Source organism: Streptomyces herbicida (assembly GCF_032656585.1).
Taxonomy (GTDB): domain Bacteria; phylum Actinomycetota; class Actinomycetes; order Streptomycetales; family Streptomycetaceae; genus Streptomyces; species Streptomyces herbicida.
The window spans coordinates 56,174-169,132 of sequence record NZ_JAUYWJ010000020.1; the positions used below are offsets into that span (position 1 = coordinate 56,174).

Genomic DNA, 112,959 nt, shown 5'->3' on the forward strand with positions numbered 1-112,959 from the left:
GGGGACTGCTGGTACATCGCATCCCTCACCGCGACGGCGCAGGCGGATCCGAAGTTCATCGCCGAAGGGATCAAGCAGAACCCCAACGGCACGGTGGACGTCCGGATCTGGGACAAGGACGGCAATCAGCACTGGGTCACCGTCACCCCCGACCTCCCGATGGACCAGAACGGGAACCTGGTGTCGGCCCACGGAGCCGGGGAGACCTGGCCCGCGTACTACGAGAAGGCGTTTGCCCTGATGTACGGCGGCGACAAGGGCGGAAGCCCCGACAACCATCCGGGGGACAAGCTCTACGACCGGACCGAGTCCGGTGACTACGGTGCCATCGAGTGGGACTACACCAACATGGCCCCGCCCTATGTGACCGGCCACGACTCCAAGTCGCTCGACAACAACCTCGACGCCATCAAGAAGTCCTTCCAGTCGCATCACCCGGTGATCGTGGCGACCGACTCCGTCGACGCCAAGGACGTACCGAAGGAGTGGAAGAGCAGCTTCGTCAGCCGGCACGTCTTCTACGTCAAGGGATTCACCCCCGACGGCAAGATCATCCTCGGCAACCCCTGGGGTGGCGGCGCTCCGGACGTCGAGGCGACGCCCGAACAGTACGAGAAGTACTTCAACACCCCACAGGAACTGCAGGTGGCAGGATGAGGATCACGAAACTCGGCGGGGCTGTCTGCCTCACGCTGCTGCTGACCGCCTGCGGCACGAACAGCGGACCCGAGGCGTCGGACAGCACAGGCCCTTCGGCGTCGTCCTCGGCACCGGAGCCCGCGCCGGCCGCCGACAAGGGCCCCGAGTGCGACGGCAACAAGGACGCCAAGGGTCTGCACCTCCTGCGGGGCGGCACGACCGCGCTGCCGGGCGGCGGAAAGGTGGCCTACGCCGAGGCGGGCGCCGACGGGAAGCACCGCACCGCGGTGCTCTCCGTGGACGAGGCCAAGCAGACCGTGGCACCGGGGCGCAAGCTCACCCTGAAGGGGCACTCCTACACGGTCGCCCAGATCTGCACCTACCGCGTGGTCCTCACCACGCCGGACCACAGCGGCACGAACCAGGGGGCACACATGGCCAAGTGGCCGACGACGTCCGAGGGCCACTGGCGGCTGCGCTGGCACGTGCCCGACAACGGACCCGAACTGGGAGCCGTCGTGACCGACATCCAGGCCGGTCCGGCCCGGGCCTCGATCAGCGCGACGGATGTGCGCCGGGGGCAGCTCGCCTTCTACGACGACGTACGCATCGGCAGCACCGTCGAGATCGCAGGCAAGCTCTGGAAGGTCGAGACCATCGACACCGGCCACATGAACGTCGGCATGAGCTCGCCGGACTTCAAGGCGGGATACGTGGACCTGCGGCAGCTCGGAGACGCATAGCATTCGCCTCCCGGCGCATCCGTATCACGGCCACTTCAACAACTCGAGAGGGACCCACCGATGGAAGCGCTGGCGTCGGACGACGCCCGGGAGATAGCCGGTTACCGACTCCGTGCCCGGCTCGGCGAGGGTGGGATGGGCGTGGTGTACCTCTCGCACACGCGGGGCGGGCAGCCGGTGGCGCTGAAGGCCGTGCGACGGGAGTACGCCCAGGATCCGGAGTTCCGGAAGCGTTTCACCCAGGAAGTCGCCGCCGCCCGTCGCGTGCAGGGGCCGTACACCGCACCGGTCCTCGACAGCTTCACCGACGGTCCGGAGCCCTGGCTGGCCGTCGGTTACGTCCCGGGCCCCTCGCTCGCGTCGGCCGTTCACCAGCACGGCGTCCTGCCGGTGCGAACGGCACTGCAGCTGACGGCCGGCATCGCCGAGGCCCTCCAGACCATCCATGCGGCCGGGGTCATTCACCGGGACCTGAAACCCTCCAACGTGCTGCTGGCCTCCGACGGACCCCGTGTCATCGACTTCGGCATCGCCCGTGCCGCCGACACGACCGCGCTCACCGGCACGGACGTCCGTCTGGGCACACCCGCCTACATGGCACCCGAACAGGCCGTGGGCGGTGAGGTGACCCCGGCCCTGGACGTCTTCGCTCTCGGCCTGATCACGTACTTCGCCGCGACGGGGCGGCACCCCTTCGGGGACGGGTCCTCGCACGCTCTCCTGTACCGGATCGTCTCCGCCGAACCCGACCTCACCACCTGCCCCGAGGAACTGCGCGGCATCGTCGCCGCCTGCCTCGGCAAGGATCCGGCCGCCCGGCCGACGCCCACCGGGATCATCGAGGCGTGCCACGCCCTGGCCGGGGCCGAAGGCCTGATGCGGCACGAGGGTTGGTGGCTGCCGCAGGCCGTGGTGGAGCAGATCGCGGAGCAGGAGCGGACGATGCGCTTCTACTCCTCCGCTGCGGCCCCGGGCGGCGCGATGCCCCCGCAGGCGCCGCCGGCCCCGGTGCCCACCCGGCCGGGGCTCTCTCCCGAGACCGCCTTCGCGGCGGCCGCGCCCACGCGCCCGGCTCATGCACCGGGCGCGGTCCTCATGGCCGCTGCGCCGACCGCGCCGTCGTACCCAGCGCAGTCCACGCCCCTCGCCGAGCCCGCATCATCGGCCCCGGCTCCCCGGCGTCGTCGTACACCACTGCTCGCCGCGATCGCCGCGGGCGTTCTCGTGATCGGGGGCGGCTCCTTGGCCGCGTACCGACTGCTCGGGGATGACAACGGCACGGACACCTCGTCGGGCCCGTCCGGGGGCGCCAAGTCCGACTCCGCGGAGGGTCAGAACACGAAAGCACGTGGTGCCTCGGCCGACGCAGGGGCTTCCGCCGGTCCGGACGCTCCGAAGACCGAGGCCGGGTGGCAGATCAGCGTCCGGAACAAGAACCTGGTGCTGCGTGCCCCGAAATTCACCGCGACCGCCAAGGACGTCGGATCCGGCACCCTGTGCAGCCCGTCCGACGTCACCACGCTCGATCTCGGAGACCTCTCGGTCTCCCTCAACGACACCTACCTGCCGACCTCCGGACAGTGGCTCACGTACACGGACTGCCCCGACCCCATCAAGGGCAACGGCATCCATCTGGCCGACGAGAGCGGCACCTTCAACGTGACGACGGAACAGCGCCCCACCCCCACCCAGTGCCGGGACACCGCCCGTAAGGCCACGCTCGCCAACCCGATCCCCCTGAGCAGGATCCGCGACGACTCGGTGCTCAAGGCGGGCACCGGTCTGTGCATCGAATCCAGCGAGGGTCCCGTCATCCACCTCTGGATCACCAAGGTCGGCAAGGACCCCTCGAACGACAACCTGCGTACCTACGTGGTCACGGCCACGCAGTGGAAGCCCGAGTGATGTCCGCTCCGGGTCAGCCGACCTCGTTCTTCGCGACCGCCTGCCCGTGCACCACCACGTCCCCGCCGTAGAACATCCCGGTGAACACCGGCTGGTACGTCAACTGCACCTCGACCCGCACCTGCTGGGCGTCGGCCGCCACGCAGTGGGTCGCGGCGATGTCCGCGCCGTTCATGTCCATCTCGCGGGCGAAGGCCTTCACACGGGCGTCGCAGTCCTGGTAGTTGATCGGCGCGGGGCCGCCCTCGTTGTCGTAGAGGGCTTCCTTGTCGATGTCCTGGGCGGCGTAGCGGGCGGCCTGTTCCGCGATGTCGGCGGCGCGTTCACGCTTGGAGATGGACAGGCCGCCGTCGATCACGAAGGCGGCGAGGGAGAGGAAGACCAGGGCGAAGATGATGACCGCGCCCGCGCCGGAGCCGCGGTCGTCCAGCCGCGAGCTGCGGGCCGCCCACCATTCCCGTACGACATCGCGTCTCACGCCGACCTCCGGAACGGATCCAGCGGGGAACTGAAGCTCGCCGTCAGCCGTGTCGGGACGTCCAGGCCCAGCATGGCCAGACCCCGCACCTGGCAGCTCACCTCGACCGTGAAGATGGTGTCGGGTGCGAAGCCCTGGCTGGTCTGGACTACGGACACCGGGCCGGAGCAGACGTCCGACAGGTCCGCCTCGGCAGCCTTGCGCGCCTCCGCCATGGCCGTAGCGTGGTCCTTCTGGATCGAGCCCGCGCGGGCCGCGTCGCGGGCGGCGCCGTCCAGTGCGCCCCGGCCGTCGACCAGCTGGCCGAAGGCCACCAGGACCAGAATGAAGAGGATCATCACCGGGGCGAGGATCACCACCTCCACGGTGGACAGACCCCGATCGTCGCCCACGAGTCGTCCGCGCCAGGAGTCGAGGGACTCGGGGGACACCTAGTTCTCCTCCTTCACGAACCGCTCCACCGGCCCCGAAGACTGCGCGTGCACCGTCAGGTCCAGCCCGGGAAACACCGTCGGCACCCGCGCCGAGATCTCCACGCCCACCGTGTTCTGCTCCGGCTGGAGCATCGCCACGTCCGGGGACAGGACCAGCTGCGGACCGAGTTGGCGGATGTAGGAGTCGACCACGTCCCGCGCCTCGCCGCGCCATGCGCCCGGCTGCTCGTCGGCCATGGCCCGGGCCTTGCGGGCGCCCGCCTGGGCCGCCGCCTGGGCCACGTGGTCGGCGAAGAAGTACAGGGCGAACTGGACGGTCGCGAAGATCATGAAGAAGAGCACGGGAGTGAGCAGCACGAACTCGATCGCGGTCATGCCCGATTCACCGGAGTCGCCGCGCGCGGCTTCCGCCCGGCGGCGCGCCCATCTGCCCACGCCCACAAACAACCCCGTCATCCCCGTCGTCGTACGCCTGATCAGCAGGTCTTGTCCGCGCTGGCGCCCTTGATGCAGTCACCGACCTTGTCGGCGCCGCTCTTCAGCGCTTCGTTGATGATCGCGGCCACCACGCCCACGATCGCCACGACGACCGCGGAGATGATGACCCACTCGACCGCGGAGGCGCCGCGGTCCAGTTCGCCGGAGCGAGCCCGCTCCACGCGGGCCTGGAAGAAGGTGACGAGGAAGTCCACCGCCGGAATACCGGTGCCGAAGTTCCGTCCGTTCATGATGAGTTGTCCTCTCGAAACAGTTCGCGGTCCTGGATAGGGGATCAGGTCAGACCTGGAACACCCGCATCGCCGCCGGGAAGATCAGGAACACCAGGAAGCCTGCGCACAGCAGCAGCTGGGCCACGAGCATCGACTGCGACTTCTCGCCCGCGCTGCCCTCGATCTCGGCGAGTTCGCGGTGGCGCATGGTCTCGGCGCGGGAGGCGAGCGACTCGCGGACCTTGGCGCCGTCGTCCGCGACCAGGGCCAGCGACGCCGACAGGTCCTTCAGCTCCTCGACGCCCAGTTCCTCGCCCAGCGCGCCGAGCGCCTGCCACTGGCTGACACCGGTGATACGAGCGTCGGACAGGGCGTTGCGGATGCGCTGGTTGGCCCAGCCGTCGGAGACCTCGGCCGCGGCCATCAGGGCCTCGGGCAGGCCGCGGCCGCCCGCCAGGCTCATCGACACCAGGTCCAGGTACGCCCCGATCACGCGCCGCAGGTCGCGCCGCTTCTCGGCCGCGTCCCGCCGTACCTCCAGGTCGGGCAGGAAGAAGAACAGCGCCGCGAAGAGCAGGGCCAGCCAGACCGGGATGACCGGGCTGGAGCCGAAGCCCAGCGTCCAGACCACCGCGAACAGGAACGGGCCGAAGAACAGACCGGCGGTGGCCAGCAGCACCTTTGTCGCCAGGAACTTCTCCCAGCTGCGGTCCAGGACGGCCAGGTCCGCCCGCAGCGAGCGCTGTTCCCAGCCCTGCTGGAGGTAGAACTCCGAGACGCGGGCTCCGATTTCGGCGCGCAGCGAGCCGAGACGTCCGGTGTCCTTCGTCTGCCGGGCCGACTCGTACGCCGTTCCGCGCGCTCGCATCGCGTCGATCCGGGCGACCTGCGCGACCGCGCTGCGCTTCGTCGGCATGAAGGCACGGATGAGCCCGTAGACGCCCAGTCCGAAGACCACGCCGACCACGATCGGCATCGTCAGGTTCACCGGCGTACACCTTCCTCCGACTGGAACGGCTGGGGCTGGGGGCCCTGCCCGGCGGGCGTGCGCGGCCGGACGAACTGCACCGAGGACTCGTCCCGGATCAGGAAGCGCTCGGGCGTCTCGATCGTCGACAGCTTGCGCAGCCACCAGAAGCCGAGTGCGAACAGGGCGCAGACCAGGGCGAGTACGAGCTGGCCGACCGCGGTGCCGTACGGCGCCACGAAGTCGCGGTTGAAGACGGCGAGGCCGAGGACGAAGGCGATCGAGACGGCGACCACGATCTGCACCGAGCGGCGGGTCGATGCCCGCTGGGCCATCACGCGCTGGCGCATGTCGACTTCCTCGCGGGCCGACTTGGCCAGGGCGCCCAGGACTTGGCGCAGACCCGGGCCGCGGAGGCGGGCGTTGAGGATCAGCGCGGCCACGATGATGTCCGCGGACGCGTCGTCGATCTCGTCGGCGAGCATCTGGAGCGCGTCGGGCAGCGGGGTGCGGGCGCGCAGCTTGTCGACGAGGGCGTCGAGGTGGGGCCGGAGGACGGGGGCCGCGGCACGGGCGGAGGCCGGGATGGCCTGCTCCAGGCCGACGGCACCGGCGATCGTGTCGCGCAGCGATTCCGTCCAGGAGGCGAGGGCCTCCACGCGGCGCATGGCGGCCCGCTCCTCGGCGGCGCCGCCGAAGAGGCGGTCCCAGAAGAAGACGAGCACACCGGCCGCGATGCCGGCCACCGCCCAGCGGGTGAGCAGCAGGACGGCGAGTCCGACGATGGCGGCGAGCGAGCCGCGCCGGCCGGCGAACCGGATCAGCTCGGCGGCCCGTTCGTTGGCCTTCTGCTTCTCGTGCTCGGGTTTGGCGGGCAGTCCGCGGATCGCGATCATCAGCAGCGCGAGTCCGCCGCCGACGGCGACTCCGCTGCCGATCGAGTACAGGACCTCGGTGGAGAAGAGGCCGCCCATGGAGCCGAGCGAGCCGAGAGCCTCGTAGGTGGGCGCTGGGTACGTCATGCCGGTCACCCCCACGCCCCGTGCGGCTGGTAGCCGTAGGCCATCAGGTCCTCCAGGCAGGCTATGGGTGCATGCGGTACGACCCGTCCGTCGGGGGCCTCCGCGAACACCTCGCTGGACAGCACGCGCCCGTCGACGCCGTTGACCTCGCGGACGGAGGTCACCATGCGCTGGAGGCGGCCGCCCGTCTGGTAGTTGTTGCGCCGCTGGATGAAGACGACGAAGTTCACCGCGCCCGCGATCAGCATCTGGCTGGCCTCGATGGGCAGCCGCTCCGACGCCTGCAGCGCGTACGTGGAAATACGGTTGAAGACCTCGCTGGAGCTGTTGGCGTGGATCGTGGACAGCGAGCCGTCGTTGCCCTGCGACATCGCGTTGAGCATGGTCACGATCTCGTCGCCGAGGACCTCACCGACGATGACCCGGGAGGGGTTCATACGCAGCGAGCGGCGCACCAGCTCCGCCATCGAAATGGCTCCCTGCCCCTCGGAGTTGGGCAGCCGTTCTTCGAAGGCGACGACGTTCGGGTGCAGGTCGTGGAAGGTGTCGAGCCCGAGCTCCAGGGCGCGCTCGACGGTGATGAGGCGCTCGTGCGGCGGGATCTCGTTGGCGAGGGCGCGCAGCAGCGTCGTCTTGCCGGCGTTGGTGGCGCCCGCGATCATGATGTTCTTGCGGGCGCGGACCGCGCAGGCCATGAAGTGCGCGACCTCGGGCGTCACCGTCCCGTTGCCGACGAGGTCGGAGATGAAGACCTTGCCCATGCGCGCGCGACGGATGGACAGCGCGGGCCGCCGGGCCACGTCCATGACGGCCGAGAGCCGGGAGCCGTCGGGCAGCCGCAGGTCGAGCTGGGGGTTGGCGGAGTCGAAGGGACGCGACGAGAGTCCGGAGTAGGCGCCGAGCACCTGGATGAGCTCGATCAGCTCCTCGTCGGTCTCGGCGACGGGGTCCCCCTTCGCCTCCCGCCCGTCGGAGTACCCGACGAATACCTGGTCGCAGCCGTTGATGTCGATGTTCTCGACATCGGCGTTGTCCAGCAGGGGCTGGAGCCGGCCCACACCGAAGAGCGCCGCGTGCACGGCGGCCGCGTACTGCTCCTCGGTCTCCGCGTCGAGGGGGGTGCGGCCCGCGTTGATCTCGGTGCGGGCGTACTCCTCCAGGATCTGGGCGATGACCGCGCGGGCGTACTGCCGCTCGTCCTCGGTGGACATCGGCGAGACGCCGCCCACTTGGTCGAGGCGGCGCTGCTCGGCGATGCGGTCGCCGGCCTCCTGCCGGAACCGCTTGACCAACTGGTGGTCGACAGCGGTCATCGCCCGGCCCCCGCGTGGCCCTGATCGGTCTGCTGCGTCCGGGGCGCGTGGTTGGCCTGGTGTGCCTGGTTCGCCTGGGCGGCCGCGGCCCAGGCGGCGCCGTACTGCTGGTACAGATCCGCGGTGACCTTGCGGGCCGAGCGGATGAGCAGGGACTTGTCGAGGCGCCCGCGCTTGCGTCCGGCCAGCTGTTCGGCGCCGGCCGGGTCGTCCGCGATGGTGCCGACCACGCGGGCGCCGGTCTGGGCGTGCACCAGCATGTCGTTGACCTGGTTGACGAGCTTGCCGGAGCTGCCCGGGTCGGTGATCAGGACGACGCCGATCAGCGGGGTGGCCAGGGCGGCGGCGCCGCGCGGTCCGCCGTGCAGCTTCGTGGAGAGGGCGGCGGCCCGGTCCCGGACGCGGGCGAGCGCCTCGGGCTCCGTGCGGGAGACGAGCAGCACGAGGGCGGCGTGCGGGAACAGCTCGACGGCCGGGGTGTCCCCGCTGATCCGTCCGCAGTCGGCGATGACGTCGGCGGGCGCGTTCGGGGAGTCGGCCAGGGAGGAGAAGGCGTGGCCGAGGGTGGGCCAGAGCCCGGCGAGGCCGGTGGCCTGCTCGGCGATCCCGAGACCGACGAGGACTTCGAGTCCGCCGCTCAACGGCTGGACGTGGTCCCAGAGTTGGTCGGGCACGAGGCCGCGGCGGGCGGTCGCCGCTATGGACAGCATGCCGATGTTCGGGTTGAGCCGGCCGCCGTGCGCGGCGGCACTGCGGTAAACCAGGTCGCCGCCCGCCGGATCGGTCTCGGCGAGCAGCGAGCGACGCGGCCAGACCGCCGCCAGGGCGACGGCCGTGGTGGTGACGCCGGGGGAACCCTTGTCGGCGGCGATTGCGATGAGCGCCATGGGGTGGGAGCCGCCTTCTAGTTGCCGTTGCCGGGAACGCGCACGAGGGCGACCGCGCCGGCGGACGCGGCTCGCGCGACGGCGGCGGCCTGGGACTGGTCGACGAGCACGGTCACCGAGAGGTTGCCGGTGCTCACGGTGGCGTCGCTGTCCGCGGCGACCTTGTAGACCTTCGCACCCTCGACGAGTGCGGACCCGCCGGCGGTGGTGCCGGAGGAGCCGGAGGAACCGGTCTTGTCGGAGCCGGAGTTGCTGGTGTCCACGTTGTAGACGGACACGACATCACCGGACTTGATGTCGGCCGGGTACTGGCCCTCCTTGAGGGCGACACCCACGGCGGCCTTGCCGGCGGGCAGGCTGCTGCCCTCGGCGAACATCTGCCCCATGACGACCGTGTTGGGGTAGATCGTGGACTTGGCCTTGAGGGTCTTGAGGGTGGCCAGCTGGGACCACTTGACGTAGTTGAGGTTGTCATCGGCGGCGACCATCACGGAGGTCACGTTGTCGCCGACGGACTCACCGGCCTCGATCTGCTTCGTCACCTTGACGACCTCGATCCGGTCACCGGCACGCAGCACGAGCGTCGTGGCGCCGAGCGCACCGAGCAGGATCAGCAGCACGGCCAGCGCGGCAAGTGCCGGTTTGCGCTCGCGAGGCGGCGTGGGAAGGCGGTCACCGACCGACGGCTGAGCCGGAGCGGCGGAACGACCGGCGCCCGCCCCCGTACGCTCTTGGATCTTCACGCAACCGCTCCCCGTACACCCAAGAAAATGTCTGCCAAGTTCCCTGCAAAAGCGGACACTTCACCCCCGAATGCCCGCGCACGACGGCACGGGACACACTGGACGCACCGCCCGACCTGGCCGAATACCGATGGCCGGGGTGAGTGTCAAGCGATCGCACCGTATCAGCCGCACATAAGCCCCTCAAGGCGCGTTGAGGTTCCCGGGCCCCGGGGGTCGCACAGTTAAACACGTGCAACTACGGTAGTTCGGTTCCCGGTTGAGCGCCGGGATGAGAGCACGCTGGTCACTGTGCGCGCGCGAATGCGTTGCCCCTTCGGCATCTTGTCCGTCCCACCGCGTTCGTCACTTGGTGGCCACGATGTCTGCACGAACCACTCACGAAGCCGGGAAACCGGACGTGCCACGATCCGGAACTCCTCGACGCCACTCCCCGGCCATCCCGAATGACCATCCGCGTCCACACAGTCACGTCGGACGGCACGACCATCCAGGACCGCGGCGAGGTCCGCACCTGGACGGGCAGCCACATCGACCCCATCCCGCAGACCGCGGCGTTCCCGCCCTGCGCATGTCCTAGGTACCGGAACCCGCAGTAGCGACACAAAGGCCCCCATAGCAACACCGGGCCCTGGACGTCTGGACGTGCGTTCGGGGCTCGTCGCCCACCCGGACACGATCAGGACACAGAGCGCTCCCGCAAGGGCCGGTACGTTCCGAATTATCCATCCTCTCAGGGGAGTTCGCACTGGCGAAACCGAGAAACTCACCGATACTGTCAAGTCACTTGAATGGACATTTGTCTCACGGGGAGTTCACTGTGAAGCGCCGTACTTTGCCCGTTGCTACCGCGCTCGCCGCGACCGTAGCCCTGCTGTTGACCGCCTGCGGGAGCGGGGATGACAAAGCCGGGGACAACGACAAGATCGCCGGCGCCGACCAGGGAACGAAGACGCCGACGGCTTCGGCATCCGCTTCAGGAGCACCGGCAGAGGACAAGCCGGACGGCGTGGACGTGTCCCTGCCCAAGGACATGGACCTGACCATGGTCTTCGACTGGGACAAGCCGAAGGACAAGAACGAGGCGGCGGCGATGGAGGACGCTGCAAACTTCCTCCGCGCCATCTACCGGGGCATCGACAAGCGCACGACCAAGGACGCGGCCCTGACCGCGTACGCCACCGGTGACGGGCTCCACTACGCGCAGGTGCAGATCAACGACTGGATCAAGGGCGGCTGGACGGCGACCGGCACGGAGCGCCACTACGACGTCAGCACCCGGTCCACCACGAACGACCAGGCTGTGGAAGTGGCGTTCTGTGTGGACTCGACCAAGTTCTATGGCAAGGAGATCAAGACGGGGAAGGTCCTGAAGACCAAGCCCAGTCTCGCGGACTTCGACTACTTCAAGATCGTCATGGCCAAGCTCCCCACAGCCGATGACCTGTGGCAGGCGTCCAAGGTGTACGTCCAGACTAAGGCGGCGAAGTGCCAGTGAGCGAATCGCGACGCATACTGCTCGGCGCCGGGGCCGTGACTCTGGCCCTCAGCGTCCTCGTCCTTGCGGAACCGGCCTACGCGGCAGGGCCGACGGGCAAGGACAGGGGCGCCGACACAGAGCAGTCGGGCGGCGGGGACTCGACCGGCATCTACGCCGCTGCCAAGATCCAGTACTCCGGCGCCGTCACCAAGGACGGCAGCACCGGAAACGTGACTTCCTCCGACGTCAACTGGACGCCGCCGCCCTGCTGGTACGCCCCTTACCTCGGCGCCAAGGACTTCAAGAAGAAGATGTCCGAGCAGATCGAGAGCGCCAAGAACACGCCCGGTATGGGCGGCACCGCAGGCGCGGCGATCGGCGAGATGCAGCGCCACTACGAGGACGAGTACGGCTGGACCGACACTCCCGGCTACAAGGACTACAACGTCGAGAAGGACGGCGAGGGGATGTTCTGGGCCGCTGTCGAGAATCCCGACGAACCCGACGTACTCAAGCGAAGCTCGTGCAACGACCTCCCCTTCTGGGTCGACAACGGCGAAGCCCCACCGGCCCAGTACGAAGAGGCCGTCACTCCGGAGATCCTCGCCGCCCTCGCGTACCAGCGCATGCAACTGCCCGACACCAAGGTGACCCTCGCGCCCGAGGCCACCACCAAGGTGAACCTGCCGACATGGGCCTGGCTCGACAAGGCCGTCTTCGACGAAGTCCAGGCCACGGCGGCCATCAACGTCCCCGGCTTCAACATCCAGGCCACGACCACCGCCAAACCGGTGTCCCTCAAGCTGAAGCCGGGCACCGAGAACGCCGAGACCTACCCGGCCTCCGGCGAGTGCGCGATCAACGCCGACGGCTCCATCGGCGAGCCCTACGCCAAGGGCAAGTCCGACGAGACTCCGCCCTGCGGCCTTAAATACCTCCGCTCCTCGGGCAATGGGACCTTCAAGCTCCAGGCCACCATCACCTGGGAAATCAGCTGGACCGGCACCGGCGGCGCCGGCGGCGACCTCCCCAACGGCACCTTCGGCACCACCCAGGACATCACGGTCCAGGAAATCCAAGCCGTCAACCGCTGACAGACCGATTGGTAAGGGCATGGGAACCGACGGCGACAAGCCAAAGGTGGACAATCCGGAGCGGGAGCGGCTACAGAAACTCAAGCTGCAACTCGAGAAGGAGCAGGGTGACTTCGTGGACGCCTTCAAGAGGGCGGCCACGGACATCGGCAAAGGAGGCCGGGACTCCTCGAAATCCTGGGTCGGCAAAAACGCTGACAAATGGCACGACGATGCGGCCGGTCACCGTAAGACGCTACGTAATCGCATCACCAAGGTCCTTGAGGATATCCAGCACGAAATCGATGGCATGCCGAAGAAAGTGACACAAGAGGAAGCCAATTCGATGAACCGCAACAGACGTCTGTACTGACCGCTCCAAGAGCAGTGGATCCAACACGAGGGGAACGGGGAGGGCATGCGCCCGGACGACGGGGGAAGCAGCAAGGGAGTCTTCTCGGGGATTGACCCCGACAAGTTCAAGGGCACCATCGACTCCGTACGGCGGGACCAGGAGACGCTTCAGGACCGGGCGTCCTAATACAAGGCACAGCTCGCCTACTACGGCCTGGGTGCCCAGGAACTCTCCGATGTCCTACGCGTGGCGTCCTGGGCGCAGGACGAGTTGCCCATGCTGAAGCGCCGTTACCACCTGGCCCTGAACATGGACAACGTCCCGTACGCCGGCGCCAAAGGCATGGTCCAGATCAACGAAGCGCAGGCGAGCCGAGCCGCCAACGCCGCCGCGGCCAAGGCCGCCAAGCGTGCCACGGAGCTCGGGAAGAAGGACCCGGAGGACCTGAGCCCCGAGGAGTTCGACGAGCTGAACGAACTCTTCGCCCAGAACTACGACGAATACCCCTTCGCGGAGAAGGTGGTAGGAGCTCTCGGAGCGCGGAAGACGCTGCAACTCTGGGATGAGATGAGCAATCTCGACAGGCCTGCCGGATACGGCGAGACCTCCGACTTCGCGCGTGCCGACGACCTCGACGAGATGCAGAAGAACCTGAGTCTCACCGTGGCGGCGGCCACCAACTCCGATTCGCCGGCGATGCAGAAGTGGAAGAAGGACATGGTCGCGATCGGTGACAAACCGATCCGAGACCCGGGTCCGGCCCCGCACGGCGACTCCGGCGGCCCCGAGGGCTTCATCGTCATGAGCAACCTCATGCGGTACGGCGACTACGACGACAAGTTCCTCGTGGATTACGGAACGGCGCTCGTCAAAGAGGACAAACGGGTGCTGGAGGGCTCAGACCAGCCCTACGGTTCCGGCTGGGGCACCACGAGCACGGTCAACCACCTCGGCAACGACGAGGGCAACGACCCTCTCACCGGCTACATGAAGGCACTCGCCAACAGCCCTGACGCGGCAACCAAGTTCTTCACCGCGAAGCAGAAGGGTGACGACGGCAAGGCGGAATCCAACTTCAAGTACCTCTTCGAAGACCGCAAGTGGCCGGACGACAGCAAGTCTGGCAAGGAGAGCGTGACCGGCCTCAATTCGATGGGCCTTGCTCTGGAGGCTGCCACCACCGGCCACCGCCCGGGCGAACAGGCCACGGCCGAGGACATCAAACACTCGAAAGAACAGGCCGAGTTGTTCAGTGCCCTGGTGAAGTCGGTGTCCGAGGACCAGGACCGCCTCCTCGACCACGCGTTCCTGTCGGACAGCTTCGCTAACATCTCGGCCGAGTACATGCCGGATCTGCAACGCGCCCTGGATCCAGATGCCATGTACCGGGACAAGCTCTACCCGACTTCAGGGGCCGCAGCTCGGATTGACAGGTACGACGCCGCACGGTTCCTGCATGCAGTGGCCCGTAACAAAGAGGGGTACGACAGGCTCAACGTCTCCCAACATATTTACGCTGCCGCACTGATGGAGGCACAAAAGAAACACCCAGATTTCTATCCGCAAAACACCGACGCCACCATCGATAAAATCGCCTATGAAACCGGCCTCTTTCAGGGTGTCGTCGGTGACGGCCAGCACTTCCAGGCCGACAAGAACGACGCTGATTCGAACACACGAGACGGCGCGTGGAAGGAACACGCAAGTCTTTGGGGAGGCTCTTTGGTCGGCAGCGCCACATCTATTGCGATGGAGCCATTCACTGGCCCAGCGGGCGTCTATGCAGGCGGCTTGGCCGGTACGGCTGCGGGTGAGATATTCAACGGCATCCTCGACGGTTTCGATGGCGATGGGTCGGAAGAGAAGGCTCAAGTCTACAAGAATGTAAAGCGCCTGGATCAGATCGAACAGTCAGCCATCCTGACGACCCAAGAGTCTGTCAAGGCCGCCACCGGTGACGCGGCAGCCGCGTCCAGAGCCGGCGACCAGGCAGGAAAGGGATTCGGCGATGCCAGTGACCTGATAGAGCGCAGCAGAGCTGCTGAGTAATCCTCCAGCCAGTGCGAGAGCGATTAGGTGATCGACCTTGACGGAACCAACTAAACGCGGACTTCTACGAAACCCGTACATCTACGGCGTGGCGGCCGCCATTGCGGCCGGTGCTGTGCTGGCAGCCTATTTCCTCGGCGCTTTCGAAAAGCGCGGACACATCCAGGCCGACGATGTCTGCCTGCATGTTCCCAATCGACAGCAGGCCGCCGAGATCTTCAACTCCGTGCTGCCCGACGCTTCCGAATATCACTTCACCGAAACGTGGAGGCCTGATCGGGACTGGGAGTTCAGGAGCGTGTGCACAGTCAAAGGTGATGGCGATAAGTCCCTCTTCCTTCTGACAGCCGAGATGGGATCCGCAAGGCCCTGGCAGCAGTGGGCCGAGACAGAAATCCCGCCGAACTCCGGGGGAAAGATCACCTACTTCGACGCCGGCCTCAAGGGCGCCTCCAATACGGAGGTGGCTGCGATCTGGGTTCCCTGCTATTCCAGCGAGAAGGAGAGTAAGCAGCCCTGGAGCATGACCGTAATGGCCGATGCCCTGAAACCACTTGAGGTCTCGGACAAGGAAGCACGCCAGCAGCTCATCGACCTGGCGATGTCCTTCGCCCGCCAAGCCCACAAAGACGCGAAATGCGACCTCCCATCCCAACTGCCGGCCTGAGAACGGGGCGTCATGTGACGACGCCGTGAAAGTCAAGGAGATTCCCGGCGGCAATCGCGAGGTCCGCGCACTCTTCGCAGCGGGCGGAGACACTGCGCGAGTGTGCGCGGGATGCCCGGTCCATAGCGCGTCGGCTCGGGCCGTATCTCGAAGCGGCGAGAGGGCGAACACCCCGTTGCAACCCTGCGGCCAATCAGGTTGGAGTGCCGGCCCTCGAAGGCCGCAAGGCCGCGAGGCGACCCCCGGCTGAGCCGGATAGCCTGTGCGGGCATGTCAACGTGGCAGTGCTACGGGTCCTCAGGAAGGAACACGGTCGATGCGGGTGTCCGTCACGGTGGTCCGGCAGGGCATGGATCCACAGGACGTCATTCTTGACTTCGGTGAGGACGCGAGAGTTGCCGAGGTGGCCAAGGCGTTGGCGCCGACGGCGACTCCGGTCACCGCCGTCGCCGCCGGGTTGGCACGGGTTACGTACGACCCGCGGCTCGACGGCACGGCGGCGCAGACCACGGCCGGCCTGTGGGCCGACGGCCGACACTGCGTATCCGACGCGCGCGCGAGCGACATACTCCGTGACGGCATGCGCATATCCGTCGACGACAGCGTGGGTCCGTTCCTGCGGGCGGGCGAGCCGTCGGGGCGCTACGAACTGCGCGTCACCGGAGGGCCCGGCGCCGGCCGGGTCGCCCGGCTGGCCGCGGGTGTGACGACGATCGGCTCGGCGCAGACCAGCACCATCGCCCTCTCCGACCCTCGTCTTCCCCAAGAGGCACTGCGCGTGAGCCTCGCCGTCGACGGCCGCGTCACCCTGACTCCGGGACAAGCCGGCACGGAGGTACTCCTCGACGGCGAACCCGTCCTCGGGCAACGCGAGTGGCCGCTGGGCGCGCTGGTGCGCTGCGGCGGTTCCCTGCTGGTCCTCGACGACCCGGTCGAGCCCGACGCGCACCTGGCCCCGATGGGAGAAGGCGGGCTCGCCTACAACCGCCCGCCCCGGCTGACGTCGTTGCCGCCGCGGGCGCGGCTGGTGGTTCCGGATCAACCCCGCAAGGCGGAGCGCCACCGCTTCCAGCTGATCGCCTCCGTCACACCGCTGATCTTCGGCGTGGTCATGTACCTCATGACCAAGCAGGTGTACACACTGCTGTTCTGCCTGATGAGTCCGGTGATGATGGCGGGCGAATGGGTCAGCCAGAACCGCGACGGCAAGAAGAAGCACCGCACGTCGGTCAAGGAGTACAAGGCGCAGAAGGCCAAGTACGAGGAGGAGTTGGCGAGCCTCACCGCCGCGGACCAGCGGGCGCGGCGCAGCGCCTACCCGGACCCCGCCTCCCTCCTGCTGTTCGCGACGGGACCGCGGCGCCGCCTGTGGGAGCGCCGGCTCACCGACCCGGACGCCCTCGTCCTGCGCGTCGGCGTGGCGGACCTCCCGGCGAACATCGAACTCGTCGCCGGCCCCGGCCGGGGAACGGACGACGGGCCCCCCGCGCCACCGCTCGTCCAGGATGTGCCGGTACCGCTGCCGTTCACGGAGCTGGGCGTGGTCGGCCTGGCCGGGGCCCGGCCCCAGACCTTGGCGGGCGCCCGCTGGTTCGCCGCCCAGGCCGCCGTCCTGCACAGCCCACGCGATCTGTCCCTGGTCGTGCTCTCCTCGGCCCCGGACGCCGACGCCGCGTGGGGCTGGGTGCACTGGCTGCCGCACGCCGCACCGCAGACCGGCCAGGACTGTGTCGCCTTGGTCGGCTCGGACGCCGAGACCATCGGCAAGCGCGTCACCGAGCTGCTCAACGAGCTGAACCGGCGCAAGGAGGCCGCCTCGGCGGGCCCGTCGGGCCGGCTGCGGCCCGACCCCTACGTACTGATCGTCCTGGACGGTGCGCGGCTCCTTCGCCGCGTCCCCGGCGTCCCGCAGCTCCTCCAGGAGGGCCCGCTGCACGGGATGTTCGCGCTGTGCGTCGACGAGGACGAGCGGCTGCTGCCCGAGGAGTGCCGGGCGGCGATCTGCTGGCCGGTGGGCTCGGTGGACCATGTGGTGCTGCGCGGCGCGGGGCTGGACGCCCTGGGCGAGGTGCTGGCCGACCAGGTCCCCCACGCCTGGTGCGAGCTGCTGGCGCGGTCGCTGGCTCCGGTGCGCGACGTCAGCCGCGACGACGCGGACAGCGCGCTGCCGTCGGCGGCTCGCCTGCTGAGCCTGCTGCAGATGCCCGATCCGACGGGCACCGACATCGAGCGGATCTGGCGGTCCGGAGGTGCCACGACCCGCTTCCCGGTCGGCGTCGGCGCTGAAGGAACCTTCTTCCTCGACCTCCGGCTGGACGGACCCCACGGGCTCGTCGCCGGCACCACCGGCGCCGGCAAGTCCGAACTGCTGCAGACGCTCATCACCTCGCTGGCCGTCCACAACCGGCCCGACGCCCTGAACTTCGTCCTGATCGACTACAAGGGCGGCGCCGCCTTCCAGGACTGCTCCCGGCTGCCGCACACCGTCGGCATGGTCAGCGACCTCGACGCACACCTGACGGAGCGCGCCCTGGCCTCGCTCGCGGCCGAACTGCGGCGGCGCGAGGAGATCCTCCTGGACGCGGGCGCGAAGGACATCGAGGACTACGCCGACACCCGGCGGCTGCGGCCCGAGCTGGAGCCGATGCCCCGCCTGGTCATCATCATCGACGAGTTCGCCTCGCTGGTGGCCGAACTGCCGGACTTCGTCGCCGGTCTCGTCGACATCGCCCGCCGTGGCCGCAGCCTGGGCGTGCACCTCATCCTCGCCACCCAGCGTCCCGCGGGCGTCGTCAGCCAGGACATCCGTGCCAACACCAACCTGCGCATCGCGCTGCGGGTGACCAACCGGGACGAGTCCGCGGACGTCATCGACGCCCCGGACGCCGGGGGCATCGCGAAGTCGACGCCGGGTCGGATGTACGTACGGTCGGGCGCGAACGCGCTGATGGCCGTCCAGTCGGCCCGCATCGGTGGCCGACGCCCCGGTACGTCCTCGGCGCCGACCGTCGGTCTCCTCCCGCTGCCCTGGAGCGCCATCGGCCGCCCGCTGCCCAGGCGGGCCGACGACGGGGACGACGGCACCATGGTGACGGACCTCGCGGTGCTGGTCGACGCCATCGCCGAGGGCTCACAGCGCATGGGCTTCGGCGCGCCGCACAGCCCCTGGCTGCCCCCGCTGCCCGAACACGTCACGGTCGCCGACCTGTACCAGGAGACCCGCCCCGCACACGGCGACGTGGCCCCGGCGGTCTTCGGCGTCATCGACGTCCCGGCCCGGCAGGCGCGCTCCCCGCTCGACCTGGACCTGGTGGACGGCGAGCACCTGCTGATCATCGGCGGCCCCCGCTCCGGCCGTTCCACCGCACTGCGTACGATCGCGGCCTCCCTGGCCACGACCACGAGCCCGGCCGACGTCCATCTGTACGGCATCGACTGCGGTGCCAACGTCCTGCTCCCCCTCACCCGGCTGCCGCACTGCGGAGGCATCATCACCCGCGACGAGACCGAGCGCCTCGTCCGTCTGCTGGGCCGCCTCCAGGCCGAGGTCACCCGGCGCCAGCAGCTCCTGGCCCATATCGGCGTCTCCAGCGTGGCGGAGCAGCGGGCCTCGGCCCAGGGCGCGGACCGGCTGCCGTACATGGTTCTCCTCCTCGACGGCTGGGAGGGCTACGTCTCCACCTTCGAGGGCTACGACTACGGGAAGCTGATCGAGGCCGTCACCCGGCTGTTCCGCGAGGGCCCGGCGGTGGGTCTGCGCGTGGTGATGACCACGGACCGTACCGGCATGTCCGGCGCCATGACGACCTCCTTCGGCGAACGTCTGATCCTGCGGCTCACCGACCCGAACGACTACGGCATGGTCGGCATCAACCCGCGTTCCGTACCAAAGGACATGCCGCCCGGGCGCGCCCTGCGCCTGACCGACGACGGCGTGCAGGAGTGCCAGCTCGCCCTGCTCGCCGCCGACCCCGCGGGCAAGGCCCAGGTGGAGGCGCTGCAGGGGATCGCGACGGAGGCCGCTCGGCTCCACCCCCGCCCCCCGCGCCCGCTCCGCCCGATGCGGGTGGACGCCCTGCCCGTACGCTGCACGGTCCGCGAAGCCCTCGCCCTGAACCCCGAGTTCGCGCCCGCCTCGGACCTGTGGGCCCTCGTCGGCGTCGGCGGCGACGAACTCGGGCCGCTCGGCGCCGACCTGTCCGAGTCCGGGCCGGGCTTCGTCGTCGCGGGACCGCCGAAGTCGGGCCGGTCGAGCACCCTGATCGCGATGGCACGCTCGATGACGCGGGCCGGCCTGCCCGTGGTGCTGATCACCCCGAAGCGCTCCCCGCTGAAGGAACTGGAAGGCGAACCCGGCGTCCTCGGCGTCCTCCCCGGCGACGCCGGCCAGCAGGACCTCACCGACCTCCTGGCCCGGACGCAGGGCGGCCGGTACGCGGTCCTCGCCGACGACGCGGAACTCCTCTACGACACCCCGCTGGACTCCGCCCTGGAAGAGGTCGTCCGCAGCGGACTCGACGGCGACCACGCCGTCATCGCGGCGGGTTCGGCCGAGTCCCTCGGCTCCCAGTACCGCGGCTTCGTCGTAGAGGCCCGCCGCAACCGCCACGGCCTGCTCCTGGCGCCCACCGCGGACGCCGGGGAGCAGCTCTTCGGCGTCCGCCTGCCCCGCACGTCCTCCGCCGGCCCCGCAGGCCGGGGGGTGCTGATCCAAGGAGGCGCGGTCACGCAGGTGCAGGCCGTGATCGACGACTGAGAGCGCAGCAGGGACCGGAAGCGGCTCGGCTTGCCCGGGTGAGGGACTACTGATCGAACGGGGGCGGTGTGCATGCTGATCGCTCAGCCGTTGCCACCCAATGTGCACGTAGGACCCATCTCGACCGGGCCCGCCTGGGCCCTGCTCGGGGCCGGCGCGGTGATCGTCCTGACGGCCGGCGTGGCGGCCGCGCTGTCACGCCGGGAGCCTGATGCCAAACGCCTGACCAACTGGCTGTTCGGGCTCGGAATGATCATGTGCGTCGTGGGCGGACTCGTGCTGCTCGGCGAAGCGTTCGAGGACCAGAAGACCAGCGACGGACTGCACGCGGCCGGTCGCCGGATCATCGACGAGGCACTGGACTCGGCCCGCAGCTGCGACCCCAGCGCCCCGCAGCCGACCTTCGTCTATCCCAGCGAACCAGGGTCCGGCGGCGCGGCCACGTACGTTCCGACGCCCTGCAGCACCTCGCCGCGGGACGTCACGCCGGACACGTCGGTGACGACCTCCGACGGCGTGTACGAGGCGCAGGCGGCGGACTCCTTCGACACCAACGGGCACGTGACCGTGACCGACTCGGACAGCGGCAAGAAGGTCTGCGCCACCATCCCGGACACGGCGGCCGGCACGGGCTCGGTTACCGACGGCCCGTGCCGGGACTAGCCGACCCCTACGCTCCCCCGCCCGTCCGCTTGCGGTCCATGTCCGCCTGGTCCTTCTGGGCCTTGGTGATCAGCCGCTGCTCCTCCGGAGGGTAGGAGTCGAACAACGTGCCCAAGGCCCCCATACGGCCCTGGAAGTCGTTGCCCCACTTGTCGGCGGCGGAGCCGACCCAGGTGTCGCAGCCGATGAGGTTGTTGACGGCCTTGATGGCAGCGCGGATGTTCGAGACGGACGCCTCGATCTTGTTCATGTCCTGGCGGCAGATATAGCCGAGCTTGTCTTCGTCAGGTACGCCCATCGATGGTCCCCGTTACTTGGTGCCGATTTGGAGGAGGTAGTGCTCGTTGCCGCCGAGCAGGAGCTTGCCTTCCCCGTATGTGATGGACGAGGGCAGGCCACACGGCAGCTTCTTGGCGTCCACCGGGTGCTTCAAGTCACAGTTCGCGTCCCGATAGTTCCCGTGCGCGTCGTACGCGGCGCGTGCCACCAGGTCCGCTCGTCCGCCGTGAAGGTGGAGGACGTACGTCCCGTTGTGGTCCGCGGTGTCGACATAGATGCCGTCTGCGCCGTCAGCGGTGAGTGCGGAAACCTTCAAATCGGCAGGTCGCCCCTTCATGCCCACGACGGACCGGGGCAGTGCGACGGGAGCGGACGTTCCATCGGTGTGGATGGCCATGATGTCCGCGATGCGCGAGTACTCGGTCGAATCGGCCGGGCGGCTGACCACGTAGACGATGCCGTTGTGGTCGACGGCCGCAGTGGGGTGGGACTCCAGTCCTCGACTCTTCCGGTCGGCCGCTGGAACCTCGTACACACGAGTGAGACGACCTTTGGCCAGCGACCAGACCACATCTCCGTCGAGCACGATCAGCGATCCGTCGGGACGGACCCCGATGGGTGCGACGGCGTTGTCCCCGAACCTGAAGCCCACGGCACTGGTCGACTTCGGAACTGGCGCCGTGCTGGACCGCACCTTGCCGGGGTCGCCCGCCAGCACGCTGACCTGCTGGTCCCGGTCGTACTTCTGGATCGCGTGGTCCCTGCCGAAGATCAGGGAGCCGTCCGGCAGCGCGACCAGTCCGGAGGAGTTGTCGGTCAGGTTGGTCCGCAACGACTCCATCGTGCGGTCGCCCTTGATGCGCTGGATACCGTCGAGCAGCACATAGGCTGTGCCGTCCGAGGCAATGGTCAATCCGTCCAGATCGCCGTCGAATTGGCGGCCGGGCGGACCGGAGGGCTCATCGTGAAGCAGGACTGCCGCCTGCCCCTTGCCCGGCGCCTTCCAACCACCGTCACCGCCGTCGTCGCAAGCGGTGGCCCCGGCGAGCAGGCTGACGGCGGCAAGGAGCAGAAGGCCACGGCGGGCACGGCCGGCGTCGCGAGTCGCCGACACCGACGCCGACGCGTCGGATGCCGGCACCTGCGACACCTCGCTGTTCTTATTCGGAGCCACGCTTGAAGCCGTCCCTCATGTCGTCATCGAAGTTGTCGAGCAGCCCACCCTGCTGCTTCTTGATGTCCACCCACCACTGGTTGAAGTCGGTGCGGTCGCGGTCGTTGCGGAACGTGATGTTGCCGTCCGCCCACTCCGGGTGATCGTGCGGCGGCTGGATCTTGCCGGCGCGGACCAGGCCCTGGACGAGGGGTACGTGCATGGAGGTGGCGTCGTTGAACATGATGCTCTTGGAGCCGGCCTCGACATTGGCGGCGTTGTTCGTCGAGAACTTGCTGTCGGCGTACGGAATACCGGCCCAGATCGCCGCCTGGATCCAGTTCTGGGTGAGCTGCGTCGTCGGGTTCGGGATGGCGGCGGCACCGCTGGCGATGATGTTGAACCAGAGCAGTTCCTTGGTGTGCGCCGCATCCGTCAGGGCTGCCGCGTCCAGGTTGACCTGCTTGCCGGCGGCGGACACCTCGCCGCGCAGCTCGGCCAAGTTCTTCAGATACGTGTCGGCGTCCGCGTTGTTCAGGCCCTGCTGCGCCGTCAGGCTGATCTGAGCGTTGATCGCCTGGACCACGTTTCCGGCCTCGTCGTGGTTCTGCATGATCTCACTGAGGAAGTCCTCGGCGTGCTGACGATCCATGACGATCCGGCCGTCCTTCGCGTCAGCCGCCTGATTCGAGATGCCCGTCGAGTTCGCGAAGTCCGGTACGTAGGCCTGGAAGACCGTCGACAGTGCCTGCGTGATGCCCTTGTTGACCGGGTACTGCGACTTGTCGTAGTCGTTCTTGTTCTTTTCCTTGGCGTACTCGGCGGCACCCGCGTTGATCAGGTTGGCGGCCGCCTCCGCCGACTCCTTGGCGTGGTGCTGCCGGTCCAGGGTCGCCAAACGGATGACGGAAGCGGGGAACTTGGCGTCGTCGAAGGAGTACGGGCCGGGGGTGGCCCACTTGTCGCTGACGAGAGCGGCGGCGTGGTTCGCGCCGTCCGGCCCGGTGAGCACCAAGCGCGACGCGTCCGCGTTCTGGCTGAGGCGCTGCATGAGGGCGAGGGACGGGTCGTTGGCGTCAATGGCGGCGATCTTCGCGTCGACGCCTTTGCTGCCCTTGAGGTAGTCGACACTGAGACCGAGGGACTTGTACCAGTAGTCGTCCTTGCCCTCGACGTATCCGCCATAGCCCCCGGAGCGCAGGTCGGGTGCGACATAGTCGGGCCGCATCGGGTTCTTCTGGCGCCAGTCGAGCATCGCGCCGCCGACCGCGGACAGGACGTGGGGGTCCCACTTGTCGCCGTCCGGGCCGTACTTGAAGAGCATGCCGACGGACCACATGTCGCCGCCGTCCGGCTTCGTCAGCTTGTCGAGGTAGTTCGGCGGAAGAGTGATCTTGCCGTCCTTGGCGAGGCTGGTTGCCGCCTGCACGCCCTGGCCGAACTGCGCAACGATCCCCTCGGACTCCTTCGACAGCACCACGCCGTCATGCGTGCCGTCCTGCTCGTGCAGGACGCGTGCGGCGCGGGCGGCCTGGTCCATGCCGCCGTTCGCCATGAATGCCTGGAGGTACGACGGGTCGTCCTGGTGATCGGCCAGCGACTGGGCGACCTCCGCGATCGTCGCACGTGACGACGGATCCTTCGGATTGTCCATCGCCTGCTTGAGGTTCTGCGCCTCCTGCTGCGCCTCGTAGGTCGTGTTGATCTGCGAGACGTCCCAGGGGATGTTGATGAAGTCCTTGTGGGGGTCGTTCGGGTCGACGAACCGCTGACCGTGCAGCAGGTTCAGCGCCTCGTCGGCCCGCTTGGCCATGTCCCGGGCGTCGTCCTGAACCTGCGTCACCTGCCGTGCAAGGGCTGACTGGTTGATCGTCCCGCCCCACTCGTCGAACAACTTCCGGATGTTCGGCGCCTCACGTGCCAGCGTGTCCGCCAGGTCCTTGAGCTTGTTGGCCAGCAGACGCACCCGATGCGGGTCGACCCCCGCGAACTCAGACATGCCGTTTCTCCCCGTTCAAGACTGCCCAGTGGTTCAGCGAGGGGACTTCGTGGCACACCCACCACACGACGGGCGAGTTGAACTCCGGGACCTCAACCGCGTACAGGACCGCGCCCCTCCTCCAGGTTGGCCCTCGAAGAACCGGAACCGGCCCGGGGCGTGCCGTCCGACGGTCGGACGGCGCGCCCCGGGCCTGAGCAAGAAGCTCCGTGGAGCCTGATCGGCTCAGTGGCCGGCGGTGGCCCTGCGGATGTTGTCGTGGTGCGTCTGCGAGGCCTGGTGGGCCTCGTGCAGCAGGTCCACGATCTTCTGCAGGTGCGGCTTCATCGCCGTCCACTCGTGACGGAACTTGTCCGCCAGCGGGCCCGTCCAGTAGCCGTGACTCTCGTCAGCGGCCGAGTTCAGACCGCTGAACACCGACTCCAGGTTGATCTTCTGGCTCTTGAAGTGAGTGACCAGCTTGTTCAGCGCGTCGAGATCGGCACCACTGATTGCCATGAGACGTCGCTCCTCCCCGTACCAATAGCAAAGTTACGGACCCGTCGTCCGCGACTGGCACGCTACCTCACGCCACTCGCAGAGCATCCGTGTCCCTCATTCCTCTACAACTACACGCCACCCGCGCACCGTTGGTTCCAGTGACAACGCGACTTTGACGGGCAGTCGATTTCTGCCGTTGAAGCCGAAATCGCCAGCCATCGGGCGTTCACCGCGGCAAATCTTCGCAAAATGAGGTCAAGGGTCAAGTAAAAAAGCGGAGTTTCACGACCGGCCCACCATCCGTCCGAGGGCACCCGTCCCCGACCTCACCCCTCTCTGCTCGTGACAGCCGGCGTCGCCGCAGCCCTGGCCTGGCGGGAACGCGATGCCCAACGCCCGACCCGCCGGGGTGTTCAGGTCCGGCATGACCATGTGCATCGTGGGCAACTCGGGCTGCTTCGAGCCCGGGCCTGAGCAAGAAGCTCCGTGGAGCCTGATCGGCTCAGTGGCCGGCGGTGGCCCTGCGGATGATGTCGTGGTGCGTCTGCGAGGCCTGGTGGGCCTCGTGCAGCAGGTCCACGATCTTCTGCAGGTGCGGCTTCATCGCCGTCCACTCGTGACGGAACTTGTCCGCCAGCGGGCCCGTCCAGTAGCCGTGACTCTCGTCAGCGGCCGAGTTCAGACCGCTGAACACCGACTCCAGGTTGATCTTCTGGCTCTTGAAGTGAGTGACCAGCTTGTTCAGCGCGTCGAGATCGGCACCACTGATTGCCATGAGACGTCGCTCCTCCCCGTACCAATAGCAAAGTTACGGACCCGTCGTCCGCGAGCGGCATCGCACTCTGCGCCACTCCCAATACAGCCGTTCACTGCCGTTCCTTTACAACTGCACTCCATCTACAGCTCGTTGGGCCCCGGTAACATCAAGCTGTTTGCTGTGGTCCACGCGGCCGTGACGGAATGGTGGGGGAGAACACATGGGCGCTCCGGCAGATCAGCCGAAGGTCGACAATCCATGGCGCGCGGCCCTGGTAACGCTGAGGAACGACCTCAGGTCCGAAACCGAACGCCTCAAGGACCTGCTGGCCAAGGCCGACACCGACATGCAGGCCAAGAAGGTGTGGACCAGCGAGAAGGGCGGAGTCGCCGCGAACTTCCGGGACGACCTTCACGGGAAAAAGCAGCGGATCGGGACATTGGTGGGCAAGCTAATTCCGGCAGTTGAAGCCGAAATCGCCAAGTGCCCAGAGAAGGTCTCGCAAGCCGACGCCAAGATGCTGCGCATGGACCTGCAGGGCTACTGAGTTCACGTTCACCTCCATCGACAAGACTTCGAAAAAAGAAGCAAACGGGGAAGTAAAGAATGGGCGAGTTCTCGGCAATAGATCCGACAGCCATGCAGGGCATGATCAAGTCCTACACAACGGACAAGGACAACCTGCGCCAGAGCGCGGTGAACCTCAAGTCCCGCTTCGACCGCTTCGGCATCGATACCAGCGACCTGACACAGATCCTGGGCATCTGCACTTGGCTCGACGACCAACTGTCCACCCTCACCCGCCACCAAGCCCTCGGAGCGGCGCTGGAGCGGGAACACCCCGGACTGCAGATGGTCCAGGTGCCCGAACCGGTCGTCAGCGCCGCCCAGGCACGCAAGGACGGCAAGGAGCTGGCCGACGAGTTCTCCAGGAACACCAGCGGCGACGAGAAGGCCGGGAAGGAGTACCACGACCTCGCCCTGAAACTCGCAGCCCACAAGGACGATCCGGACTTCTGCTCGTCGTTCTACGCCAACCTGCACCCGCCTATTCAGGCGGAGACCCTCCCCAGCCTGCTTGCAAGCACAGGCAGCTCGACAGCTGGCGAGGACCTCAAGGCGTACAGTCACGCTTTGGGTGTGGCCTGCAGCTCGGACTATCCGGCTCCGGGTTTCGAGAAGATCAAGAAGATGTACCTCCAGCCGGTACCCAAGGGGGTTCCCCTGGGTTGGGATCGCGGCGCCATGTTGCGTTACGGCGACTTTCCTTCCTCGTTTCTCGCCAAGTCCATCCGAGCCAACGTCCTCGACCAGGTCGCGAAGGACAAGGATCAAGATTTTCGCGGCGGCGGCGAGAAGGCGCGCATCCTAGGACTGCCGGACGACACGGTCGCCCTCAATCTGGAGGCGCTCGGCGACAATCAGCGTGCCGTCTTCGACGCCATTGCACAGATGGGCGATGAGGAGAACCCCAACCTCCAAGAGCACCTGAAGCTGCTTCTGGAGTACAGCAAGCAGAACAGCGACGCACAGACCGCTCTGGGCCACGCCATCGACGTCGGTTCCGGGGTACACGGACATGAGGACGCGAACGGGAACTGGCATGTTGATGCGGGCAAGCACAATGCGTGGGAGAGCACATTCGCTTTCGATGCCGTACTAGCCGCAGGCCACGCCGAGACGCATGAGTTCAACGGCCTTTTCAAGAAGGATATGGGAAGACTCGCGGCGTCCTACGCGCCCGAGATGCTGATCGGCGGCCACAATGTCGATGAAAACAGTGGCGACTCCTCCTTCGGTTCACCGACCGAATATGACGACGTACTCGGCGTCGATCCAGCTTTCTATCTCAGCCCGCAAGACACATACCGGTTCATGAAGACGTTCTCCGACGATGACGGGATGACGGCCCCCTTCGACGAGGCGATGGGCAAACTCCAACACGACGTGCTCATCAGAACGGCGAAATTCGACCATGACGCGATCGCGGCCGGGAAACAGGATCCGCGTACCTACGATCTTGCGGCCAAGGCCTTCGGGAACACCCAACGTCTCGAGTATGACGCCGAGATGAAGATTCGCGGCGAAATGGACGAGTCGGAGAAGGCTTTCAAGGAGCACCTCAAGCAGGCTGCCATCCTCGGATCGGAGGTCGCAGGCGAGCCCGAGCTTCCCGCTGCCTGGACACTGGCCTGGCGTGGCGGCATGTTCGCCGTCAAGGAGTACGGCGGTGGCGCATACGTTGAATCTGGACCTGAGCGGACCGAGAAGGTCAACGAGAAGAATTTCGAAATGGTCGCTCAGGCCCGGTACACGATGGCCACGACTCTCATGGACGGTGGCTGGAAGACCACGCCCCTACCTGACGGCCTCAAGGGCGAGGACGGAAAACTCAAGTCTTTCGAAGAGCTCTCGAAGGACCATCAGCTCGAAGCCTTCAACGATTGGGCGAACGAGCAGCGGGAAGGCGACGTCTCCTTCCACACGAAGCAGGTCCTTTCAGCTGGTGAGCTGAGCAATCAGGATGCGGACGTGTACGTCAAGGAAGTGGACGGGGAGTAGAGGTCAAGCAGGTCGGGTGACCGGGCAAGTAAGTACCTGGCCACCCTATGACCTTGCTGTGCCTTATAGGCAATCCGTCGTTCCCGTCAGCACATAGTCGAGAGTTGGCGTATCGTGTGCCGTCAGCGTAACGGTGATGCGAGTGTGCGCCTTCTCATTGAACAACGCTTCGACGTACTTATCGTCGCTTTTTCGGACCTTGCCTGCCTCGGTGTCCAATTTATATCCGCGCGAACCGAGGAAGCCGCTGACGTCTCCCGCGTCCAGTATCAGAGCTTTACGCGCATTCGGCGATGCCGGGACTTTCATATGGGCGGCGTACGTCCGCTTGTGTTTACCATTTCCACATGCCCTGTCCGTTGAGCCATCATCCGTGACGGCGTACCGCCCCGGCGCCTTCAACGAGGTTTGCATGGTGTTCAGGAGCCACGTTGAATCCTTCGACATGCGTGCGCCCGCCTCCTTGCTGGTGGGCCCGCCGGATGATGAATCGCAGGCAGCAAGGGCTACCGATGCCCCAATGGCGACCAGGCCCAGAACCAATCGCCTGGACCGCCGCTCGCCCGTCAACCGCATTGATATGTCACCTCTCGCTCGGTTCACTGAGAATGCACGCCTCGCCTTCCATCCACCACAAGTTCGCCACGGCGGGGCTATTTTGATTCATTCCAAGCGCCGACCGGTAAATGGTGTCGAAAACTATCCTATTGACATCGTCGAGAGTGCCCTACGAAGCGTGGGGGCACAACCCTGTACAAGGATATGTTGGCCAGATGAGGGGCAGTTCGTGACACCGTCGCAAGGGCGAAGCGCGAACCTGTCGGACATATCCGCCATTTGAATGATCGTCAGGTTTGCCCTCCGTCATGTCCAGGGGATCCGGGCGTGTCAACCGCTGCAACTTGGCTCTTCCTTCGCAAACACGACGGGCGAGGCGCTGGCGGGGGGCGAGCACAAGCAGCCGCCACACCGTCAAACGGCTGTCAACCGCAGTCACTTGCCGCGAGCCGCCTTCGCCAGTTCCTCGTCGATCTGCTCGAACTTGTCCGCCGCGTTGGTGAGGTAGTCCCCCATGCCGTCCAGGCCGTCGAGCGTGACCTTCGTGCCGCGGACGAACTCGTCGAAGTTCTCGTCGAACGCCTTCGACGAACTCTTCGTGACGTAGCCCGACTCGACCAGGTTGGCCATGTATTTGCGCAGTCCGTCGAGCCTCTCGTGGAGCCTTTCCTTCTCCTTCACGACATGCTTGGCTGCGTCTCGCATGTCCTGGTAAGTGACGTCAAGGTCCTTCGACATGAAGCCGCTCCCTCTTCGAAACGCCACGGGGACAGCCCCTTCGTGGCCGTTTCAACGGTGTGATCGTCCGCGCTTGCGCGCCGCAGCTTACGGCCGTCGCACGCGGGTCGTTGCCGTAGCGAAACCTGGCTGACTCCGCATCGCCCCGTCAGCCGCCCGCTGGTGCGGGGGCAGCTTGCGGCGGCGGTCACCCTCGCGGGTGACGATGAGCAAGGTGACCTGGTGGACCAGGGCAGGATGGGCAATCAGCGCGAGCCACAGGGGCTGGGGGAGGACAAGCGTGCGCCTGACTCTGACCGTCGTCGACCCGTTCGGCGGGAGCTCCGCCGACGTCGTCCTCGACGCGGACCCCGAGTCCACCGTGGGCGACATCGCCCAGGAACTGGCCCGGCACGTCGGGCACAGTGGGGCGCAGGTCATCCCCATCGGGCAGCAGCACCAGGCGCCGGCGGGCAACTTGCCCCTCGTGTACGTCGACGGGTACGCCGTCGATCCCGGCGCGACGGTCGTCGGGTCGCCGTTGCGCGAAGGGGCCGTCGTCAGTCTGCAGGATCCTGCCGGGTGTCTGCCCGGCGAGCCCAGCGGCCTCGTCGAACTGCGCGTCGTCGGCGGGCCCGGAGCCGGGTTCGTACACCGGCTCGGGGTGGGCCGGCACGACATCGGCAGCGGTCCGGCGTCGTACATCCGGATCGACGACCCGGAACTCGACCCCCGCGCGCTGACGTTGTCAGTTGCAACCGAAGGCACCTGCCGGGTCTCGGTTCACCAGGACCAGGACAGTGTCACTCTCGACGGCGAGAAGATCGACGGTGACTCCTGGCCCCTCGGCGCCCAGATCGCCCTCGGCAACACCCTGCTGGAGCTGGCCCGTTACAGCCCGCCGAACGCCGCCCTCAAGTGGTCCGACGACGGGGTGGGGCTCGACTACAACCGGCCGCCCCGGCTCCGCCCACCGGACCGGCCGACCAAGTTCCGGCTGCCCGGTCCGCCCCGGGAGTACGAAGCCCGGCCGCTTCCCTGGCTGATGGCGCTCACGCCCCTCGTGGGGTCCGTGGTGTCCGTGCTCATCTTCCACCGCTGGTACTACCTGATCATGGCGGGGCTCAGCCCCGTCATGCTGTTCGCCAACTACTTCATGGACAAGAAGCACGGGCGCAAGTCCCATGCGAAGCAGGTCAAGGAGTACAAGGAACAGAAGGAGCGGATCGAGAAGGACGCTCAGGACGCCCTGACGACCGAGCGGTTGGACCGGCGGAACGCAATTCCCGATCCGGCTGCCGTGCTTTCTCACGGTACCGGGCCGCGTACTCGGCTGTGGGAGCGGCGGCGTACCGACCGCGACCATCTGGTGGTGCGGGTCGGGACCGGGCGGCTGCCCTCCGAGGTCGTGCTCGACGACCCGGAGCAGGACGACCACCGGCGCCAGGTGACCTGGAACATCGAGGACGCGCCCGTCTCCCTCTCCCTGCGTTCCCTCGGTGTCATCGGCATGGCGGGGCCCGGGGATTCCGCACGTGCACTCGGACGGTGGGCCGTCGCCCAGACCGCCGCGCTGCACAGCCCGATGGACGTCCAGGTCTATGTACTGAGCGAGAACAGCGCGCAGAGCAGCTGGGACTGGGTGCGCTGGCTGCCGCACGCCCGCCCGGCCGGCGGTCAGGACGTCAACGTCCTCATCGGCACCGACGCCGAGACCGTCGGCGCCCGCATCGGCGAGCTGACCCAGATCCTCGACGCCCGCAAGAAGGCCGCCGAGCAGAACCGCGGTCAGGGGACCGGTTTCAGCGATCCGGACATCGTCGTCGTATGGGACGGGTCGCGGCGGCTGCGTTCGCTGCCGGGTGCCGTACGACTGCTGCGCGAGGGGCCGGCCGTCGCGATGTACGCCATCTGTCTGGACGCCGAGGAGCGGTTCCTGCCGGGTGAGTGCCAGGCGTTCGTCGTCGCCGAGCCCAAGGCCCAGGAGTACGACGCCCAGAGCGACGCCGCACAGCCCGCGGCTCAGCAGCAGGTCGCCGGGGGCTTTCCGTCTTTCCAGGCCTGGCATGACGCCGGCAGTCCGGAGCCCGAACGCATCGAGCGGGCCCATGAGTTGCGGCTGCGCGTCGAGGAGTCCGGGGCGGAGCGCATCAAGGACGTGCGGCCCGACTTCGTGTCGGCCCCCTGGTGTCTGCGCCTGGCCCGGTCCCTGTCCGCTCTTCGTGACATCAGCGGGGAGACCGAGGACTCGGCACTGCCCGGCGCCAGCCGGCTGCTGGACGTGCTCCAGCTGGAGCCGCCGACGAGCGATGCGATCGTCGCGCGGTGGCGGATGGGCGGGCAGTCCACGCTCGCGGTGATCGGTGAGTCGTACGACGGTCCGTTCGGCATCGACATGCGCAAGGACGGGCCGCACGGGCTGATCGCCGGTACGACGGGTTCCGGTAAGTCGGAGCTGCTGCAGACCATCGTGGCGTCGCTGGCCGTGGCGAACACGCCGGAGAACATGACCTTTGTGCTCGTCGACTACAAGGGCGGCTCGGCGTTCAAGGACTGTGTGAAGCTGCCGCACACCGTCGGCATGGTCACCGACCTCGACGCGCACCTCGTCGAGCGCGCCCTGGAGTCGCTGGGCGCCGAGCTGAAGCGGCGCGAGCACATCCTGGCCGCCGCCGACGCCAAGGACATCGAGGACTATCAGGACCTCGTGCGCAGGGATCCCTCGCATGCGCCCGTGCCTCGACTGCTCATCGTCATCGACGAGTTCGCGTCCATGGTGCGCGACCTGCCCGACTTCGTGACGGGTCTGGTCAACATCGCCCAGCGGGGTCGTTCGCTGGGCATCCACCTGCTGCTCGCCACCCAGCGGCCCAGCGGTGTCGTCTCCCCCGAGATCCGCGCCAACACCAACCTCCGTATCGCCCTGCGCGTGACGGACGGCGGCGAGTCGACCGACGTCATCGACTCGCCCGACGCCGGGCACATCTCGAAGAACACGCCGGGCCGGGCGTATGTGCGCCTCGGTCACGCGTCCTTGGTGCCCTTCCAGTCGGGGCGGGTCGGTGGCCGCAGGCCCGGTGCCGCCGACCCCGCCGCCCTCGCCCCGTGGGTGGGCGAGCTGGCCTGGGCGGACCTGGGCCGGGCCGCGCTGGTCAAGCCGAAGGCTCAGGCGCGCGAGGACGAGGAGATCACCGACCTGAAGGTGCTCGTCGACGCCGTCCGGGACGCCAACGGAACCCTCGGCATCCCGGCCCAGCACAGCCCGTGGCTGCCCGCCCTCGCCGGGACGCTGCTGCTCGACGAGGTCGAGGTCCCGGTCGCGGCCCTCGCCCCCGGCAAGCTGCCACCCGCGCCGTACGGTGTGGAGGACCTGCCGGCCGATCAGGCGCGCCGCCCGGTCGTCGTCGACTTCTCGGCCTTCGGTCATCTGATGATCGGCGGTGCGCCGCGCAGCGGCCGCTCCCAGGTGCTGCGGACCATCGCGGGCTCCATCGCCCGCACCCACTCCTGCGCCGACGTCCACCTGTACGGCATCGACTGCGGCAACGGCGCGCTCAACGCGCTGACCCGGCTGCCGCACTGCGGCGCGGTCGTGGGCCGTAACCAGACCGAGCGGGTGATCCGCCTGGTCAACCGGCTCAAGGGCGAACTCGGGCGCCGTCAGGACCTGTTGGCGGAGAGGGGCTACGCCGACATCGGCGAGCAGCGGGCCGCGGCCCCCGAGGACGAGCGGCTGCCGCACATCGTCGTCCTCCTCGACCGCTGGGAGGGCTGGGTGCCCACCCTCGGCGAGATCGACCACGGTTCACTGACGGACGAGCTGACCACGATGATGCGGGAGGGCGCGAGCGTCGGCATCCACCTGGTGCTGACGGGTGACCGCACGCTGCTCGTCGGCCGTATCGCCACGCTCACCGGGGACAAGTACGGCCTGCGCCTCGCCGACCTCAGCGACTTCTCCACGCTCGGCATCCCGGCCCGCAAGGTGCCGGAGGAGATCCCGCCGGGCCGTGCCTTCCGCAACGAGTCCGGTACGGAGACCCAGTTCGCGCTCCTCGCCGAGGACACCACGGGTCAGGGTCAGGCCGCGGCGATCGGCGCGATCGGCGAGGCCGCCACGGCCCGGGACGCCTCGGTCCCGCGCTCGCGCCGCCCGTTCCGGGTGGACAGCCTGCCCAGCCGGATCTCCTTCGCCGACGCCTGGGAGATGCGTGACCCGGAGGCCTCCCGCTCCCGGCTGTGGGCGCTGGCCGGCATCGGCGGCGACGAGATCGTCGGCTTCGGGCCGGACCTGGCGGCGGGCGTGCCGTCGTTCGTCATCGCGGGCCCGGCGAAGTCCGGCCGCTCGACGGTTCTGATGAACTTCGCCCAGTCCTTTCTCTCGCAGGGCATACGGCTGGTCGTCGCGGCCCCGCGGCAGTCGCCGTTGCGCGGGCTCGACGGCACGGAAGGCGTACTGAAGGTCTTCACCGGCGACGACATCGACGAGGACGACTTCGAGGAGGTCATCGACTCGGCGTCCCTTGAGGAGCCGATCGCCGTCCTGGTCGACGACGGCGAGATCCTGGAGGACCTGGACGCCGAGTCCCACATGAAGCGGATCGTCTCCCGCGGCTCCGAACGCGGCCTCGCGCTCGTCATCGCCGGTGACGAGGAGGACGTCTGCAGCGGCTTCTCCGGCTGGCAGGTCGACGCCAAGAAGGCCCGCCGCGGCATCCTGCTCTCCCCGCAGGAGTCGTCGAGCGGCGACCTGATCGGCGTACGGCTGTCCCGGAGCATGGTGGGCGGCCAGGTGGTGCCGGGGAAGGGCATGCTGCACCTGGGCGACGGTGAGTTGCGGACGGTGGTGATCCCTGGGTGAGCGGAGGATCGGCGAGAGCGGGCCGGGCGAAGGCGGGTCCGGCCTCCCTCCACTACCGGCGGGCACGGGGCCGTACGACCGCCGCGCCCGCCCGCGAGCCCCGGCGGCGCCGCTTCGACCGCAACAAGGTGATTCTCAACGCGGGCGGGTGTCTCCTGGCCGTGGCGATCGTCGGCCTCGCGGCGCTGACGCGACTCTGGGGGCCCCGCATCTGGACCGGGCTCGCCCCCGCCTGGCCCGACGGCGGAGACGGATTCGCCGTCACCGCGGGAGTTGTGCTGCCGTGGACCGCGGCCGCGGCGATCCTGCCCCTGTGCCGGATCGACTGGGACCAGCCCGGCCGGCGGTGGATGGTCCGGTTCGCCCAGTCGGTGCCCGGGACGGTGTCGGCAGCCGCCGTCCTCGTGGTGCTCATGGGGGCCCACCGTTCCGAGCGCGGTCACCGCGGCCCCTCCTGCTTCCGTGCGGGCGGGCCCTGTTGGGTCCATCAGCAGTACCCGCACATCGGGCTCGTCGTCCTCGGCGCCGTCGCCGGGTCCGGCGCATTGCTGATCCTCTTGCTCTCCGTCTCCATCAGGAGCCGCAAGAAGCGTTCGCAGTCCGCTACTTGACCTTCGACATCCGCGAAACCGGGTTTCCCTCCGCCGAACTGTCCGACGTGTACTTGAGGTCGTCCCCGACCGGCGTCAACTCGACGGAGTGAGGTGCCGGGTTGCAGCCCTCGTGGTTGCCCCTGGCCCCGACGGACGTGGCGACGATCTGCGTCTTCGTCACCTTCTTCAGGGTGAGGACGTCGGTGCAGACACCGCCGAGCTGGTCGGTCTGCGTCATACGGCCCAACTCCTCCCCGATGTCCGCCCGTTGGACCGTGAGCCGGAAGGTGCCGATGGGGAGATTGCCGTCGAGGGCGGTGCCCTGGCCCTCCCAGGTGCCGAGGTAGCGGTCCGGGACGGCGCTCGGCGCGCCGGCGGCGGTGCTGGAGGCGGTGCTCGGTGCCGCGGAGTACTCGCGGCCGCTGCCGGTGCCGGAGTCTTCGTCGACGCCGAGCATAGGGCGGATCAGGAAGCCCAGCCCCACGGCGACCGCGGCCAGGGCCCCGGCTACGGCGAGCGCCACCGTGCAGCTCACCCGCCGGCCACGGCCTCCCTCGCCGGGAGTGGAGGCGGCCGCCACGGAGACGGAGACCTTGCCCGGCCGCTGTTCGGCAGGCACCGCGTCCCGCGGCTCCGGCACGACGGTCGGGGCACCCGGTACGGCGTTCCCGTCCCCGGGCGCGACGGTCGGCGGCCCCGGCGCGGCGGCCGGGGACACCGGCACCGGTATGTCCGGGGCCGGCCCGAACTCCCCCGCCGCAGCCCCTGCCGAAGGCTCCGAATCCCCGCCCACCGACGGGCTGCTGAAGCCCACCGGACCGGACGGCACCGCCTCCGCGGTCTCCAGATTGAGCAGCTGTACGGCACTCCGGCTGACCTGCTCGACCAGCGCCCCCGGCAGCCACCCGCCCGCGACGAGCCGCGCGGCCCCGTCGGGAGCGAGCCGTCGGCCGACCTCCCCTGGGGTCGGCCTCCCGCCCGGGTCCTTCGTCAGGCAGGCCTCGGCCACCTCCCGCAGCTCACCGCCGAGCGAGCCGAGTTCGGGCTCCTCGTGGACGACCTTGTAGAGCAGGGCGGCCGAGGAGTCCCCGGGGAAGGGTGACTCGCCGGTCGCCGCGTAGGCCAGGACCGCGCCGAGGGAGAAGACGTCCGCCGCGCCGGTGACGCCCTTGCCCAGGATCTGTTCGGGCGACATGTAGCCGGGCGAGCCGATCGACACGCCGGACGAGGTCAGCGACGCCGTGCCGTCCGTGGCCCGGGCGATGCCGAAGTCGATGAGCAGCGGCCCGTCCAGGGTCAGCAGGACGTTGGACGGCTTCACGTCCCGGTGCACCAGGCCCAGTTCGTGCACCGCCGCCAGTGCCTCGGCGAGGCCCGCGCCCAGCACCCGTACGGAGTGCGCGGGCAGCGGCCCGCCGTCGGACACGGCCGCCGCGAGGGACGGGCCGGCCGCGTAGGCGGTGGCGACCCAGGGCACGGCGGCCTCCGGGTCCGCGTCCAGGACCGGCGCGGTCCAGGCGCCGCCGACCCGGCGCGCGGCCTCGACCTCGCGCCGGAAGCGGGCGCGGAACTCCTCGTCGAGCGCGAAGTGCGGATGCACGATCTTCACGGCGACCGTACGGCCGCCCGTGCTCCGTCCCAGGTACACGCGCCCCATTCCGCCGGCACCGAGCCGGCCGAGGAGCCGGTAGGGTCCGACGACGGTCGGTTCGTCGGCTCCGAGCGGCTGCATGGCGTCCCCCTCCCCCTAGGTCCTGTCGTTGCACGACGGGACCTACGCCTGGCTGCCCAGCAGCGTAGTGATTAGCGCTGGAGCAGATCCACCTTCACATCCGCCGGGAAGCCCGTGGTCGGCCCCACCCGGCGGGCGAACTCCGCGACCGCCGCCAACTGCGGCTCCCCGAAGCGGAAGTCGAGGGTGGTGAAGTACTGCTCCAGGACCCGCTCGTCGAACGACTCCCAGCGGGCGGCCTGCTCGGCGACCTTGCCGACCTCTTCCAGGGAGAGGTTGCGGGAGGACAGGAACGCCTCGTGCACCTGACGGGTGATCAGCGGCTCGCGCTGCAGATAGTCCCGCCGGGCCGCCCACACCGCGAAGACGAACGGCAGGCCCGTCCACTCCTTCCACAGCGTGCCCAGGTCGTGCACGGCGAGGCCGTAGCGCGGCCCGTCGAGGAGGTTGGCCCGCAGCGCCGCGTCGCCGATGAGCACCGCCGCGTCCGCCTCCTGCATCATCAGGCTGAGGTCGGGCGGGCAGGTGTAGTAGTCGGGCTGTACGCCGTAACGCTCGGCGAGGAGCAGCTGGGCGAGGCGGACGGAGGTGCGGGAGGTGGAGCCGAGGGCGACCCGGGCGCCGTCCAGTCGCTCCAGGGGGACCTGCGAAACGATCACGCAGGACATCACCGGGCCGTCGCAGCCGACCGCGATGTCGGGGAAGGCGACCAGGTCGTCGGCGTTGCGCAGGAACTCGACCAGGGTGATCGGCCCGATGTCGAGGTCGCCCCGCACCAGCTGCTCGCTGAGCTTCTCCGGTGTGTCCTTGGTCAGCTCGAAGTCGAGGAGGGTGCCGGTTCTCGCGAGCCCCCAGTAGAGGGGCAGGCAGTTCAGGAACTGGATGTGACCGACGCGCGGCCGGGTGCGAGAATTGTCCACATCGCGAGACTAGACCCCATGGGGTACGGTGCTGTCTCCGACCCCACGGTCAACCCGGCTCACTGGATCTTCAAACATCCGGGTGACGTGATCTTGACCTCTATTGCTTTCGGCTGCCCGCATGCTAGGCTCGCCGCAAGTTGCAGTTTGGTTTCCCTTGCAGTACAGAGCCTGCGGAGCATGTGACCGCGGGCTCTCGTCGTTTTCAGACATATGCAGTTGTGCGGCGTTGTTTCACACTTGCAGGTTCTGGAGCAGGGCAAACCCTTTGTGAGCCCAAGGAGGGCTTATGGCTACCGGAACCGTTAAGTGGTTCAACGCCGAAAAGGGCTTTGGCTTCATCGCCCAGGAGGGCGGCGGCCCCGACGTCTTCGTTCACTACTCCGCGATCAACGCCACCGGCTTCCGCTCCCTTGAGGAGAACCAGCAGGTGAGCTTCGACGTGACGCAGGGCCCGAAGGGTCCGCAGGCGGAGAACGTCACCCCCGTCTGATCACTGCCTGATCGCAGAACCTGAGTGCAGTACCCAAGGAGCCCCGCGCCGCAAGGCGACGGGGCTCCTGCCTTTTCCCGTTCATTCCCGGTTCACATGTGCTGCATGATCAGTACGAACTTCGTTCCCGCCGTGAGTGCTTCGTACGCGTGCGGCACGTCTCCGCGGTACGACATGTAGTCCCCGGGCCCCAGTTCGACCGACTCCCCCCGCGGCCCGGCCTTCACCGTTCCCTCACCGACCACGATGTGCTCGGTGGTCCCGGGAATGTGCGGTTCGGAATCCCGTACTGTCCCGGGTTCGAGCCAGACGTAATAGATGTCCCTGCGCGCACCCGGCGGGCTCGCGGACAGCAGCGTGGCCAGATAGCTGGACTGCTCGGAATGCACCGTGGGTCCGGCGCCGGCCCGGATCACCTGAACGGCGGGCGCGGGCGGCTCGACGAGTGCACTGAAGGGCACCCCGAGCGCCACCGCCAGTGCCCAGATCGTCTCCATGCTCGGATTCCCGCTCGCCGCCTCCAGCTGGGACAGCGTGGACTTCGCGATCCCGGCGCGCTTGGCCAGCTCGGACAGGGACAGCCCGGTGCGGGTGCGCTCGCGCCTGAGGGACGCGGCGATCCACTCCATCGGGAGGCGGGTGGGGGGCTCGGACATGTCGTTCGCTCCATCGGTACGATCGTTCGCCTTGACGGACATGGCGCCTGTTGTTCATTGTAGAAAACATGCGTTCGCTTCTCCGAACACCCGAGTCCGGCTCACTGGTCCGCGACAGTTCACTCATCTGGCTGGCCGGCGGCATCGTCGGCGTGTCGTTCGGTGCCGTCTCCGTCGCGGGCGGGCTCCCGGTGTGGGTGCCGGTGGTGATGTCGCTGGTGGTGTACGCGGGCTCGGCCCAGTTCAGTACGGTCGGCGTGCTGCTCGCCGGGGGCGGTCCGCTGGCCGCGGCGGCCACCGGTCTGCTGCTCAACACCCGCACGGCCGCCTTCAGCCTCGCGGTCGCGGAGATCATCGGCCGGGGCCGGGCCACCCGGCTCCTCGGCGCGCACCTGGTCACCGACGAGACGGTCGCCTTCGCCCTCGCCCAGCCGGATCCGGTGCGGCGCCGCAGGGCGTTCTGGATCTCCGGGCTCGGCCTGTTCACCGCGTGGAACGCCGGGGTGCTGATCGGGGCGCTCGCCGGGAGCGCGCTGGGCGACACCGCCCGGTACGGCCTGGACGCCGCCTTCCCCGCCGTACTCGTGGCCCTGGTGCTGCCCGCCCTTCGCGCGGACGCGTCCGTACGACGCTGTGCGCTGCTCGGCGCGGCGGTGGCACTGGCGGTGACGCCCGCCGTACCGGCCGGGGTACCGGTACTGCTGGCTCTCGTCGGGCTGTTCCTGCACGGCCGCGGTGCGGGGGCCGCCGTATGAACGCGACGATGGCCGCGGTCCTGGCGCTGGCGGTGGGCACCTACGCCTTCCGGCTGGTGGGCCCGGTGCTGCACGGGCGGGTGGAGATTTCGGCGCGGGTGCAGGAGCTGGCCTCGGCGGGGGCCGTCGTCCTGCTCGTCGCGCTGCTGGCGACGGGCGCACTGACCGAGGGCGGGGGCTTCGCCGGGTGGGCGCGGCCGGCCGGCGTCCTGATGGGCGGGGTACTGGCGTGGAGGCGGGTCCCGTTCGCGGTGGTGGTGCTCGGCGCGGCAGGCACGGCGGCGCTCCTGCGGGTGGCCGGGGTGGCCTGAAGGCGACGGGCTGTCAGTGCCTTCGCTACGGTCCCCGTCCATGACCGACGCCGACTTCCTCACCGCCACCCGCACCTTCTACGACGCGATCGCCGACGACTACGCCGACCGCTTCCGGGACGACCTGGCCGCCAGGCCGCTGGATCGGGCCGTGCTCGGCGCGTACGCCGAACTGGTCGGCACCAGCGGCACGGTGGCCGATCTCGGCTGCGGTCCCGGACGGACCACCGCGCGCCTCGCCTCCCTCGGCGTGCCGGTCTTCGGACTCGACCTGTCGGAGTCGATGCTCGCGATCGCCCGCCGCGAGAACCCGGACCTGCGTTTCGTACGGGGCTCGATGCTGGACCTGGACATGCCGGACGGCAGCCTGGCGGGGGTCATGAGCTGGTACTCCTCCATCCACACCCCCGTGGACCTGCTGCCCGCCCTCTTCACCGGGTTCCACCGGGTGCTCGCCCCGGGCGGCCACCTCCTGCTCGGCTTCCAGGTCGGCGACGCGCCGCGCCGCTTCGACAGCCCCTGGGGCCACCCGGTCTCGCTGGACTTCCAGCGGCGCCGCCCGGAGCTGATGGCGCAACTGCTCGCCGGGGCCGGTTTCACGCTTCTGTCCCGCACCGTGCGCGAAGCGGACGAAGACCTCGGCGAGTCGTCCCCGCAGGCGTTCCTGATCGCCCGGAAGCCCGGCTAGGCCACGGCTGGGGGGTGTCTACAGGCGCCCGGCGATGTCCAGCGCCGCGACGTACCCGAACGTCATGGCCGGACCGATCGTCGCCCCGGCGCCCGCGTAGCTGTGCCCCATCACGGCGGAGCTGGCGTTGCCTGCGGCGTACAGCCCCGGGATCACCGAGCCGTCGGCCCGCAGCACCCGCGCCCGCGCGTCCGTCACCAGCCCGCCCTTGGTGCCGAGGTCGCCCGGCACGATCCGGAAGGCGTAGTACGGCGGCAGCCACAGGGGCGCGAGACAGGAGTTGGGGAGGACGACCGGGTCCGTGTAGTAGTGGTCGTACGCGCTGTCGCCCCGGTGGAAGTCGGTGTCCTTGCCGTTCAGCGCCTGGCAGTTGAACCGGTCGACGGTCGCCCTGAGGGCGCCGGCCGGGATCCCGATGGCCGAGGCGAGGGCGTCCCAGCTCCAGGCCTTGCGGACGGCACCCGAGCCGTACCAGTCGTCGGGGAGGACGAAGGTCGGGGCGACGTCCCGGAACAGATACCGGTTGCGGTAGTTCTGGTCGACGATCAGCCAGGCGGGGATGTCGGGGTCGGTGGGATTGCGGTCGTACATCGTGTGGACGACGTCGCTGTACGGGGCGGCCTCGTTCACGAAGCGGCGGCCCGCCGCGTTGACCATCAGGCCCCCGGGCAGGGTGCGTTCGGCCAGGCAGAAGTAGGGCTGGCCGGGGAGCGGTATGGCCGGTCCCCACCAGGCGTCGTCCATCAGACCGAGCGCGGCGCCGGCCCGCTCCCCCGCGCGGATCCCGTCCCCCGTGTTCTCCTTGGCCCCGACGGTCCACTCCGTGCCGACGGGCTGCCGCTGGTACTGCGCCCGCATGGCCGCGTTGTGCTCGAACCCGCCGGACCCGACCACGACCCCGCGCCGCGCCCGGACGAGCCCCGGGGACCCGTCCCGGGTGACGACGGCCCCCGTCACCGCCCCGCTCTCCGTGTACAGGTCGGTGAGCGGGGTGTTGAGCCAGACCGGCACCTGGGCGTCCAGCAGCCCCTTGCGCAGCCCGGCGGCGAGCGACTGCCCCATGGTGAGCGGCTTCTGCCCGAGCAGGGCCGCCTTGGTGCCGCGCGCCAGGCACTCGGTGGCGACGGCGGCCCCCTTCACGCTCACCGCGGCCAGGGCGAGCCACTTGTAGTCGGCGCTGAAGACCACCATGCCGGCGGGCACCTGCATGTACGGCGGGTTGAGACGGGCGAGTTCGGCGCCCAGGAGGTTCCCGTCGAGCTGGTCGGGCTCGATGGAGCGTCCGCCCGCAAGGCCGCCCGGCAGCTCGGGGTAGTAGTCGCTGTAGCCCTCCATCCACCGGAACCGCAGCGGGCTGTTGGCCATGACGAACGAGATCATGGCGGGCCCGTGGGCGAGAAACGCCTGCTGCCGCGAGGCGGGCACGTCCGAGCCCACCACGGCGGCGAGATAGGCGGCGGCCTTGGCCGGGGTGTCCGGCACACCGGCCGCCAGGAGGACGGCGTTGTTGGGAATCCAGATCCCGGCGCCGGAGCGGGCGGCGGACCCCCCGAAGGTGGCCGCCTTCTCCACGACGACACAGCTCAGCCCCTGCTTCGCGGCGGCGAGCGCGGCGGTCATCCCGGCCGCGCCGGCTCCGATGACGACGACGTCGTACGTGCCCAGGAGGGGTAAGTCGGCCGCACTGGCTCCCTGCAGGGTCCCGGTCACCGCAAGGGCCAGCCCGGCGCCCGCGGCGGTGCCGAGTACTCGTCTCCGGGTGGGTGAGCCGGTGCGTGTGGCGGCCATGGCAGGTCCCTCCGAAGCGGGTTTGGGGGACCGGAATGTCGCGCGAGGGTCTTGTGAAGTCAAGAGCTGGGGGGTGTCGTTTGGATCAGGCTGGCTGTGAGAAGCGGTGCCTTGTAGCCAAGTCGAGCGGGCTCATGGGGGTCCCCCCTGCTTGAAGAGCTCGGGGAGTGCGTGCCACACCCCGCGACGCGGGCATGATCCAAACGACACCCCCTAGGCGTCGGCCAGCACCTCGAGACAGTCCTGCCGGGCCGGCTCGCTCAGCAGGTCGCGCCAGCGGGTGAAGAGGGCGAGCAGATCGAGGCCGTACTTCTCGCGGAAGGCGGGGTCACGACGGGCGAGGTCGAGTTCATTGGCGGCGGTGAGCTCGGCGAAGTCCCGCAACAGGCTGGGGGCGGGGAGCAGGATGCCGTCCGTGAAGCGGTCACGGAAGGGGGAGTTGTGGTCCGTGAGGGTCGGATAGGTGGCCTTCCGGTCGCAGCTCGCGTAGAAGTACACGATCGCCTCGGCTTCGGTACCGATCACCGCCCTGAGCTCGGGGCGGCGGTCGAGCGGGAGCAGTTCGGAGGGAAAGCCGTCGGTGCCGTAGGCGGCGTGGCACAGGCCGGCGAGCCGGAGGGCGGGGCGGGCGCCCCAGACGGCCAGTCGCTCCCGTACCCGGTCGAGGTGGGCGAGGAGGGTGCCGCCCGGGTGCGCGAGGGTGTCGGCGCCCAACTGCCCGAGCAGTGCGCGTGCTTGCGCCACCGTCCGGTCGTCCATGTGCCGTGTCCCTTCGACGAGTGCGGTCGGCACCCGCTCCTCTTCCCGGGGGAGGAGCGGGTTGCCGCCTGGGCCCGGAGAAGAGCTTCGTCCTCACCCCGCATTCCAGTCAATCCTTGGGTTTTGTCACCAACTCCAAGAGTTAACTTGGATGTTGTGACCCTCGACGACCTGCGCGTGTTCGTGGCCGTGTGCCGGGCCGGAAGCCTGAGCGCGGTGGCCCGGGATCTCGGGTGTACGCAGTCGGCCGTGAGCCAGCACGTCAAACGCCTGGAGCGGGAGACCGGGGTGGCCCTGCTGGAGCGGCAGCCGCGCGGGGTCGTGCCCACGCAGGCGGGACGGATCCTCGAGGCCGCGGCCGCCGAGGGGATCTCCGGACTCGATCTCGCCGTACGTCAGCTGCGGGACCTGGTCGACGGGCACAGCGGGTATGTGCGCGTGGCGACCGGGGCGACGACCGTACGGCACTTCATGTCGGAGGCGGTGGTCACCTTCCGCCGTCGTCACCCGAAGGTGAACCTGGAGTTCCGTACGGTCAGTTCGGGGCGCGGCAGCTTCGACGCGCTGGCCGACGGCACGCTGGACCTGGCCTGGATAACGCTCGGTCCGCCGGTGCGGGGGATCGAGCAGCGGGCGGTGGTGGAACTCCCGTGGGTGCTGGCGGTGCGGGCGGACGATCCGCTGGCGGGACGCACGTCCCTGGCCGCCGGTGATCTGACGGACGTCCGTCTGATCCGGCTTCCGCCGAACTCCGCGTCCGCCGCCCATCTGGAGGCCGCGTGCGCGGAGTCGGGGGTGCGCTTCGCCTACGACACCAGCGTCGCCGACTGGGACACGGCGCTCCTGCTGGCGGAACTCGGTGTGGGACGCACGGTCGTCCCCGCCCTGCCGGGACTCGCCGTCCCCGGCGCCGGCAGGCTCCGGCTGATTCCGCTTCCCGGTCTGCGTCCGCTGCCGGTCGGCTGGGCGGTGCGCCGCTGGGACGCCCTCGGCCCGCCGGCCCGCGCGTTCGCGGACACGGTCGTCGAGAGCGCTCGCGCCCAGGCGGCGTGAGGGGTCCGGGCGATGAGCACCCCGAACCCCCGCGCCCCTCATCTCACCAGGCCACCGGCAGCTCGATGGGGAACCGCCGGATCGTCTCCGTGTCCCAGCGCACCTCCTCCGGCGCCACTGCCAGCCGCAGCCCGGGGAATCGTTCCAGCAGCCGTCCGATCGCCACCTCCAGCTCCGCCATGGCCAAGGGGACGGCGATGCACCGGTGGCCGCCCCAGCCGAAGGTCATGTGCGGGGCGTTGCGCCCGGGCAGGTCGGGGTCGATGACCTGGGGTTCCGGATAGCGCACCGGGTCCCGGTTGGCCGCCAGGTACGACACATGGACGAACTCGCCCGCCCGGATCTTCACGCCGTCCATCTCGACGTCCTCCAGCGCCACCCGGGGGATGCCGACCCCCTTGCGGAACGGGATGTACCGGAGCATCTCGTGGATCGCGTTCGTCAGGTTGTCCGGGCGCCGCCGCAGGTAGTCCGCCAGCTCGGGCCGGGTAAGCAGCAGATACGCGATGTTGCTGATCTGGCACGTCGCCGTGTCCTGCCCGCTGAGCACCAGGGTCAGGGTCATGACGGCAAGTTCCCTGTCGTTGAGCTGGTCCTCTCCCTCCCGCGCGGCGGCCATCGAGCTGATGATGTCGTTGCCGGGGGTGCGGCGGCGCTGCTCGACCATGGCGCCGAAGTAGTCGGTCAGGTCGGTCTTGACCTTGGCCGCCGCCTCCCTGTTGTCCGCACCGGTGACGAGGAGCCGGTGGACCTGCTCGCGCATCCTGGACCACTCGTCGCGGGGAATCCCGAGCAGGTGGAGGATCGTGTGCTGGGGGAACGGGTTCGACAGGTGCTGTACCAGATCCGCCGGCGGTCCCTGCTGCGTCATCTCGTCGAGCAGGGAGTCCGCGAGCAGGACGATCCGCTCCCGCATCTCGTCGACCCGCTGCTGGGTGAACGCCTGTGACGCCAGGCGCCGTACGCGGCTGCTGTGCGGCGGGTCCATGACGTTGATGGACTCGGGGGAGACGATGGGCTCCGGTGTCATCCGGGGATAGTCGTGGCCCATGATCTGCGCCCGGCTGAAGCGCTGGTCGGAACAGACCTGCTGGACCGAGCGGAAACCGGTGACCAGCCAGGCGCCGGCGTCGCCGTACGGGAGCCGGATGCGGGTCAGCGAGTCGCGTTCCATGATGGCCGCGAGCTCGGGATCGAAGTCGAGGGCCTCGCTGTAGTCGAACGGGCAGGTGATCGACTCGTCGCTCGTGCTCATCAGGCACCCGTCCCCTTCATCGGCGCGACATTGGTGGCGTCCACGACGGGGCGCAGGCGCCGCGCCAGGGTCGCGGCGTCGCCGACGGCCCAGTAGTGGACGAAGAACAGCCGGGGCTGGTCCATGAGGTTGTGGTGGTGGAGCTCGACGAGGTCGGCACCGCCGCGCCGGAGCCCGGCGAGGACGTCCTGGACCTCCTCGGCGATCACGGCGAAGTCGCCGCTGACCGCGGCCCGGCCGCGGCCGATCGGCTGGAAGTTGAACGAGGTGGTCGAGCCCAGGCCCGGGGGCAGGAGGAGGTGGCCGTCGGTGATGGGCTCCCGGCGGACGAACGTGCTCTGGTAGACGCCGCTGTCCGCGGTGCCCTTCACCCCGAGCGCGGCGTCGATGGCCGCGGTGTCCAGGTCGAAGGGTACGGCGAAGGGCGTGCCGGGGGGCACGGCGAAAGCGGCATTGGTCTTCGGGAACGGGGTGGCGGTGCGCTCCAGGGCGGCACGCAGACCGCGGGCGACGGCCGCCGGGTCGGTGCTGTGGGCGTGGAGGTGACACCACCAGACGTCGGGCCGCTGGGCCAGCAGATGCTTGTGGATCGCGGTCTGCCCGATCCCGTGCTCGTGCAGGGCGTCGCTGAACGGCTGGAGTTCGCGCTCGGTGACCACCGCGTCGCCCATCAGGAGCGAGCTGCCGTCGGCGTACCGGACGAAGGACACATGGGTGCCCAGGGCGAGCGCGGGGTCGATCATGATGCCCCGGGAGACCACGTGGAGGTCCCGGCGCAGCAGGGGCGTGTGGTACATGAACCGCTTCATGCCGCCCGGCGCGCCGAGGGCCGCGCCCACGTCCGCCCAGTCGGCGAGTTCGGTCATCACCGGCGGGACCGGGGTGTGGACCGGCTCGGCCCCCGGGCCGGCGGTCGCGGCGCGGGCGGGGGGAACCGCCCCGGACGCCACGGTCAGTACGGGCGCAAGGGCGGCGGTGGCCAGCACGCGACGCCGGGACGCTGTCGGTCTGGGGTCGGCGTGCCGCTGTCGGTCATCAGTCATCTCATATGCCTCCTGGCGCGATGGAAGCACGGGAGGACACCCGGACCCGTGATCTGCACCGGCACATGGGCCCAGGTGGGCTAAGCGGGCTGGAGCGGTCGGATGAGCCCACCGCGGCCCACCGGAGGGGCCAGGGCCTAGCCGTACAGTCCCTCGACCTGCGCCGAGAAGTCGCGCATGACCGCCTCCCGGCGCAGCTTCATCGACGGAGTCAGATGGCCCGCCTCCTGCGTGAAGTCGACCGGGAGCACCGCGAACTTTCTGATCGACTCGGGGCGGGAGACCAGCCGGTTCGCCTCGTCCACCGCCCGCTGCAGCACCGCCCTCAACTCGAGGTCGTCCACGAGGAGTTCCGGGGGGACCGGGTGCTTGCCGTTCATCTGGCGCCAGTGGGTGATGCCGTCGGGGTCGAGGGTGAAGAGGGCGGTGACGTAGGGGCGGGCGTCGCCGACGAGCATGCAATGGGAGATCAGGGGGTGGGAGCGGAGCCAGTTCTCCAGCGGGGCGGGCGCCACCGACTTGCCGCCCGCCGTGATCAGCAGCTCCTTCTTGCGGCCGGTGATGGTCAGATAGCCCTCGTCGTCCAGCTCGCCGATGTCGCCGGTCGGCAGCCAGCCGTCGCGGGTCGCGGGGACGACCCCGCCCGCCTGCGGGTCCCAGTAGCCGCGCAGCACGTGGTCGCCGGAGATGAGGATCTCGCCGTCCGCCGCGATGCGGACCCTGGTGCCGGGCAGCGGCCAGCCCACGGTTCCCAGGCGCGGCTTCAGGGGCGGGGTCACGGTCGAGGCGCCCGTCGTCTCCGTCAGCCCGTAGCCCTCGAAGATCTCGATGCCCGCGCCGGCGTAGAAGGCGGCCAGCCTGCGGCCCAGCGGGGAGCCGCCGCAGATGGCGTACTTGACCCGGCCACCCATCGCGGTGCGGATCCGGCGGTACACCAGGGGGTCGTAGAAGGAGCGGGTGGTCTTCAGGGCGCGGCTCGGGCCGTTGCCGGTACCCGTCTGCCGGGCCTCCAGCGCCTCGCCGTAGCGCTGTGCCACCGACACCGCCCGGTCGAAGGCGGACGCGCGGCCGCCCGCCTCCGCCTTGGCGCGGGCGGTGTTGAAGACCTTCTCCAGCATGTACGGGATGGTCAGCAGGCAGGTCGGCTTGAAGGCCGCGAGGTCCGGGAGCAGGTCCTCGGCCTTCAGGCTCGGGGCGTGGCCGAGCCGTACCCCGGCCCGGACGCAGGCGATGGCGACCATGCGGCCGAAGACGTGGGACATGGGCAGAAAGAGGAGGACCGACACCTCCTCGCCGGACTTCGCCTTGAAGATGGGGTAGAGGAGCTCGATCGCGTTGTCCACCTCGGCGAAGAAGTTTCCGTGCGAGAGGGCACAGCCCTTCGGTCGACCGGTGGTGCCGGAGGTGTAGATGAGGGTGGCGAGCGTGTCGGGGACCAGCATGCCCCGGCGTACGCCGACTTCGCCGTCCGGCACCGGTGCGCCGAGCTCCGCCAGGCGGTCCACATGGCCCTTGTCGATCACCCACATGTGCCGAAGGTCGGGGAGGCGTTCGAGTTCGGGTCCCATGGCGGCGGCCTGGCCCGAGGTCTCCGTGACCAGGGCCACCGCGCCCGAGTCCTGGAGGATCCAGCGGGTCTGGAAGACGGAGGAGGTGGGGTAGACGGGGACGGTGACGAGGCCGGCGGCCCATGCGGCGAAGTCGAGCAGGGTCCACTCGTACGTCGTGTTGGCCATGACGGCGATCCGGTCGCCCGGGACCAGCCCCTCCGCGATCAGGCCCTTCGCCACCGCCAGGACCTCCTGGGCGAACCGGGCCGCCGTCACGTCCTCCCATTCGCCGCTCGCCGTCCTGCGGCTGAGGACCACGGCTCCGGGCTCCGCCTGAGCGTTGTCGAACGGCAGGTCCGCGAGCGACCCGTGGGTCACCGGCGGGGCGAACGGGGGTACGGAGGCCTCGCGTACGGCTCCGTCGAGGCGGCGCGTCTCGGGCTCCACGAGGATCGGCACGCCGTCGTAGTCGGTCGCCGAGACCGTCGCGCCGGAGGATACGGGGGCGTTCGGGTACGGGGTGGACACGGGGCGGCTCCTCGGGCGTGCAGCGGCGGACTGCTGGCTGCATGTCGTACGTGCCTCGCGCACCGAGGCGTTCAGCGGCGGTCGGCTCCAAACAGGGGTTACCGCTGGTTAGGCAGGCGATCGTACGGGGCCTCTGTGGCGGGCTTGTGCGGTTTCGGGAATGGTCCGGGGACGGGGCTGTGCAATCTCGTGGATTACGTGAGGGGGGCTCAGGTTCACGGCTGGATCGCCATGACCTATGCTTACCTCCGGTAACCTTACTCCAGAGTAAGCAAATCCGACCCGGTCTTGCAGGAGTTGGAGCCAATGACCGACCGCTGTCTCAGCTTCACCGGCACCGCGCCCGGCCGCTTCCCGGCCCGCCGGCTCGGACTCCCGCAACCCGCGCGGCTCTGGCGCCGGACGGCCCAAACCCCTTCTCCGACCGGTCCGTTGCTCCAGCTCACCGCGGGCAAGTCCGACCTCGACCTCGCACCCGTCCTCGCCCGCACGGGACTCGCCCCGGGCCGCGACGACCCCGCCGCCGTCGTCCTGGACGCCACCCGGGTACGGGACCTCGACACACTCGCCGAGGTGCACTCCGTCCCCCGTCCCGTCGTCCGGTCCGTCGCCGAGAGCGGCCGCGTGCTGGTCCTCGACATCACCGCGGCCGACGCAGGCGAGCGGGTCGCGGCGGCGCTGCCCGACGGACCGGACGTGCTCGTGCACAACGCCGGCGCCACCCGGGACCGACGGCTGGTCAACATGTCGGTGCATCAGTGGAGTTCGGTCCTGGAGGCCACCGCCTCCATCGCCGGGCTCGCCGACAACGCGGGGCAGACGAACCACGGCGCGGGCAAGGCCGGGACCGCCGGGCTGGTGCGGTCCCTCGCGCCACATGCGGTGGCGGGGCACGGGGTGACCGTCAACGCGGTCGCGCCCGGCTTCATCGAGACCCGGATGACCGCCGCGATCCCGCTCCTCATCCGGGAGGCGGGGCACCGGATGAACTCCCCCGCCCAGGGCGGACGGGTCCGCGGCCAGAGCCTGCCGGGGGCCTGATGTCCGCCGCCGTCGTCCTCACCGGCTCCCCCGCCCTCGCGCCCCTGCTCGCCCGGGGCGCCCTGCGCTCGCCGTTCAAGCGGCCCCGGCCCGAGGCCGGTTTTCCGCGCACCCGGCTGGTGCTGCCCGGCGTACGCGTCGACCTGGCCCGGCTGGCCGCCTACGAGCGGGTGTGCGGCTTCGCCACCGGTGACGACTCGCTCCCGGTGACCTATCCGCACGTCCTCGGCTTTCCGCTGGCCATGCGGCTGATGAGCGGCCGGGACTTCCCGCTGCCACTGCTCGGCCTGCTCCACACGTCGATAGAGATCACCCGGCACTGCGCGCTTCCGGCCACCGGAGAGTACGAACTCTCCGTGCACGTCGACGGGTTGGTGCCGCACCGGCGCGGGACGGAGGCGATGGTCGTCACCGAGGTGCGCGGCGACGGGGAGGTCGTATGGGAGTCGCGGAGCACCTATCTCGCCCGGCACCGGACCGGTTCCGGTGCGCCCCGGCGGGCCGGCCGCGAGCGGGGACCGCTGCCCGCCCTCGCCGAGTGGCGGATCGCGCAGGACGTCGGACGGCGGTACGGGGCCGCGTCCGGGGACCGCAACCCCATCCATCTCCACCCGCTCACCGCCCGTCTCTTCGGCTTCCCCCGGGCCATCGCGCACGGCATGTGGACGGTGGCCCGCTGCCTCGCCGCGCACGGCACGCCCGGGGCGGTGCTGGTGCGGGCGGAGTTCCGCGCCCCGGTGCTGCTGCCGGGCACCGTGCGGTACGCGGCGGACGACACGGGCGGCTTCGAGCTGCGCGACGGCGACGGGCGGCACCTCCATGTGGCCGGCGAGGTGCGCCCACTAGCCGTGTGACGCGTGCAGGCGGCCGTACGGAGGGTCGCGCGGAGCGGCGCGAAGAGGCTGTACCGGGTGGGGCGTCAGCGGGTGGCGTCGGCGCTGCGGCGGTGGGGAACGGCGTGAGGGGCGCAGGGCTCATCATGCGGCTGGGCCGCGGGGCGCGACCAGCCACGACGGACCCGCACACGACCGACGGCACATCGGGCGCTTCCAGCGGAGCGCTCAGTCGGCGGTGAGGGGCGGGGACCAGGGCCGGCCCTCCATCAGGTTGCCGAGCCCCGCCCACGCGAAGTTCATGAGGGTCGCCGCGGCCTGGCGGGCCGTGACGCCGGGAGTGGCGTTGGCCCAGGCGGCGAGGGACTCGGCGGCGCCGACCAGGGCCTCGGCCAGTCCGGCCACCTCGCGCTCGGGCAGGTCGGGGGCACGGGGGTCCCTCCCTGCTCGAGCGCAGCCGAGAGCTTGGGGGAGAGCGGCGCGCGCCGCGACCACGATCAGATGGGTCACGAACGCGACGAGTTCCTCGCGCATCGCGGCGACCTCGGCGGCGAAGGGCTCGCCATGGGTGCGGGCCTGGAGGTGCAGGATCGACCAGCCGTCGGGGTGTTCGGCGGTGTGGGCGAAGAACGCCTGCAGCCCGTCCCAGAGTTGGCGGTCGGCGGTCGGTCCCGACCGGACACCGTCCCGCACCGCCTGCGTCAGCGCCTTGCCCTCACGGCGTATGCACGCCGTGAACAGGTCTTCCTTGGAATTCAGGTACAGATACACCAACGGCTTGGACACGCCCGCCAGTTCGGCGATCTCGTCCATCGACGCGGCCATGTACCCCCGCTGGCCGAAGGTCCGTACGGCGGCGTCGAGCATCTGCTGCTCCCGCACCGCCCGCGGCATCCGCTTGGTCTTCACGGCACCCATGAGAGCAAGCCTAGTTGGGGGCCGGGCCGCCGAACGCGGGCAAGGCGCTAGGAAGTCTGGCCCTGCGCCCGCGCGGTGTCGTCCGCCGCGTCCTCCTGGTTGCGGTTGGCCTCCAGGTTCGTCTTCATCCGGTCGACCTTCTGGACGATCTGGACGGACGCCCGGTCCCGCTCCCTGCGCAGGACCACCCAGCTGATCGGCGCCGAGAGCACCATGGCGAGCAGGAGGACCCACAGGAAGTTGGAGTCGCCGAAGCCGCGCGGGAAGACGCCGGAGTAGACAGCGCCCCAGACGACCACGAGGCAGCCCGCGAAAATACCGAGGCGCATCAGCGTGTAGCGGAGCATCTCAATCCACACTTCCGTTTCGAACGGTCCTTACGCCACAAACGGGCACCGTCCAGTGAAGCACGCCCGGGACCCGATCTTGCACGGGGGTCGAGCGGGCCCCTCACACCAGCGGCAGCAGCATGGTGACGTCGTCCCGGTCGTCCCCGGGGGCGACGCGGATCGCGCCCGGCACCCGGCCGACCTCCTTGTAGCCGCAGGAGCCGTAGAACCGCTCCAGACCGTGACCGCCCCGGCAGCCGAGCCGTATGGCGTCGATGCCCTCGAAGCCGCGGGCCGCGTCGGCGGCGGCCGCCAGCAGGTCCCGGCCGTACCCCTTGCCCTGGTGCCGCGGGTGGACCATCACCGTGTAGAGCCACACCCAGTGGTTCATCAACCGGTGCGTGTTGAAGGAGAAGAACACGGTCGCGGCCACCTCGCCCGCCTCGTCGTGCCCGACGAGCAGCCGGACCCGGCCCTCGGCCATCGCCGCGAGGTGCTTCACGAGCTCGGGGCGTATCTGCTCCCGGCTGACCGGCGCCACGAAGCCCACGGCTCCGCCCGCGTTGGAGACGTCGGCCCAGAGGTCGAGGACTCCGTCACGCAGGGCAGGAGTGACGGAGGGGTCCAGAGTGAACGTAAGGGGCATGCGCGCATGCTATCCATTACCCCAGGGCATGTGCGGCCACTTTCAGATCGGCCACCAGCCCCCGGAACGCCCCCTCCCGGTCCTCCGCCCGGAGCACCGCCGACGGATGCACGGTCGGCACCAGCCGCTGCGGCCGCCCGTGGATCTCCCGCTCCAGCACCGTCCCGCGCACCTCGGTGACCCGGAACGAGGAGCCGAGCAGCGCCTTGCCCGCGGTGGCGCCCAGCACCACGATCAGCTCGGGCTCGACCACGGCCAGCTCGGCGGCGAGCCAGGGTCCGCAGGCCGCCGTCTCACGCAGGGTCGGCGCCTTGTGGATACGGCGCTTGCGGGGTTCGTCCCGGGTGAACTTGAAGTGCTTGACGGCGTTGGTGACATACGCCTCACCCGGGTCGATGCCGGCCTCCGCCAGCGCCCGGTGGAGCAGCTTCCCGGCGGGCCCGACAAAGGGCCTGCCCTGCCGGTCCTCCTGGTCCCCCGGCTGCTCCCCCACGAGCATCACCCGCGCGGCCGTCGCGCCCTCGCCGAACACGGTCTGCGTGGCCTCCCGGTGCAGGGGACAGCCCCGGCAGCCGGCGGCCGCCCTGCGCAGCGCGGCGAGACCGCCCCGGGCGGGGACGAAGGGCTCTGCGGTGTAGGCGTCCTCGGGGGCCTTCGTGACGGTCATGCCGGACGGGTACCCGTCCGGCCACCGGCGTCACGTCACACGCGCATGGGCTGCGGCGACTCGCGCCGCGCCGGGTCCGGGCCGTCGTACTCGCGGATGATCTCGTAGCGGGTGTTGCGCTCGACCGGGCGGAAGCCCGCGTCCCGGATGAGGTCCAGCAGGTCCTCGCGGGTCAGCTTGTTCGGGGTGCCGTAGTTGTCGGCGTCGTGGGTGATCTTGTACTCCACCACCGAGCCGTCCATGTCGTCCGCGCCGTGCTGGAGCGCGAGCTGGGCGGTCTGCACGCCGTGCATCACCCAGAACACCTTGACGTGCTGGATGTTGTCGAAGAGGAGCCGGGAGACGGCGAAGGTCTTCAGCGCCTCCGCCCCGGTCGCCATCTGGGTCCGGGCCTGGAGCCGGTTGCGGATCTTCCCGTCCTTCATGTCCACGAAGTCGTGCTGGTAGCGCAGCGGGATGAAGACCTGGAAGCCGCCGGTCTCGTCCTGCAGCTCACGCAGCCGCAGCACGTGGTCGACGCGGTGGCGGGGCTCCTCGATGTGGCCGTACAGCATGGTGCACGGGGTCTTGAGGCCCTTTTCGTGCGCCAGGCGGTGGATCCGGGACCAGTCCTCCCAGTGGGTCCGGTGGTCCACGATGTGCTGGCGGACCTCCCAGTCGAAGATCTCCGCGCCACCGCCGGTGAGGGACTCCAGACCCGCGTCGATGAGCTCGTCGAGGATCTCGGAGGCGCTGAGCCCCGAGATGGTCTCGAAGTGGTGGATCTCCGTCGCCGTGAAGGCCTTCAGCGACACGTTCGGGAGGGCGGCCTTCAGCTCGCGCAGCGAACGCGGGTAGTAGCGCCACGGGAGGTTCGGGTGCAGGCCGTTGACGATGTGCAGCTCGGTGAGGTTCTCCGACTCCATCGTCTTGGCGAGCTTGACGGCCTCCTCGATGCGCATCGTGTACGCGTCCTTCTCGCCCGGCTTGCGCTGGAAGGAGCAGTAGGCGCAGGAGGCCGTGCACACGTTGGTCATGTTGAGGTGACGGTTGACGTTGAAGTGCACGACGTCGCCGTTCTTGCGCGTCCGCACCTCGTGCGCGAGGCCGCCCAGCCAGGCCAGGTCGTCCGACTCGTACAGCGCGATGCCGTCCTCGCGGGTCAGCCGCTCACCGGAGCGAACCTTCTCCTCCAGCTCGCGCTTGAGCCCGACGTCCATGCCAACACCTTTCTACGACAGCCCGACCAAACTTACTCCCCCGCCCTTCGGGCGGGGCGGTACCCCCATACGGCGCTGAACGCGCCTAGACCTCTTCGGGCAGATCGCCGACTCGGTTCTCCCACTTCGTGGACAACACGATGGTGGTACGGGTCCGGGAGACGCCCTTGGTCCCGCTCAGCCGCCGGATGGTCTTCTCCAGCCCGTCCACGTCCGGCGAGCGCACCTTGAGCATGAAGGAGTCGTCGCCGGCGATGAACCAGCAGTCCTCGATCTCCGGCAGGTCCTTCAGCCGGCGGGCCACGTCCTCGTGGTCGGCGGCGTCGGAGAGCGAGATGCCGATCAGGGCGGTGACGCCGAGGCCGAGGGAGGCGGCGTTCACCGTGGCGCGGTAGCCGGTGATGACGCCGGCCGCCTCCAGCCGGTTGATGCGGTCGGTGACGCTGGGACCCGACAGGCCGACGAGGCGTCCCAGCTCCGCGTAGGAAGCCCGGCCGTTCTCTCTCAGGGCCTGGATGAGCTGCCTGTCCACCGCGTCCATGCGATCGAAGCCTTCCGCTGAAGAGTTCCAGAAGTAATGAGAGTTGCTGCGAGTTGCTCGGATGGCGATCACGCCGTGCGGGTTCCGCCGCCGAGTTCGCCCTCCCAGCGGCGGTAGAGGCCGTGTGCGACGCCCGCCGCGTCGAGGACCCGTCCGGCGACGAAGTCCACCAGGTCCTGGATGTGGGTCGCTCCCGCGTAGAAGGCGGGTGAGGCGGGTACCACGGTCGCACCCGCGTCGTCCAGGGCGACCAGGTGCCGCAGGGTCTGACCGTTCAGCGGGGTCTCCCGTACGGCCACGACCAGCTTGCGGCGCTCCTTGAGGGTGACGCTCGCCGCACGCTGGAGCAGGTCCTTCGAGAGCCCGAGCGCGACGCCCGCCACACAGGCGGTGGAGGCCGGCACGATGAGCATCCCCTTCGTGGGGTACGACCCCGAGGACGGCCCGGCCGCGAGGTCGCCCGCGTTCCAGTACCGCACCCCCTCGACGTCGGCATCGAAGGTCCCGGGCTTTCCGTCCGCCCCACGGGCCAGCCATTCGCGCAGGTCGGTCTGCCAGTGGGCGTCCCGGAAGGAGATCCCCGTCTCATCGAGGAGGGTGAGCCGCGAGGCCCGGCTGACCACCAGATCGACGCTCTCACCGGCCGCGAGCAGCGCGCGCAGCACAGCAGCCGCGTACGGAGTCCCGGATGCTCCGGACACCCCCACGATCCAAGGCATGCGCTGCGTTTCTCCTGCGTTCACACCTTGAGCGTACCGGTGGAACGGAGAGTGTTCAGGACGGGTCGGCAGTCCCGGGATCCACGGGGAGGCGACTGGTGTCGACCGTCAGACGCCCGAGCTTGGTCTCCACGGCGATCTCGCCCCCGTAGGGAAGCGTGTCCCGCCCCATGTACCCGTCCGAGCCGGGGTTCCAGAGCGTGACGACTTCGATGGCCGGCTCGACGAGGTCGGGGCCCGCACGAGGTCCGCGCCCAGCTGGGGTTCGATGGTCACGTCGGCCTCCCTCTCGCCGCACTCGAGGGTAGGCCGCACCGGACTCACACGGTCAGACCCCGGACCAGGAGATCAAGAAGCGCGCACACGAACAGGGCAATGCCGATGAAGCCGTTGACGCTGAAGAACGCTCTGTTGAGGCGGGACAGGTCATGCGGGCGGACGATCGTGTGCTCGTAGACGAACGCGCCCGCGACGATCAGCAGGCCCAGCCAGAAGAACGCGCCGGCGCCGGTGAGCACCGCGTACCAGACGAACAGGGCCGTGGTGACCGTGTGGCAGGCGCGGGCGCCCCGGATCGCCGCGGGGATGCCGAAGCGGGCCGGCACCGACATGACGCCGATCTCGCGGTCGGGCTCGACGTCCTGGCAGGCGTAGATCAGGTCGAAGCCGCCGATCCAGATGCCGACGGCGAGGCCGAGGACCACCGCGTCCCAGGACCACGTGCCCGAGATGGCGAGCCAGCCGCCGACCGGGCCCATCGCCTGGGCCAGGCCCAGGATCGCCTGCGGGAAGTTCGTGAACCGCTTCCCGTACGGGTAGACCACCATCGGGATCACCGCGATGGGGGCCAGGGCCAGGCAGAGCGGGTTCAGCAGGGCCGCCGAGCCCAGGAAGATCACCAGGGCGATCAGCGCGCCCGTCCAGGCGTGCTTCACCGACATCGCGCCGGTCACCAGCTCCCGGTGGGCGGTGCGCGGGTTACGGGCGTCGATCTCGCGGTCGATGATCCGGTTGACCGCCATGGCGAACGTACGCAGGCCCACCATGCAGATCGTGACCAGCAGCAGCCGGCCCCAGTGGATGTTCTTGTCCCACTCGTACATCGCGGTCAGGGCAGCGATGTAGGCGAAGGGAAGCGCGAAGACCGAGTGCTCGATCATCACCAGGCGCAGAAACGCCTTGGTGCGTCCCGGCTGCGGGAGTGCCGCGGAGGCGCTGCTCACAGGCCGTACTCCTTCCAGCGGCGGTCCACCAGGGCCGCCGTATCCGGGTCCGACAGGACCATCTCCGGCCATCCGCCGTCCCTCGTGTAACCCTCCTCGGGCCACTTCTTCGTCGCGTCGATGCCCGCCTTGCCGCCCCAGAACTGCTGGTAGGAGGCGTGGTCGAGATGGTCGACGGGCCCCTCGACGACCGTGAGGTCACGGGCGTAGTCCGTGTTGCCGAGGGCCCGCCAGGCGACCTCGTGCAGATCGTGCACGTCGCAGTCGGCGTCCACGACGACGATCAGCTTGGTCAGGGACATCATGTGTGCCCCCCAGATCGCGTGCATCACCTTCTGGGCGTGCTTCGGGTACTTCTTGTCGATCGAGACGATCGCGCAGTTGTGGAAGCCCCCGGCCTCGGGCAGGTGGTAGTCCACGATGTCCGGGACGATGATCTTCAGCAGCGGGAGGAAGAAGCGCTCGGTCGCACGGCCCAGCGGCCCGTCCTCGGTCGGGGGCCGGCCCACGACGATCGACTGGAGCAGCGGCCGCTTCCGCATCGTCACGCAGTCGATCTTCAGCGCCGGGAAGGGTTCCTGCGGGGTGTAGAAGCCGGTGTGGTCGCCGAAGGGGCCCTCCGGGAGCATCTCGCCGGGCTCCAGCCAGCCCTCCAGGACGACCTCGGCGTTCGCCGGGACCTGGAGCGGGACCGTCTTGCAGTCGACCATCTCGATGCGCTTGCCCGCGATGAATCCGGCGAACAGGTACTCGTCGATGTCACCGGGGAGCGGGGCGGTCGAGGCGTACGTCACCGCCGGGGGGCAGCCGAAGGCGATCGCCACCGGCAGGCGCTCCCCGCGCCTGGCCGCGACCTGGTAGTGGTTGCGGCTGTCCTTGTGGATCTGCCAGTGCATGCCGATGGTCCGCCGGTCGTGGCGCTGGAGGCGGTAGAGCCCGAGGTTGCGGATCCCGCTCTCCGGGTCCTTGGTGTGCGTGAGCCCCAGATTGAAGAAGGAGCCGCCGTCCTGCGGCCAGGTGAACAGGGCGGGGAGCATGTCGAGGTCGACGTCGTCGCCCTGCAGGACGACCTCCTGCACCGGAGCGTCCTTGACCTTCTTCGGCGGCACGTGCGTCATCGCGCCGAGCTTCCCGAACGCCTCGCGCACTCCCACGAAGCCGTGCGGCAGCTCGGGCCGCAGCAGCCCGCCGATCCTGTCGCTGATCTCGCCGTACGACTTCAGGCCGAGGGACTTCAGCAGCCGCCGGTCGGTCCCGAAGACATTCATCGCGAGGGGCATGGCGGAGCCCTTCACGTTCTCGAAGAGCAGCGCCGGACCGCCGGACTTCTGCACCCGGTCGACGATCTCCCCGACCTCCAGACAAGGGTCGACCTCAACTTTGATGCGCTTGAGGTCGCCTTCGCGTTCCAGCGCCCTGAGCAGGGAACGAAGATCGTCGTAAGCCATGTGTCCCAGTATCGGCCACGGGCTAACCTGGGCCCGTCACCGGGGCCGTCTCACTCTGTCGAGGGATCTCACGCCAATGCTCAGGTATCTCCCCTTCCTGCTGGTTCTGGCGTTGTGGATCTACGCGTTCGTGGACTGCCTCAACACGCCCGAGGAGCAGGTGCGCGGGCTGCCGAAGGTGGCGTGGGTCATCGTCATCCTGCTCTTCGGCGAGGTGCTGGTCGGCCCCGTGGCCTGGCTGATCGCCGGCAAGGTGCGGACCCCGGGCCCCGAACGCTGGGTCGCCCCCGACGACAATCCCGAGTTCCTGAAGTCCCTCAGGAAGGACGAGCCCGAGGCCGAGTGATGGAACTCCGGCTGCTCGTCACCTTCGAGAAGGTCGCCACCGTCCTGAGCTTCACCCGGGCCGCGGCCGAGCTGAAGTACGCCCAGTCCAGCGTGACCGGCCAGATCCGCACCCTGGAGTCGGACCTGGGCACGGAGTTGTTCGACCGGCTCGGCAGCCGTATCCGGCTGACGGAGGCGGGCGAGCGGCTGCTGCCCTACGCCCGGCGGATGATCGAACTGGCCGAGGAGGCGCGGACGGCGGTGGCCGCCGCGGACGAACCGGCCGGGACCCTGGCGATCGGCACGATGGAGTCGCTGACCTCGTACCGTCTGCCGCCGCTGCTCGAGCTGTTCCACCACCGCTACCCCAGGGTGCGCCTCTCGCTGCGCACCACCATCGGCGACGAGACCCGGCAGGCTCTGCGGCAGGGGACGTACGACCTGGGCTTCCTGATGGAGGAGCGGACCGAGCACGCCGGGCTGGAGTGCGTGGTGCTGGCCGAGGAACCGCTGGCGCTGGTGGCCGCGCCCGGACATCCGCTGGCCGGGAAGCCGGTCGCGACGGCGGACCTGGTACGGCAGCCGCTGCTGGCGACCGAGCCCGGCTGCGCCTACCGGGACCTGTTCGAGCGGGAGCTCACCGCCCTAGCCGCGGTGGACTTCATGGAGTTCGGCACGATCGAGGCCACCAAACGCGCGGCGGCGGCCGGCCTCGGGATCTCGCTGCTGCCCGAGGTGACGGTCGCCGCCGAACTTTCGGCGGGTTCTCTCCTGCGACTGGCGTGGGAGCCGCCGTTCACGCTTCGCACGCAGCTGGCGTGGCGGGCCGGGAAGCGGCTTCCGGCGCATGCGCGGCTGTTCGTGGAGCGGGCGCGGCGGCTGGTCGCCGAGCAAGGGTGACCTTCAGGCTCGCCGTCACGATCAGCGGTACGCCCAACGCCTGGACGAGGCCGATGTGGTGGCCGTACACCGCCCAGTCCATGACCATCGCGACGGCCGGGTAGACGAAGGCGAGGACGGCGATCTTCGAGGTGGCCAGCCGGGCGTAGGCGGCGTACATCAGGACGTACATCACCCCGGTGTGGATCAGCCCGAGCCCGACCAGCCAGCCCCAGGCCCACCCGGTTCCGCTCATCGCGCCGAAGTCGGCGAAGGGGAGCAGCAGCGGGATGCCGACGAGGACCTGGACGAGGGCGACGAGGTGCGGGCGTACCCCGGTGATGCGCTTGGTGACCAGGGTGGACAGGCCGTAGAGGAGGGCGGCGAGCAGGGCCTGGCCCACGCCGACGGCATACGTTCCGCCGCCCGTGAAGTCGCCGGGCGTGACGCCCGAGACGAGGATCAGCCCCGCGAAGGCGACGGCGATCCACCCCACCGTGGCGGCCGTGAGCCGCTCACGGAACAGCAGGGCGCCCAGCAGGACCACGTAGAAGGGTTGCGTGTGGTAGACGACCGTCGCCACGGAGATGGACGTGTTCTCGTACGACTGGAAGAGCAGCACCCAGTTGAAGACGATGAACACGCCGCCCAGGGCGGCCAGTCCGAGCGTGCGCGGGGTGAAGCCGTGGCCGCGCAGCCGGCCGCGGGCGACGACGTACCCGCCGAGGGCGAGGGCGCCGAACAGGACGCGGAAGAACACGACGTCGAAGGGCGAGGCGCCCGACTCGACGACGAAGACGCCGAGGGTGCCGGAGAGCACCATCGCGGTCGTGAGCTGGGCCGTGCCCTTGTTCTCTGGGGTCATGACGTCGAAGCTACGAGCGGGCACCGGGGCCGGTCCACGCGCTCATGGGGCGTCCTGCCGATGGGCTCATCGGCGCCGCCGATGACCGCAGGTCCCGCTCAGGGCGTCGGGTCGTCGCGCAGCACCAGGTCCAGCAGCCCGCGGCTGTACGACCTCCCGCAGCTCCTCCAGGACCGGAGCGGCAACCATGGCTTCCTCCCACCCACCGGGGGCCGACTGCCGCTGCGCGCGGCGATTGATCGAGCCAGGGTACAAAGTGGCTTTCCCGGCGCTTTACCGAGGCCACCGCCGAAGGTCCCCGGGCGTTGGGCATGTTGTCCCGGTGGCGGTGCCGAAGGAGAGTTAACGCATGGATCAGCAACAGGCCCGCGCCTGGCTCGCCCCCGCCGTCGCCGAGGCCCGCGCCGGGCTCGCCGAGGGCGGCATCCCGATCGGCGCGGCCCTCTACGCCGCCGACGGCACCCTCCTCGGCCGCGGCCACAACCGCCGTGTGCAGGACGGCGACCCCTCCATGCACGCGGAGACGGCCGCCTTCCGCGCGGCGGGGCGACAGCGGTCGTACCGGGGCACCACGATCGTGACCACCCTCTCGCCCTGCTGGTACTGCAGCGGCCTGGTCCGCCAGTTCGGCATCTCGCGGGTCGTGGTCGGTGAGGCGGCCACCTTCCACGGCGGCCACGACTGGCTGGCCGAGCACGGCGTGGAGATCGTCCTCCTGGACGACCCCGAATGCACGGCACTCATGTGTGAGTTCATCGAGAACAACCCGGCTCTGTGGAACGAGGACATCGGTGAGTGAGCCCCAGCCCAGCGTCCCGACCGTCGACCTGCGCCCCTGGCTCGGTGGTGACCCCGAGGAGCGCAAGGACATCGCCCGTACCGTCGACCGGGCCCTGCAGACCGCCGGATTCCTGCTCGTCACCGGGCACGGCGTGGAGCCGGGGCTGCGCGCGGCCGTCCGGGAGTCCGCGCGCCGGTTCTTCACGCTGCCCGTCGAGGCCAAGCAGGCGTACGAGGCGAAGGTCGGCGGGCGCGGGTGGCTCGGGCCGGGCGCGGAGGCCAACGCGTACGCGGAGGGGACCGAGACCCCGCCCGACATGAAGGAGTCGCTGACCTTCGCGACGCACGAGCCGTTCGAGGATCCGGTGGTCAACGCCGAGTGGTACGCGCCCAATGTGTGGCCGAGCGAGGTTCCCGAACTCCGGCCGCTGTGCGAACGGTACCTGCGGGAGATGGCCGCGCTGGAAAAGCAGCTCCTCTCCCTGCTCGGTCACGCCCTCGGGCTCGAACCGGACTTCTTCAGCCGTCACATGGACCATCCGACGTACGGCTTCAACATCAACTGGTACCCGGGCACCGAGGTGATCGGCGAGCCGCAGCCGGGGCAGTTCCGGATCGGTCCGCACACCGACTTCGGGACGGTCACCATCCTGGACCGGCAGGCGGGCAAGGGCGGCCTCCAGGTCCACACGGACGAGGGCGGATGGCAGGACGCGCCCTTCGACCCCAGCGCCTTCACCATCAACATCGGTGACCTGATGGCCCGTTGGACCGGAGACCGGTGGCGGTCGGGACGGCACCGCGTGCTGCCGCCGCCCTCGGACGCGCCCGCCGAGGAGCTGATGTCGCTCGTGTACTTCGGCGAGTGCACCCCGGGCACGCTCGTCGAGTCCGTCCCGGCGCCGGTGGGGCGGGTGGCGTACCCGCCCGTCGACTCGCACGTCTATCTGCGCGAGAAGCTGGACTCGATCACCGTCGACTGATCGATTCCCCGTTCGGGCCGCCCCCCGTTCCGTTGAAAAGCCGGGACACGGCATGTCCCGGTCGCATCCGGTGCCATTCCCTTGCAGGGGGCCGTCCCACGCGTCCCCTTCTGCGATCGGAGACGGCCCGTGCGAATCACCGACATCCAGCGCTGCGAGGTCCGGCCGGGACGGCTCGTCGAGTGGACGCTCAGTCCGGCGACCGTCGAGGCCGCCTCGGGGCTGCCGGAGGACTCCCGGCCCCCGGCCTACATCCAGGAGTCGCACCTCAGGACGGCCAGGTGCGTGCGCGAGGAGGGGCTGTTCGTGCCGACCTGGCTCGGCACGGCCTTCGACCTCCCCGGCCCGGTCGACCTGGGCGTGCTGGAGGAGGCGCTGCTCGGCTGGACACTGCGGCACGAAACGCTGCGCAGCGGCTTCCGCTGGGCCGGTGACGAACTGCGCCGCTTCACGCTGGACGCCGGCGCGGTGTCGCTGCGCCGGGAGGTGATCGGCGACTTCACCGACGACGGGGCGCTGGCCCGGCATCTCCAGGACCGCTTCGACGTCACGGCCGACGCGCTGCGCTGGCCGAACCTCATCTACACGGCGGTCGTGCGCGACGACTGCACCAGCGTGTACCTGGCCTTCGACCACAGCAATGTCGACGCGTACTCGATCCAGGCCCTTCCCGCCGAGATCCACGAGCTGTACACGGCGGGGACCGAAGGGCGCAGCGGTGCGAAGCGGCCGCCGGCCGCCAGCTATGTGGACTTCTGCGAGCTGGAGCGGGCGGACGCCGACCGGATCGACGGCGGCCATGCGATCGTGGCCCGCTGGCGGGAGTTCATCCGGCGGTGCGACGGGACGCTGCCCCGCTTCCCCGTCGACCTCGGACTGGAGCCCGGCGGCGGGCTGCCCGCCCAGAAGATGATGTGCGAACCGCTCGTGGACGCGGCCGGGGCCGCCGCGTTCGAGTCGTACTGCCGGCCCTTCGGCGGCAGCCTGGTCGGTGTGCTCGCCGCGACGAGCCTCATCGTCCAGGAGCTCGGCGGGCAGCCGGTGTACCGCACGGTGGTGCCGTTCCACACCCGGGTGAAGTCCCGCTGGTCGGACTCCGTGGGCTGGTACGTGGGCGGCGCCCCCATCGAGGTTCCGGCCGCACCCGATCTCCCGGGTGCGCTGCGGACCGTACGTGCTCAGCTGCAGGCCGCCCGGCCCCTGGCGCGCATGCCGCTGGCCCGGGTGCTGGACCTGCTCGGCACGGACTTCCGCCCGGCCTCCCCCGACCTGTACTCGATCGTCTCCTTCGTCGACACCCGAGCGGTCACCGGGTCCGAGCGGTGGGCCGAGCTGAAGGCGTACGGGCTGATCCGGGTGTCGTACGGCGACCAGGTGTGCGCATGGGTGCAGCGGCTGCACGAGGGGCTGTGGTTCGCGAGCCGCTACCCGGACACGGACGTCGCGTACAAGAACATGCGGCTGTACGTGGAGCGACTGCGGGACCTGATCATGTCGACAGTTTCGTGACCCAACGGACACCACGCGATCTGGTACGAAGCAACTCCCCCTTTCTACACTGGTGTTGAGGGGGGATGCGGTGCACAGACGTCTGCACGGACGGGGGGCCCTGTTCGACACGGATCCGGCCGGCCTGGCTCCGCGGCTCGTGGGTCTGCGCCCCTACCAGCACCGTGCACATCCGTTCGAGCACCCGGCGGAGCCGCCCTTCGTCGTGCTCACCGGCGCGCGGGGCCTGGGCAAGAGTGCGGTGCTCGGCGAGCTGCGGGAGGCCTACCAGGGCCACACGCCGGTCGCGTTGATCGACTGTGCGGACGCGCAGTTCGCGGGACCGCCCGCGGACCGGCCCGCCGAGTCCTGGTCGCCGGTGGCGCAGGCACTGCTGATCATCGCCGAGCAGCTCGCGGAGCCGGTGACCGGAGCCGGCCGGATCACCTTTCCCCGGCTGATGTCGGGCCTGGTGGCGGTGGCGGCCGGCGGCTGGAGCGACGCCGACTCGGAGCGGATCCGGCGCGAGGTCGAGCGGATCCTGCTGCTGAACGAGAGCGGGTCGTGGATCAGCGGCTTCGCCGGGCGCTGGGCCGGGAAGGTGGCGGCCAAGGTGGTGGCCGCGGCAACCGGCAGCGGGCCGTTCCTGTCGGGGGCGATCGAGGCCACCCTGGAGTCCGTCGCGGAGGGCTTCGCGAGCCGCCGGCACCAAAAGGCGTCGGTCTGGTACCGGACGTATCCGAACGCGGGCGGGCACGCCCAGCGCGGGCTGATCCTGCTCTCCGGGCACTTCCGGGCGGGCGGTACCTCACGGGAGCACGCCGAGCGCCATCTGGTGCGGGCCCTGCTCGCCGATCTGACCGAGGCGTATGCGGGCGTGCTGCCCCGTATGCAGCGGCTCGGGCGGCCGCTCGTCCTCCTCGACAACGCGCAGGCCGCGCCCGGTCCGGGGCTCGTGGAGGCGGTGCTGCGGGACCGCTCCGAGGGGCTGACCGACCAGGTGGCCTTCATCGGGGCGCTGCGCGGCGAGGGGCGCGAGAGCTTACGCAACGCCGTACGGCATTCGCTGCCCGAGGTGGCCCGGCGCAGCGACTGGACCCCGGACGCGGCCGTGCCGTCCTCGCGGGCGCTGCTGGTGTCGCTGCCGCCGCTCACCCCCGACGACACCCTGCACATCGTGGGCGCCGTCTGCGGCGAGACACCGGTGCCACCCCAGCTCCCGCACGCCACTCACCGGTTGACCGGCGGCAACCCGCTGGGCATAGTCCTGCTCGCCGAGTCGGCCGCGCAGAACCTGCCGCAGGCGGCATCGCTCGGCGAGCTGCTCACCGCGGACGTCCGGCTGCACGAGGACCACGCCGGCTCCCCCACCTATCTCGAACTCCTCGACCGGCTGGTGCCCGCCGACCGGCTGGACGAGCTGACCGTGCTGGCCGCGGCCCACGACCACGACTCGGCCTGTGCCCTGGCCGCGGCCCTGCTCCCGGACGACTTCGGCCCGGCGGACGTACGGGCCCTGCAGACCCGGCTCGCCCAGGAGGGACTGCCGGGCGCGCCAGGCCAGTTCGTCGGCGATCCGTTCGTACGGACCCTGCTGCTGCTCCGGCTGCACCTGCGGGACACCGACCACGGGCAGTGGCGCACCGCCCACGAGACCCTGATCGCGCACTACGAGCAGGCCTCCGAGCCCGCGGACGCCTTCCGGCTGCACCATGAACTCGCCCTGGGGACCACGGAGTCGGCGGTCGCCCAGCTGCGCGACACCTTCCACACCCTTGACACCCGCACCTGGCTGCGCACGCTCCGCTTCATCGCGTCGGCGCCGTACTTCCACGCGCACGACGCCGACGGACGCGACTTCGGCGGCCGGGGCGACCGGCGGGCCGCCGTGGCGCTCGGCCGGACGGACGCCGCCCAGGAGGTGCCGGAGGGCGTGGACGCCGTACTGCACCTGCGGATACGGCGGTTGCTGCACGCGGTGTGGCAGCTGGCCGATCCGCTGGTGCTGCCCGATCCGAAGGTGTGCGACCGGCTGCGGTTCGAGCTGGAGCAGTTGTCCAATCTGCGCCCCGCGGGCAACGCGCTGCTGTGGCGGGCCTCGCGGGACTGGCCGGCGGCCGCGCTCGCCGGGCGGGCGCCGGCCGGCCCGGACGACGAGGACGACCCGGACGACCGGAGCGGGGAGGCGTGATGGCACGCAGGGGTCTGGGCACATGGTTGCGCGAGGGCGTCTGGGAGATCCCGCTCCGCCGCTATCTGGCGCTCCTGGTCACGGCATGCCTGGCGACCGGACTGGTCTTCGCCGTGCGCACCCTGACCCACGACGACCGCTCCTGCGCGCCCGGAGTGGCGCGGCCGAAGGGCAGCGACGAGTGCGTGGGCGTGGCGACGACGGCGTACGACTTCGGGCATCCCGAACTGCGGGACGCCGTGCGGGCGATCGAGCGGGAGAACGGCCGTCTGAAGCCCGGGAGTTATGTGACGGTGGCGATGATGCTGCCGTACACCGCGACCGCCGCGGCCAGCCTCAGCGACATACAGCACGAGTTGCAGGGCGCCTATCTGGCCCAGTACCGGGCGAACCACGACTCCAACGGGGAGGCGCCGGCGATCCGGCTGGTGCTCGCCAACCCGGGGGCCACCGGCGCCCATTGGCGGCAGATGGTCGACAGGCTGGTGCGGATGACGACCACCTCCGACCGGCTGCGGGCGGTCGCCGGGGTGGGGCAGAGCACCGACAACAACAAGAAGGCCGTCGGGGAGCTGACCCGGCTGGGCATTCCGGTGGTCGGCTCCTCCATCACCGCCGACGACCTGGCCAACGGCCAGGGCGGCAAGGACCCCTATCCGGGGCTGGCCCGGGTCTCGCCGACCAACACCGACGAGGCCCGTGCGCTGGCCTCCTTCGCCAAGGTCAGCGCGGGCAAGGCGCTGCTGGTGTACGACAAGCCCGGGGACCCGTACACCCGGACGCTGCAGAAGTCGTTCGCCGCGCTGATCAAGGGGTCGCCCTACGAGCCGCAGCCGTTCACGCCGCCCGCCGACCGCACCCAGGAGGGCACGACCGCCAACACCTTCCGGCAGATCACCCATCTGGTGTGCGACACGTCCAAGGAGACCGACACGATCCTGTTCGCGGGCCGGCACACCCAGCTGCGGCAGTTCATCAACGCGCTGGGCGGACGCGGCTGCCAGGAACGGAAGTTCACGGTGCTGACCGGGGACGAGGGCTCGTATCTGACCGGCGAGAAGGACCTGGACCGCGGCGCCCTGAGGCACAACCTCGCCGTCCGCTACACCGCCCTCGCCCACCCGGACGCCTGGGCGCGGGATCCCGCGAAGACGGGGGGCTCGGCGGCGGACGCACAAGTGCTCCAGCAGCAGCTGGCGAGCGGCAGGCGGGGGCCGGTCGGGCCGATCGGCTCGGTAGCCCTGGACGACGGGCAGCTGATCATCGCGTACGACGCCCTCCAGCTGGCCGTGCACGGCATCCGCGAGGCGGTCATGGACCAGCGGAAGATCCCGGCGCTCGCGGATGTGGGACTGCAGTGGCCGCAGGTCAAGGGCTCGCTGCGGGTCGACGGGGCGAGCGGCTGGATCTGCCTGGACGTGCACGGCAACCCGTACGACAAGGCCGTGCCGATCGTGGAACTCTCCCCGGAGGGCGGCTCCCGGTTCGTGCGGATCGCCTGGCCGGAGGGGAAGCCGCCGGCGAAGGAGTGTCTGCCGCCGTCCTAGACCGCAGGCTCAATAATCTCGATCAGACGTTCGAACCGGGTCCGCCAGGCCTGCTCCGACTCCCCGTTCCCCCGGAACTCGTGGGTGAAGCGCAGGGCGCTCGCCGCCTCCCCGTCCCGCTCCAGATGGAAGCGGACACGGCCGCCGCCCTCCAGCGTGTACTCGGCGACCCGGTCCACGTCCCACGCGGTGATGTGCCCGCTGCCCAGGTCACGCAGGGTGACCGCGCCGCCGAGCCGGGGTTCGAGGACATCGGCGACGGTGAGCCAGCCCGCGAGCCCCTCCGGGGTGGCGAGCGCGGGCCAGACCTTGTCCATGGGCCGAGGGAGCCGCACCAGGAAGTGGAGGATGTGCGTGTTCCCGTGGGTCTGGCTGATGCCCTGTTCGATGGAACCGCTCATGACACCAGCCTGACCCGTCACGCAGGGTTCCGCACTTACACGCCCGCGTAGGAGTGCTTGCCGCTCACGAAGATGTTGACGCCGTAGTAGTTGAACAGCCAGCAGCCGAACGCGATCATCGCGAGGTAGGCGGCCTTGCGGCCCTTCCAGCCGGCCGTGGCACGCGCGTGCAGATAGCAGGCGTAGGCGACCCAGGTGATGAAGGACCAGGTCTCCTTGGGGTCCCAGTTCCAGTAGCGGCCCCAGGCGTCGCCCGCCCAGATCGCGCCCGCGATGATCGTGAACGTCCACAGCGGGAAGACGGCCGCGTTGACGCGGTAGGCGAACTTGTCCAGCGAGGCGGAGGCGGGCAGGCGCTCCAGGACGGAGGTCGCGAAGCTGCCGGGCTTGCCGCCGTTCTCCAGCTTGTTCTCGTACGAGTCCTTGAACAGGTAGAGGATCGTCGCGACCGCACCCACGTAGAACACCGCGCCGCAGAAGATCGCGGTGGAGACGTGGATGTAGAGCCAGTACGAGTGCAGGGCCGGGACCAGCTGGTCGCTCGCCGTGTAGAGGACGGTGACCGCGAGGCCCAGGTCGAGCAGGACCGTGGTGATGAGGAACAGGCCCATCCAGCGCACGTTCTTCTTCAGGGCCAGCAGCGCGAGGTACACGCCGACGGCGACCGTGGAGAACGTGATGTTGAACTCGTACATGTTGCCCCACGGCGCCCGCTGCACGGAGGCCGCGCGGGCGACGACACCGCCGAGCTCCACCAGGAAGGCGAGCACGGTGAGGGACACGGCGATACGGCCGTAGAGGTCGCCCTGCTCGTCACCGCCGTGGGCACCGGGACCGTCCGGCACGTCCCGGGCGCCGGCCGAGGACCGGACGACGACCTTGGGCCGCTCAAGGACGGCGGTGCCTCCCGCCTTCTGCACGGTGACCGCGGGCGCGGCCGCCTTCTTCGACGCGCCGGCGGTGAGCGCGGCGGCCGTACGGGCGACCTTGCTGCGGCTGCCGAGCAGCCACTCGGCGATGGACGCGAAGAAGGCCAGGGTGTAGACGGCCATTGAGGAGTAGATCAGCGTGTTGCTGATGCTCGCCAGGTGCTCGTTGGTCGCGATGGCGAGATCGGTTGCGGCGGCGAGAGTCACTTCTCAGCCCCTTCGGCAGGTACGACTTCGGGGTCGGCGGATTCTGCAGGGTCGTCGTCGGGGTCGGGAGCCCCCGGCGCCTGGTCGTAGAGGATGCCCGCGAGGTCGCCCAGTTCCTCGGGCACCTTGGCGGACTCGCTGCGGCCGAGGCCGGCCATCTCGACGACGGTCACGCCGTCGGCGCCGCGCACCGCCCGCACCCAGACGCGGCGGCGCTGGATGAACAGGGACGCGGCCAGACCGAAGATCGCGGCGAACGCGCCGCCGAGCGCCCAGCCGCTGCCGGGCTCCTGGACGATCTCGAAGCCGGCCCACTCCTTGATGTCCTTCTCGAAGGTGATCGAGCCGGCGCCGTTCGGGAGCTGCGTGGTCTGTCCGGGCTTCAGGTTGACCCTCAGCTGCCGGCCCTTGGCGTCCTTGAAGGCCTTCATATGGGTCTTGTTGAGCTGGTACACGCTCTGCGGCAGACCCGAGTTGACGCCCAGGTCGCCGTGGTAGGGCGCCAGGTTGAGCACAGGGTTCAGCAGCGACGGGAACTGCGAGAGCACCGAGGCGCCGCCGCCGTAGGTCGGCAGGAAGAAGGCCTGGATGCCCAGCTGCTCGCCGGCGCCCTTGGCGTCCTTGTAGCCGTCCATGACCTTGACCACGCCGTTCGAGGTGACGTTGCCGTCGAGCGGGAGCAGCGGCACGGCGTCGCGGTAGACGACGTCGCCCTTGCCGTCCCGGACCGTGATGACCGGCGCGTAGCCGTGGCTGACCAGGTAGACCTTGGAGTCGCCGATCTTCAGCGGCTCGTTGACCTTGATGGTGGTCGACTTCTCCTTGCCGTACGCGCCGTCGGTGTAGGTGATCCCGGCCTGGAAGGTGCGCGGGGTGCCCCGGTTCGGGCCGGTGAGCTCGTAGGTGGCCTTGAAGTCCTTGAGATCGAAGCTGAACGGCACCAGGTCGTCAGTGGTGAAGAGGCTGCCGGACTTGAAGTCGTCGTACTGGATGATCGAGTTGGCGAAGCCGGCACCCTCGACGACCAGCTTGGTGCCGTCCGACTTGTACAGCTGGCCCGAGGCGAAGGCCACCAGCATCACGATCAGCGCGATGTGGAAGACCAGGTTGCCCAGCTCGCGCACGTAGCCCTTCTCGGCGGCGACGGCGTCACCCGCGACATGAGCCCGGAAGCGGCGCTTCTTCAGCAGGATGAGTGCGGCCTCGCGGATCTGCTCTGGGTCGGCCTCGGTGCGCCAGGTGGTGTAGGCGGGCAGCCGGGTCAGCCGCCTCGGCGCGGCCGGCGGGCGGCTGCGCAGCTGGCCCACGAACTGCCAGGTGCGGGGCACGATGCAGCCGATGAGGGAGACGAACAGCAGGATGTAGATCGCGGAGAACCACACCGAGCTGTAGACGTGGAAGAGGCCGAGTTTGTCGTAGATCGGCGCGAGTGTTGTGTGGGCCCGGCGGAAGTCGTCGACCTTGGTGGCGTCGGCTCCGGTCTGCGGGATCAGCGAGCCGGGGATCGCGCCGAGCGACAGCAGCAGGAGCAGCAACAGCGCGACCCGCATGGAGGTGAGCTGCCGCCAGAACCAGCGGGCCCAGCCGATGACGCCCAGGGAGGGCAGGTTCGGCAGTTCCTCGCTGGGAGCGGTGGACAGCTGGGAGCCTGCGGCACCCAGGTCCTGGTCCTCGGCGCCGGCCGCGGAGTTGTCCGTTGTGGTGTTGCTCATCGGTCAGATCCCCACATTGAAACCGTCGGACCAGGTCTGCATCTGGCTCACGAGACTGTCCCACGCCCCGGTCAGCAGCAGCACACCGGTGGCGACCATCATCGTGCCGCCGATGCGCATCACCCACACATAGTGGCGTTTGACCCAGCCGAAGGCGCCGAGGGCCTTGCGGAAGGCGACCGCGGTGAGGACGAAGGGCACGCCGAGACCGATGCAGTAGGCGATCATCAGCACGACGCCGCGCCCGGCACTCGACTCGTGCATGGAGAGGAAGTTCACCGACGCGAGGGTCGGGCCGATGCAGGGCGTCCAGCCGATGCCGAACAGGGCGCCGATGACGGGCGCGCTCACCAGTCCGGTCGTCGGCCGCTTGTGGAAGCGGAACTCGCGCTGGGTGAGCCAGGGCATCAGACCCATGAAGAACACACCCAGGAGGATCATGAGGACGCCGAGCGTCTTGGACAGGGTGTCCTTGTATTCCTGCAGGTTCGAGCCGAAGTAGCCGAACAGTGCCCCGCCGGAGATGAACACGGCGCTGAAGCCGAGCACGAACAGCGAGGCCCCCGCGACCATGCGCCCCCGCTTGGCCTCGGCGAGGTCCGTGCCGGCGACCCCGGTGACGTAGGAGAGGTAGCCGGGGACCAGCGGCAGGACGCACGGCGAGAAGAAGGAGACGAGGCCGCCGAGCAGGGCGACGGGCAGGGCGACCAGCAGCGCGCCGTTCTGCACGGTCTGGTTCCGGCCCACCAGCTCCTCGGCGAGCGGAAGAAGCGCACTCACGTCACTTCTCCGCGAGGACCGGCTTGAGCATCTTGAGCAGGTTCTCCTCGCTGAGCGCCTCCAGGGCCCGCGCGGCGATCTTCCCGTCCCGGTCGATGACGAGCGTGGAGGGGATCAGCTGGGGGTTGAGCGTGCCCTTCTTGAAGCGGAGCATCAGCTTGCCCGTCGGGTCGTACAGGCTGGGGTAAGTGATCCCCTGCTCCTTCTCGAAGGCGATCGCCGGGGTGGTGCTGGTGTCCCGGGTGTTGATGCCGACGAACTGGACGCCCTTGTCCTGGTAGTCCTTGGAGACCTTGGCGAAGTACTTGCCCTCGGCGCGGCACGGACCGCACCAGGAGCCCCACACATTGACGACGACGACCTTGCCCTTGTAGTCGGCGACATCGAGGGTCTTGCCGTCGATGGTCTTGCCGGACAGGTCGGGTGCCGGGGAGCGGTGGCCCTTGGCGGCCGTTTCGATGCCGTTGTTGCCCGTGACGAAGTTGGTGTTGCCGCCTCCGCCGGAGGTGCCGCCGGAGGTGCACGCGGACAGGGTCAGGGCCGCTGCGGCGGCCGTGGCGGCAAGCAGGAGGCGGCTACGGGTGGTCATGTGAAAAGTTTCGCATGCCCGTTCTGAGGATCTTGCGCACCCCCCTTGCGGGTGGAAACCCGCATTTCAGGCCGCGTTCGAGGCGGCTCCGGAGGACAGGAAGGTCTTCCAGCCGCCGGCCGGCTGCTGCCCGACCTCCAGCGTACGCAGCTTGCCGAGCACCTGCGGCCGCTGCACGTCCAGCCAGTCCACGAACTGCCGGAAGGAGACCATCCGCACATCGGCCCCCTTCTCCTTCTCGCGCGCGATGTGCTTGAACGCCTCCTCGACGGCGTCCATGTAGATGCCGCCGTTCCACTGCTCGAAGTGGTTGCCTATGAACAAGGGTGCACGGTTTGTCTTATATGCCCGCTCGAATCCGGATATGTAGGCCTGTGCCGACTGTTGCCGCCAGCCCGGGTAGTTGTGGGCGGGAGCCTTGGTCGAGTTGACCGACTGGTTGGCGAGCATGTTGTAGTCCATCGACAGGACCTCGAAGCTGCGGCCGGGGAAAGGTATCTGCTGCAACGGCAGGTCCCAGATCCCCAGCTTCTTCTGCGGCCACACCTGACGGCCGCCGGGCGAGGAGGCGTCGTAGCGCCAGCCGAGCTCCCGGGCGGTGGGCAGCAGGTTGTTCTGGCCGAGCAGGCAGGGGGTACGGCCGCCGGCCAGCTCCTTGTCGTAGTCGAACGGCAGCGACGGCAGGTCGGTCCACCCGCTGTTGGTCCGCCACTCCTTCACAAAGGCCTTGGCCTGCTGGATCTCGCTCTTCCACTGCTGTGGGGTCCAGTTGGCGACGGTGCCGCCGCCGGAGCAGAAGTGGCCGTTGAAGTGGGTGCCGATCTCATGGCCCTCGAGCCAGGCGCGGCGGATGTTGGCCAGCGTGGCCTTGACGTGGTCGTCGGTGAGGTAGCCGATGTCGGAGGCGCCGCGCGGGTTGTTCGGCGGGTTGTAGAGCCGCTTCTTCGACTCGGGCAGCAGATACAGCCCCGAGAGGAAGAAGGTCATGCTCGCGCCGTGCTCCTTGGCGAGGTCGAGGAAGCGCGGGAAGAGACCGTTGCCGACCTCGCCCGCCCCGTCCCAGGAGAAGATCACGAACTGCGGCGGCGTCTGCCCCGGCTCCAGCGGCTCGGGCTTGGCGGGCTGGTGGGGCTGCTTGCCCGTGAAGGACGTGGAGCCGTCCCCGATGGGCCGGCCGGAACGCCCGCCCCCCTTGCCCTTGCCGCCGTTGCCGCCCCCGGAACGGCCCCCGTCGGAACCTGAACCGTCTCCGTCCCCGTCTGATGCAGTGAGAGTGCCGCAGCCCGCGAGACCGGCGGCGGCCGCGGCGCCCGCGCCGAGGCCGAGTATTCCCCTCCGGGAGAAGGTGCGCATGAGAACCCCGATTCGTCACGTCCTGCTGGTGGTCACCCACTCAGAGGGCATGACGAACCGGTAGGTTCCGCCACTTGTTCTCTATTTCGCAACGAACGCGACAAAACGTTCCTAAGGGGCCCCAGGATGGGGCCCCTTGACGGAGCGTCAGGCGCCGAAGGCCTTGCTCTGCCCCTTCACCGGCTTGGCGCCGGAGAGCAGATGGGCGGGGACGAGGTCCCGCGCCGGCTCGGTGTACCCGACGGACACGATCTTGTCGCCCTGGTAGGTGAAGGTCGTCAGCGAGGCGAGCGTGCACTGCCGTCTGCGCGGGTCGTGCCACAGCCGCCGCTTCTCGACGTACGACCGCACGATCCAGATCGGCAGCTGGTGGCTGACGAGCACGGCCTCGTGCCCACGCGCCCGGTCCTTGGCCGCGTTGAGCGCGCCCATCATCCGTACGACCTGGTCGACGTACGGCTCGCCCCAGGACGGCCGGAAGGGGTTGACGAGGTGCTTCCAGTTGCCGGGCTTGCGCAGGGCACCGTCCCCGACCCCGAAGGTCTTGCCCTGGAAGACGTTGTCGGCCTCGATGAGCCGCTCGTCGGTGTCGAGGTCGAGCCCGTGCGCCTTGGCGATCGGGGTCGCGGTCTCCTGCGCCCGCTCCAGCGGGGAGGCGACGACATACGTCACGTCCCGGGGGGCGAGGTGCTCGGCGACCCGGTCGGCCATCTGCCGCCCGAGCTCGGAGAGGTGGTAGCCGGGCAGTCGCCCGTACAGCACCCCGTCCGGGTTGGCGACCTCGCCGTGCCGCATGAGGTGGACGACGGTGATGTCGTTGCTGGTGCTCACGCGGTGGCCTCCGCGGCTGCTCGGGCCGCCGCCGGGAGGGCGTCGGCGATCTTCTGGATGGCTCGCTCGTCGTGGGCCGTGGACACGAACCAGGACTCGAAGGACGACGGCGGCAGGTAGACACCGCCCGCCAGCAGCGAGTGGAAGAAGGCGGTGAAGCGGAAGGACTCCTGCGCCTTGGCATCCTCGTAGTTCCGCACGGGGCGGTTGGTGAAGAAGACGGAGAACATGTTGGAGGCGGTCTGCAGCTGGTGCGCGACGCCCTCCTTGGTGAGGGCCTCGGTGACGAGGCCCTGGATCTGCGCGGAGACGCTGTCGACCCTCTCGTACGCCGCGTCGTCCAGGAGCCGCAGCTGGGCGAGGCCCGCGGCGGTGGCGACCGGGTTCCCGGAGAGGGTGCCGGCCTGGTAGACGGGCCCGGCGGGCGCGAGGTGCGCCATGACGTCCGCACGGCCGCCGAAGGCCGCGGCCGGGAAGCCGCCGCCCATGACCTTGCCGAAGGTCATCAGGTCGGGCCTGACGCCGTCGATCCCGTACCACCCGGAACGGCTGGTGCGGAATCCGGTCATGACCTCGTCGGAGATGAAGAGTGCCCCGTTGCGCTGGCAGGCGTCCTTCAGCCCCTGGTTGAACCCGGGCCCCGGCGGCACGACACCCATGTTGCCGGGCGAGGCCTCGGTGATCACACAGGCGATCTCACCGGGGTGCCGGTGGAAGGCCTCGTGCACGGCCTCGAGGTCGTTGTACGGCAGCACGATCGTGTCCCCGGCCTGGGCACCGGTGACGCCGGGCGTGTCGGGCAGCGCGAACGTCGCGACGCCGCTCCCCGCCGCGGCGAGCAGCGAGTCGACGTGACCGTGGTAGCACCCGGCGAACTTGATCACCTTGGACCGCCGGGTGAACCCGCGGGCCAGCCGGATCGCCGACATGGTGGCCTCGGTCCCGCTGGACACGAGCCGCACCTGCTCGACGGGCTCGATCCGCGCGACGATCTCTTCGGCGAGGGCGACCTCGCCCTCACCGGGCGTACCGAAGGACGTACCGCGTGCGACGGCCTCCTGGACGGCGGCGATGACCTCGGGGTGCGCGTGCCCGAGGATCATGGGGCCCCACGAACAGACGAGGTCGACGTACTCCCGTCCGTCCGCGTCGGTCAGATACGGGCCGGCGCCGGACACCATGAACCGTGGCGTACCGCCCACGGCCCGGAAGGCGCGCACCGGGGAGTTCACGCCGCCGGGCGTGACGGCGGCCGCACGGTCGAACAGAGCCTGCGAGACAGGCGCTTCGTACGGATAGGGCATTTCGCTCATGACGTGCGACTTCTCCGACTTCTCGGACTCCGGTTGCGTAGTGACCTCATCAGGGTAGGACGCCCTCGTCACCGCTCCGACAATCACGCCGCCGATGCCGGGCCGACCCGGCGGCATCTGCGAGACTGGGAGCTGATACACACAGCTGATAGACACAGCTCATACGGCTCATGGTGTTCAGAGGCTGCGAAGATCCTGCGGACTGGTGTTTCAGCGCACGTTTCGGCGGGCGGCCGTGGGGGAGGTCACTGACACGATGATCGGGTTGCGCGGCGGGGGCCACGCGTCCTAGAAAAGCAGTCGGGTGGAGATATGCATCGCGGTGGCGGACTGGGCGAGGGGACTGATGACCTGGGTCCTCGACGTGCCCGGCGGGGAAGGCACCGACGCGAGGCGGAGGAGACCGAGGCACGTCAGTCGCACGGGGTACCGAGTGAGTCGGAGCGGGACGAGCGACGTATCGAACGTCGGATCGACCAGCTGAGAACGGGGAGCAGGAATGGTGGTCGGGTGGGGGTGACGTACAAATACTTCGGCGCGCCCGACGGCGCGACCGCGGCCCGCGTCCCGATCTCGATGCGCCCCGAGGAACTCGGCGGCGACGAGCTCGGCATGAACGGCATGTTCACCAAGATCAAGCCGGAGACGATGGCCGCGATGGTGCTGACCGGCATCGAGGGTGTGCCCCTGCACAAGGTCCCGCCCCTGGAGCTGGTCGTCCTGCACCCCGACTACGCCGTCGTGAAGCTCCCGATGACGGTGGTGGATCCGCTGCGGGGCATAGGCGAGGAAGCGGTGGGCGCGGCGGCGTTCATCTGGTCCACGGTGCCGGACCGGGGTGGACCGCGGGACGCGTTCAACGTGTACCAGCTGCTGCACGAGTGGCAGGACTTCTCGCATCGGCTGCACGAGGCCGGACATCAGCCGTATTGCCTGGTGTGGCCCTGAGCCGGCATTCCACAAGTTCCACATGTGTGCGGGCGGGGTTTTCGGACCCCGCCCTTCTGCATGCCCGCGGCGGTGGTGCGGACCGAGCCGTACCACCGCCGTCCGGCAGGGGTGCCGCTATGACGAGGTGACCGCGTCCCGGGTGCGGCCGCGGCGTTCGCGGATCAGGGCGAAGACCACCACGCCCACGGCCACCAGGGTGGACAGGACCACCTGGTCGCGGCCGCCGCCCTCGGCCGTGTCGGTGAGCATGTAGCCCAGCACGAACGTGATCAGGGCGATGGTGGCCCAGGTCAGGTAGGGGTACAGCCACATCCTGACGATCAGCTTCTCGGACGTCTCCCGCTCGATGATCTTGCGCATCCGCAGCTGGGAGAAGCAGATCACCATCCAGACGAACAGGGCGATCGCGCCGGACGAGTTGAGCAGGAACTGGAACACGGTGTCCGGCCACAGATAGTTGAAGGCGACCGCGACGAAGCCGAAGACCACCGAGGCCAGGATGGCCGCGCGCGGCACCCCGCGTCCCGTGGCCCGCCCGAAGGAGGCCGGGGCGTCGCTGCGCCGGCCGAGGGAGAAGGCCATGCGCGAGGCCGTGTAGAGGCCGGAGTTGAGGCAGGACAGGACCGAGGTCAGCACGATCGCGTTCATGATCTGGGCCGCGTGCGGGATGCCGATGGAACTCAGCGCGGCGACGTACGAGCCGTCCTTGAGGATCGCCGGGTCGTCCCAGCGCAGCAGCGAGACCACGATCAGGATCGAGCCCAGGTAGAACACCGCGATCCGCCAGATCACGCTGTTGGTGGCCTTGGTGACGGCGGCCCGCGGGTCCGCGGTCTCGCCCGCCGCCAGCGTGACGATCTCGCTGCCCATGAAGGAGAAGACCACCATCAGGACGCCGGTGAGGATGGCGCCGGGGCCGTTCGGCAGGAAGCCGCCGTGCGCGGTGAGGTTGGAGAAGCCGGATACGGGGTGGTCGGAGCCGGGCAGCAGGCCGAAGATCGCGAGGCCGCCGATCACGATGAACACGGCGATCGCGACGACCTTGATGCCGGCGAACCAGAACTCGAACTCGCCGTAGGAGCTGACCGAGGCCAGGTTGGTGGCGGTCAGGACGGTCATGACGATCAGTGCCCAGCCCCACTGCGGGACCGCCGGTATCCAGCCGGCCAGGATCTTCGCCCCGGCGGTCGCCTCGACCGCGAGCACCACGACCCAGAAGAACCAGTACAGCCAGCCGATGGTGAATCCGGCCCAGCGGCCGAGCGCACGGTCGGCGTACGCGGAGAACGAGCCGGAGGTCGGGTTGGCCGCGGCCATCTCGCCGAGCATGCGCATGACCAGGACGACGAGGACGCCGACGAGCGCGTAGGAGACGAGGATGCCGGGGCCCGCGGCGGCGATGCCGGAGCCGGAGCCGACGAACAGACCGGCGCCGATGACACCGCCGATCGCGATCATCGAGAGGTGACGGTTCTTCAGTCCGGCCTGCAGACCGGAGTCGGCCGGAGCGCTCTCGGCGGCGGTCGCCGCCGGGCCGGTGTCCGAGGGGACGGGGACGGGGGGACGTGTGGTCATCTCGACATCCATGGAGGGAGTGCGGACCAGGGCGTCTGGAAATTAGTTCAGTACGATCCAAAAGAACAAGACTTGTTTAAGTGTTCACCTTGCTCTATTTTTCGTGCAGCGCGGAGCTGCATCGTTCGCCGCCGCCACCGCGCCGTCCCCGTGTTCCGGCCCCTGGGGAGCCCCCATGCACAACAGCGCGGCATGGTCGCGACAACCCCCCGTACGGACGCCGTCGCCGCGGGCCAGGTCCCCGCTCGGCAGGCCGTTAGGGTGGCGTCGTGGTGAATGCAGCGGGCAAGTTCGGTCCCTACAGCCAGCCGGGTCCCGCACGTCCCGCGCCGGTCGCCGGGGTATGGGACACCCGCGTCCTGCCGGGCCGGGGCCCCACCGGATCGGAACTCGTCCGCTCGCGGATCGCCCTGCGGGTGCGCCTGAAGTCCGTGTCACCGGGAGACCGGCTGCCGGACGCCGGCGTCCTCGCCGAGGAGCTGGGAATCAGTGAGATCACCGTGCGCCGCGCGCTGGAGGGCATGTGCCAGGACGGCCTGCTCGACCGCCGCCGCGGCCGGGCCGGCGGGACCTTCGTCGCCGCGGACTGGGACACGGTCGTCGCCCTGATGCACGACGCCGCCGAGGCGGCCGCGCTGGACGCCTTCCATCTGCTGCTCGAGTGCGGTCTCGTGGCCCACACCGCCGGCGAGGTCCCGGACGGCCGGCTCGACGGGCTGCGGGCACTGGTCGACGAGATGAACCTGGTCGACGACCCGGCCAGGCTGCTCGAACTGGAGACCCGCTTCCACCTCGACCTCGCGGAGACGCTCGGCGGCGCCGGGATCCGTGAGTTCGCCGCCGACCTGCTCGGCCGGCAGTGCCTGCTGCGGCCCGCTCCGGCAGCCGCGGTGGTACGGGCCCGGAACCGCTGCCACGCCGACCTGCTGGACGAGCTCGCCCGCGGCGCGATGGACCCGGCGGTACGAGCGGTGAAGGCCCACCAGCACGCCGGCCCGGACTGACACCCGCTCGCGCCGCCCAGCCGTCTTCCCTCCCCTCCACGTGCCATCACCCCGAGAAGGAGCCGCCGCCATGCCCGACCCCGGAGCGGTCGGCCCGTCCCCGACGTCGGGCCGGGCCGACGGCGCGCCCCAGCGGCTGCGCGGCGGCGTGCTCGGTATGGCGGACATCGCCGCCGCCACGATGGCCAACGTCGGCCCGGCCATGAGCTTCTTCTTCGGCTTCGCCTTCCTGGCCACCACCGCCGGTGTCGCGTCCCCGCTGACCATCGCCGCCGCGGGCGTCGCCGTCGCCCTGCTGGGCAACACCCTCGCCGAGTTCTCCCGGGCGCACCCCTCGGCGGGCAGCTTCATCACCTTCGTCGGCAAGACCTTCGGGCCGGTCAGCGCGGTGACCACGGCCCTGCTGGCCGGACTCGGCTACATCATCGCGATGGGCTCCGTCATCGCGATCTCGGGCGGGTTCGTGCAGATCACCCTGCACCACTACACGGGCATAGACCTGCCGTGGATCATCTGGACGCTGCTGCTGACCGGGTTGTCAGTGGTGCTGATGCTGCGCGGGATCGTGGTCTCCACCAAATGGGCCGGCTACTTCTTCGCCGTGGAGATGCTGGTCCTGGTCGTGGTCTCGATCGCGGCCCTCGTGGAGCACCGCGGCCATCTCTCGGCCGATCCGTTCCTGCCCGACCACATCACCCACGGCCTCAAGGGGCTGGCGGCGGGCTTCCCGCTGGCGGTGTATCTCTTCATCGGCTGGGAGAACTCGGCGGCGCTGGCCGAGGAGACGGAGAACCCACGGCGCAACGTCGGCCGCGCGGTGTTCTCCTCCGTCGCGATCATGACGGTGAGCTACATCCTTTTCTCGTACGCCACGGTCACCGGCTTCGGCTACGACGTGGAGCGGCTCGGCGACTCCCCCATCCCCTTCATCGACGTCGCCCGCCACACGCTCGGCGCGCTGGCGTTCGTCGCCTATGTCGGGGGGCTGACCTCCACGCTCGGCGTGCTGATCGCGGGGATCAACTCCCAGGCGAGGCTGGTGTTCAACGCGGGACGCGAGGGGCTGCTGCCCTCCTTCTTCGGCTATGTGCATCCCACGCGCCGTACGCCGACCAACGCGATCGTCACCTTCACCGTCACCGCGCTGCTGATCATCGCGGGCTGGGGCCTGGGGCATCTGCTCGGCGGAGAGGGTCCGATGGACCCCGTGGTCTTCTTCACGGAGTCCTCCAGCCTGGGCGCCATCCTGATCCTGCTGGTCTACCTCGCCTCCAACATCGCCCTGCCGCTGTACTACCGCAGATACCGGCCACAGGAGTTCCGAGTGGTACGGCACCTGGTGCTGCCCGCGATCGGCACCCTGGCCATCCTGGTTCCGCTCTACTACCTCGCCAAGCCGGGACAGCCCGCGCCGTACAGCTGGTTCCCCTACGCGGCACTTGCCGCGCTGCTCGCCTCCGTCGGCTATGCGTCCCTCCTGGTCCGCCGCGACCCGGGCCTGGCCGAACGCGTCGGGTCGGTCGTCGCCGACGTGGAGTGAGGGCGTCGAGTGCGCACGTCGAGTGGGGACGTCGAGTGACCATGACGGAAAGGAGTCCGTGTGCTGACTGACGAGGAGGCCGCCGCCCTCGGCTCGGTCGACGAGGAGGCCATCGGCCGCACCCTGCTCGAACTGCTGGCGATCCCCAGTGTGACCGGGAGCGCCGCCGAGTCGGAGATCCAGCATCACCTCGCCGGGCGGCTGGAGCGGCTCGGGCTCGATGTGGACCTGTGGTCCATGGACCTGCCCGAGCTGCTCGCGGAGCCGGACGTCCCCGGCATGGAGGTGCCGCGCACGGAGGCCTGGGGGCTGGTGGGGCACACGGCGGGCGGGGACGACGGGCCGACGCTGGTGCTGCAGGGGCACGTGGACGTCGTACCGCCCGGAGACCTCGCCGCGTGGGAGGGCGATCCGTTCGTGCCCAGGGTGACCGGGGACGTCGTGCACGGGCGCGGGGCCTGTGACATGAAGGCCGGGCTGGTGGCGCACCTTGCCGCGCTGGCCGCCGTACGGGCGGCCGGGGTGCGGCTGCGCGGCCGGGTCGCCGTGCACTTCGTCGTCGGCGAGGAGGACGGCGGGATCGGTGCCTTCGGAACGCTGCGGCGCGGGCACCGGGGAGACGCCTGTGTCATCACGGAGCCCACCGTCGGCACGCTGATCACCGCGAACGCGGGTGCCCTCACGTTCCGCATCACCGTCCCCGGCAAGGCGGCCCACGCCGGCTCCCGGGACGCGGGCGTGAGCGCGATCGACGCCTATGTGCCGCTGCACTCGGCGCTGGCCCGGCTGGAGACCTCCCGCAACACCGACCCGGATCCGCTGATGGCCGAGTACCCGATCCCGTACGCCCTCTCGGTCGGGACAGTGCGCTCGGGCGACTGGGCGAGCAGCGTGCCCGACCTGCTGGTCGCCGAGGGCCGGCTCGGCGTGCGCCTCGATGAGGATCCGGCGCACGCCCGCGCCGAGCTGGAGCGCTGTGTGGCCGAGGCCTGCGCCGCCGACCCCTGGCTGCGGGACCGTCCGGCGACCGTGACCTGGCCGGGCGGCCGGTTCGCCAGCGGGCGGATGCCGCAGGGACATCCACTGCGGGACGTGGTGCGGGACGCCTGCACCGACGCCAACGGCTGGGCCTCCCGGCCCCGCGAGCGCGGGGCGCCGTACGGGAGCGACCTGCGGCTCTACGCCGGGGCCGGGATACCGACGCTGCAGTTCGGGCCGGGGGACGTGCGGGTGGCGCACAGCGCCGAGGAGCGGGTGTCCGTGAGCGAAGTGGTCGGTGTGGCAAGGGCGTTGGTGCTCACTGTGCTGCGGACGGTGGGGACGAGGTGACCTCCTCGCGGGGAGTCTGCTTGCGCCGGGTGAAGGACGGGAGCGCGGGCGGCGTGAGGAAGCCCTCCGCCCGCGCGCTCGCCAGACCGATGCGCGGGATGTCGCTGCTCTTGGCGAAGAGCAGATAGCGCGGCTCCCACAGCGGGCGGTACTTGGCGTTGGCGCGGTACAGGGACTCGATCTGCCACCAGCGTGAGAAGAAGGTGAGGATCGAGCGCCACAGGCGCAGGACCGGGCCGGCGCCGAGGCGGGAGCCGCGTTCGAAGACCGAGCGGAACATCGCGAAGTTCAGCGAGACCCGCTGGACGTCCAACTCCTTCGCCCGCAGCAGGAGTTCCACGACCATGTACTCCATCAGGCCGTTCTCGCCCTCGCGGTCACGGCGCATCAGGTCGAGGGAGAGGCCGTGCTCGCCCCAGGGGACGAAGCTGAGCAGGGCGCGGGGCGCGCCGTCGGCGTCCCGGCACTCCAGCATCACGCAGCGGCCGTCGGACGGGTCGCCGAGGCGGCCCAGGGCCATGGAGAAGCCGCGCTCGGTGGCACCGTCGCGCCAGTGGTCGGCGCGCTCGACGAGCAGGGCCATCTCGTCGTCGGGGATGTCCTCGTGGCGCCGGATGCGGACCGTGTAGCCGGCCCGGCGGACGCGGTTGTGCGCCTGCCGTACGACGCGCATGGCGCGCCCGTCGAGGGTGAAGTCGGCCAGATCCACGATCGCCTCGTCGCCGAGTTCCAGGGCATCCAGGCCATGGCGCGCGTAGATCGTGCCGGCCTCCTCGCTCGCGCCCATCACGGCGGGCGTCCAGGCGTGCCGGCGGGCTTCGGCGAGCCAGGCGTCGATGGCGCCGGGCCAGGCCTCCGGGTCGCCGATGGGGTCGCCGGAGGCGAGGCTCACGCCGCCGACGACGCGGTAGCCGATGGCGGCCTTGCCGGTGGGCGACCAGATGACGGCCTTGTCGCGGCGCAGCGCGAAGTAGCCGAGGGAGTCCCGGGCGCCGTGCCGGTCGAGCAGCCGGCGCAGCCGCTCCTCGTCCTCCGCGCTGAGCAGCCGGCGGCCGCGGGGTGAGCGGAAGCAGGCGTACAGGACGAGGCAGAAGGCCGCCGCGAGCAGGATGTTGATGGCGATGTCGGTCCAGCGGGGCGCGTGCACGGCATCGATGCGGTCGGCGAGCGGGCCGACGCTGATGCCCCGCAGGAAGGTGTAGACGATCTCGTCGGTGACGCTCGCGCCGGGGAGCTTGTTGGTGGCGTTCACGAGCAGCGTGCCGAGAGCGCCGGTGACGAGGATGCCGCCCGCGCCGACGGCCAGGGCCAGCTTCGGGTTGGAGGGATCGCCGACGGCGTTGAACTCCCGCCGCCCGACGATCAGCGCGGCCACGAAGAGCCCGGTGAGGCCGGCGGAGACCCAGTTGAAGACGTGCCCGCGGTACTCGGGCTGGGTGAGGGCGAGGACGTAGAGGCCGAAGAGGGGACCGGCAAGCAGCAGGTTGGACACCCAGGCGGCCCGCTTGCGGCGGCGCATCACCAGCGCGAGGAACAGCGCGAGCGCGGCCGAGACCAGGCCGGCGGTGGCCAGGTACGGGGTGAAGAACTGGCCGGCGTGGTGCGCGTGCTCCCGGTGGAGGTCGAGGAGCCTGCCGGTGTTGTGTTCGTGGACTTCCTGGCGGAACGGCAGCGACATGACGGCCACGACGTTGATCAGGGCCATCAGCCGCAGGTACCAGACCGTGGCCGTGGCGGCCCAGACCCTGAGCCGGGACGGGTCGGCGTCGGTGGCGCGCTGTCGGGAGTTGCGCTGAGCGGGGACCTGTGGGGAAATCAGGGGCGGCCGCTGTGCGGGTGCGGGCATGGTGACTGGTCACCTTGGGGACGGGGACGGGACTAGGCTGACCCTACAGCTTGTAGGGAAGTCGGGATATGGGCCTGCCGGGACTCACCCGGTTCGGTCCGACCCCCGCCGCGCCGCCGCCAGATGCCATGCCAGGTTGCCCACGGCCGCGCCGGCCGCCACGACGGCGACGATCACACCGCCCGTGGCGAGCCCGTCACTGAACAGATGCGGGCGCCGGTCCAGGCTGTGCAGTCCGAAGCCGCACAGTTCATACACCCCCGTGGCGGCGATCACAAGGCTCACGACGAGCACGGCGAGCGTGGGCGCGAGACTGACACACGCCTGCGAGAGGAACCGCCGGGGCCGTCGGGCCTGCGGTGTCTCGGTGCCCTGCATGAGTCCCCCCGGTGGACAGACGAACGGCCGTCGGCTGATGGGAACCTACAGTACGTAGGGTCGGCTTGGCCTCAGGTCGCGCGAACGCCCGGTCGGCGAGACCGGACCCGCCCAGGCCACCGCGGCGGACCTCGGCGTTCCGGTGGTCGCCCGCACGGGTGACGACACGCCCTGCGCCGAGGCGACGCCCCGCCCGCCCCGGGAACCGTCAGCCGAACCGTCCCGCCACGTAGTCCGCGGTCCGCTGGTCCACCGGCGAGCCGAACATCTGCTCGGTGTCGCCGTGCTCGACGATGCCGCCCGGGGTGCCCTGCTCGGCGAGGAAGAACGCGCACTGCTGGGAGACACGGGCGGCCTGCTGCATGTTGTGGGTGACGATCACGACGGTCACCTGGCCGGCGAGCTCGTGGATCGTCTCCTCGACCCGGCGGGTGGAGGTGGGGTCGAGCGCGGAGCAGGGCTCGTCCATCAGCAGGACCCGGGGGCGTACCGCGAGCGCGCGGGCGATGCACAGACGCTGCTGCTGGCCACCGGAGAGCGCGCCGCCCGGCTGGCGCAGCCGGTCCCGCACCTCCTTCCACAGACCCGCCCGGCTCAGCGACTCCTCGACCAGCTCGTCCTTCGTACGGCGGCCGACGCGCGTGCCCGTCAGCTTCAGGCCCGCCACCACGTTGTCGTAGATCGACATCGCCGGGAACGGGTTGGGCTTCTGGAAGACCATCCCGATCCCGCGGCGGGCGTCCGTCAGCCGGCGCTCGGGGGCGTAGATGTCCTCGCCGTCGAAGAGGACCTCGCCGCCGAAGGCCGACCCCGGGATCATCTCGTGCATCCGGTTCAGGGTGCGCAGGAACGTCGACTTGCCGCAGCCGGAGGGGCCGATCAGGGCGGTCACCTGGCCCGCGGGCATCGTCAGCGAGACCCGGCTGAGCACCTGGTGGGTGCCGAACCAAGCCGAGACGTCACGGGCCTCGAGGGTGGCGGGGTCGGCGGCCGGAGCCGCGTGGACGGGGAGTACGGCGGTGTCGGTCACGGTGTCGGTGACGGCTTCGGTCACGGTGTCGGTCACGGTCGGATACCTCGGTTCACAGCAGATTCGGCAGGAGTTCGGTGGTGCGCGTGGCGACCTGGAGGCCGAGCACCGCGACGACCGGGGCGAAGACGATCCACGTCTGGTGGCGGCCCCAGCGGTGCCAGGTCCAGACGGCGGCGACAGAGGCCAGCAGCAGCGCCTGCAGCCACATCACCAGCGGCCACGGCACGCCGGAGAGGCGGGCCAGCGGCTCCTCGGAGTCCGGCAGGGTGCCGGAGCGGATGACGGCCGCCGGGGTCTGGAAGGGCGCGGAGACCAGATCGGCGTCGACGCGCAGGACGCCGGACGGCATGAAACGGGCGCCGGTGGCGGTGATGAGCACGAGGCGGCCCTTGCCCGAGGCCAGCGCGCCGGGAGCCGGGTCACCGGCCCGCCGTACGTCGGCGACCTGGTACTTGGCCTTGCCCTGACCGGTGGTCACGGTGAAGGTGTCGCCCTCGGCCAGATCGGCGAGCCGGCCGAACGGGCCGCCGTAGGCCGCCGCGCGGCCCATCAGCACGCTGGTGCCGGCCTGTCCGGGCATCGGGGTGTCCCGGCGGTGGCCGGGGCCGTCGGTCATCACGGACGAGTCGGTGCCCTCGAGGACGACCTGGCTCAGGTCCAGTGCGGGGATCTCGATCAGCGCGACCGGGGTGCCGGGGGCCAGCAGCCTGCCCTGCTGGTCGGTCTGGGACACCGGGGCCGTGCCCAGCGCGAGCTGCTTGCGCAGGTCGTCGAAAGCGGCGTGCTGGGCGGAGTGTTCCTGGGCGCCGCTGACCAGGAGCAGCTGGGCGGTGATGCCGAGCAGCAGAGCGGCGAGGCTGAGCAGGCCGCCGCGGGCGAGATGGCGGACGGCGGTGACGCCCCGGGCGCGCATGCGCGGCACGGCCGGTGCGAGCGTGGACTGTGCGGCGACGGCCACGGCGGCCCGCCTCCTTCGCTGAAGTTCGAGGGGGCTGCCGGGGAGACAGGAGCGGTCTCCCCGGCAGCCGGGTGGGTCAGGTGGACTTGATGACGAAGTTCGCGCCGCTCTTCGAGGCCACCGTCGAGGAGCCCGCGTAGTACGCGTGCAGCGTGTGCTTGCCACGGCTCAGCTTCGGCAGGGTGATGGTCACCTTGCCGCCGCTCAGCGTGCCGGTGGCGATCACCTTGGTGCCCTCGTAGATGCGCACGGTGCCGGTCGGCGTGGTGCCGGTCGCGGTGACCTTCACGGTGACCTTGGCCCGGGCGGTGTGGCTCACCGAGGACGGCGCGGTGCTGCTGATGGACGGCGCCGCCTTGGTGATCTTCAGGGAGACCGTCGTGGAGGACGCGTTGAGCTTGGCGCTGCCGGCGTAGGAGACGGACAGCGAGTGCGTGGCGACCTTGAGGTGGTTCGACAGGCCGATGGTGACCTTGCCGGAGGCGTCCAGGGTGCCGGTGCCGAGGACGGTGGAGCCCTCCTTCACCGTGACCTTGCCCGTCGGGGCGACGGAGTGCGAGCCGGCGACGGTGACGACGACCTTGGGCGTCTTGCCGTACGCCGTGGTGGCGGCGGTCGCCGTGGTCTTGCTCGCGTACTTGACGGAGCCGGTCCAGGTGGCGGCGGCACCGGTGCCGTTGAGGTTGGCGCCGGCGACCGTGGCGGTGTAGCTGCCGTTGGCCAGACCGGTGAAGGTGTACGTGGTGGTGCCGGCCGGGAGGTCCTTGACGGCCACGACGGCGCCGTCCGAACCGGTCAGGGTGACCCGGTAGTCGGTGAGCGGCAGAGCGGTGGCGGCCGGGGCGGTCCAGGACAGCTTCAGGCTCGCGTCGCCGGGGGTGGCCTTGAGGACGGGCGCGGCCGGGATGGCGGCGTCGATGCCGGTCCCCTCCAGGCCGCCGAGCTTGGCGTGCTTGGCCACGCTGATCGAGCCGTTGTACGACTCGTTCACGAAGCCGAAGGAGGCGATGACCTTCTCGGCGTCGTCCGCGGCCAGCACGGCGGTGTGGCTGCCGCTGGTGACGAAGACGTCGTAGAGGTCCTTGTCGAAGAAGATGCTGGTCGGGTCGATCGCCCGGCTCGGGACGACGTTGTAGACGTCACGGCCGAAGGTGGCGTTGTCGTAGTAGTGGTTGACCGGGGCGAGCTTGCCGTTGACCGTGGTCACCGGGCTGGTGACACCATCCGTGTCGCCGGGCAGCTGGACCGACGCCAGGTGCCCGCCGGCCGTGACCGAGTCCTTGGTGTAGTCCGGGGCCACGCCGTTGTTCTGGGCGATCCAGCTGCCGACCGAGAACGGTACGAGCGCGCCGTCCTCGGTGAGCGCGGCGTTGCCCTGGTTCTCCTGGACGATGGGCATGTCCGCGGGGACGTCATCGGTGTTCACACCGATCGCGTTGAGGAAGAACTTGCGGGTGCCGGAGTCCTTCTGCGGGATCCTCGGGTGCACGGCGTGGCCGTTCACCTCGGTGAGGTGGCCGAGGTAGATGTCGCGCAGCTGGGCCACGGTCAGGTTGTCGATGCCCGCGCCGCGCACCGCGATGCCGACGGCGTCCCGCGCCATCGGGATGTAGGTGAGCGTGGTGCCGGAGGCGGACGGGCCACCGGAGGAGCGGGCGAAGTCGACCTGGCCGTTGATGGCGGCACCGTTGGAGTCCGGGAACTTGACGCCGGTCAGCGACGCGCTCAGGGCGATACGGCCCTTGCCGGAGCCGTTCGGGCGCAGGAAGGACGAGCCGCCGGAGCGGGTGGTGATGGTGGAGGTGGTGGAGCCGGTGCCGGGCTCGATCGCGTCGTACGAGGCGAGGCCCGCGCCGCTCGTGGACTTCACGGCGGTGGCGGAGTAGCTGGTGCCGTTGACGGTGTCGCCCGCGAGGGCGTTCAGCACGTCCTGGGTGGTGTCCGAGCCCACGCCGACCAGCTGGCGGAAGGTGCCCGCCGGGGTCGGGTCGGCGGACGCGGGGGTGGCGAGAGCCAGGCCGCCGGCCACCACGGCAGCGGCGACGAGCGCCGCCGAAGAGCGCAGGTTGCGCATCGAAGTTCTCCTGACGAGAGCTTGGAGGAGAGAGGGAACTGCAGGGATCTGGCAGGGTGGTACGGGCCGTCCGCCCCGACTGCCTTTCGGGGCGGGCGGCCGTCTTCAGGGGCGCCTCGGTGGGCGCCCCGGTCTCAGGGCAGCCGCTTGCGCAGCCACTCGGGGAGGGTGAGCTCCGGCAGCACGGTCACCGTCCGCCCGCCGGGCAGCGGCACCCGCAGGGGGAGCCGCAGCCTGCTGCCGCCCGCGAAGGGCGCGCCCACACCGGCGACGGCGCCGAGCGCGGCCCCCACCGGGACGGCGTACCGCAGCGGGTTGGCCGGGTCGGCCGGGGTGTTGCCTGCGGCTGTGGTCTGCACGGCCTTTCCGCCGTCGAACGAGGCCTGGGCGCTGGGCTTGGCACTTCCGCCGCCCGCTCCCGTGCCGTCGCCGCCCGGCGCTCCGGCGCCGCCCGAGGTGCTGCCCCCGTCGGTGCCGGTGCCGCCGGTCCCGCCCGAGCCGGTGTCGCCACCGGTGGTGCCGCCGTTGCCGTCGCCGCCGGAGGTCGGTCCGGTGTAGTGCAGCAGCGCGTCGGCGGCGTGCACCGCCTGCTTGCGCAGGCCCGCGGAGAGCGGGGCGTAACCGGCCGGCAGGCGGCCCGGGCCGGAACCGCTGACCTGCCCGGCGCCGGCCGCGTACTTCAGCAGCGCCGCGTAGTCCTTACGGGCGTCCGCCTTCAGCGCACCGGGACGGACGGCCGCGTACACCAGGTGGGCCAGCGGGTAGGCGCCCTTCGCCTTGTCGCCTCCCGGGGGGATCTCGGCGAGGTCCTTGCCGGAGGCGCCCTTGGCGGCCGTGCTCAGCGACTCGGTGGTGGGGGCGACGTAGCGGCCGGCGTTGTTGCGCAGGCTCGCGCTCTGCAGGCCGTAGCGTGCGGCCGAGGCCGCGTCGGTCACGGTGATGACGAAGCGGGAGCCGACCATCTGCGGGCCCGAGCCCTTGTAGGCGGGCGGGCTGGCCAGCTGGTCCCAGGTCGACTTCCACAGGGTGTCGGCACGGCGGGTGTGCAGGGCCCCGGTGTGCATGTCCTCGACGTACGGGTGGAAGTCGGTCATGCACTGCGGCTTGTCCTTGGGCGCGCCGGAGCTGGGCGTGACCGTGCACCAGGGGTCGTTCTTCGGGTACTCGTCCGCGTGCGCCGGGTCGAAGGCAAGGCCGGCGGGGTTCAGGTCCGCGTTGGTGCTGTAGTACGGGTTGACCCGCATGCCCCAGTCGTCGGAGACCCCGGCGAGGAACCGCCGCGCGTCCTTGTCGGTGAGGATCCACTGCCACAGCGCGCGGGCGCTGTCGCTGTGGCCGAGGGTGGTCATCAGGTCGGTGTCGGTGTTGGGCGTCTCGGCGACCGAGAGATCCGCGAACTCCGGGTTGAGGGAGATGAATTCGGGGTCGCTCGCCAGGCCGGCCGGGTTGTTCTTCACCCACTCGTAGCCCTTGGCCGCCTTGCCGCTGAGCACAGCGCCCCACAGGGAGCTGCGGTACGACTCGGTGAGCAGCTTGGCGACCAGGCGCGCGTTCAGTTTCAGCGACTCGACCTTGGTGCCGGCGAGCCGCTCGATGTTCGCCGGGGCCCCGGCCCTGGGTCTGCGTTCGATGTTGAAGCCGATGACGGTGCCGCTGAGCGCCACGGGTGCGTACGTGGTCGTCCCGGACGGTGCGCTGCTGCCGTAGTCGGCGCCCAGGGCGCGGGTGGTGAAGCCCAGGCCCAGGGAACCGTCGTTGCTCAGCCGGTTGCGGGTGTCGGGCTCGCCCATCTCCGTGTAGCCGTAGACCTTGCCGGTCGGGCACAGGGCCGCCTGCCAACTGGTCATGGCGTCGGCGGCCAGCTCGCTGCCGGTGGTCGGGCGCTCGTGCGCGCCGAGGGCGCAGTTGGAGCCGACCGAGTTGAAGCGCAGCGGGATCGCGATGCGGTTCTGCCAGTTGGTGGAGGACACCGGGGAGCCCGCGTTGACCTGGCTGTGGTCCTGGTAGGGCTTGCCGTCCAGGTCGAGGTGGCCCTGCGGGACGATCACCAGCCAGCAGGAGCGCGGCTTGGTGGCGCCGTTCTCGTTGACCGGCGCGCCGCAGCCCAGGTGCGGGGCCTCGTTCGCGGTCTGCACCTCGAAGAACTCCTGGCCGGTGCCGTCGGCGCCGGTGCGGGCGAAGTCGACCTCGTTGGTGGTGTTGCGGTTGAAGAGGGCGTTGTTCTGGGTGCCGGTGGTGATCGTCGTGCCGTCGACCGCCTTGAAGGGCACCTCGCCGGGGGCGTTCGGGTTGGCCGCCCCGTAGCGGTTGTCCTGGCCGTAGTTGGTCGGGTCGGCGCTGTAGAAGATCTGGCGCGTGTCGTCCAGCCCGGTGCCGGGCCAGTTGCCCCGGTCGGTGGTCGGGGAGGCGCCGAACTGGCACTGGGTGCGCGGCGGGCCGGGGTTGGCCGGGACGGTGCCGTCGTCGTCGCCCCAGCACTGCATGATCTGTACGAAGTCCGTGTTGAACTGGCTGCCCGCGAAGGTGGTCGGGGTGCCGCCCTTCCAGGAGATGGTGATCGCCTGGCTGGTGAGGTGGCTGGTCTGGTCGACCGTGAACCTCATGTCCTTGAACTCGCCGCGCCCGGAGACGGTGACGGCGGAGCCGGTGGCGGGGGCGGCCGTGGCGGTCGGGGCCGCCTGGGCGACGGCGAGACCGGCGAGGGCGCCGACGGTGGCCCCGGCAAGGAGACGCACCAGGGCGTTGCGGACGCGGCTCATCGTGAACTCTCCTCCCCCGCATGGCCGTTGTCGCGCGTGGCGGCCACGAGCCGCGACACGAGCGAGGGCAGCAGGAGCAGTCCGAGGACCAGGAAGGCGGCCAGCAGCATCAGCGTCTGGGTGCTGGTCCAGCCGTGCTCCGCGGCCACGGCGACCGGCTGGGCGAGGGCGACCGTGCCGTCGGCGGCCGTACCGCTGCCGCCGGAGCCACCCGAGCCGCCGCCCGGGGCGATGGTCTGCCCGGTGTCCGGATCGACGGACGGCTGGCCACTGCCGCCGGTGCCGCCACCCGCCGCACCGCTGCCGCCGGAGCCGCCACCGGCCGCGGAGCCGCCGCCCGTCGAACCGCCGGCGGAGCCGCCCGAGCCACCGGACCCGTTGTTGCCCTTGGCGCCGCCGCTGCCCGTGGTGCAGGGCGGAGCGCCCTTCTTGTCACAGGCGGCCGGGTAGGGCGCGGTGTCGGCGAGCTTGTTGTGCCCGTCGGACGAGAACGTCGGGTTGTTGCAGCCCTTGATGTTGATGTTCTGCGTCTGCACGCCCGGGATCCGGCGGATCTGGTCGAAGCCGGCCCGCACCAGGTTGATCGGCAGCGGCGAGTACCCGAGCTGGGGCGCCTGCTGCTGGCCCTGGCACATGAAGTAGTAGGAGAACGCGCCGAGCGTCTTGCCCTTGGCCTTGGTGAAGGTGCCCTGCACCTTCAGCGGCAGGATCATGTACGAGTAGCTGGACAGCGGGTAGTTGCGCCTGTCGCTGTCGTTGTAGACGCCCTGCAGCTGCTGCGTGAGGTAGTCCGGCGAGCTCTTGTTGGTGTTGATCTTCGCCTTGAGCAGCGAGACCGCGACGTTCTGCGGGGTCGGCTCGGTGTAGTAGCCGGCGTGGTTGAGGACCTTGGCGACCGGGTAGTGCGCGTTGAGCGCGTACGAGTAGTTGACGTAGCCGATCGCGCCCTCGCCGTAGTTCTGGGCGACGTAGCCCGCCACTCCGAGGTCGCCGGACTGGGCGATCATGCCGGAGACGGTCGGGTAGTACGAGGTCTGCCCGCAGGCGCCGGAGCGTCCGACGCGGCGGCAGTAGTCCTGCCACAGCGCCTTGTGCTGGTTGGCCATCCACATCGTGAACTGGGCGGTGGAGCCGGAGCCGTCGGAGCGGACGACGGGCACGATGGTGCGGTGCGGGAGCAGGAGCCCGGGGTTGTCGGCCTTGATGACCGGGTCGTCCCAGGTCTTGATGACACCGGTGAAGATCTTGGTGACCACGTCACCCGACAGACGGAGGTTGGTGACCCGCTTGCCGTTGACCGTCAGGTGGTACATGAAGACGGTGCCGCCGGCCACGATCGGCATGTAGGCGTACGAGCCCGGGCTCGGCCGTTCCGCCGCGGACCCGTCGGTCGGGTGGGTCTGGAACGGGATGTCCGACACCGCGAAGTCGACCGTCCCGCTGAGGAACTGCCGGCGTCCGTCGGAGGATCCCGCACCGGCGTACGAGATCCGCATGCCGTACTGGTTCACGGCCCGGCGCCACTCGTCGACGGCGTTCTCGGCCCAGGTGGAGCCGGCACCGGCGATGGGCGTGTAGCTGTCGGCGGCGGCGGGCGCGGCCATGGGGCCCGCCAGCAGCCCGCAGAGCACGCCGAGCGTCGCGCCCAGGGTCCCCAGCGCGCGCAGGCGCCGGAGACGGTTGGTGAGGTGACTGAGCATCAGACGTTGTCTCCGGGGGTCTTGCCCGGGGTGTCTCCGGGGGCGGGGTCGGGGGCGGGTACGGGTGCGTCTGCGGTCGCGGACTTGGTGAGGAGCGTGGTGGCCCCGGGGGTCTGCCCGGGTGCGCCCTCGGACTCGGGTCGCGGCGCGTCCTCTGGTTCGGGGCCGGTGGTGACGTCGGTCTCGGTCAGCAGCACGGTCCCGGAGTCGGCGGCGGCCGCGGTTCCCGGTTCGGCCGGTGCGGTGCCGTCGAACAGGGACAGTGCCGGCGCGTGGAGTTCCGCGAAGCGAGCGACGTCGTGGCGGGAAGCGCGGGCTGCCCGGCGGACCTGGCGCTTGCTCTGGTGACCGGGGCCACGGCCGCCGATGACGCGGGCGATGGTGAAGAGCACCAGCACCAGGGCCATCAGCACCGCCGCCGCGCCGAAGCCGCGCGCGATCATCGTCGGCTCGGGCGACTTGACGAAGTTGAAGACGGCGAGCGGCAGCGAGATCATCGGCCCGCTCGTCGGGTCGACGTTGCGCGCCGCCGTGAAGCCCGCGGTCAGCAGCACGGGCGAGGTCTCACCGATACCGCGCGCGGTGCCGAGGATGACGGCGGTGGCGAGTCCGGAGCGCGCGGTCGGCAGCACGACGTGCCACACGGTCCGCCAGCGCGGCGCGCCGAGCGCCTCCGCGGCCTCCGTCAGCGTACCCGGCACCAGGCGCAGCACCACGTCCGAGGCCCGGATCACGATCGGCAGCATCATCACGCTGATCGCGAAGCCCGCTGCGAGCCCCGACTTCTCCATGCCCAGGCTCAGGATCCAGACGGCGTACACCATCAGACCGGCCACGATCGACGGCAGCGCGGTCATCGCCTCGACGATGGTCCGTACGAACCGCGAGAAGCGGCCGGGGATCTGGTTGAGGTAGACCGCGCAGGCCACTCCCAACGGCACCGTGATCAGCAGCGCGATGGTGATCATGATCAGGCTGCCGAGCATCGCGTGGACGATACCGCCGTTGGTGAGCGGGTCGAGCGGGCCCGCGGCCTGCATGTCCTGGGTGAAGAAGTTGCCGTGCGGCAGCGCCTCCCGCCCGCGCCAGGCGGTGAAGCCGACGACGAGGGCGAGCGCGGAGAACAGCAGCGAGGCCGCCGACCACAGCACGACGGTCATCAACCGGTCCAGGACCGCCTGCCCGCTCTCCTCCAGGCCGGTCAGCACCGCGTAGATGATGAGGAAGGCGAGGTACGCGGTGACGGTGAAGCCCAACGCACCGGAGAACGGCGCGAGTTCGCCGAACAGCAGGACGGCCACGCACAGCCCCGAGGCCGCGGCCCCGAACAGGGACAGCACACCGGAGCGGGTGAGCCCGCCGATACGGCGCGGCACGTCGGGGAGTTGCTCGACGGGTGCGGGTGCGGGTGCCGTGTCCGTCACGGCCGGCGCCGGAGCGAGCGCGGTCTCTTCTACGACGGTCATCTCATGCCTCGCTCTGCGCGCCGGACCGGGAGCGGGCCACGATGGAGGATGCGGTGAAGTTGACCGCCAGGGTGAGCAGGAACAGCGCCAGGCCCGCCGCCATCAGCGCCGACATTCCGAAGGTCGAGGCATCGCCGTAGTGCAGGGCGATGAGGGACGAGACGGAGTTCGAACCCGTCTGCAGGATGTGCGGCTGGATGGTGAAGACCGGCGAGATGATGAGGTACACGGCGATGGTCTCGCCGAGCGCCCGTCCGAGCCCCAGCATCGTGCCGCCGATGATGCCACCCTTGCCGTAGGGCAGGACGACCGCACGGATCATGCCCCAGCGGGTGGCGCCGAGCGCGTACGCGCCTTCCCGCTCACCGGCCGGAGCCTGCGCGAACACCTCGCGCATCACCGAGCACTGGATCGGCGCGACCATCAGCGCGACGACGATGCCGGCGATGAACGTGGACGCCGTGTAGACGCTGTCGGAGGCCAGCGGCTCGCCCGGCTGGGTGCCGTCCACCGTCAGGAACGGGATCCACCCGAACCAGTCGGACAACCAGCGCGACAGCCCGATCGCGTGCTGCTGCAGGAAGAACAGCCCCCACAGCCCGTACACGACCGACGGCACGGCGGCCATCAGGTCCACCATCGTGACGAGGGTGTAGCGCAGCCTGCGGGGCGCCACTTCCGTGATGAACAGCGCGGTGCCCACGGCCAGCGGCACGGAGATCGTCACCGCGACGGCGGCGATCAGCAGGGTGCCGGTGAGCACGGCCGCGATACCGAAGTTGTGGACGTCCGGCTGCCACTCGGCGGTCGTCAGGAACGCCCAGATGCCCCTGGTGCGCAGCGCCTGACCAGCCCTCAGGAGCAGGAACAGCCCGACGGCGGCCATGATCCCGAGGACGACGACACCGGCGGCCGTCAGCTGGGACCGGAAGATCCGGTCACTCAACCCTCGGGCCGCGTACGGCCGTCTGGGCACGGGTCTCGCGGGCTCCGGCCCGCCGAAGCCCTCTTGCGCGGACACCACGTGGGTCCCCCCAATACGGAAACGACTCTCCCCGCACGGCCCCGATCGGTCGCCGCGCGTGGAGAGTCAATGGCCGGATTCTTTCGCTCCGACGCGTCGAACATGACCGAAGGGTGAACGGTCCATGCCATTTCAGTGGGAGAGATGTGCGCTGCTGTGCCAGGCCGTCGCGGCTGGGGCTGCGATGACGTCCCTCGGGCCCCTCAGGCCCCGCCGCCCCGCGTACCGCCGCCCGCGATCCCGCCGCCGACGGTGAACCCGATGACCGATCCGCCCCCCTCGCGCCGGAAGGCGAAGGGTGCGCCGCCGTGGGCCATGGCCACCTCACGGACGATGGACAGGCCGAGGCCGGAGCCGGGCAGGGAACGGGCGTCGGCCGCGCGGTAGAAGCGGTCGAAGATGCGCATCAGGTCGCCGTCGGCGATCCCGGGCCCCCGGTCGAGGACCTCGACGCGGACCGGGCCGATGGGGGTCCCCCCTGTTCGAGCGGAGCCGAGAACTTGGGGGAGGGCGGGCCCGTTGATGTTGACCTCGATGGGAGCCTCGCCGCCGCGGTCGAACTTCGCGGCGTTCTCCACGAGGTTGGACATCGCGCGCTGGAGCATGCCGGGCCGGCCGTCGGTGGTCGTGTCGCCGCTCGCCCGCAGGACCATCTCCCGCCCGGTACGGCGCCTGGCGAGCCCCACGACGTCCTCGGCGATGTCGGCGAGATCCACCCGCTGCGGCGGCTCGCTGTCGGACTGCCCGGCGGCGAGATCCACGAGCTCGTTGACCAGGTCGGTCAGCTCGCGCGCCTCCTGGGTGAGGTCGGCGACGAGCTCGTCCCGGGTCGAGGGCGGAAGCTCGTCGATCCTCCGCAGCAGCGAGATGTTCGTGCGCAACGACGTCAGCGGGGTGCGCAGCTCGTGCCCCGCGTCCTGCACCAGCCGGCGCTGGTCCTCCTCCGACTGGGCCAGACGCCCCAGCATGCGGTCGAAGGCGCGGCCGAGGCGCCCCACCTCGTCGAGGCCCGCTACGGGCACCTCGATGCCCAGCCGACGGGTGCGCGCGACGTCCTCGGCGGCCGAGGTGAGGACGACCAGGCGCCGGGTGATACGGCGGGCCAGCCACCAACCGAAGAGGCCCGCGGCGACCACGACGGCGGCCATGAGCGCCAGCGTCCGCTGCTGCAGCGCCCGCAGCAGGTCCTCGGTGTCGCTGAACTCCTGCGCGACCTGCACCGCGCCCCGCCCGTCACCGAGCGCCACGGTGGCGATGCGGAAGAGGTCCTCGCCGACCCGGACGTCCTTGTACTGGACCGTCCTGCCGGCCTCGCTGGCGGTGGCCGCGGCCCGGTCGCGGGCGGTGACGGGGAGCACGGGACTTCCGTGGTCGACGATCTGCCCCTTCGCCCCGAGCACCTGCACATCGGTACGGGCGGGCCGCACCAGATCGTGCCCCGGCCGCGAGGAGCTGAAGTCCTCCGGCACCATCTCGTGCTGCCGCACCTCGTCCTGCACGTCCTGCACGACCTGGGTGAACACCGACTGCTGGTCCACCCGCACCAGCCGCGCGGCGGCGCCGTAGGACAGGATGCCCACGAGGATGGTGACGGCCGCGGTGACGGCCGCGAAGGACACGGCGAAGGTGGTGCGCAGCGACACGAGCTTGGGCCGGCGCCGGGCCAGCAGCCGCCTGAGGCGGCCCACTCAGTCCTCCCGGAGCACGTAACCCACGCCCCTCACGGTGTGGATCAGCTGCGGCGCGCCCGGCTCGTCCAGCTTGCGGCGGAGGTAGCCGACGTAGACGGCCAGATTCTTGGAGCCGGGTCCGAAGTCGTAGCCCCAGATCCGGTCGTAGATGGTGGAGTGGTCGAGGACGATCCCCGAGTTGCGGACCAGCAGTTCCAGCAGCTCGAACTCGGTACGGGTGAGCTCCAGCTCGCGCTGGCCGCGCCAGGCCCGGCGGGCCTGGAGGTCCATGCGCAGCCCGGCGGCCTCGATCTGCCGGTCGGAGATCTGCGGCTCCCTGGCCAGATCGCTGCCGCCGCCGTGGCCGTTGCCGCTGACCGCGTTCGCCGGGCTGGTGCGGCGCAGCAGGGCGCGGAGCCGGGCGAAGACCTCCTCGACGTCGAACGGCTTGACGACATAGTCGTCGGCCCCGGCGTCGAGGCCCGCGATGCGGTCGGCGGTCTCCACCAGCGCCGTGAGCATCAGGATCGGCGTGCGGTCGCCCTCGGCCCGCAGCACGCGGCACACCTGCAGCCCGTCGATGCCCGGCATCATCACATCGAGCACGAGCACGTCCGGCGGGGTGCGGTGGGCCTGCGCCAGTGCCTCCACGCCGTCGGCGACCGCCGTCACCTGGTAGCCCTCCAGGGTCAGGGCACGCTCCAGGGCATGACGGATGGCACGATCGTCTTCGGCGAGCAGCACAGTCTGGGGCACGGACCCAGTCTGCCAAGGCCGGTGGCGGTTCGGCTGGGACCGGTGGGCCTACGATCACCCTTTTTACCTGGCTCTCACCGTCACAGACGCAACCAGGAGCGGCCCCCTACCGTCCTCTCACCGTAGGCCCATCAGCCGGCGAGCCTCGCCAGCTGATCCTCGAAGGGCACCACGTTCATGGCGCCCCCGGCCTCCGGCCTGGCCGCCGACAGCCCGGTCATCAGCGCCGCCAGCTCCTGCGCCGCCCGCTCGATCCGCTCCTGCAGCCCTTGCGCGCCCCAGTCCTCCGAGGCGGCGTACACCCCGGTCGGGACGACCACGGCCCGCAGGTGGGCGAACAGCGGGCGCAGGGCGTGCTCCAGCACCAGGGAGTGGCGGGCGGTGCCGCCGGTGGCGGCGATCAGCATCGGCTTGCCCGCGAGCGCGTCCTTGTCCAGCACGTCGAAGAACGACTTGAACAGCCCGCTGTACGACGCCGAGAACACCGGCGTGACGACGATCAGTCCGTCCGCCTCCGTGACGGTGTCCAGGGCGGCGGACAGACCGCGGCCCGGGAAGCCGTTGGTGAAGTTGTGCGCGATCTCCACGGCGAGCTCGCGCAGCTCGACCACCTGGATCTCCACCGGGGCCTGCCGGTCGACTGCGGCGGCCAGCCGGTCGGCGAGCAGCCGGGTGGAGGACGGGACGCTCAGTCCCGCCGAGACGACGACGAGCTTCATGCGACGGTCACCTCGTTCTTCTTGGCCTCGAGGAGGGAAGCGTGGGTGGGCGCCTCCGGCACGTCCGCGGGACGGCCCTTGGCGAACTCCTGCCGGAGCACCGGCACGACCTCCTCGCCCAGCAGGTCGAGCTGCTCGAGGACGGTCTTCAGCGGCAGCCCCGCGTGGTCCATCAGGAACAGCTGGCGCTGGTAGTCACCGGCGTACTCGCGGAAGCCCAGCGTCTTCTCGATCACCTGCTGCGGCGAGCCGACGGTCAGCGGGGTCTGGTCCGTGAAGTCCTCCAGGGAGGGCCCGTGGCCGTAGACCGGCGCGTTGTCGAAGTACGGCCGGAACTCGCGCACCGCGTCCTGCGAGTTCTTCCGCATGAACACCTGGCCTCCGAGCCCGACGATCGCCTGCTCGGGCGTGCCGTGCCCGTAGTGCGCGAACCGCTTCCGGTAGAACTCGACCATCCGCTTGGTGTGGTCGGCGGGCCAGAAGATGTTGTTGTGGAAGAAGCCGTCGCCGTAGTAGGCGGCCTGCTCGGCGATCTCCGGGGAGCGGATGGAGCCGTGCCAGACGAACGGCGGCACGTCGTCCATCGGCCGCGGGGTGGAGGTGAAGCCCTGCAGCGGTGTGCGGAACTTGCCCTCCCAGTCGACGACGTCCTCGCGCCACAGCCGGCGCAGCAGGGCGTAGTTCTCGATGGCGAGGTTGATGCCCTCGCGGATGTCCTGGCCGAACCACGGGTACACCGGCCCGGTGTTGCCGCGGCCCATCATCAGGTCGACCCGCCCGTCCGCCAGGTGCTGGAGCATCGCGTAGTCCTCCGCGATCTTCACCGGGTCGTTGGTGGTGATCAGGGTGGTGGACGTGGAGAGGATCAGCTTCTCCGTCTTCGCGGCTATGTGGCCGAGCATCGTGGTCGGCGACGACGGCACGAACGGCGGGTTGTGGTGCTCGCCGGTCGCGAAGACGTCCAGGCCGACCTCCTCGGCCTTCAGCGCGATGGCGACCATGGCCTTGATGCGCTCGCGCTCGGTCGGCGTGCGGCCCGTGGTGGGGTCCGGGGTGACGTCGCCGACGCTGAAGATCCCGAACTGCATGGTCGCTCATCCTCCAAGTTGTTGACGGTTCAACTATACCCCTCCAACCGTCACCCCCTCCCGCGTATTCCGCCCCCTGTCGGTGCCCCGTCCTACGATCGCGACATGGCCGCCCCACGCCGTGACACCCGAGGCATCGTCGACGCCGCGGAGCTCTTCGCGCGCGTGGACTTCCGCCGCCGTGAGCCCGCGCAGCCGCTCCGTCCCTACCTGGAGCACTACTGGCTGATCGACTGGGAGCTGACCCAGCCGTACGCCTCCCATGTGGTCCCGCACCCGTCCGTGAACATCGTCTTCCAGCGGTTCGAGGGGCAGGAGCCCTTCGCCGAGGTCGCCGGGATCGGGCTCGGGCTGTTCACGCAGAAGCTGGAGGGGAAGGGCCGGGTCTGCGGGATCCAGTTCCGGCCGGGCGGATACCGCCCCTTCTCCCCCGACCGGCCGGTCTCGGAGTGGACGGGCAAGCGGATCCGCCTCGCCGGCACCGACCCGGCACCCGTCCTCACCCCGGACGACGAGGACGCCCGCGTCGCCGCCCTCGACACATACCTGCTCTCCCTCGGCCCCCGCCCCGACCCCCAGGCCGACCTGGCCATGACCCTGGTCGACCGCATCCGCACCGACCGCACGATCCGCCGCGTCACGGACTTCGCCCGGTCCGAGGGCATGTCCGTGCGCCTCCTGCAGCGCCTCTTCGCCGCATACGTCGGCGTGGGCCCGAAGTGGGTCATCCTCCGCTACCGCATCCACGAGGCCCTGGAACACGCCGAGACCGACCGAGCGGTGGACTGGGCCGCCCTGGCCGCCGACCTCGGCTACGCGGACCAGGCACACCTCGTGCGCGACTTCACGGCGACGGTGGGAGTGCCGCCCACCGCGTACGCCACTAATCCAGCGGCTTCTCGAAGTGGAACGCCGTGATCGCCATCCGCTCGCGCAGATAGAAGCGGTGCGCATCGGTGCGGTGCGTGCCCGAGTCCAGGCGCAGCTCGCGGCAGCCGAGCGCCCGGGCGCGCTCCTCCAAGTGGGCGAGGAGGGCGTGGCCCACACCGCCGGAGCGGGCCGAGGACGCGGTCACGAGGTCGTCGACGTACAGCTGGCGCAGCGAGCCGGTGTTGACGACCGTCCGCCACCCGGCGACGCCCACACACCCCTCGTCGCTGTAGACGGCGGTGAAGCGCAGGCCCTGCGCATACCCCTCGGCGTACACCTCCGCGAAGAGCTCCTCGGTCAGATGCGGGCGCAGTTCGCGCAGGACGGGCAGCAGCTCGGCGGTGAGCCGGGGATCGCCGGGCTCCACGTCAACGATCTTCATGACCCGCACCATAGACAGATCCGCGCCCTGATCGACAGGCGCCCGCTAGGGAACGAGCACCAGCCGCCCCCGAACGCCGCCCTCCGCAAGCCGGGCGTGGGCCTTGGCCGCCTCCTCCAGGGCGTAGGCTCCGGCCACCCGCAGGGTGAGTACACCCTCGTCCACCAGGCGGGCCAGCTCGGCCAGGTGGGTGCCGTTCGGGCTCACCTCCACCGCCGTGGTCCGCACCCCGCGCACGGAAGCGGGCTGGGCCCCCGGGATGACGCCCACGAAGACGCCCCCGTCCCGGACCCACTCCAGCGCCCGCTCGCCGAGGAGCGCCGCGTCCAGTACGGCGTCGACGCTGCCGGGTGCCACCTCGCCGGAGCTGAAGCGGTCCGCGCCCAGGGACCGTACGAGCTCCTCGTCGGCCTCGCGGGCGACCGCGGTCACCGAGATCCCGCGGTGCGCGGCGAGCTGGACCGCGAACCCGCCGACCGCGCCCGCCGCGCCCGTCACCAGCAGTGACTGCCCGGGCTCCAGCTCCAGCAGGTCCAGGGCCTGCGCGGCGGTCAGCGCGTTCAGCGGAAGGGTAGCCGCGTGCACGGCGTCCACTGTCGCCGGCGCCTTGGCCACCGCGTCCGTGTCCACGACGACGTACTCGGCATGTGTTCCCAGCGGCTTCACCATGCCGTAGTCCAGCGCCACCACCTCGTCGCCCACAGCCCAGGCTCCCCCAAGCTCTCGGCTCCGCTCGAGCAGGGAGGTACCCCCAGCCACCCCCACCGCATCCACCGTCCCGGCGACGTCCCAGCCGAGCCCGATCCGCTTGCCCGCCCCGCCGAAGGCACCGGCCCGGACCCCCGCGTCCACCGGATTCAGCGCCGCGGCCGCGACCTTGATCCGCACCTGCCGCGCCCCCGGCTCAGGCATCTCGCTGTCCACGACCTCCACGGCCTCGGGCCCGCCGAACGTCGTCACCACAGCAGCACGCATGACTCACAACTCCCCTTGTCGGGCTGGTCGCTTCGGCATCTCCTCAGCTGCGAACAACCCTAGGAAGAGCTACTATCCATCGGTAAGTAGTTACCTCGGAGTGCGTAGGTCCCCCGGAGGTGAGCCATGGCGACCATGACCGCGGCGCAGCGGCGCGAGCAGGCGCGCATCGAGTACGACGCGTTCATCCGCAGCTGCCCCACCAACCAGCTCCTCGGCCGTATCAGCGACAAGTGGGTCGGGCTCGTCGTCGCCGCCCTGTCCACGGGCCCCATGCGCTACAGCGACCTCGGCCGCAAGATCGCGGGCGTGAGCCCCAAGATGCTGACCCAGACCCTGCGCACCCTGGAACGCGACGGCCTCCTCACCCGCACGGTCACCCCGTCCGTCCCGGTCCGCGTCGACTACGAGCTCACCGCGCTGGGCAGCAGCCTCGCCTGCCTGCTGACGGCCGTGAAGGACTGGGCGGAGAACCACTTCGACGAGGTGCGCGAGGCACGCGACCAGTACGACGCCGAGAACCAGGACGCAGACGTACAGGGCAGGGCCTGACCCCGCCAGGCCAGCACCTGACCTAGCCCCGCGCCTCCCGCAGCCGGGCGATCTGCTCGGTGCTGAACTCCACGGTCCGCCGCATGTGCCGCACGATCACGCCCAGTTCGGCGTCGTCCAGATCCGAGAAGAGCGCGGACCAGTCACCGCCCAGCCGCTCCCACATCTGCCCGAACTCGGCGATCTTCTCCGGCACGGTCGCCACCAGCACCCGCCGCCGGTCGGCCGCGTCCCGCTCCCGGACCACGTACCCGGCCTTCTCCAGCCGGTCCACCAGCCGGGTCGCCGACCCGGTCGTCAGCCCCGTCAGCTCCGCGACCCGGCCCGTCGTCACCGGCCCCCGCTCCAGCGTCAGCAGGTTCAGGCACTGCAGGTCGGTGGGGTGCAGCCCGATGCTGTCGGCGACGGCCTGGTTGAACAGGGCGTACGACGCCATATAGCGGCGGGAGACAGTGGACAGCTCGTCCAGCAGCCGCGACCGCGCGGTACCGGTCCCGTTCGCGCTCCCGGACATGCCCTGCTCCCTTTCGTCTGCGCCGTGCAGAGATCGTACGACGCACCGGCCCCGCCCCCGGCCCAAACCTACGGCCCCGGTCAGAAGGAGTACGCGTCCCCGGTGTTGAGCACCAGCACCCGCGCCCGGTCATTGCCCCGGTTGCGGTCCACCGTGCCACCGCTCCACTCCGTCTCGACCTCCAGCGTCGCCTCCGGCGGGCCGTCCCTCAGCACCACGCCGACGTCGGTCGCCTGGCCCAGCCCGTCCGCGGGCAGCGCACCCGTCCCGCACACCAGCACCCGCTCCCCCGTACGGACGCACCCGGCCGGCAGCCGCTGCCCGTCCGCGAGCGGCACCGACCAGGTCAGCCGCACGCTGGAGTCCGGCACGGCGGACGGCCCATGATTGGCCGGGGTGAGCCGGATGTACATCCGCTCCCCGGTCATCACCGCCGAACCGTGATACGACAGGTCGGCCTCCGGCGCACCGGTCGCCAGGGCGGGCCCGGCGACCGCGACCGCGACCGCGAGCACGACCGGCACCGCACTGAACGCAGCAAACATCCTCGTCCTCACCATGTAGGGATGTATCCCACGCGACGCCGTGCGCAGGCGCCGTCCATCAGGTGACACGGGCATGCGAAGCTGCCCGCATGCTCATCCTCCGCTCGGCGGCCCTCTTCGTCGTCGCCGCGATCTTCGAGATCGGCGGCGCCTGGCTGATCTGGCAGGGCGTCCGCGAGCACCGCGGCTCGCTGTGGGTGGCCGGCGGGGTCCTCGCCCTCGGGGCCTACGGCTTCGTCGCCACCTTCCAGCCGGACGCTCACTTCGGCCGCATCCTCGCCGCGTACGGCGGGATCTTCGTCGCCGGTTCGATCCTGTGGGGCGTGATCGCCGACGGCTACCGCCCCGACCGCTGGGACATCGCCGGGGCACTGATCTGCCTCGCCGGGATGGCCGTGATCATGTGGGCGCCGAGGAGCGGAAGCTGACCGCCTACCCTGGTCGGAACGAACGTACGCCCGTCCGAGGACCTTCAGGAGCAGCCCATGGCCCCCGCAGCACCGTCCGCCGCCTCCCGCATCGCCGTCGTCACCGGTGCGAGCAGCGGCATCGGCGCCGCCACCGCCCGGGGGCTCGCACAGGCCGGCTACCGGGTCGTCCTCACCGCCCGCCGCAAGGACCGCATCGAGGCGCTGGCGGAGGAGATCAACGCGTCCGGCCACTCGGCGACGGCGTACCAACTGGACGTCACCGACCGCACGGCGGTGGACGAGTTCGCGACGGCCTTCAGGACCATCGGCGTCCTGGTGAACAACGCGGGCGGCGCGCTCGGCGCCGACCCGGTCGCCACCGGCGACCCGGCGCACTGGCGCGCGATGTACGAGACGAACGTCATCGGCACGCTGAACCTCACCCAGGCCCTGCTCCCGAAGCTGGTGGCGAGCGGGGACGGCACCGTGGTCGTGGTGTCCTCCACGGCCGGGCTCGGCACGTACGAGGGCGGCGCGGGCTATGTCGCCGCCAAGCACGGCGAGCACGTCCTCGCCGAGACCCTGCGTCTGGAGATCGTCGGGCAGCCGGTGCGCGTCATCGAGATCGCGCCCGGCATGGTCAAGACCGACGAGTTCGCGCTGACCCGCTTCGGCGGCGACGCGGACAGGGCGGAGAAGGTCTACGCGGGCGTCGCCGAACCGCTCACCGCCGACGACGTCGCGGAGACGATCACCTGGGCGGTGACCCGGCCCAGCCACGTCAACGTCGACCTTCTGGTGCTGCGGCCCCGCGCGCAGGCGTCCAACACGAAGGTCCACAGGGAGCTGTGATGAGCGAGCCCGAGGAGACGGGCCCGGAGACGGGCCGGGAGACGGACGCGTCCCTGGAGAAGCGCCGCCTGGCCCAGGAGACGAAGAACGAACGCCAGGTCTGGTACTTCCTCGCGTACTTCCTCTTCGGCATTCACTTCGTGGCGTTCGTCATGATCTACGCCGTCCGCCATGCACACTGAGGCGTGGACCGACACATACCCTTCGAGGACCTGCACAACTTCCGTGACCTGGGCGGCTATTCGACCCCGGACGGCCGCCACCGCATCCGCCCGGGCCTGCTGTACCGGGCCGACTCCCTGGGCAAGCTGACCGAGGGCACGGAGGACTGGGACCGCTTCCTGTCCCTGGGGACAGGCACGGTGCTGGATCTGCGCCACCCCTGGGAGGCCGAGGCCAGGGGCCGCGTCCCCGAGCACCCCTCCTTCGCATACCACAACCTGAGCATCGAGCACCGCCCCTACGACCAGCCGTCCCAGTCCCCCGACACGGCCCCGGGCCCCTATCTGTCCGAGCGCTACCTGGAGGTGGCGGAGGACGGCACGAAGGAGATGGCCCAGGCCCTGGAGCTGATCGCGGAATCGGCCGCCGCCGGCACTCCGCTGGTCTTCCACTGCGCCTCGGGCAAGGACCGCACGGGCCAACTGGCGGCGATGGTGCTGACGTTGCTCGGCATCGACGAGCCGACCATCGTCGAGGACTTCTCCCTCACGGAACTCGCCGCCCCCGCTCTCCTGTCCGACTGGCGGCGCAGGAACGAGGGCCGCACCCCGAAGTGGCCGTTCGTCGGCCGGGCCCCGGCGCCGGTGATGCGCCTGTTCCTGGCGGCCATGAACACCCGCTACGGCTCGGTCGACTCCTACGTCACCGACGCCCTGGGCCTGGACGCAGAGGCCCTCTCGAATTCCCTCCGCGCAAGCCTCCTGGAGCCGGCCCCGACGGCCTGGCCCCCGACGGCGTACCGCAGGGCGACACCGGCCGACACCGCCCTGCTGGTCCGCCTCCGCGACAGGGCGGCCCTGTGGCAACTGGCCCGGGGCATCGACCAGTGGAAGCCGGGCGAGAAGGACGAGGCCCACTTCCGCACCCGTATGCGCGAGGGCGAGGTCTGGCTGGCGCACGCGGGCGGCCACCTGGCCGGCGCCTGGGAACTCTGGTGGGACGACCCCGCGGCCTGGGGCCCCCGCCCACCCGACGCCGGCTACATCCACCGTCTGATGACCACCCCGCACACGGCCCCACCCGGCACGGGCCGCCGCATGCTGACGGAAGCGGAGTCCCGCATCGCGGCAACGGGCCGCCCCTACGCCCGCCTCGACTGCCTCTCCACCAACCCCCGCCTGCGCGCCTACTACGAGTCGGCGGGCTACACGGTGGTCGGCGAACAGACAGCCAAGGACGACGGCTCGGGCAGCCCGTACGCGGTGACGTTGCTGGAGAAGCGGCTGTAGGGCCGGTCAGCCCTTCACGCACACCACCTGCTTGAGTTTCGCCACGACCTCGACGAGGTCCCGCTGCTGGTCGATGACCTGCTCGATCGGCTTGTAGGCACCCGGGATCTCGTCGACGACGCCGGAGTCCTTGCGGCACTCCACGCCCCGCGTCTGCTCCTCCAGGTCCTTCGTCGAGAAGCGGCGCTTGGCCGCGTTGCGGCTCATGCGCCGGCCGGCGCCGTGCGAGGCCGAGTTGAAGGACTTCTCGTTCCCGAGGCCCCGCACGATGTACGAACCGGTGCCCATGGAGCCGGGGATGATCCCGTACTCGCCGGAGCCCGCGCGGATCGCGCCCTTGCGGGTCACGAGCAGGTCCATGCCCTCGTAGCGCTCCTCGGCCACGTAGTTGTGGTGGCAGGAGATCTCCGACTCGAACGTCGGCTTCGCCTTCTTGAACTCCTTGCGGATCACGTCCTTGAGGAGCGCCATCATGATCGTGCGGTTGTACTTGGCGTACTCCTGCGCCCAGAACAGGTCGTTCCGGTACGCACCCATCTGCGGTGTGTCCGCGACGAAGACCGCGAGGTCGCGGTCGATCAGGCCCTGGTTGTGCGGCAGCTTCTGGGCCACGCCTATGTGGTGCTCGGCGAGTTCCTTGCCGATGTTGCGGGATCCGGAGTGCAGCATCAACCAGACATAACCGTCCGCATCGAGACATATCTCAATGAAGTGATTGCCCGAGCCGAGCGTGCCCATCTGCTTCGTCGCGCGCTCCTCGCGGAACTTCACGGCGTCGGCGACCCCGTCGAACCGCCCCCAGAACCCGTCCCACCCACCGGTGGCGAGCCCGTGCACCTGACCCGGATCGACGGGCTCGTCATGCATCCCCCGCCCCACCGGAATCGCCTGCTCGATCTTCGACCGCAGACGGGACAGGTCACCCGGGAGATCGTTCGCGGTGAGCGACGTCTTCACCGCAGACATCCCGCAGCCGATGTCCACGCCCACCGCCGCGGGGCACACGGCCCCCCGCATCGCGATGACCGAGCCCACGGTGGCGCCCTTGCCGAAGTGCACGTCCGGCATCACGGCCAGGCCCTTGATCCACGGCAGGGTCGCGACATTGCGCAGCTGCTGCAGCGCGACGTCCTCCACCGTCGCGGGGTCGGTCCACATACGGATGGGGACCTTCGCACCCGCCATTTCCACGTACGACATACCTTCCTCATTCCCCCGGATACCCAAGCAAAAGTCTTAATGACAGCAAAACGCAAAAGCATGGCCAAGGTCTACGAAATAGGACAAGGGACCGGCGTTCACAGCAGTGCGTGCGATACACATTGTCTTCAGGGAGCGCCCCGCTGCGGCAAGCGATTAACCAGCGGGGACACTGGAGGACCCACCGTCGAGAGGAGCCTGCCCGTGCAGCGGAAGGCATACGTAACCGGCATCGCCGCCCTCCTCGCGGCTCTGCTGGCCGGCTGCACCGGAGGCTCGGACGGAAGCAGTCCGACGGACGACGCGAACCCGGGCGAGGCCGGAACGGCCTCCGTAGCCGCCCAGCCCGGCAAGTACCGCACGCTCCCGGAGGCCTGCGGCGCTGTGAGTCACGACACTCTCGACTCTCTGCTGCCCGGCATCAAGCAGATCGCCGACCCGGACCAGCGGGACCGTGCGTATCAGGGCGAGGCGACGCTGACGTACGACACCGACCGCAAGGTCGGCTGTCGCTGGAAGGTCGAGTCCGCCGACGCCACCGATCATCTGCTCGTCGACTTCGAGCGGGTCGTGTCCTACGACAACGCGATCAGCGACGACAACGAGGCCGAGCAGCTCTTCGCCACCAAGGAGACCGCGGCCGACCTCCCCGAGCCCAGCGCGTCGACCTCCTCGCCCACGGCCACGGTCACGCCCGCGGCATCGGCATCGGCATCGGGCTCGACCGACCCCAGCCCGTCCGCGTCCGCGTCCGCTTCCGCCTCCACCGAGGCCGCCTCGGCCGACCTCCAGCCCCGCACCCTCGACGATGTCGGCGACGAAGCGTTCATCGACGACCAGCTGAGCAACTCGGGTTCGACGGCCGAACAGCGAACGGTAACTGTGGTGTTCCGCACGTCCAACGTGATTGTGACCATCCAGTACGACGAGCAGCCGACGGCCATCGGCACGGTCCCGGACAGCAAGGAAATGCAGGACAGGGCCCGGAATCTGGCCGGACGGCTGGACGACTCGCTCAACGGTTGACCGCCCCGCCGGCCCCACCGGCGGCCGTCCGCAAAGCGCGTGAACCGGAACCGCACAGCTCACTCACCGCGTACCGTGGCCCCTCGGACCCGATCCGACCGCAGGAACCCCGAGCGTCATGAGTGAAGGAACCATGCAGCGAGCAGCCCAGCGAGACGACCGAGACGACATGCGTGACCAGCGTGACCGGCGAGCGGGGCGACTCCGCCGCGTCCTTGTCTGCGCGGCCGCCGTCCCCGTGGTGTTCGTCGCCGCCGGCTGCTCCTCGGACTCCGGCTCCGACGACAGCGGCAGTGGCAGCGCCGGGCAGAGCGCGAGCAGCAGCGACTCCGGCAAGGCCTCCGGGAGCGCCTCGCCGACCGTGCAGGCGGCCAGGTACAGCAAGCTGCCGGGTGCGTGTGACGCGCTGTCGAAGAACACTCTGGGCGAACTGGTGCCGAAGGGCTCGAAGTCGGGCAAGGAGGGCACTTCTGACGATGTCGATTCCCGTGCCAGCTGCTCCTGGAACAGCCTCGACAGCAACGGTGTGAAGGGCTCCCAGTTCCGCTGGCTCAACGTCTCCCTCCTCCGCTTCGACTCCGACGCCAGCCGCGGCTCGGGCGAGAGCCAGGCCAAGGCGTACTACACCAAGCAGGTGCAGGGCGCCCAGGGCGTGAGCGGCGCGAAGAACTCGAAGTCGGAGCCGGTCGCCGGTGCGGGCAACGAGGCGACGGCGGTGCACTACGACCTGAAGAAGAAGGAAGGCAGCTTCAAGCAGACGACGGTCGTGGCGCGCGTCGAGAACGTCGTCGTCACCCTCGACTACAACGGCGCCGGTCTGGCCGGCGAGTCGACCCCGGACGCCACCGACCTGACGAAGGACGCGGAGAAGGCGGTCAAGGAGGTCGTGGCCGCGGTGACCTCGGCGAACGGCACGGGCAGCGGCTCGAACGCGGGCACGACGAAGCCCTCGCCTTCCAAGTCGGCGTCGAAGCCGGCGGGCGGATCTTCGTCCAAGACCGCGAGCGCCTCTCCGTCGAAGTCAGCGTCCAAGAAGAGCTGACTGTCACACCTGGCACACAACTCGCAGCTCAGCCACGCCGTTTGCCGGAGCCCGGCCCCCTCGGGGACCGGGCTCCTGGCAGTCCGGCAACGCGTTCGCCGCACTCATGTGCCACCCTGTTGCGCGCAACAACAGGCAAGGGGAGGGGAGTAACGGGTGGCCGCGCCACTGCAGCTGACTCGGATGCACCGCGTTCTCATCGGCGTGGTCGTGACCGGCGCCGTGATCATCGCCGGCATCGGCTTCGCCGGTTCCTACGCCGCCGTCCGCGAGCTGGCTCTCAAGAAGGGCTTCGGGAACTTCTCCTATGTCTTCCCGATCGGCATCGACGCGGGCATCTGCGTCCTGCTCGCCCTTGACCTGCTCCTGACCTGGATCCGCATCCCCTTCCCGCTCCTGCGCCAGACGGCCTGGGTCCTGACGGCGGCCACGATCGCCTTCAACGGCGCGGCCGCCTGGCCGGACCCGCTGGGCGTGGGCATGCACGCGGTGATCCCGGTTCTGTTCGTGGTCGCCGTCGAGGCGGCCCGGCACGCGATCGGCCGGATCGCCGACATCACGGCCGACAAGCACATGGAGGGCGTCCGCCTCACCCGCTGGGTGCTCTCCCCGGTGCCCACCTTCCTCCTGTGGCGCCGTATGAAGCTGTGGGAGCTCCGCTCCTACGAGCAGGTCATCAAGCTGGAGCAGGAACGTCTCGTCTACCAGGCCCGGCTCCACGCCCGCTTCGGCCGCGCCTGGCGCCGCAAGGCCCCGGTCGAGTCCCTGATGCCCCTGCGCCTGGCCCGCTACGGCGTCCCCCTCGCGGAAACGGCCCCGGCGGGCCTGGCAGCGGCAGGCATCGAACCGGCACTGATACCTCCGGCCCCACAACAGCCGGAGCTGAACACGGCCACGGGCAGTCGTGCCGCCGGGGCGGCGCCCGTACCGCGGGGAGCGGCACCTGCCGGCGAGCAGCGCCCTGAGCTGGTCAGCAACAATGCCGGGTACCCGGAACAGCAGGTTCCGGACGACCAGAGCCCGTGGTTCCAGTCGGTGGACCCCCAGCAGATCCCCTACTACGGCGACTACGACCCGGCCTACGACCCGGACCAGCAGTACGCCCAGTGGTACGCGGAGCAGCAGCAGGCCGAGCAGTACTACCAGGAACAGGGCCAGGAGCAGGAGCCGGAGCAGTACCAGGAACCCTCTCCGGAGGAGACCGGCAGCTTCCCCATCCCGGTGGGCCCGGGCCGCACCCGCGAACTGGGCGAGGGCGGGGGCTCCGAGCCGGACGAGGAGGCCTACTACCAGGTCTTCAAGCAGTCGATCAACGGCAGCTACCCGACCCCCCGCGAGTTCGGCGAGAACGTCGACGCGGAGTTCAGCATCGCCCTCCCCGTGGAGGAGGCCAAGCGCATGGTCAACCGCTTCACCAACCGCTACAACGCGGAGCTGGAAGAGGACCACATCGCATAGGAAGTCCGTACGGGCCGGGAAGATCCGTACGAGCACAGGAAGCAGGAAGAGGGGCCCTCAGGCGAGGGCCCCTCTTCACATCGGTACGCCGTCCTACTCCCCGAGCAGGGCCCGCACCCGGTCCTGCCCCACCGCCAGCAGCAGCGTGGGCAGCCGCGGACCGGTGTCACGGCCGACGAGCAGGTGGTACAGCAGCGCGAAGAACGTCCGCTGGGCGGTCTTGATCTCCGGCGGCAGCTCCTTGGGCGTGGCGTCGGCGGAGAACCCGGCCTGGACCTTGGGCACGCCGTACACGAGGTGGGTCAGCCCGTCCAGGGACCAGTGCTCGGCGAGCCCGTCGAGCAGCAGCCGCAGCGACTGCTGGGAGGCCTCGTCGAGGGACTTCAGCAGCTCGACGTCCGGCTCCTCGCGCACGATGGTCCGCTGGTCGGCGGGCACGTGCGTGTTGATCCAGGCCTCGGCCCTGTCGTAGCGCGGCCGGGCCTCGTCCAGCGAGCCGAGCGGGTCGGCCGGGTCGAGCTCGGACAGGATGCGCAGCGCCTGGTCCTGGTGGCCGGCGGTGATGTCGGCGACGGAGGCCAGCGTCCGGTACGGCAGCGGGTGCGCCGTCTTCGGCAGCTCGCCGCCCGCCGTACGCACCGCGCGCGAGTGCGCGGCGACGTCCGCCGGGAGGGCGGAGCCGTCGGCGACCTTGCCCTCGAGCTTGTCCCACTCGTCGTACAGCCGCTGGATCTCCTGGTCGAAGGCGATCTTGAACGACTGGTTGGGCCGGCGGCGGGCGTACAGCCAGCGCAGCAGCTGCGGCTCCATGATCTTCAGCGCGTCGGCCGGGGTCGGCACCCCACCGCGCGACGAGGACATCTTGGCCATGCCGGAGATGCCCACGAACGCGTACATCGGACCGATCGGCTGCTTGCCGTCGAAGATCCCGACGATCTGGCCGCCGACCTGGAAGCTGGAGCCGGGCGAGGAGTGGTCGACACCGGAGGGCTCGAACACGACCCCCTCGTACGCCCACCGCATCGGCCAGTCGACCTTCCACACCAGCTTGCCGCGGTTGAACTCGGTCAGCCGGACGGTCTCCGAGAAGCCGCACTCGTTGCAGGTGTAGGCCAGCTCGGTGGTGTCGTCGTCGTACGAGGTGACGGTGGTGAGGTCCTTGCCGCAGTTGCCGCAGTAGGGCTTGTACGGGAAGTATCCGGCGGAGCCGGAGCTGCCGTCGTCCTCGCTCGCCGCGCCGGAGCCCTCCTCGGCCTCCAGCTCGGCCTCGTCGACGGGCTTCTGGCCCTGCTTCTTGGCCTTCGGCTTGGTCCGGTACTGGGCGAGGATCGCGTCGATGTCACCGCGGTGCTTCATCGCGTGCAGGATCTGCTCGCGGTAGACACCGGAGGTGTACTGCGCGGTCTGGCTGATCCCGTCGAACTCCACGCCCATCTCGGCGAGGGACTCGATCATGGCCGCCTTGAAGTGCTCGGCCCAGTTCGGGTACGGCGACCCCTTCGGGGCGGGCACCGAGGTCAGCGGCTTGCCGATGTGCTCGGCCCAGGACTCGTCGACACCGGCGATGCCCGCGGGCACCTTGCGGTAACGGTCGTAGTCGTCCCAGGAGATGAGGTGGCGCACCTGGTGCCCGCGCCGCCGGATCTCGTCGGCGACGAGGTGCGGGGTCATGACCTCGCGCAGGTTCCCCAGGTGGATGGGACCCGAGGGCGACAGACCGGAGGCGACGACGACCGGTTTGCCCGGGGCCCGACGCTCCGACTCCTCGATGACCTCATCCGCGAAACGGGAGACCCAGTCGGTGGTCTCGGTGCTCTGAGCCACGTTCGGCACGTCCTCTTGTCCTGGAACTCTTGTGGGACCTCCATACTCCCAGACCGACCCGCGACCGGGAAAACCGCTTTACCTCCCATGGGATACTGGCTGGGTCTATCCATCCCCACGAGGAGAACGGCACCCATTCCTATGGCCCCGGTCACGTCCCTCAGCGACTCAGTCCAGCAGCACCTCGCGACGGCACTCTCGGCGGCCCTGCCGGACGCCGGTTCCGCGGACCCGCTGCTGCGACGAAGCGACCGGGCCGACTTCCAGGCCAACGGGATCCTGGCGCTCGCCAAGAAGGCGAAGGCGAACCCGAGGGAGCTGGCCACGCAGGTCGTCTCCCAGGTCGTCGCGGGTGACGTGATCAAGGAGATCGAGGTCTCCGGCCCCGGCTTCCTCAACATCACCATCAGCGACAAGGCGATCACCGAGAACCTGGCCGCGCGGTACGCGGACGCGGACCGCCTCGGCGTGCCGTTCGCGGAGCAGCCCGGCACCACGGTGATCGACTACGCCCAGCCGAACGTGGCCAAGGAGATGCACGTCGGCCATCTGCGCTCCGCCGTGATCGGCGACGCGGTGGTCCAGATCCTGGAGTTCACCGGCGAGACCGTGGTCCGCCGGCACCACATCGGCGACTGGGGCACCCAGTTCGGCATGCTCATCCAGTACCTGGACGAGCACCCGCACGAGCTGGACCACAAGGCCGGCGAGGTGACCGGCGAGGAGGCGATGTCGAACCTCGACCGCCTCTACAAGGCAGCGCGGAAGCTCTTCGACTCCGACGAGGAGTTCAAGACGCGGGCCCGCCGCCGGGT

At 70.0% G+C, this 112,959-nt stretch carries 105 protein-coding genes (2 of these 105 only partly in view); 43 read left to right on the forward strand and 62 right to left on the reverse strand.

All coding sequences use genetic code 11. The annotated features are described in order from the left end of the window. The 3 genes in view from Q8A52_RS34570 to Q8A52_RS34580 are tightly spaced (at most 60 nt apart) and all read left to right on the forward strand, a layout consistent with a single transcriptional unit that may run on beyond the window. Window positions 1-657, forward strand: the final stretch of a protein-coding gene (locus tag Q8A52_RS34570) for a C2 family cysteine protease (protein WP_316758717.1). Its footprint begins 852 nt before the window's first position; the window shows 657 of its 1,509 coding nt (coding positions 853-1,509); its start codon lies beyond the left edge, outside the window; its stop codon occupies window positions 655-657. Beyond that, entirely contained in the window at window positions 654-1,382 is a 729-nt protein-coding gene (locus tag Q8A52_RS34575; protein WP_316758718.1) for a hypothetical protein, read from the forward strand. The genes Q8A52_RS34570 and Q8A52_RS34575 overlap by 4 nt, the downstream gene beginning before the upstream one ends. A 60-nt stretch (window positions 1,383-1,442) precedes the next feature. After that, window positions 1,443-3,287 (forward strand): serine/threonine-protein kinase, encoded by a 1,845-nt coding sequence (locus tag Q8A52_RS34580; protein ID WP_316758720.1) that lies wholly within the window; start codon window positions 1,443-1,445, stop codon window positions 3,285-3,287. A gap of 13 nt (window positions 3,288-3,300) precedes the next feature. On the opposite strand, the gene Q8A52_RS34585 is transcribed toward Q8A52_RS34580, so the two are convergent. Genes Q8A52_RS34585 through Q8A52_RS34625 form a run of 9 tightly spaced genes read right to left on the reverse strand, consistent with a single transcriptional unit; the run spans window position 3,301 to window position 9,841 of the window. Beyond that, complete coding sequence (locus Q8A52_RS34585) at window positions 3,301-3,765, reverse strand: TadE/TadG family type IV pilus assembly protein (RefSeq protein WP_316758722.1); 465 nt, start codon at window positions 3,763-3,765, stop codon at window positions 3,301-3,303. Further along, window positions 3,762-4,196 (reverse strand): TadE/TadG family type IV pilus assembly protein, encoded by a 435-nt coding sequence (locus Q8A52_RS34590; RefSeq protein WP_316758724.1) that lies wholly within the window; start codon window positions 4,194-4,196, stop codon window positions 3,762-3,764. Before Q8A52_RS34590 ends, Q8A52_RS34585 begins: the two co-directional genes overlap by 4 nt. Continuing rightward, window positions 4,197-4,655: a TadE family protein gene (locus Q8A52_RS34595; protein WP_408649304.1), complete on the reverse strand. Its 459-nt coding sequence runs from the start codon at window positions 4,653-4,655 to the stop codon at window positions 4,197-4,199. Between the two features lie 20 nt (window positions 4,656-4,675). Next, window positions 4,676-4,927, reverse strand: coding sequence for a hypothetical protein (locus Q8A52_RS34600; protein WP_263211399.1), 252 nt, complete (start codon window positions 4,925-4,927; stop codon window positions 4,676-4,678). Window positions 4,928-4,976: 49 nt separating this feature from the next. Next, window positions 4,977-5,897, reverse strand: a complete 921-nt coding sequence (locus Q8A52_RS34605; protein WP_316758728.1) for a type II secretion system F family protein — start codon at window positions 5,895-5,897, stop codon at window positions 4,977-4,979. Beyond that, entirely contained in the window at window positions 5,894-6,898 is a 1,005-nt protein-coding gene (locus Q8A52_RS34610) for a type II secretion system F family protein (RefSeq protein WP_408649305.1), read from the reverse strand. The genes Q8A52_RS34605 and Q8A52_RS34610 overlap by 4 nt, the downstream gene beginning before the upstream one ends. A 5-nt stretch (window positions 6,899-6,903) precedes the next feature. After that, complete coding sequence (locus tag Q8A52_RS34615; RefSeq protein ID WP_316758730.1) at window positions 6,904-8,211, reverse strand: CpaF family protein; 1,308 nt, start codon at window positions 8,209-8,211, stop codon at window positions 6,904-6,906. Next, window positions 8,208-9,098, reverse strand: a complete 891-nt coding sequence (locus tag Q8A52_RS34620; RefSeq protein WP_316758732.1) for a hypothetical protein — start codon at window positions 9,096-9,098, stop codon at window positions 8,208-8,210. The genes Q8A52_RS34615 and Q8A52_RS34620 overlap by 4 nt, the downstream gene beginning before the upstream one ends. A 17-nt stretch (window positions 9,099-9,115) precedes the next feature. Beyond that, window positions 9,116-9,841, reverse strand: a complete 726-nt coding sequence (locus Q8A52_RS34625) for a hypothetical protein (RefSeq protein ID WP_316758734.1) — start codon at window positions 9,839-9,841, stop codon at window positions 9,116-9,118. An 820-nt stretch (window positions 9,842-10,661) separates the two neighbouring features. Between Q8A52_RS34625 and Q8A52_RS34630 the strand changes: the two genes are divergently transcribed. From Q8A52_RS34630 to Q8A52_RS34665, 8 genes are all read left to right on the forward strand, one after another. Continuing rightward, window positions 10,662-11,339, forward strand: a complete 678-nt coding sequence (locus tag Q8A52_RS34630; protein WP_316758736.1) for a hypothetical protein — start codon at window positions 10,662-10,664, stop codon at window positions 11,337-11,339. Then, window positions 11,330-12,415, forward strand: a complete 1,086-nt coding sequence (locus tag Q8A52_RS34635) for a hypothetical protein (protein WP_316758738.1) — start codon at window positions 11,330-11,332, stop codon at window positions 12,413-12,415. The genes Q8A52_RS34630 and Q8A52_RS34635 overlap by 10 nt, the downstream gene beginning before the upstream one ends. Before the next feature lie 19 nt (window positions 12,416-12,434). Then, complete coding sequence (locus tag Q8A52_RS34640; RefSeq protein WP_316758740.1) at window positions 12,435-12,767, forward strand: hypothetical protein; 333 nt, start codon at window positions 12,435-12,437, stop codon at window positions 12,765-12,767. 45 nt (window positions 12,768-12,812) lie between these two features. After that, complete coding sequence (locus tag Q8A52_RS34645; protein ID WP_316758742.1) at window positions 12,813-12,935, forward strand: hypothetical protein; 123 nt, start codon at window positions 12,813-12,815, stop codon at window positions 12,933-12,935. A 90-nt stretch (window positions 12,936-13,025) separates the two neighbouring features. After that, a complete protein-coding gene (locus Q8A52_RS34650; RefSeq protein WP_316758744.1) occupies window positions 13,026-14,798 on the forward strand; it encodes a DUF6571 family protein in 1,773 nt (590 codons plus the stop codon). An 88-nt stretch (window positions 14,799-14,886) separates the two neighbouring features. Beyond that, a complete protein-coding gene (locus Q8A52_RS34655; protein ID WP_316758746.1) occupies window positions 14,887-15,465 on the forward strand; it encodes a hypothetical protein in 579 nt (192 codons plus the stop codon). Window positions 15,466-15,781: 316 nt separating this feature from the next. Further along, window positions 15,782-20,221 carry an FtsK/SpoIIIE domain-containing protein gene (locus Q8A52_RS34660; protein ID WP_316758748.1) on the forward strand — a complete coding sequence of 1,480 codons (4,440 nt, stop codon included), beginning with the start codon at window positions 15,782-15,784 and terminating at the stop codon, window positions 20,219-20,221. Between the two features lie 72 nt (window positions 20,222-20,293). Continuing rightward, window positions 20,294-20,884 carry a hypothetical protein gene (locus Q8A52_RS34665; RefSeq protein WP_316758750.1) on the forward strand — a complete coding sequence of 197 codons (591 nt, stop codon included), beginning with the start codon at window positions 20,294-20,296 and terminating at the stop codon, window positions 20,882-20,884. A 7-nt stretch (window positions 20,885-20,891) separates the two neighbouring features. Here Q8A52_RS34665 and Q8A52_RS34670 read toward each other — a convergent pair whose 3' ends face one another. From Q8A52_RS34670 to Q8A52_RS34690, 5 genes are all read right to left on the reverse strand, one after another. Then, a complete protein-coding gene (locus Q8A52_RS34670; RefSeq protein ID WP_316758752.1) occupies window positions 20,892-21,182 on the reverse strand; it encodes a hypothetical protein in 291 nt (96 codons plus the stop codon). 12 nt (window positions 21,183-21,194) lie between these two features. Next, entirely contained in the window at window positions 21,195-22,304 is a 1,110-nt protein-coding gene (locus Q8A52_RS34675; protein WP_316758754.1) for a hypothetical protein, read from the reverse strand. A 19-nt stretch (window positions 22,305-22,323) separates the two neighbouring features. Beyond that, window positions 22,324-24,315, reverse strand: a complete 1,992-nt coding sequence (locus tag Q8A52_RS34680) for a hypothetical protein (RefSeq protein ID WP_316758756.1) — start codon at window positions 24,313-24,315, stop codon at window positions 22,324-22,326. Between the two features lie 225 nt (window positions 24,316-24,540). Next, window positions 24,541-24,813 (reverse strand): WXG100 family type VII secretion target, encoded by a 273-nt coding sequence (locus Q8A52_RS34685; RefSeq protein ID WP_263211361.1) that lies wholly within the window; start codon window positions 24,811-24,813, stop codon window positions 24,541-24,543. Window positions 24,814-25,297: 484 nt separating this feature from the next. After that, the gene (locus Q8A52_RS34690) at window positions 25,298-25,570 is read right to left on the reverse strand and encodes a WXG100 family type VII secretion target (protein WP_316758759.1); all 273 of its coding nucleotides are present in this window, start codon (window positions 25,568-25,570) and stop codon (window positions 25,298-25,300) included. A 202-nt stretch (window positions 25,571-25,772) separates the two neighbouring features. Here Q8A52_RS34690 and Q8A52_RS34695 point away from each other — a divergent pair, with 202 nt between their 5' ends. Both Q8A52_RS34695 and Q8A52_RS34700 read left to right on the forward strand, forming a co-directional pair. Then, complete coding sequence (locus Q8A52_RS34695; RefSeq protein ID WP_316758760.1) at window positions 25,773-26,099, forward strand: hypothetical protein; 327 nt, start codon at window positions 25,773-25,775, stop codon at window positions 26,097-26,099. A gap of 59 nt (window positions 26,100-26,158) precedes the next feature. Continuing rightward, window positions 26,159-28,114, forward strand: a complete 1,956-nt coding sequence (locus tag Q8A52_RS34700) for a hypothetical protein (protein WP_316758762.1) — start codon at window positions 26,159-26,161, stop codon at window positions 28,112-28,114. Between the two features lie 63 nt (window positions 28,115-28,177). On the opposite strand, the gene Q8A52_RS34705 is transcribed toward Q8A52_RS34700, so the two are convergent. Next, window positions 28,178-28,561 carry a hypothetical protein gene (locus Q8A52_RS34705; protein WP_316758764.1) on the reverse strand — a complete coding sequence of 128 codons (384 nt, stop codon included), beginning with the start codon at window positions 28,559-28,561 and terminating at the stop codon, window positions 28,178-28,180. A 546-nt stretch (window positions 28,562-29,107) separates the two neighbouring features. Further along, window positions 29,108-29,410 (reverse strand): WXG100 family type VII secretion target, encoded by a 303-nt coding sequence (locus tag Q8A52_RS34710; protein WP_316758766.1) that lies wholly within the window; start codon window positions 29,408-29,410, stop codon window positions 29,108-29,110. Window positions 29,411-29,690: 280 nt separating this feature from the next. Between Q8A52_RS34710 and Q8A52_RS34715 the strand changes: the two genes are divergently transcribed. After that, entirely contained in the window at window positions 29,691-34,250 is a 4,560-nt protein-coding gene (locus tag Q8A52_RS34715; protein WP_316758768.1) for an FtsK/SpoIIIE domain-containing protein, read from the forward strand. Further along, complete coding sequence (locus Q8A52_RS34720) at window positions 34,247-34,861, forward strand: hypothetical protein (RefSeq protein ID WP_316758769.1); 615 nt, start codon at window positions 34,247-34,249, stop codon at window positions 34,859-34,861. The genes Q8A52_RS34715 and Q8A52_RS34720 overlap by 4 nt, the downstream gene beginning before the upstream one ends. On the opposite strand, the gene Q8A52_RS34725 is transcribed toward Q8A52_RS34720, so the two are convergent. After that, on the reverse strand, window positions 34,854-36,575 hold the full coding sequence (locus Q8A52_RS34725) for a serine/threonine-protein kinase (RefSeq protein WP_316758770.1): 1,722 nt from the start codon (window positions 36,573-36,575) through the stop codon (window positions 34,854-34,856). The genes Q8A52_RS34720 and Q8A52_RS34725 overlap by 8 nt on opposite strands. A 71-nt stretch (window positions 36,576-36,646) precedes the next feature. Next, complete coding sequence (locus tag Q8A52_RS34730; protein WP_316758771.1) at window positions 36,647-37,495, reverse strand: menaquinone biosynthetic enzyme MqnA/MqnD family protein; 849 nt, start codon at window positions 37,493-37,495, stop codon at window positions 36,647-36,649. A 289-nt stretch (window positions 37,496-37,784) separates the two neighbouring features. On the opposite strand from Q8A52_RS34730, the gene Q8A52_RS34735 reads away from it, so the two are divergent. Beyond that, complete coding sequence (locus tag Q8A52_RS34735; RefSeq protein ID WP_004984723.1) at window positions 37,785-37,988, forward strand: cold-shock protein; 204 nt, start codon at window positions 37,785-37,787, stop codon at window positions 37,986-37,988. A 92-nt stretch (window positions 37,989-38,080) separates the two neighbouring features. Here the strand turns inward: Q8A52_RS34735 and Q8A52_RS34740 are convergent, their stop codons facing one another. Continuing rightward, complete coding sequence (locus Q8A52_RS34740; protein ID WP_316758773.1) at window positions 38,081-38,644, reverse strand: helix-turn-helix domain-containing protein; 564 nt, start codon at window positions 38,642-38,644, stop codon at window positions 38,081-38,083. Between the two features lie 68 nt (window positions 38,645-38,712). On the opposite strand from Q8A52_RS34740, the gene Q8A52_RS34745 reads away from it, so the two are divergent. The 3 genes from Q8A52_RS34745 to Q8A52_RS34755 are packed head-to-tail and all read left to right on the forward strand — an operon-like array spanning window position 38,713 to window position 40,398. Continuing rightward, window positions 38,713-39,399: an AzlC family ABC transporter permease gene (locus Q8A52_RS34745; protein WP_316758774.1), complete on the forward strand. Its 687-nt coding sequence runs from the start codon at window positions 38,713-38,715 to the stop codon at window positions 39,397-39,399. After that, window positions 39,396-39,710: an AzlD domain-containing protein gene (locus Q8A52_RS34750; RefSeq protein ID WP_316758776.1), complete on the forward strand. Its 315-nt coding sequence runs from the start codon at window positions 39,396-39,398 to the stop codon at window positions 39,708-39,710. Before Q8A52_RS34745 ends, Q8A52_RS34750 begins: the two co-directional genes overlap by 4 nt. 40 nt (window positions 39,711-39,750) lie before the next feature. Next, window positions 39,751-40,398 carry a class I SAM-dependent DNA methyltransferase gene (locus Q8A52_RS34755; protein WP_316758778.1) on the forward strand — a complete coding sequence of 216 codons (648 nt, stop codon included), beginning with the start codon at window positions 39,751-39,753 and terminating at the stop codon, window positions 40,396-40,398. Window positions 40,399-40,416: 18 nt separating this feature from the next. Here Q8A52_RS34755 and kstD read toward each other — a convergent pair whose 3' ends face one another. Together kstD and Q8A52_RS34765 are read right to left on the reverse strand one after the other, a co-directional pair. Beyond that, window positions 40,417-42,186, reverse strand: a complete 1,770-nt coding sequence (gene kstD, locus Q8A52_RS34760; protein WP_316758780.1) for a 3-oxosteroid 1-dehydrogenase — start codon at window positions 42,184-42,186, stop codon at window positions 40,417-40,419. A gap of 213 nt (window positions 42,187-42,399) precedes the next feature. Continuing rightward, window positions 42,400-42,945, reverse strand: a complete 546-nt coding sequence (locus tag Q8A52_RS34765) for a DUF6817 domain-containing protein (protein ID WP_316758938.1) — start codon at window positions 42,943-42,945, stop codon at window positions 42,400-42,402. A gap of 156 nt (window positions 42,946-43,101) precedes the next feature. Between Q8A52_RS34765 and Q8A52_RS34770 the strand changes: the two genes are divergently transcribed. Next, window positions 43,102-43,998 (forward strand): LysR family transcriptional regulator, encoded by an 897-nt coding sequence (locus Q8A52_RS34770; protein WP_316758781.1) that lies wholly within the window; start codon window positions 43,102-43,104, stop codon window positions 43,996-43,998. Between the two features lie 43 nt (window positions 43,999-44,041). Here the strand turns inward: Q8A52_RS34770 and Q8A52_RS34775 are convergent, their stop codons facing one another. The 3 genes from Q8A52_RS34775 to Q8A52_RS34785 all read right to left on the reverse strand — a co-directional run bounded on the left by Q8A52_RS34775 (window position 44,042) and on the right by Q8A52_RS34785 (window position 48,305). Continuing rightward, window positions 44,042-45,253 carry a cytochrome P450 gene (locus Q8A52_RS34775; RefSeq protein ID WP_316758783.1) on the reverse strand — a complete coding sequence of 404 codons (1,212 nt, stop codon included), beginning with the start codon at window positions 45,251-45,253 and terminating at the stop codon, window positions 44,042-44,044. Then, window positions 45,253-46,296: a DUF1259 domain-containing protein gene (locus Q8A52_RS34780; protein WP_316758785.1), complete on the reverse strand. Its 1,044-nt coding sequence runs from the start codon at window positions 46,294-46,296 to the stop codon at window positions 45,253-45,255. The genes Q8A52_RS34775 and Q8A52_RS34780 overlap by 1 nt, the downstream gene beginning before the upstream one ends. 137 nt (window positions 46,297-46,433) lie before the next feature. Further along, window positions 46,434-48,305: an AMP-dependent synthetase/ligase gene (locus Q8A52_RS34785; RefSeq protein ID WP_316758940.1), complete on the reverse strand. Its 1,872-nt coding sequence runs from the start codon at window positions 48,303-48,305 to the stop codon at window positions 46,434-46,436. Window positions 48,306-48,680: 375 nt separating this feature from the next. Here Q8A52_RS34785 and Q8A52_RS34790 point away from each other — a divergent pair, with 375 nt between their 5' ends. Together Q8A52_RS34790 and Q8A52_RS34795 are read left to right on the forward strand one after the other, a co-directional pair. After that, window positions 48,681-49,415: an SDR family oxidoreductase gene (locus tag Q8A52_RS34790; protein ID WP_408649306.1), complete on the forward strand. Its 735-nt coding sequence runs from the start codon at window positions 48,681-48,683 to the stop codon at window positions 49,413-49,415. Then, window positions 49,415-50,269, forward strand: coding sequence for a MaoC family dehydratase (locus Q8A52_RS34795; RefSeq protein ID WP_316758787.1), 855 nt, complete (start codon window positions 49,415-49,417; stop codon window positions 50,267-50,269). Before Q8A52_RS34790 ends, Q8A52_RS34795 begins: the two co-directional genes overlap by 1 nt. A gap of 207 nt (window positions 50,270-50,476) precedes the next feature. Here Q8A52_RS34795 and Q8A52_RS34800 read toward each other — a convergent pair whose 3' ends face one another. From Q8A52_RS34800 to Q8A52_RS34840, 9 genes are all read right to left on the reverse strand, one after another. Then, window positions 50,477-51,166, reverse strand: a complete 690-nt coding sequence (locus tag Q8A52_RS34800; protein WP_316758789.1) for a TetR/AcrR family transcriptional regulator — start codon at window positions 51,164-51,166, stop codon at window positions 50,477-50,479. Between the two features lie 47 nt (window positions 51,167-51,213). After that, window positions 51,214-51,513 (reverse strand): DUF4229 domain-containing protein, encoded by a 300-nt coding sequence (locus Q8A52_RS34805; protein ID WP_316758791.1) that lies wholly within the window; start codon window positions 51,511-51,513, stop codon window positions 51,214-51,216. Window positions 51,514-51,616: 103 nt separating this feature from the next. After that, window positions 51,617-52,141, reverse strand: coding sequence for a GNAT family N-acetyltransferase (locus Q8A52_RS34810; protein WP_316758794.1), 525 nt, complete (start codon window positions 52,139-52,141; stop codon window positions 51,617-51,619). Between the two features lie 16 nt (window positions 52,142-52,157). Continuing rightward, window positions 52,158-52,808: a UdgX family uracil-DNA binding protein gene (locus tag Q8A52_RS34815; RefSeq protein WP_316758796.1), complete on the reverse strand. Its 651-nt coding sequence runs from the start codon at window positions 52,806-52,808 to the stop codon at window positions 52,158-52,160. A 35-nt stretch (window positions 52,809-52,843) separates the two neighbouring features. Next, a complete protein-coding gene (mqnE, locus tag Q8A52_RS34820; RefSeq protein WP_316758798.1) occupies window positions 52,844-54,007 on the reverse strand; it encodes an aminofutalosine synthase MqnE in 1,164 nt (387 codons plus the stop codon). An 85-nt stretch (window positions 54,008-54,092) separates the two neighbouring features. Then, window positions 54,093-54,548 (reverse strand): Lrp/AsnC family transcriptional regulator, encoded by a 456-nt coding sequence (locus tag Q8A52_RS34825; RefSeq protein ID WP_316758800.1) that lies wholly within the window; start codon window positions 54,546-54,548, stop codon window positions 54,093-54,095. Window positions 54,549-54,616: 68 nt separating this feature from the next. Further along, entirely contained in the window at window positions 54,617-55,267 is a 651-nt protein-coding gene (locus Q8A52_RS34830) for a UbiX family flavin prenyltransferase (RefSeq protein WP_316758802.1), read from the reverse strand. Between the two features lie 320 nt (window positions 55,268-55,587). Beyond that, window positions 55,588-56,490, reverse strand: a complete 903-nt coding sequence (gene mqnP / locus Q8A52_RS34835) for a menaquinone biosynthesis prenyltransferase MqnP (RefSeq protein WP_316758804.1) — start codon at window positions 56,488-56,490, stop codon at window positions 55,588-55,590. Next, window positions 56,487-57,938: a menaquinone biosynthesis decarboxylase gene (locus Q8A52_RS34840; protein WP_316758805.1), complete on the reverse strand. Its 1,452-nt coding sequence runs from the start codon at window positions 57,936-57,938 to the stop codon at window positions 56,487-56,489. The genes mqnP and Q8A52_RS34840 overlap by 4 nt, the downstream gene beginning before the upstream one ends. A 76-nt stretch (window positions 57,939-58,014) precedes the next feature. Here Q8A52_RS34840 and Q8A52_RS34845 point away from each other — a divergent pair, with 76 nt between their 5' ends. Continuing rightward, on the forward strand, window positions 58,015-58,284 hold the full coding sequence (locus Q8A52_RS34845; protein ID WP_316758807.1) for a PLD nuclease N-terminal domain-containing protein: 270 nt from the start codon (window positions 58,015-58,017) through the stop codon (window positions 58,282-58,284). Continuing rightward, entirely contained in the window at window positions 58,284-59,165 is an 882-nt protein-coding gene (locus Q8A52_RS34850) for a LysR family transcriptional regulator (RefSeq protein WP_316758941.1), read from the forward strand. Before Q8A52_RS34845 ends, Q8A52_RS34850 begins: the two co-directional genes overlap by 1 nt. On the opposite strand, the gene Q8A52_RS34855 is transcribed toward Q8A52_RS34850, so the two are convergent. Beyond that, on the reverse strand, window positions 59,062-60,009 hold the full coding sequence (locus Q8A52_RS34855) for a DMT family transporter (protein WP_316758809.1): 948 nt from the start codon (window positions 60,007-60,009) through the stop codon (window positions 59,062-59,064). The genes Q8A52_RS34850 and Q8A52_RS34855 overlap by 104 nt on opposite strands. Before the next feature lie 349 nt (window positions 60,010-60,358). Here Q8A52_RS34855 and Q8A52_RS34860 point away from each other — a divergent pair, with 349 nt between their 5' ends. The 5 genes from Q8A52_RS34860 to Q8A52_RS34880 all read left to right on the forward strand — a co-directional run bounded on the left by Q8A52_RS34860 (window position 60,359) and on the right by Q8A52_RS34880 (window position 66,998). Further along, a complete protein-coding gene (locus Q8A52_RS34860; RefSeq protein ID WP_316758811.1) occupies window positions 60,359-60,808 on the forward strand; it encodes a nucleoside deaminase in 450 nt (149 codons plus the stop codon). Next, window positions 60,801-61,772 carry an isopenicillin N synthase family dioxygenase gene (locus tag Q8A52_RS34865; RefSeq protein ID WP_316758813.1) on the forward strand — a complete coding sequence of 324 codons (972 nt, stop codon included), beginning with the start codon at window positions 60,801-60,803 and terminating at the stop codon, window positions 61,770-61,772. The genes Q8A52_RS34860 and Q8A52_RS34865 overlap by 8 nt, the downstream gene beginning before the upstream one ends. 129 nt (window positions 61,773-61,901) lie before the next feature. Continuing rightward, a complete protein-coding gene (locus tag Q8A52_RS34870; RefSeq protein WP_316758815.1) occupies window positions 61,902-63,281 on the forward strand; it encodes a condensation domain-containing protein in 1,380 nt (459 codons plus the stop codon). 70 nt (window positions 63,282-63,351) lie between these two features. Next, complete coding sequence (locus tag Q8A52_RS34875) at window positions 63,352-65,451, forward strand: hypothetical protein (RefSeq protein WP_316758817.1); 2,100 nt, start codon at window positions 63,352-63,354, stop codon at window positions 65,449-65,451. Further along, the gene (locus Q8A52_RS34880) at window positions 65,451-66,998 is read left to right on the forward strand and encodes a type 1 periplasmic-binding domain-containing protein (protein WP_316758819.1); all 1,548 of its coding nucleotides are present in this window, start codon (window positions 65,451-65,453) and stop codon (window positions 66,996-66,998) included. Before Q8A52_RS34875 ends, Q8A52_RS34880 begins: the two co-directional genes overlap by 1 nt. Here Q8A52_RS34880 and Q8A52_RS34885 read toward each other — a convergent pair. From Q8A52_RS34885 to hemL, 8 genes are all read right to left on the reverse strand, one after another. Further along, on the reverse strand, window positions 66,995-67,399 hold the full coding sequence (locus Q8A52_RS34885; RefSeq protein ID WP_316758820.1) for an SRPBCC family protein: 405 nt from the start codon (window positions 67,397-67,399) through the stop codon (window positions 66,995-66,997). The genes Q8A52_RS34880 and Q8A52_RS34885 overlap by 4 nt on opposite strands. A 35-nt stretch (window positions 67,400-67,434) precedes the next feature. Next, the gene (ccsB, locus tag Q8A52_RS34890; protein WP_316758822.1) at window positions 67,435-68,535 is read right to left on the reverse strand and encodes a c-type cytochrome biogenesis protein CcsB; all 1,101 of its coding nucleotides are present in this window, start codon (window positions 68,533-68,535) and stop codon (window positions 67,435-67,437) included. Further along, on the reverse strand, window positions 68,532-70,247 hold the full coding sequence (resB, locus tag Q8A52_RS34895; RefSeq protein WP_316758824.1) for a cytochrome c biogenesis protein ResB: 1,716 nt from the start codon (window positions 70,245-70,247) through the stop codon (window positions 68,532-68,534). The genes ccsB and resB overlap by 4 nt, the downstream gene beginning before the upstream one ends. A 3-nt stretch (window positions 70,248-70,250) precedes the next feature. Further along, window positions 70,251-71,027 (reverse strand): cytochrome c biogenesis CcdA family protein, encoded by a 777-nt coding sequence (locus tag Q8A52_RS34900; protein WP_316758826.1) that lies wholly within the window; start codon window positions 71,025-71,027, stop codon window positions 70,251-70,253. A gap of 1 nt (window position 71,028) precedes the next feature. Beyond that, window positions 71,029-71,616 carry a TlpA family protein disulfide reductase gene (locus Q8A52_RS34905; RefSeq protein WP_316758828.1) on the reverse strand — a complete coding sequence of 196 codons (588 nt, stop codon included), beginning with the start codon at window positions 71,614-71,616 and terminating at the stop codon, window positions 71,029-71,031. 66 nt (window positions 71,617-71,682) lie between these two features. Beyond that, a complete protein-coding gene (locus tag Q8A52_RS34910; protein WP_316758830.1) occupies window positions 71,683-72,969 on the reverse strand; it encodes a polysaccharide deacetylase family protein in 1,287 nt (428 codons plus the stop codon). A 147-nt stretch (window positions 72,970-73,116) separates the two neighbouring features. Then, on the reverse strand, window positions 73,117-73,764 hold the full coding sequence (locus Q8A52_RS34915) for a histidine phosphatase family protein (RefSeq protein ID WP_316758942.1): 648 nt from the start codon (window positions 73,762-73,764) through the stop codon (window positions 73,117-73,119). 32 nt (window positions 73,765-73,796) lie between these two features. After that, window positions 73,797-75,113: a glutamate-1-semialdehyde 2,1-aminomutase gene (hemL, locus tag Q8A52_RS34920; RefSeq protein WP_316758832.1), complete on the reverse strand. Its 1,317-nt coding sequence runs from the start codon at window positions 75,111-75,113 to the stop codon at window positions 73,797-73,799. A gap of 510 nt (window positions 75,114-75,623) precedes the next feature. On the opposite strand from hemL, the gene Q8A52_RS34925 reads away from it, so the two are divergent. Continuing rightward, window positions 75,624-76,061: a hypothetical protein gene (locus Q8A52_RS34925; protein WP_003974483.1), complete on the forward strand. Its 438-nt coding sequence runs from the start codon at window positions 75,624-75,626 to the stop codon at window positions 76,059-76,061. 117 nt (window positions 76,062-76,178) lie between these two features. Here Q8A52_RS34925 and Q8A52_RS34930 read toward each other — a convergent pair whose 3' ends face one another. Then, window positions 76,179-77,639: an amino acid permease gene (locus tag Q8A52_RS34930; RefSeq protein ID WP_316758834.1), complete on the reverse strand. Its 1,461-nt coding sequence runs from the start codon at window positions 77,637-77,639 to the stop codon at window positions 76,179-76,181. A 269-nt stretch (window positions 77,640-77,908) separates the two neighbouring features. Between Q8A52_RS34930 and Q8A52_RS34935 the strand changes: the two genes are divergently transcribed. From Q8A52_RS34935 to Q8A52_RS34945, 3 genes are all read left to right on the forward strand, one after another. Then, the gene (locus tag Q8A52_RS34935) at window positions 77,909-78,643 is read left to right on the forward strand and encodes a FadR/GntR family transcriptional regulator (protein ID WP_316758836.1); all 735 of its coding nucleotides are present in this window, start codon (window positions 77,909-77,911) and stop codon (window positions 78,641-78,643) included. Window positions 78,644-78,713: 70 nt separating this feature from the next. Further along, on the forward strand, window positions 78,714-80,183 hold the full coding sequence (locus Q8A52_RS34940) for an APC family permease (RefSeq protein ID WP_316758838.1): 1,470 nt from the start codon (window positions 78,714-78,716) through the stop codon (window positions 80,181-80,183). A gap of 60 nt (window positions 80,184-80,243) precedes the next feature. Next, complete coding sequence (locus tag Q8A52_RS34945; RefSeq protein WP_316758840.1) at window positions 80,244-81,512, forward strand: ArgE/DapE family deacylase; 1,269 nt, start codon at window positions 80,244-80,246, stop codon at window positions 81,510-81,512. On the opposite strand, the gene Q8A52_RS34950 is transcribed toward Q8A52_RS34945, so the two are convergent. From Q8A52_RS34950 to Q8A52_RS35010, 13 genes are all read right to left on the reverse strand, one after another. After that, window positions 81,481-83,358, reverse strand: coding sequence for a phosphatidylglycerol lysyltransferase domain-containing protein (locus tag Q8A52_RS34950; RefSeq protein ID WP_408649307.1), 1,878 nt, complete (start codon window positions 83,356-83,358; stop codon window positions 81,481-81,483). The genes Q8A52_RS34945 and Q8A52_RS34950 overlap by 32 nt on opposite strands. Before the next feature lie 84 nt (window positions 83,359-83,442). Beyond that, entirely contained in the window at window positions 83,443-83,736 is a 294-nt protein-coding gene (locus Q8A52_RS34955; RefSeq protein ID WP_316758842.1) for a hypothetical protein, read from the reverse strand. Between the two features lie 208 nt (window positions 83,737-83,944). After that, the gene (locus Q8A52_RS34960) at window positions 83,945-84,766 is read right to left on the reverse strand and encodes a phosphate ABC transporter ATP-binding protein (protein WP_361618877.1); all 822 of its coding nucleotides are present in this window, start codon (window positions 84,764-84,766) and stop codon (window positions 83,945-83,947) included. Between the two features lie 52 nt (window positions 84,767-84,818). Further along, a complete protein-coding gene (locus tag Q8A52_RS34965) occupies window positions 84,819-85,727 on the reverse strand; it encodes a sortase (protein WP_316758844.1) in 909 nt (302 codons plus the stop codon). Window positions 85,728-85,803: 76 nt separating this feature from the next. Continuing rightward, window positions 85,804-87,801: an Ig-like domain repeat protein gene (locus Q8A52_RS34970; RefSeq protein WP_316758846.1), complete on the reverse strand. Its 1,998-nt coding sequence runs from the start codon at window positions 87,799-87,801 to the stop codon at window positions 85,804-85,806. A 134-nt stretch (window positions 87,802-87,935) separates the two neighbouring features. Beyond that, window positions 87,936-90,560 carry a hypothetical protein gene (locus Q8A52_RS34975; RefSeq protein ID WP_316758848.1) on the reverse strand — a complete coding sequence of 875 codons (2,625 nt, stop codon included), beginning with the start codon at window positions 90,558-90,560 and terminating at the stop codon, window positions 87,936-87,938. After that, complete coding sequence (locus Q8A52_RS34980; RefSeq protein WP_316758850.1) at window positions 90,557-92,260, reverse strand: substrate-binding domain-containing protein; 1,704 nt, start codon at window positions 92,258-92,260, stop codon at window positions 90,557-90,559. Before Q8A52_RS34980 ends, Q8A52_RS34975 begins: the two co-directional genes overlap by 4 nt. Then, window positions 92,260-93,726 (reverse strand): phosphate ABC transporter permease PstA, encoded by a 1,467-nt coding sequence (pstA, locus tag Q8A52_RS34985; RefSeq protein WP_316758852.1) that lies wholly within the window; start codon window positions 93,724-93,726, stop codon window positions 92,260-92,262. The genes Q8A52_RS34980 and pstA overlap by 1 nt, the downstream gene beginning before the upstream one ends. Window position 93,727: 1 nt before the next feature. Further along, entirely contained in the window at window positions 93,728-94,702 is a 975-nt protein-coding gene (gene pstC / locus Q8A52_RS34990; protein ID WP_316758854.1) for a phosphate ABC transporter permease subunit PstC, read from the reverse strand. Between the two features lie 251 nt (window positions 94,703-94,953). Further along, entirely contained in the window at window positions 94,954-96,438 is a 1,485-nt protein-coding gene (locus tag Q8A52_RS34995; protein WP_316758856.1) for a sensor histidine kinase, read from the reverse strand. After that, window positions 96,439-97,164 carry a response regulator transcription factor gene (locus tag Q8A52_RS35000; RefSeq protein ID WP_316758945.1) on the reverse strand — a complete coding sequence of 242 codons (726 nt, stop codon included), beginning with the start codon at window positions 97,162-97,164 and terminating at the stop codon, window positions 96,439-96,441. A gap of 143 nt (window positions 97,165-97,307) precedes the next feature. Further along, the gene (locus tag Q8A52_RS35005) at window positions 97,308-97,895 is read right to left on the reverse strand and encodes an FMN reductase (RefSeq protein WP_316758858.1); all 588 of its coding nucleotides are present in this window, start codon (window positions 97,893-97,895) and stop codon (window positions 97,308-97,310) included. Continuing rightward, window positions 97,892-98,983, reverse strand: a complete 1,092-nt coding sequence (locus tag Q8A52_RS35010) for an LLM class flavin-dependent oxidoreductase (protein ID WP_316758859.1) — start codon at window positions 98,981-98,983, stop codon at window positions 97,892-97,894. The genes Q8A52_RS35005 and Q8A52_RS35010 overlap by 4 nt, the downstream gene beginning before the upstream one ends. 105 nt (window positions 98,984-99,088) lie before the next feature. On the opposite strand from Q8A52_RS35010, the gene Q8A52_RS35015 reads away from it, so the two are divergent. Then, entirely contained in the window at window positions 99,089-99,901 is an 813-nt protein-coding gene (locus Q8A52_RS35015) for a helix-turn-helix transcriptional regulator (RefSeq protein WP_316758861.1), read from the forward strand. On the opposite strand, the gene Q8A52_RS35020 is transcribed toward Q8A52_RS35015, so the two are convergent. Both Q8A52_RS35020 and Q8A52_RS35025 read right to left on the reverse strand, forming a co-directional pair. Then, window positions 99,867-100,295 (reverse strand): GNAT family N-acetyltransferase, encoded by a 429-nt coding sequence (locus tag Q8A52_RS35020; protein WP_316758863.1) that lies wholly within the window; start codon window positions 100,293-100,295, stop codon window positions 99,867-99,869. The two genes, Q8A52_RS35015 and Q8A52_RS35020, sit on opposite strands and share 35 nt — an antisense overlap. Before the next feature lie 45 nt (window positions 100,296-100,340). Further along, window positions 100,341-101,270, reverse strand: a complete 930-nt coding sequence (locus Q8A52_RS35025) for an NADP-dependent oxidoreductase (protein ID WP_316758865.1) — start codon at window positions 101,268-101,270, stop codon at window positions 100,341-100,343. A gap of 126 nt (window positions 101,271-101,396) precedes the next feature. Here Q8A52_RS35025 and Q8A52_RS35030 point away from each other — a divergent pair, with 126 nt between their 5' ends. Continuing rightward, the gene (locus Q8A52_RS35030) at window positions 101,397-101,822 is read left to right on the forward strand and encodes a winged helix-turn-helix transcriptional regulator (protein ID WP_316758867.1); all 426 of its coding nucleotides are present in this window, start codon (window positions 101,397-101,399) and stop codon (window positions 101,820-101,822) included. A gap of 22 nt (window positions 101,823-101,844) precedes the next feature. On the opposite strand, the gene Q8A52_RS35035 is transcribed toward Q8A52_RS35030, so the two are convergent. Then, a complete protein-coding gene (locus Q8A52_RS35035; RefSeq protein WP_316758869.1) occupies window positions 101,845-102,336 on the reverse strand; it encodes a MarR family winged helix-turn-helix transcriptional regulator in 492 nt (163 codons plus the stop codon). Between the two features lie 80 nt (window positions 102,337-102,416). Beyond that, entirely contained in the window at window positions 102,417-102,881 is a 465-nt protein-coding gene (locus Q8A52_RS35040) for a hypothetical protein (RefSeq protein ID WP_316758871.1), read from the reverse strand. An 89-nt stretch (window positions 102,882-102,970) separates the two neighbouring features. Here Q8A52_RS35040 and Q8A52_RS35045 point away from each other — a divergent pair, with 89 nt between their 5' ends. From Q8A52_RS35045 to Q8A52_RS35060, 4 genes are read left to right on the forward strand one after another with little or no spacing between them, the layout of a single operon-like run. After that, window positions 102,971-103,309 carry a YnfA family protein gene (locus Q8A52_RS35045; RefSeq protein WP_316758872.1) on the forward strand — a complete coding sequence of 113 codons (339 nt, stop codon included), beginning with the start codon at window positions 102,971-102,973 and terminating at the stop codon, window positions 103,307-103,309. A 57-nt stretch (window positions 103,310-103,366) separates the two neighbouring features. Further along, a complete protein-coding gene (locus Q8A52_RS35050; protein ID WP_316758874.1) occupies window positions 103,367-104,143 on the forward strand; it encodes an SDR family NAD(P)-dependent oxidoreductase in 777 nt (258 codons plus the stop codon). Then, the gene (locus tag Q8A52_RS35055; RefSeq protein WP_316758876.1) at window positions 104,143-104,325 is read left to right on the forward strand and encodes a hypothetical protein; all 183 of its coding nucleotides are present in this window, start codon (window positions 104,143-104,145) and stop codon (window positions 104,323-104,325) included. Before Q8A52_RS35050 ends, Q8A52_RS35055 begins: the two co-directional genes overlap by 1 nt. A 3-nt stretch (window positions 104,326-104,328) precedes the next feature. Next, window positions 104,329-105,594, forward strand: a complete 1,266-nt coding sequence (locus tag Q8A52_RS35060; RefSeq protein ID WP_316758877.1) for a GNAT family N-acetyltransferase — start codon at window positions 104,329-104,331, stop codon at window positions 105,592-105,594. A 6-nt stretch (window positions 105,595-105,600) separates the two neighbouring features. Here the strand turns inward: Q8A52_RS35060 and Q8A52_RS35065 are convergent, their stop codons facing one another. After that, entirely contained in the window at window positions 105,601-106,794 is a 1,194-nt protein-coding gene (locus tag Q8A52_RS35065; protein ID WP_316758879.1) for an RtcB family protein, read from the reverse strand. Window positions 106,795-106,998: 204 nt separating this feature from the next. On the opposite strand from Q8A52_RS35065, the gene Q8A52_RS35070 reads away from it, so the two are divergent. The 3 genes from Q8A52_RS35070 to Q8A52_RS35080 all read left to right on the forward strand — a co-directional run bounded on the left by Q8A52_RS35070 (window position 106,999) and on the right by Q8A52_RS35080 (window position 110,320). Continuing rightward, complete coding sequence (locus tag Q8A52_RS35070) at window positions 106,999-107,820, forward strand: DUF3558 domain-containing protein (RefSeq protein WP_316758881.1); 822 nt, start codon at window positions 106,999-107,001, stop codon at window positions 107,818-107,820. A 169-nt stretch (window positions 107,821-107,989) separates the two neighbouring features. After that, window positions 107,990-108,862, forward strand: coding sequence for a DUF3558 domain-containing protein (locus Q8A52_RS35075; protein WP_316758882.1), 873 nt, complete (start codon window positions 107,990-107,992; stop codon window positions 108,860-108,862). 183 nt (window positions 108,863-109,045) lie between these two features. Then, the gene (locus tag Q8A52_RS35080) at window positions 109,046-110,320 is read left to right on the forward strand and encodes a DUF2637 domain-containing protein (protein ID WP_316758946.1); all 1,275 of its coding nucleotides are present in this window, start codon (window positions 109,046-109,048) and stop codon (window positions 110,318-110,320) included. Between the two features lie 93 nt (window positions 110,321-110,413). Here the strand turns inward: Q8A52_RS35080 and lysS are convergent, their stop codons facing one another. After that, entirely contained in the window at window positions 110,414-112,153 is a 1,740-nt protein-coding gene (gene lysS / locus Q8A52_RS35085) for a lysine--tRNA ligase (RefSeq protein ID WP_316758884.1), read from the reverse strand. A gap of 132 nt (window positions 112,154-112,285) precedes the next feature. Between lysS and argS the strand changes: the two genes are divergently transcribed. Further along, window positions 112,286-112,959 carry the start of an arginine--tRNA ligase gene (argS, locus tag Q8A52_RS35090; RefSeq protein ID WP_316758886.1) on the forward strand. 1,093 nt of this gene lie beyond the right edge of the window, so only the first 674 of its 1,767 coding nucleotides appear in the window; it begins with the start codon at window positions 112,286-112,288; its stop codon lies off the right edge, out of view.

Excerpts from the sequence above, each read along its gene's own strand:
- Q8A52_RS34575 (WP_316758718.1), top strand. The coding sequence starts at position 654 with ATGAGGATCACGAAACTCGGCGGGGCTGTCTGCCTCACGCTGCTGCTG.
- Q8A52_RS34580 (WP_316758720.1), top strand. The coding sequence starts at position 1,443 with ATGGAAGCGCTGGCGTCGGACGACGCCCGGGAGATAGCCGGTTACCGA.
- Q8A52_RS34595 (WP_408649304.1), bottom strand. The coding sequence starts at position 4,655 with ATGACGGGGTTGTTTGTGGGCGTGGGCAGATGGGCGCGCCGCCGGGCG.
- Q8A52_RS34600 (WP_263211399.1), bottom strand. The coding sequence starts at position 4,927 with ATGAACGGACGGAACTTCGGCACCGGTATTCCGGCGGTGGACTTCCTC.
- Q8A52_RS34610 (WP_408649305.1), bottom strand. The coding sequence starts at position 6,898 with ATGACGTACCCAGCGCCCACCTACGAGGCTCTCGGCTCGCTCGGCTCC.
- Q8A52_RS34615 (WP_316758730.1), bottom strand. The coding sequence starts at position 8,211 with ATGACCGCTGTCGACCACCAGTTGGTCAAGCGGTTCCGGCAGGAGGCC.
- Q8A52_RS34620 (WP_316758732.1), bottom strand. The coding sequence starts at position 9,098 with ATGGCGCTCATCGCAATCGCCGCCGACAAGGGTTCCCCCGGCGTCACC.
- Q8A52_RS34640 (WP_316758740.1), top strand. The coding sequence starts at position 12,435 with ATGGGAACCGACGGCGACAAGCCAAAGGTGGACAATCCGGAGCGGGAG.
- Q8A52_RS34645 (WP_316758742.1), top strand. The coding sequence starts at position 12,813 with ATGCGCCCGGACGACGGGGGAAGCAGCAAGGGAGTCTTCTCGGGGATT.
- Q8A52_RS34650 (WP_316758744.1), top strand. The coding sequence starts at position 13,026 with ATGCTGAAGCGCCGTTACCACCTGGCCCTGAACATGGACAACGTCCCG.
- Q8A52_RS34660 (WP_316758748.1), top strand. The coding sequence starts at position 15,782 with ATGCGGGTGTCCGTCACGGTGGTCCGGCAGGGCATGGATCCACAGGAC.
- Q8A52_RS34665 (WP_316758750.1), top strand. The coding sequence starts at position 20,294 with ATGCTGATCGCTCAGCCGTTGCCACCCAATGTGCACGTAGGACCCATC.
- Q8A52_RS34670 (WP_316758752.1), bottom strand. The coding sequence starts at position 21,182 with ATGGGCGTACCTGACGAAGACAAGCTCGGCTATATCTGCCGCCAGGAC.
- Q8A52_RS34680 (WP_316758756.1), bottom strand. The coding sequence starts at position 24,315 with ATGTCTGAGTTCGCGGGGGTCGACCCGCATCGGGTGCGTCTGCTGGCC.
- Q8A52_RS34685 (WP_263211361.1), bottom strand. The coding sequence starts at position 24,813 with ATGGCAATCAGTGGTGCCGATCTCGACGCGCTGAACAAGCTGGTCACT.
- Q8A52_RS34690 (WP_316758759.1), bottom strand. The coding sequence starts at position 25,570 with ATGGCAATCAGTGGTGCCGATCTCGACGCGCTGAACAAGCTGGTCACT.
- Q8A52_RS34695 (WP_316758760.1), top strand. The coding sequence starts at position 25,773 with ATGGGCGCTCCGGCAGATCAGCCGAAGGTCGACAATCCATGGCGCGCG.
- Q8A52_RS34700 (WP_316758762.1), top strand. The coding sequence starts at position 26,159 with ATGGGCGAGTTCTCGGCAATAGATCCGACAGCCATGCAGGGCATGATC.
- Q8A52_RS34705 (WP_316758764.1), bottom strand. The coding sequence starts at position 28,561 with ATGTCGAAGGATTCAACGTGGCTCCTGAACACCATGCAAACCTCGTTG.
- Q8A52_RS34710 (WP_316758766.1), bottom strand. The coding sequence starts at position 29,410 with ATGTCGAAGGACCTTGACGTCACTTACCAGGACATGCGAGACGCAGCC.
- Q8A52_RS34725 (WP_316758770.1), bottom strand. The coding sequence starts at position 36,575 with ATGCAGCCGCTCGGAGCCGACGAACCGACCGTCGTCGGACCCTACCGG.
- Q8A52_RS34735 (WP_004984723.1), top strand. The coding sequence starts at position 37,785 with ATGGCTACCGGAACCGTTAAGTGGTTCAACGCCGAAAAGGGCTTTGGC.
- Q8A52_RS34740 (WP_316758773.1), bottom strand. The coding sequence starts at position 38,644 with ATGTCCGAGCCCCCCACCCGCCTCCCGATGGAGTGGATCGCCGCGTCC.
- Q8A52_RS34745 (WP_316758774.1), top strand. The coding sequence starts at position 38,713 with ATGCGTTCGCTTCTCCGAACACCCGAGTCCGGCTCACTGGTCCGCGAC.
- Q8A52_RS34750 (WP_316758776.1), top strand. The coding sequence starts at position 39,396 with ATGAACGCGACGATGGCCGCGGTCCTGGCGCTGGCGGTGGGCACCTAC.
- Q8A52_RS34755 (WP_316758778.1), top strand. The coding sequence starts at position 39,751 with ATGACCGACGCCGACTTCCTCACCGCCACCCGCACCTTCTACGACGCG.
- kstD (WP_316758780.1), bottom strand. The coding sequence starts at position 42,186 with ATGGCCGCCACACGCACCGGCTCACCCACCCGGAGACGAGTACTCGGC.
- Q8A52_RS34765 (WP_316758938.1), bottom strand. The coding sequence starts at position 42,945 with ATGGACGACCGGACGGTGGCGCAAGCACGCGCACTGCTCGGGCAGTTG.
- Q8A52_RS34775 (WP_316758783.1), bottom strand. The coding sequence starts at position 45,253 with ATGAGCACGAGCGACGAGTCGATCACCTGCCCGTTCGACTACAGCGAG.
- Q8A52_RS34780 (WP_316758785.1), bottom strand. The coding sequence starts at position 46,296 with ATGACTGATGACCGACAGCGGCACGCCGACCCCAGACCGACAGCGTCC.
- Q8A52_RS34790 (WP_408649306.1), top strand. The coding sequence starts at position 48,681 with ATGACCGACCGCTGTCTCAGCTTCACCGGCACCGCGCCCGGCCGCTTC.
- Q8A52_RS34795 (WP_316758787.1), top strand. The coding sequence starts at position 49,415 with ATGTCCGCCGCCGTCGTCCTCACCGGCTCCCCCGCCCTCGCGCCCCTG.
- Q8A52_RS34800 (WP_316758789.1), bottom strand. The coding sequence starts at position 51,166 with ATGGGTGCCGTGAAGACCAAGCGGATGCCGCGGGCGGTGCGGGAGCAG.
- Q8A52_RS34805 (WP_316758791.1), bottom strand. The coding sequence starts at position 51,513 with ATGCTCCGCTACACGCTGATGCGCCTCGGTATTTTCGCGGGCTGCCTC.
- Q8A52_RS34810 (WP_316758794.1), bottom strand. The coding sequence starts at position 52,141 with ATGCCCCTTACGTTCACTCTGGACCCCTCCGTCACTCCTGCCCTGCGT.
- Q8A52_RS34815 (WP_316758796.1), bottom strand. The coding sequence starts at position 52,808 with ATGACCGTCACGAAGGCCCCCGAGGACGCCTACACCGCAGAGCCCTTC.
- mqnE (WP_316758798.1), bottom strand. The coding sequence starts at position 54,007 with ATGGACGTCGGGCTCAAGCGCGAGCTGGAGGAGAAGGTTCGCTCCGGT.
- Q8A52_RS34825 (WP_316758800.1), bottom strand. The coding sequence starts at position 54,548 with ATGGACGCGGTGGACAGGCAGCTCATCCAGGCCCTGAGAGAGAACGGC.
- Q8A52_RS34830 (WP_316758802.1), bottom strand. The coding sequence starts at position 55,267 with ATGCCTTGGATCGTGGGGGTGTCCGGAGCATCCGGGACTCCGTACGCG.
- Q8A52_RS34840 (WP_316758805.1), bottom strand. The coding sequence starts at position 57,938 with ATGGCTTACGACGATCTTCGTTCCCTGCTCAGGGCGCTGGAACGCGAA.
- Q8A52_RS34845 (WP_316758807.1), top strand. The coding sequence starts at position 58,015 with ATGCTCAGGTATCTCCCCTTCCTGCTGGTTCTGGCGTTGTGGATCTAC.
- Q8A52_RS34850 (WP_316758941.1), top strand. The coding sequence starts at position 58,284 with ATGGAACTCCGGCTGCTCGTCACCTTCGAGAAGGTCGCCACCGTCCTG.
- Q8A52_RS34855 (WP_316758809.1), bottom strand. The coding sequence starts at position 60,009 with ATGACCCCAGAGAACAAGGGCACGGCCCAGCTCACGACCGCGATGGTG.
- Q8A52_RS34860 (WP_316758811.1), top strand. The coding sequence starts at position 60,359 with ATGGATCAGCAACAGGCCCGCGCCTGGCTCGCCCCCGCCGTCGCCGAG.
- Q8A52_RS34880 (WP_316758819.1), top strand. The coding sequence starts at position 65,451 with ATGGCACGCAGGGGTCTGGGCACATGGTTGCGCGAGGGCGTCTGGGAG.
- Q8A52_RS34885 (WP_316758820.1), bottom strand. The coding sequence starts at position 67,399 with ATGAGCGGTTCCATCGAACAGGGCATCAGCCAGACCCACGGGAACACG.
- resB (WP_316758824.1), bottom strand. The coding sequence starts at position 70,247 with ATGAGCAACACCACAACGGACAACTCCGCGGCCGGCGCCGAGGACCAG.
- Q8A52_RS34905 (WP_316758828.1), bottom strand. The coding sequence starts at position 71,616 with ATGACCACCCGTAGCCGCCTCCTGCTTGCCGCCACGGCCGCCGCAGCG.
- Q8A52_RS34910 (WP_316758830.1), bottom strand. The coding sequence starts at position 72,969 with ATGCGCACCTTCTCCCGGAGGGGAATACTCGGCCTCGGCGCGGGCGCC.
- Q8A52_RS34915 (WP_316758942.1), bottom strand. The coding sequence starts at position 73,764 with ATGCGGCACGGCGAGGTCGCCAACCCGGACGGGGTGCTGTACGGGCGA.
- hemL (WP_316758832.1), bottom strand. The coding sequence starts at position 75,113 with ATGAGCGAAATGCCCTATCCGTACGAAGCGCCTGTCTCGCAGGCTCTG.
- Q8A52_RS34930 (WP_316758834.1), bottom strand. The coding sequence starts at position 77,639 with ATGACCACACGTCCCCCCGTCCCCGTCCCCTCGGACACCGGCCCGGCG.
- Q8A52_RS34940 (WP_316758838.1), top strand. The coding sequence starts at position 78,714 with ATGCCCGACCCCGGAGCGGTCGGCCCGTCCCCGACGTCGGGCCGGGCC.
- Q8A52_RS34950 (WP_408649307.1), bottom strand. The coding sequence starts at position 83,358 with ATGCCCGCACCCGCACAGCGGCCGCCCCTGATTTCCCCACAGGTCCCC.
- Q8A52_RS34955 (WP_316758842.1), bottom strand. The coding sequence starts at position 83,736 with ATGCAGGGCACCGAGACACCGCAGGCCCGACGGCCCCGGCGGTTCCTC.
- Q8A52_RS34970 (WP_316758846.1), bottom strand. The coding sequence starts at position 87,801 with ATGCGCAACCTGCGCTCTTCGGCGGCGCTCGTCGCCGCTGCCGTGGTG.
- Q8A52_RS34975 (WP_316758848.1), bottom strand. The coding sequence starts at position 90,560 with ATGAGCCGCGTCCGCAACGCCCTGGTGCGTCTCCTTGCCGGGGCCACC.
- Q8A52_RS34980 (WP_316758850.1), bottom strand. The coding sequence starts at position 92,260 with ATGCTCAGTCACCTCACCAACCGTCTCCGGCGCCTGCGCGCGCTGGGG.
- pstA (WP_316758852.1), bottom strand. The coding sequence starts at position 93,726 with ATGACCGTCGTAGAAGAGACCGCGCTCGCTCCGGCGCCGGCCGTGACG.
- Q8A52_RS35005 (WP_316758858.1), bottom strand. The coding sequence starts at position 97,895 with ATGAAGCTCGTCGTCGTCTCGGCGGGACTGAGCGTCCCGTCCTCCACC.
- Q8A52_RS35010 (WP_316758859.1), bottom strand. The coding sequence starts at position 98,983 with ATGCAGTTCGGGATCTTCAGCGTCGGCGACGTCACCCCGGACCCCACC.
- Q8A52_RS35015 (WP_316758861.1), top strand. The coding sequence starts at position 99,089 with ATGGCCGCCCCACGCCGTGACACCCGAGGCATCGTCGACGCCGCGGAG.
- Q8A52_RS35020 (WP_316758863.1), bottom strand. The coding sequence starts at position 100,295 with ATGAAGATCGTTGACGTGGAGCCCGGCGATCCCCGGCTCACCGCCGAG.
- Q8A52_RS35025 (WP_316758865.1), bottom strand. The coding sequence starts at position 101,270 with ATGCGTGCTGCTGTGGTGACGACGTTCGGCGGGCCCGAGGCCGTGGAG.
- Q8A52_RS35030 (WP_316758867.1), top strand. The coding sequence starts at position 101,397 with ATGGCGACCATGACCGCGGCGCAGCGGCGCGAGCAGGCGCGCATCGAG.
- Q8A52_RS35035 (WP_316758869.1), bottom strand. The coding sequence starts at position 102,336 with ATGTCCGGGAGCGCGAACGGGACCGGTACCGCGCGGTCGCGGCTGCTG.
- Q8A52_RS35040 (WP_316758871.1), bottom strand. The coding sequence starts at position 102,881 with ATGTTTGCTGCGTTCAGTGCGGTGCCGGTCGTGCTCGCGGTCGCGGTC.
- Q8A52_RS35045 (WP_316758872.1), top strand. The coding sequence starts at position 102,971 with ATGCTCATCCTCCGCTCGGCGGCCCTCTTCGTCGTCGCCGCGATCTTC.
- Q8A52_RS35050 (WP_316758874.1), top strand. The coding sequence starts at position 103,367 with ATGGCCCCCGCAGCACCGTCCGCCGCCTCCCGCATCGCCGTCGTCACC.
- Q8A52_RS35055 (WP_316758876.1), top strand. The coding sequence starts at position 104,143 with ATGAGCGAGCCCGAGGAGACGGGCCCGGAGACGGGCCGGGAGACGGAC.
- Q8A52_RS35065 (WP_316758879.1), bottom strand. The coding sequence starts at position 106,794 with ATGTCGTACGTGGAAATGGCGGGTGCGAAGGTCCCCATCCGTATGTGG.
- Q8A52_RS35075 (WP_316758882.1), top strand. The coding sequence starts at position 107,990 with ATGCGTGACCAGCGTGACCGGCGAGCGGGGCGACTCCGCCGCGTCCTT.
- Q8A52_RS35080 (WP_316758946.1), top strand. The coding sequence starts at position 109,046 with ATGCACCGCGTTCTCATCGGCGTGGTCGTGACCGGCGCCGTGATCATC.